The sequence below is a fragment of the Deferribacter abyssi genome, assembly GCF_049472655.1.
GTDB lineage: Bacteria > Chrysiogenota > Deferribacteres > Deferribacterales > Deferribacteraceae > Deferribacter > Deferribacter abyssi.
In genome coordinates, this window is the sequence record NZ_JAQNCS010000009.1 from 1 (window position 1) to 108,109 (window position 108,109).

Here is a 108,109-nt window from a genome sequence, read left to right on the forward strand (position 1 = left end):
TACAAGTTATAAAGATGCATTAAAATTTGATAGGATATTAAAGAGTACAATTTTAAAAAGTAAAAGAAGAACAGAAGATTCGTTTCTATTGAATACTGGGCTAAAAATAACGGAAAAATTTAATGACAATGGTGGTAGTGAAATTTTTTTACCAGAGCATTTAAACATAGATTCTCAAAAGCTAATAACTACTTTTCAAAGTGCTACAATAAATTTTCATTCTGTAAAGCAAGTAGTAATAAACAGTGACTTCAAATTCTAAAAAAATTTCAAAAATTTATGCGAAATATTTAAAAATTACATTGACTCCTTTTTTTATTATTATTGTCCTCTTTTTTTGAAGAGGGGGCGAAAAAGAAAATAAGGAGGGATTTATGGTACAAGACAGGCTTTTAAGATTATCGGAAGTACTTAAGATGATTCCTGTATCAAAGTCCACATGGTATGAGGGTATTAAAAGAGGGATTTTTCCACCGCCTGTGAAGTTCGGACGAAGCAGTTTTTGGAAGTTAAGCGATATTTTGAAACTTATCGAAAATGCAGAATATGCGGCAACAGCTTGATTTGGTTTTTTAAAATACGTATCCGCCTAAGCGGATACGTATTCTGTTTCAATGTTTAAGATAAAACTATTGGAACCTTTTATTCTTTTTAGAAAGGGTTTTTCGGCACTTTTAAGCTCATCCAAATAATCGGCCCAAAACTGCATCATCTCTTTCCTGATTTCAAGATATTCTGCTTTATTATAAGCACGTCTTACCTTATTTTTATCTTCGTGTGCCAATTGTTTTTCTATTACATGAGGTGGCCATCCCATTTCATTCAGCAATGTTGACGCAGTTTGTCTGAAGGAGTGGCTTACTACTTCTTCATTTGTATATTCCATTCGCCGTAAGGCTTGATTTAAGGTATTTTCGCTCATCATTTTACTAAAATTTATAGGAGAGGGAAACACATAGTTGCAGTCACTTGTAATTTTATAAACTTCCTGCAGTATTTCAATTGTCTGATCTGACAATGGGACAATATGCTCTCTTTTATTTTTCATCTTTTCAGCAGGCACAAACCAGAGTTTCTTGTCAATTTCAATATCACACCATTCCAACGACCTAACCATACCTGGTCTCACAAAGGTAGTGACTAAAAACTTTAAGGCAAGTTTTGTAAAATAATGACCTGGATAATTATCAAGATCAATCAAAAATTTTCTCAATTTTTTAGGGGCAATTATAGCAGGATAATTTTTTTCCTCCCTTTTTGGTAATGCAGAATTAATTGAAGTGGTAGGATCAGAGGTTACTATATTTTTAGAAATCGCTATTTCATATACATAATGAATAATTGTTTTAGCTTTTTCCATTGTCACCAGTGCACCTCTGGCTGCAATTTTCTTAAGACAATTTATTATCATTACAGAGGTTATATCTTTGATATCCATATTGCCAATGTATGGCTTAATATCTCTTTCATAAATAGATAATTTGGTTTTTAATGTGGATGGGTTATATTTTGATTTGTTAAGTTCTAACCATTCATTAAATAAGTCCTCAAAAGTGTGTTTTTCTTCTTCAATAGGAAGTCCTTTTTTTAATTTTTCATTTAATTCTTCTGCTTTTTTTCTTGCTTCAGATAAAGTAATATAAGGGTATTCCCCAAGAGATTTAAAAGTATCTTTTCCGTTATTGGTACGATAGCGGAAACGCCAATATTTTTTACCGGTTGGTCTCACTTCCAAAAAAAGTTTTTCACCTGCGTTAATACGGTAACTTCTTTTTCGTGGTTTTGCTGCTTTTAAGGTAGCATCGGTGATTCTTTTCATACTGTCCTCCTTTCATCACTTTTTTCTGCCGCATACAGATGAAAGGAGTGAGTCAATGTAAAATTGGGAATTTTGGATATTTTTTTTAATTGGGTAACGAAGGAACTTAATATTATCGTTACCCAATCTGTTACCCACTTTTTTACTGGTTTCAGATGGATTTTTCTGGACGAATACGGACAGGGGATGCTCTGGAAACCGCTTATTTTAAGGATTTTCTGGATTTTAACGTAAGTTAATGGAATATAAAGGAATGCCGGAGGGGGGACTCGAACCCCCACGGGATTGATTCCCACTGGATTTTGAGTCCAGCGCGTCTACCAGTTCCACCACTCCGGCGTAGGTTAGGTTTTATAATTAACTTTTCATTATTTGTCAAGTTATTAAACTTGAATCTGCAAATATGTTATGCTAACATATTATATCAGTATTTTTTGAAGGTGGCAAAAATGGCACTAAACCATGATATACTATTAGAAGTGGGGACAAACGAATTTGAAGTTGTGGAATTTTTAATCGAAGCTGATAAAAAATATTATTTTGGAATCAATGTTGCAAAAGTACGTGAAATTATAAGATACCCAGATGTGATAAAACTACCTAATGCTCACCCTTCTGTAATAGGTACAGCCAATATAAGAAATAAAGTAATCCCTATAATCAACTTAGCACACTGGTTAAACCTTAAACAAGACTTTAACCCAAAGACTGCTAAAGTTATAATTACTTATTTTAACCATCAATACAACGGATTTGTAGTCGATAATATGAATAGAATTCATCGAGTAACATGGGCCGATATTAAAGATTATTCTACCATAGCAGACTTTAGACTCGCCGATTCTGTTTTAGGCGTGATACAAATTGATAATAGACTTATTCAATTATTAGATTTTGAAAAAATAGCATCTGAAATCAATCCAAACACAAAAATGGAACATATAGAAATTGATCAATCAAAATACAACCTACGCAACAAAAAAACAATTTTTCTTGCAGAAGATTCTATAGTTATCAGACGATTATTAAAAAATTCTCTCCTAGAAGCTGGTTATAATGTTATCGACTTTGAAAATGGTAATAAGCTATTACACGAAATTACAAAAAAATTACCAGATTTAATAATTACTGATCTTGAAATGCCAGAAGCAGACGGTACTTTTATAATAAGAACCATTAGAGAAAAAATGAAACTCAAAGAATTACCAATTATTGTGTTTTCATCTTTAGCAAGTGAAGAAAATGAAAGAAAGGTCCTTAGTATTGGAGCAAACAATTTTATAGGAAAACCTGATCTAGGAATATTAATCACTACAATAGATAAATATTTAATAAAAGAGGGGGACTTATGAGAATTAAAAAGTCATTATTCTTATTTCCTGTAGTTATTTTAACATTCGCATGTGCTCAAAATAATGAAATAATAAAAAAATCAATTTCTAACATCAACGAAGATATAATAACTCTTCAAAAATCCATTGCTGAATTACAACTAAATGTTCAAGAGCTCGACAGGAAAATAAACGTAAATAATGAAAATATCAAAGTAAACTCTCAAGCAATAGAAAAGTTGAAAAATGAATTAAACAACTATAATTATGAACTAGAAAATCTTAAAAAGAAATTGACATTCAACAAACCCCACACACCACAAACACCACCATCATCTTCATCTATTGCTCCTAAACCTCAAGATACATCAGAAATTATAATTATTGAAGATGATACTACTGATAAAACTTCTCTTTATTCTTATGCTTATGAACTTTTTATGAAGGGTAAATATTTCGAAAGTCTTAATAAATTTAACGAGTTTTTAAAGAAATTTCCCAATGATGATTTATCAGATAATGCTCTTTATTGGATTGGCGAAATCTATTATAGCCAAAAAGATTATTTAAAAGCTATTGATACTTTAAAAGAACTCATAAAAAAATATCCTCAAGGTAATAAAGTACCTGATGCTTTTTTAAAACTTGGTTATTCATACCTAGAAATAGGAGATCAAAAAAATGCAATCAATGTGCTCAACACATTGATAAATAATTATCCAGGCACAAGAGCTGCAACTCTTGCAAAACAAAAATTGTCTGAATTAGGAGCATCTTATGATTAAAAAGTTACTAACTACGTTTCTAATTTTAATTCTTTCATTACCATTATTTGCTAAAGAATATATGATTCAAAAGGGTGATACTCTCTGGGATATATCCAAAAAATTTTATAATGACAATTTTAAGTGGCCATTAATTTGGAAATACAATGTCACCATTAATAATCCTGATTTAATATATCCAAAACAAAAAATATACATACCAATTTTAAGTGGTAAATTTGAAAAAATTCTTTTAAACAATAATATAAAACTTACAAAACCTAAACATAAAATATCAGATAAAAACTTATACGATAAATCATTTACAAAAATATTTTATTCTTTAAAAAATATTAAATTAAACGATTTTGAATTTATCTCAAAAAAAATACCTGACTGCCAGATTATTGCAGTGGAAGAAGGTAAATATTATGCCTCAACAGGGAATATTATTCGTGTAAAATCTGATTTAGATTTCAAATTAAATGATAACATTATAATTTACAGAAGCTCTGGTAAATATGAGAATTATGGTTATTTATTAAAAGTTGTTGGATATGGTACTATAAAAACAAAAGAATTTGACGGTACTGCTTTAGTAGTAATTAATAAGTCATTTGAGCCTATAAGTAAAAATTTCCTTTGTGAACATGGTACTGAATTTAAAGCAACAATCCCAAATACTTTTAAGATTATTCAAAGTAACAGTAACGGAAAAGTTATATATTTAACAGACAATATACAATTTGCTGGCCAAGGCAACAGCGCCATTATTTATGAAAAAAATAATACTGCAAAAGTTGGTGACATATATAATATTTTCAAGCAAGTTACTGAAGATAATTACAAAAGAATTATTAAAGCAGGTGAAGCTCAAATTATCTTTAAAAATGGAGATTTTCTTACTACAAAAATTATAAAAAGCAACTTAGAAATAGCCGTTGGAGATATTGCCTCTCTTGGAAAACTAGCAATAAATACTAACGCATTAGAATAAATTAATTAATATAATAGAATATGACTTTATTTAGAGATATACCCAAAAAAGATAAGCTTTTATCATTATTTAATGATGATTATGCAAAAACAATATTAAATTATGCAATTGATCAAGAATTAAACAATCTTAGAAAACTTATTGCTGAGAACAAAATTCATAAAATAGACGAACAATTACTTATTAAAAATATCGAAAAAAGATATAACGAGCTTATAAGTGGCTCACTTAAAAGAGTAGTAAATGCTACAGGAATAGTTCTTCACACAAATCTTGGTAGAGCTCCCCTATCTGAAGATTTTATTCACAATATTAAAGATATTGTTTCAAGATATTCCAATCTTGAATATGACCTTGAAAAAGGAGTGCGAGGTGAAAGATATCATCATGTTGTGGAATATTTAAAGATAATTACAAACTGCGAAGATGCTCTGGTTGTAAACAATAATGCTGCAGCCGTTTTCCTTATAAATAATACTTTCAATAGAGGGAAAAATGTTATCATTTCTCGCGGAGAATTAGTGGAAATTGGAGGCAGTTTCAGAATACCAGAAGTTATTGCAAATAGTGGCGCAATTTTAAAGGAAGTAGGCACAACCAACAAAACAAAAATTAGTGATTATGAAAATGCAATTGATGAAGATACAACAATGATTATAAAAATTCACAAAAGCAATTATGCAATAATAGGTTTTACTGACGAAGTGCCATACAGAGAAATCCCCAAGATTGCTCAAAAATTCGGTCTATTATCTTATTGTGATCTTGGAAGCGGAAGTATTATACCTGGTATTGGTTGTAATGAGCCAACTTTGTCTGAGATTTATAATTATGGCTATGACTTAGTTAGTTGTAGTGGAGATAAACTTTTTGGATCTGTGCAAGCAGGAATTATTATAGGAAAAAAGAAATTAATCGAAAAATTAAAGAAAAATCAGCTTTTGCGAATGCTTCGTGTAGATAAAATTACTTTATCTCTTCTTCAAGAAACTTTAAAGGCTTATTTAACAAATAACTATAATAAAGTAAAATCCGTAAATCTTCTAGGCACCCCTTTATCCGATTTATTAAAAAAAGCAAAAAAGTTAAAAAGAATTCTAAACCGTCATCTATCTGATCATTTTGATTTTGAAATAAGAGAAATTATTAGTTATACAGGCGGCGGTAGCTGTCCTATGCATGAGATTAAATCTTATGCTGTTATTTGCAAGTCCAAAAAAATTGACATGAATAAAATTGAAAATTTTTTACGAAAATACCACATCCCTATCATTGTAAGATTGTTAGATAATAAAGTTATTCTTGACGTTCGCACTATATTTGAAGATGAATTTGTTTTGATTAAGGACGCACTAGTATGGGCTACAAATCAGTTATCGTAGGCACAGCTGGTCACATTGATCACGGCAAGTCATCTATTGTCAAAGCCATAACAGGAACAGACCCAGATAGATTAAAGGAAGAAAAAACTAGAGGGATTACTATAGACCTTGGTTTTGCTCATCTCAAAACTGATGACTTGATAATATCTTTTATCGATGTCCCAGGTCACGAAGCTTTAGTCAAAAATATGATAGCTGGAGCTACTAATTTTAATATCTGTCTCTTAGTAATTGATGCCAAGGAGGGGATCAAGGCTCAAACTATTGAACATTGCAATATAATCGATTACCTAAATGTTGAAAATCTTATAATTGCACTTAATAAAATTGATCTTGTAGACAAATCTACTGTTAGGCATAGAATAGCTGAAATTGAGACATTCCTTACGAATTATAACTTTAAAAATGTTGAAATAGTCCCAACCTCAATCAAACAATTTGATTCAATAAATATTATTAAAAACAAAATTGTAAATTATGCTAAAAAATATGAAGATAACAGATTAGACTTTCCTTTTTTAATGCACATTGATAGAGTTTTTTCTTTAAAAGGTCATGGTACCATTGTTACTGGGACCACAAACTTTGGTAGTTTAAAACAAGGTGAAACAGTCACCATTTTTCCAATAAATTTTCTCTCAAAAGTTAAATCTATTCACAATCACAATGATGTAGTTCCAAACGTTTTACCTAACATGCGTACTGCCCTAAATTTGAGTGATGTAAAAAAATCTGATCTTTCAAGAGGCTACGTTATTCACAAAGGGGATTATTATTCTACTAACATATTTTATGCAAAAATAAAGATCTTTAAAAAGCTTAACTCTGAATTCACCATCAAATCAAACAAAAAATATCTTATTTTTTATGGTACTGACTTTTTTTATGCTAAAATCATTCTTCTTGATAAAAAGGAAATTAAAAACGACGAATCAACTTTTGCTATAATAAAACCTGATAAAGAAATAATCACTTACCCAACTGAAAAAATGTTAATAAGAAGCGGATCTCCGCAAATTACTGTTGCAGGTTTAACAGTATTGTTTTGTGACAAGCTAAATTTACAAAAAAATGACTTACTTACTTTTCTTAAATATATTGATGATAATAACCTCAAATCTGCTCTTGATTTTCTAATTACACAGCAATCTTACTATCCCTTTAAGAACTTACATCAACTTTTTCACATTCCTAAAAAAGAATTTATTCATCTATTAAGTATTTTAAAGTTAAATACATTTTCTAATATAATCTATCCTGAATCGTTATTATCAAATATTATTCAAGAAGCCTTAAACCTGCTTAAAAATAATAATAAGATAGATCTAAATTCAATAAATTCATTCAAAAATTTGCCACAATTATTAAAAGAAAAAATTATTTCAAAACTAAAAACAAACTTAAAAGATGGAAATTATTTTTTTGTAGGCAGTATAGTACAAAAAAAAGAACAATCAGAGTTTGAAAAGCTTGCAGATAATGTCTTATCTTTAATGAAAGAAGATCTTTCTATTACAAATACTGCTAATATTTCTGAAAAATTAAATATAAAAAGACAAAAAGCTGAAAAAATACTTCAGTTTTTGCAAAATCGTGAAAAAATCAAAAAAATTTCTGAAAATATATACATCCCAACATATACACTGGATAAAATTATAACTTCTGCAATCGATCTTGCAAAAAAAGATGGCTATATTGACATAAAAAACATAAAATCTATCCTAAACGCACCAAGAAAAACATTAATCGCAATACTGGATTATCTCGACTCCACCAATCTTTTCACAAAAAAAGAAAACAAACGATATCTGTCTAATTTGAATTAAAACAAATGGTTCCAAAATTAAAATAATCATCATCAAATGTATTTAATAATTTCTCACGATAATTGACACAATACTCATCTAAACTAACCTTAATTTTTGAGATTTCTTGATAATCTAAGTATTTAATGTAATTTGCAACAACTTTATCATTATTTATTATTTGCAACTCAATATACATTCTACCATCTTGAGAAAGATTTTTTAAAATCAAATAATTATCTGTATATTCAAACCTAGTTTTTGGTGTTCTATAAAAATTCTTAACACGGACTACATTGCTATAACTACAACTGAATAAAAATATACTCAAAAGAATTAAAATTATTTCATTCCTCATAAAAATTCATCTCTTTCTACACAAACTAATATATGCATCAATTACTTTATCAATTTTATCACATATTTTAAGATAAATCTTGGATTTTTTATTATAATTTTTATATTTAATTTCGTATGCTTTTTTATTTTTAATTATCTTTAAATCAAACTTCTTAGATTCCCATGGATATACACCCTGGACTGGTTCAAACATACAGTATGTGTTTTTACCTTTTGCAACAAAATAATCACAGTCTCTATAGTAAATAACTTTAAATTCATCAGCATGAATTAAATTAGGTAAAAACAAAAAAAGGGCTGCAATAAGCAGCCCTTTCATTATTTGATACATTATTAACAATTAGAAGTTTGTATAAAGTCTCATAGAAACATGTTTTGCTACATCGTCGCTAATGTTACCATCAAAATCAGGTTTAACTATACCAGCACTAAGTTGTATTGCAGTATTTGTTGCAAATCCATATGTAACACCACCACCTGCAAATGTTAAACTATTCAATGGAGTTACACTGTCTTCTTCTGGAGTTAAGTAACCAGCTTGAACGTAAGCAGTAATGTTTTTCATTGGTTTAAATACTGCATAAAGATCACCACCTAATGAACCAGCATTATCATCAACTGCAAATACGTTTGCACCAGCATAGTCATTAATAATACCAAGAACACCTTTCATACCAGCTATATCTGTTGGTAAGAATGAACCAAAATCTGTTAATTCATATATTTGATTTTCATCAGACTTATCTGTACCTTTTGCATAATATAAATGAGCACCCACTGTAGCCACATCAAGCTTAACTGAAGGATTTACATAAAGCTGTGTACCTACATAGTCTGTATTTGTATTATCATCTTTCCCGAAGAAATAGTCTAATTCGGCATCAATAGCAATTGTACCAACATTAAAATTAGCTTGAACACCAATTGCTTGAGGTTTATCACCATCATAAGCTTTATCATCAATAATTGCATAAAATGCTTTTACAGCATACACATCAGTTTTATAAGCTGCTTGAATACCGTATAAATCTTTATCTTTATCAGCATCATTAGTAGCATAATCATCTGTTTTAGCTCTCTCATCAATTTTTGTATATGCAAGTGTTACTGTTACAGGCAATTTGAGATTCAATAAGAAACCTGTACCTATATGGTCGACAACAATAGCATCACCAAATCCAAAATACTGCTGCCCAAATCTTAACATATACATATCTTTATTAACTTCAACATATGCTTTATCAAGCAATGCATAATTAGTCTGAGTAGCAGAAGTTCTTATTGTATTTTGACCTCTAGCACCCCAAGTATCTTCTGCAAGGTCCATTCTTATATTAACAGAAACATCGTCTGCCACTTTTAATTTAAAACCAACTCTTACTCTCTGATCAAAATATGAATATTTGTCAGAGTCATTATCATTATTATAATCGCTAAAATTCTCCTTGTAAAATCCTCTTACTCTCAACTGACCATACATTTTCAAACGCTCTTCAGCATAAACACTAAATGCAAACAAAAGCACTAACATTGCAACGATAAACTTCTTCATACTTCTTCCTCCTGTAGGTTTTTTATTTTCTAAATTTGTTGTTGCCTAATTTAAATTTCATAAAGATTATAACTTAACTTCTTTAACATCCCTCCCTTCCATATTATTCTTTTTCTATTTATTAACATACTCATACTTAGCTGTCAACTAAATTTATCAATTATCTTTTATTTCCAAAGAGATAATATAATACAAATTTCAAACCATCATTTTATTTCCATATATATAAATTGGCTCCTAGTTTTTGCAAACAACTCTCCACTTTCGTTTCTAAGTAAAATTACATAATCTTTCCCATATTTATGCTTTACATAATAATCTACAATAACTGGTTTAAAAACGTCAGACTCCCATAATTTTCTCAATCTATTATTTTCCCACTTATAAGAAGCAATACTTGAGTCTGTATATACTTTAAAGTTTGGTAAAAATCGTGCAACAGGATTATTTTTTAGAACATAAAGTTTACCATCCTTGTCAAAAAATAATCTACCTTTAAAATATTTTTTATATGATATAGCCTCATCAAAAGTCATTTTATTCTCCATAATATTTGACGCTTCATCTATTTCTTTTTTTAGAAGGAAATAGTAAGGTGTTTCGTTGAAATATTCAGTACTTTCATAAACCTTTTTACCATTTTTATATACTTCCAAATTATAATCATCATTAACATATAAAACTTCATTAAATTTGTCATTATCAATATCTGCATATCCAAAACCATAAATTCCAATTTTATCAGTACCATCAATTCTATCACCTTTAACATAATAATTATTATATACATAAAAATAAATATTTCCTAGAAATAAACCATCTCTACTTACCCTTTGACATACAAGCCTTTTTTCTCCGTTTATTGAAACAGTTCTGAAAATAAAAGGTATGCTTTTCTTTAGTAATTTAAATCTTTTACCACTATATTCATAAATCATGGATTTTAAAGAACCAGTTTTTGTCAAATTTGAAATAAATATTTCATCTTTACCATTTTGGTTTAAATCTATTGTTTCAATTGAAATTATCTCACTAAAGTCACCTTTAATTTTATCTACATATACAAACTGTTTCCCATCAAATTTATAGACATCAACGGAATCATCAGTAGCAACTACAATATAATCATATTTATCTCCGTATACATCACCCACACTCATTACCCTATATTCCTTTTTAATTAAATTACTCATAAGTAAATCAACTGTTTGAAGTCTAGACTTATCTGAAACAAGAAAGGTTTTATTTATATCAGCATAATATTTTTTAGTAATTAATGTATCATTAAGCATAAGCTCATAAGTTATACCACCTTTATCGTCTTGAAAAAACTTTAAATTGTACTCTCCATTATCTGAAACTACAAAATTAGAAGCTTTTGCTAAATCTTCTCTAAGTAATAACTCAAGTCTTCTATCAAAATTATTAAACATCACCTTTAACGTAACAGGCGTGTCTGCAATCACTAGATCACCGTTTTTAATTGAATTTTTACTATCTACTATTTTACCTACTGAATACTTTTCAAACACATCAGTCAATACAATAGAAGCAATATAAGCACGTTTAACACCTAATACTTCACCAGTGATTGGATGTATTATTTTGCTACCTTCACGATAAATTTTCAATTTCTTTCCTTTTACAACATGATATTTGTTACTAATATCAGTATAAACCGTATCACCTTCCACAGCTACCACATACCCTTTTACAGGTGCGAGCAAATCATCTATTTCTCCCACTAATTTTTCAAATCTTGCAAAACTCACTAGGGGAACCAATAAAAATAGAAATATAAAAAATCTTCTTAACATTTTACCACCTCATTTTTTTCAGAATTATTATTAATATTAGATGAATAAAAAAGCAAATAGTTTTGAAAACTTCTCGTGTAGGTGTGAGTGTGGGTGGAAATGTGGGTGATGGGTAAAAATAAAAAAATGGCTAAAATTTACTAAAGTTTTTAAAGTTATTGTCGATTACTTACATGCAGGGATGCGAAAATTTTGACATGGATGTGACCGTGAGGTTGTGTCCATGAAAATAGACTTTATCCCTGCAAATGGCATTTTAAACAGTATCAATTCCTTAACAAATGCAGTAAACAGCTCAGTTGAAAAACTTTCTACTGGCAAAAGAATAAACAATGCAAGTGATTCGCCAGGAGAAATTAGTTTCACAGCGAGATTAAAAGCTGCCATCGACTCTCAAAAAACGCTTTTAAACAATATTCAGGATGGAATCTCACTGTTTCAAACAGCCGATTACTCATTGAGCGGTTCATCAGGACTCCTTGATATTCTAAACACTATTCGTGAAAAAATAGTGCAAGCAGGCAATATCACACTCACATCAAACGACAGAACTATTATACAAAATGAAATCAACAACCTCATTGATGAAATAGACAATATCACCACATCAATAGAATTTAATACAAAAAAGGTGTTAAACGGCGATTATCTTGCCACAGTAACTTCAAGCTCCCCATACATAAATGCCTACCCCCTTGATAAAATGGATACAGTTACTATTGAACTTTCAACCATTACTGGCGCAAGCTACCATAAATACCAAAACAGTGTGCAACCAAACCCCACAGTATCAGCAACAACCGATTACACGGCCACACTAGGTACTTTGGGGACTGTAAGCACTTCCGGTACTGCTTCAGCATCAAATAGTTATGAAATTATATTTCAAGACAACTCATCATTTAATGTATACGATAACAGTACAGGTACTCTCGTCACTTCAAGCACAACTGACACTCCTTTTACTCTCGATGGAGTAACCATCACCATTAGCTCTGGTGGCACTTATTCAGCAAATTATAAAATCTATCTTGATACAACCAGCGGATCTGCCACAGTTTCTTATGCAGAAGGCAACAGAGGAACATCACCAGCTATTTCAAATGCTACATGGTCACCCGATGTTATGTTGAACTCCTATTTTTATATAAAAACAGATTTTGATGGTAGTACATTAAAATATAACGTTTTTGACAAAGACAACAACGCAATGGGTAATTGGACAACCATTGGTTCTCAGTTCACAGCTTTTTCCGATTCAAAACTTGCAGGAAGTACGTTTACCTTCAACGTAACAAATCCCGGTAAAGGCGACATTTGGAAAATAGACTTCGGTTCTTATAATTCTCTTTCAACATCAGGGGGTACTTTTGTAATTGAAGGATTAAATAATTCTATTACTGTAAGTTGGAATGGTAATGATAGATTAAGTGATATTGTAAATAGAATTAATAGTTATAATGATGTAGCATCTGCCACATTAACTACTTCAGGTTCAAATACTTATCTTGTAATAAAATCGCTAGAAAAGGGAAGCGCAGGAAAAATCAGAATATACGATTCATCAGGCAATTTCACATCTACTTTAGGCTTAACAGAGGTATCTAACACAGGAGTTGACGCTTCTTTTACTTATAATGGTAAAATTTATACATCCTCAACCGGTGAATTCAATGGTGTAATTAACAATCTTTTAATAAAAGTAAAAGATGAATCAAATGTAGACAGTGCATTAATTTCAGTAATCAACAAAAGTACCATAATACCATTAAACATCAATGGAACTACTCCATTAGAAGTATATATCAAAAATATGACACCAGAAGCTCTTGGATTAAAGGATGTAAATGGTGATTATGCCATCGACGTTTCCACATCCAGTAGTCGCGAAAAATCATTAAGTCTAATCGATTCTATTATTGAAAAGGTCTCAACTGAGGCTTCAAGAGTGGGAAGTATGGAAAACGTATTGAGCTACCACCTGGATCAGATTACGTCAAATAACACTGCACTTAATTCATCTTACTCAAATCATATGGATACAGATATAGCAGAGGAGCTTGCAAAACTCACTGTAAATCAAATGTTACTTAACAGCGCCACCACAATGCTAACAAAAAGGGAAGAAATTACAATCATGATAATGACACTACTAGGGGTTAATACAAAGACAAGCTAAATGTGGAGATGGGAAAGGAGGGAAATAGAACGTTCCAACGTTGGAACGTTCTAACATTTAAAACTTAGTACTTATCACCCACACTTACACCTACACTTATCACTCTTCACTAGCCACTATTTAGCTTTTGCCAACTCTACCAGTGGTTTTCTACCTCTTCTGTTCTTTTTAAAGATTGATAAAATATATTCTGCTTCTTCAAAAGGCACAGTAATAAATGAAAACTTTTCAAAAACCTTTACGTCCCTAATCTTCTTTAAATCTACCTTGCATTTATCAGCTATAAACTTCTTAATATCAGTTTCATTCATACCGTCCATCCTACCCTTTGCCACAAAAAGTCTGGTTTTTCCTTTTCTATTGACTGATACTTCCTCAATTTCTTTGTAACTTTGAATATCTAAATCATCACTAAACCTATATTTCAACATAGCAGCCACCACAGATTCTGGCGCAAAATTTTGCAATAGCTCTTTGGCAAAAAATTCAAATTCTTTATATTCCCCGTTTTCAATGATTGAAGTAATATCTTGCTTAATCATCTCCTTCTTATTTTGAATCAGTTCATCGATACCGGGCAGTTTTTCCTTTTTTATCTTCGTATTCGATATCCTCATAATATACAATAAATTCTTATACTCCGATGGCGTAACAAAGGTAATAGCCATCCCTTTTTTACCAGCCCTTCCTGTTCTACCAATCCTGTGAACATAGCTTTCGGGATTTTGAGGAAGAGAATAATTAATAACATGGGTAAGATTACCAATATCTATCCCTCTTGCCGCCACATCGGTGGCCACGAGCATATTTACTCTTTTTGTCTTAAACTTATGAAGAATTCTCTCCCTTTGATACTGGGACAAATCACCATGCAATCCTTCGGCATTGTAGCCTCTGTCAATTAACTTGTTTGCCACTTTATCCACATCTACCTTTGTTCTACAAAAAATCAATCCGTAAAATTCCGGATACAAATCCCTTATACGACATAAAGCTTCAAATTTATCTTCCTCATTCACTTCAAAATAAATCTGTTCAGTCAAAGCGGTGGTAAGTTGTTTACTCTCTACTTTGACAACTTCATACCCTTTCATGAAGTTTTTAGCTAAATTCAAAATCTCCTTCGGCATTGTAGCCGAAAAAAGCAATACTCTTCTATTTTCAGGCGTATACCGGAATATTGTTTTTATGTCATCTATAAACCCCATATTCAACATTTCATCAGCTTCATCAAGAATGAAATATTCAATACCAGAAATCTTCAAACTGCCACGTTTCAAATGATCAAGAATTCTGCCCGGTGTTCCAACTACAATATCCACGTTCCCGCTCAATCTTTTTAATTGCAACTCCATAGATTGACCACCATAAACCGGAACAACGGTTATTCTTCTTCTACCTTTTAAAGAATTTATCTCTTCAGCCACCTGATTTGCAAGTTCTCTGGTGGGAGTTAAAATCAAACAACTAATTCCTTCATTCTTTCTGTCAATTTTCTCAATCACAGGAATTCCAAAAGCAGCTGTTTTCCCTGTCCCAGTCTGCGCCTGAGCAACGATATCATTTTCACTATTTAATATTTTTGGTATTACAAGCTTTTGAATATCAGTGGGCTCTTCGAATCCCTTCTTTTTAAGTGCTTCAATAATACTTTTTGATACTCCAAGTTTTTCAAATTCTTTCATACTTTGCATAAATATAACCTTCCTTCTTTTTTTATTGGCAAACGAATTCGGCAATTTAAAACACACTTAGATACAAATTCATTGCGTTTATATCACCTAACTCTGTCTGCATATTATAAGAAGAAAATGAAAATCGATTAACTTTAGATAAGTTGCTCTAATTTTTTTTGAAAATAGATTTCTTTCTCTTCAAGCTCACTCAGTTTGATTTCGTATCGACTGTAAAGCTCATCGATATTTTTTTCTAGATTTTTCAATTCCTTGCTAAAAGAAGCAACCTCATCAAAATTGCCTTCCACTGAATATTTTAAAATCAAACTGTTCAACTCCTCTTTACGACTTTCACTTTCTTCTATAGCTTTTTCCAGCTCTTCTACCTCTCTTGCCAGAGGATTCAGTACCTTTGACTTCTCGGCAATCAGTTCTGCCTTAAGTCTCCTAATATCCTTTTTAGAGAGTTTATTTTTCTCCTCTTTCCTGTCCCTTTCAAAGTCCTCTTCATCCCATCCAATCTTTTCTAAAAACTCATCATAAGTTCCTTCAAACAAAAAAACTGCGTCCTTTTTAAATACAATTAGCCTATTTGCCACTTCTCTCAAAAAAGTTTCATTGTGGGTTACCATCAAAACGGCACCTTCAAATTTTAACAACGCCTCAAGCAACGCATCGGTGGAATAAATATCCAGATGATTTGTGGGCTCGTCTAACATAAGCAAATTTACAGATTTTGCAATAACTTTTCCAAGCATTACCCTACTTTTTTCTCCACCTGATAAAACACCGATCCTTTTTAAAGCATCATCTCCACCAAACATCATAATACCTGCAATATCCCTTGCTCTCTGCCTGTCCACTTCCGGCGCCGAATACATAATTTCTTCCTCAATGCTTCTATCATCTACCAGACTTGAAATGTTACTCTGTTCATAAACACCAAGCTCCACTCCGTTGTTAACCACTATCTCACCTTGCAACGGTTTCAATTTCCCGGAAAGCACCTTGATTAACGTCGTTTTCCCTTTTCCGTTTGGTCCTACAATACAAATCCTATCCTTACTCCCCACTGTAAATGATAAGTTTTGAAATAATATTTTATCTTTTGAATATCCAAAAGATATATCCTTTACATGCATCAAGTTTTTCCCTTCAAAAGGCTTATAACTGAACCGAAACTTAAGGTTTTTAATCTCCTCTAACTGTTCGATTCCTTCCAACTTTTCAAGTGTTTTAAGCCTAGATTGAACAAGATTGGCCTGTCTTGCCTTTGCTCTAAACTTTGAAATAAACTGCTCAATTTCCTTTTTCCTTTTCTCTACGTTTTGTCTTGTCTTTTCATACAGTTCATCATCCAAAGCTACTTGCTGGTAATATTTTTCCGTATTTCCCTTTATTTTCCTAACTTTTTTCCTATGAATACCAAGAATATGGGTACATACTTCATCCATAAAACCTCTGTCATGGGTAATCAAAATAAATTCTTTTCTCCACTCTTTTAAAAACCTTGCAAGCCACCTGATAGACAAGATATCAAGATAGTTTGTTGGTTCATCAAGCAAAAGCATATCAGAATCTGCCACCAAAACTTTTGCAAGATTTATCCTTACCTGATAACCACCAGAAAAATCATGAGGACTTTTTTGTAAGTCCTCTTTGGTAAAACCTAAACCAAACAATACCTTTTCTGCCTTCCATCTATTATCTTCCAGATTACTTTCTACCTCACTGTAGACTTCATCAAGCAAATTGCTTTTTGTAAACTCCAGATGCTGCTTTAAATAACCAATTTTATAATTTTTAGGAATATTTACTCTACCCGTATCAGGCTCTTCTTCTCCTGTAATTATCCTGAAAAGGGTGGTCTTTCCTTCCCCGTTTCTTCCCACAAGCCCAACTTTCTCACCACTACCAATGGTAAACGATATTGAATCAAAAAGAACTTTATCCCCAAATGTTTTACTCAAATTCTCTACACTTATCACAATACTCACCCTACACGAATTAGTTCTTAGTTCAACGTTCAATGTTTTTAAATATTAAACTTCAAACAATTTTTAACTCTAAAATCCATTTTTACAAATCACAACTATTCATCATAAGGTTGCGTAAAAATATTTTTACGCAACCTACTCTCCCATTATTCCAATCTCTAACCATCAAACGTTGAACATTGAACTATTCTTTAATTTATTTCCTCTTTTATAATTTTTAAAAACTCCTCTAAAAGTTCTTCCTCTTTAACCTTTTTTAAAACTCTGCCCTTTTTAAAGATTATACCTACCCCTCTGCCACCAGCAATCCCATAATCAGCTTCTCTTGCCTCACCAGGCCCATTTACCACACACCCCATAACTGCAACAGTCACCTTTTTATCAAGTTTAGCGAGTTCATTTTCCACTTTAGATACCAAATCCATCAAATCTATTTCACATCTACCACAGGTAGGACATGATATAATTTCAGCACCTCTATCACGTAGTCCGAGAGCTTTTAAAATCTCAAAACCTACCTTGACTTCTTCAACGGGATCAGCGGTAAGTGATACCCGAATTGTATCCCCTATCCCTTCTGCAAGAAGGGCCCCTATTCCTACAGCTGATTTTACAGTACCTGAAAAAAGCGTACCCGCTTCTGTTACTCCAAGATGAAGCGGATAATCTGATATTGTTGAAAATTCTCTGTATGCCTCAATGGTAGTCACAACATCACTACCTTTTAATGAAAACTTCATATTGTAAAAACGCTCCTTTTCAAAGAAGCGCATATATTTAAGAGCAGATTCCACCATTGCCTTGGCACAAACCCCATACTTTTCCCTAAATCCTTTTTCCAATGACCCGGAATTCACCCCTATCCTAATAGCAACACTATGTATTTTTGCCGCATCAATAACCTTTCTCACTTTATCTTCGCTACCAATATTTCCAGGATTTATTCTGATACCATCTGCACCATTTTCCATAGATAGAATAGCAAGCCTGTAATCAAAATGTATATCAGCTATCAAAGGTATTTTTATGGCATCTTTTATTCTTTTGATACATCTTGCAGCTTCTTCATCTACCACGGCCACTCTTATAATCTCGCACCCTACCTCTTCAAGTCTTTTAATTTGCGCCAGAGTGCTCTCTACATCTCTGGTATCCGTATTTGTCATTGATTGGACGGTAATGGGATTTTTCCCGCCTATCTTCAAATTTCCAAGTGTAATTTCCTTTGTAACTCTTCTCATTTATATTTCACCTTTACTCATAGGATGAGTTTTATCATATACTTTTAAAATCTCACTCAAATTGAGATGAGTATACTTTTGCGTTGTGGAAAGGCTGGAATGCCCAAGCAGTTTTTGTATTGTCCTCAAATCCGCACCGTTTTCCAGAAGATGAGTAGCAAATGTATGTCTGAATGAGTGAGGACTATAGTTTAGCGGCAATCCTGCTATCTTCAAATATTTATCCACAATCCTTCTTACAGAGCGATCCGTAAGCCCGGTACCAAGTCTGTTTATAAAAACCTTATCTGTTTTCACCATTCTTTTTACTGCTATTCTCTCCCTTTCACTCAAATATTTTGATAATAACTCAAGTATATAGTCCGATAATGGAATTATTCTCATCTTTTTACCTTTTCCATAAATACGCACCCTTTTACCACTAAAATCGATATCATCCACTTTTATTCCCACCAATTCTGAAACCCTTACTCCTGTTCCGTAAAGAAACTCCAAAATCAGCGCATCTCTCAATCCTATGGGCTTGCTTTTATCAGGCAATTCAAGCAAATTGAAAATAGAGTCTATATCAAATACCGTTAAAAGTTTTTTATCTTTTTTTGGGAACTTTAACATCCTTGCCGGATTATCTTCAATAAATCCACGCTTTATGAGAAACTTGAAAAATGAACGCAACGAGGCAATCTTTCTTTCAATACTTCCTCTAGCAAGCCCCTTCTCATGCAAAAAAGCCACAAACCCTCTGAGCATGAAATAATCTATTTTATTAAGCATTATATTTTCATCCTCAAGATACAAAACTAAATCATTCAAATCATTCAAATACGATTTAACGGTATGCTGACTGCACTGCCTCTCATTTATAAGATACTGCTCAAATTTCATTATTGCATCATTTAATCGTAACATAATAACCAATTCCTATGAAAAATCCTTTCGAACAAAATGCAGGGGCAAAACCCTTGCACCTTCGAATATCTCGCTTTATCTTTACTGTTTATTAACAGAATATACAATAAAACCTACAAATTAAGCAACATTAAAATGTCTATTGAGGTGCTCAACAGAGCGAATTTGTGCACTTACCAACAACAAAATACAAAATCTGGCGTCACCCAAGAATACAAACTTCAATATTTCTACTACATATAACAGAACAGAAAAGTTAAAGGTTTTTTTAACTATTTTTAACTAAATAATCCTCTAAATCCTTTAAAGCCCTTTTGCTCAATGCTATCTTCCTATCCTTTTTAGAGCGAATTTTTTTGCTAAGTGGTGGTAGCATCCCGAAATGAAAATTACTGGGAACATAATCCTTTTTAGGTGTGGAAACATACCTTGAGAGAGCACCCAATGCGGTGGTCTCAGGAAAAGGTAAAATTTTCTTGTCTGCAAAAAAATTTTTCAAGAAAAAAGAGATTATCAATGACGTGGCAGCAGACTCAATGTAACCTTCCACTCCAGTAATTTGACCTGCAAAAAATAAAAGTGAATTTTTATATCTGAAAAAACTATCCAGATAATCACAACTTCTAACATAGGTATTTCTGTGAATAGAACCATAGCGTAAAAACTCGGCATTCTCAAGACCAGAGATCAATCTGAAAACTTCCTTTTGAGCACCGATTCTCATTTTCGTCTGAAACCCTACAATATTGTAAGCTGTGCCTTCTCGATTCTCTTTCCTTAATTGAACCACTGCAAAATATTTTTCACCGGTAACAGGATGCTCAAGTCCCACAGGCCTCATTGGACCGTAAAGTAAAGTCTGTTTACCTCTGCTTGCCATTACTTCAATGGGCATGCACCCTTCAAAAATAGCTTTTTTTTCAAACTCTTTAAACTCCACTTTTTCAGCTTTCATCAGTGCATCATAAAACCTGTCAAATTGCTCTTCAGTCATTGGACAATTTAAATAATCGTCATCACCTTTTCCATACCTGCTTTTAAAAAAACACTTCGAATAATCAATGGACTCAGCATCCACTATGGGAGATATGGCATCATAAAAAAAGAGACCACCACCAAAAAGTCTCTTAATTTTTTCACTTAAAGACTTTGATGTTAAAGGGCCAGACGCAACTACACAAGGTCTATCGTTAGGAATATCTTGCACTTCTTCCCTAATAATTGATATATTATCAAAATCTTCCAAAGTCTCAGTTATTCTTTTCCCAAATTTCTCCCTATCAACTGCTAGAGCATTACCGGCAGGTACCCTTGTTTCTTTTGCCACTTTGATCATAAGACTATCCATCAGTTCCATTTCTTTCTTCAAAAGTCCAGCTGCAGTATCAAGAGATTCTGACTTAAGAGAATTTGAACAAAGAAGCTCCCCTAAATAGGACGTTTCGTGAGCTTCTGTCATTTTTACAGGTCTCATTTCATAAAGAATTATTTGAAAACCTGCTTTAGCAAGCTGGTAAGCAAGCTCAGATCCAGCTAATCCGCCACCAATGACTACTATTTTTTGCTTCATAATCTAATTCTTTACAGTTATGGTACCATCATCAAGGGTTATGGCACTTTTTGTATTTTTACATTCAGGATAATTTTCACAAGCAAAAAAACTTCCTCTTCTACCTCGCTTTAACACCATCTTACCACCACACTTTTCACATTCAACATCATCCACTTTTATCACTACAGGAACAATTTTACCATCATTCACTCTAAAGTTAGCAGTAAACTTACACTCAGGATAGTTACTACAACCTATAAATAAGCCGTTTCTACCTTTTTTTATATAAAGATCATTACCACACTCTGGACACTTTTCATCTATTTTTTCATTATTTTCAATGACTCTAATTCCGCTTTCCAATTTTATAAAATTTTTAATGTTTTTACATTCGGGATAACCACTACAGGCTAAAATTTCACCAAATCTGCTCTTTTTTATCACCATCTCTTTACCACATTTCTCACACTTTATCCCGGTATCCTCTCCTTTTTTACTCTCCACAAGCTCTATCTGACCATTCTCATTACGCTTAAAATCTGATGTGAATTTACACTCAGGATAGTTATTACACGCTACAAATGCTCCATTTTTACCATATTTTATAATCAAATCTCCATGACATTGAGGACACTTATTATCAATGGTCAAATCCATCACAAGTTTGTCTTCAGCTTTTTTAAGTTCTTTCTCAAAATTTATATAAAAGTCTTTTAAAACCTTTTTCCAATCAACTTTCCCTTTTTCAATTTCATCCAAATCCTTTTCCATATTAGCTGTAAACTTTATATCAAATATCTTAGGAAAATTAGAAATAAGTAGACTATTTACTATTCTACCAAGCTCTGTAGGATAAAACTTTTTATCTTTAATGGTAACATACCCTCTCTCAACAATTGTTGAAATAATAGTAGCATAGGTACTGGGCCTTCCTATACCTTTCTGTTCAAGAGTTTTTACTAAAGTAGCTTCAGTATATCTAGGAGGAGGAGTGGTAAACATCTGTTTTGAAGTTATCTCTTTCAATGCCGCCTTTTCATTTACTTTTACATCGACTATTAACCCGTTTTCCCCTTCCTCATCACCGTTATCTTTCCCTTCAGTATACAACTTCATAAAACCGTCAAAGGTTAAAATTTTTCCTCTTGCAACAAAAGTGTATATACCATCACTGATTTCTATAATACTCCTGTCATACTTTGCAGGTGCCATTTGGCTTGCAACAAATCTTTCCCAAATAAGCTTGTACAATTTATATTGATCGTTAGAAAGAAATTCTTTTACCAGTTCTGGTTCTCTTAAAACAGACGTAGGTCTTATGGCTTCATGAGCATCTTGCACATTTTTAGTACCTGATTTTTTTATCCTTAAATTTCCAACATACTTTTCACCAAATTTATCAATTATATAATTCCGTGCTTCACTCTTGGCATCTTCGGAAATCCTCGTAGAATCAGTCCTCATATAAGTAATTAAACCCACGGGACCTTCTTTACCAAGCCCAACCCCTTCATAAAGCTGCTGAGCTATAATCATAGTCTTTTTTGCACTAAATCCAAGTTTTCTTACAGCTTCCTGTTGCAAAGTAGATGTAATAAAAGGAAGTGGTGCAGATTGTTTTGCCTCTTTACGATCTACTTTTGAAACAACAAAAGCACTTTTCAAAACTTCTTCTTTTATTTTATTAACAGTCTCTTCATCAGGAATCTCAAACTTTTTGCCATCTTTCTTCTCTAATCTTGCCTTAATACTGTTATCACCAATCAAAAACAATCCATCCACAAGATGATATTCTTTAGGCACAAACTTTTCTATCTCTTCTTCACGCTCACAAATCAATCTTAAAGCTACACTTTGTACCCTACCAGCAGAAAGGCCGTATTTTAAAGGTTTCCATAATAAAGGGCTTACAAGATAACCTACAAGCCTATCTAATATTCTTCTTGATTGCTGTGCATTTACTCTCTTGAGATTTATTTCTTTGGGATTACTGATCCCCTCACTAATCCCTTTTTTAGTAATTTCATGGAATTCTACCCTTTTTATATTGAAATTCTTCTTCTTGATTTCCTCTGCAATATGCCATGCAATAGCTTCCCCTTCCCTATCTGGGTCTGGAGCAAGATATACCACATCGCTTTTTTCAGCTTCTTTTTTCAATGCATCAATTATCTTCTTTTTCCCTTTGATAATTTTGTATTTCGGTTTAAAGTCTTTGTCTACATCTACCCCTAATTCATTTTCAGGCAAATCTTTTACATGACCTATACTGGCCATCACTTTAAAATCCTTTCCAAGGTACTTTTCAATAGTCCTTGCTTTGGCAGGAGACTCCACAATCACAAGATTTTTTGACATAATAAATCCTTATAAAAACGTTTTATCTTACCCTGTTTTATTGTTTATCAATTTAGCAACTCATCTACATTTTTATCAATATCAATATAAAATTTACGATTCTCTATAAGAGTCACCAACAATGTTTGTTTAACCATCTCCACATCCACTTTGATGTCACTTTCCATACATCTATCAACCACTTCTTCTATAATCATTAAATCAACAGTCCCACTAAGCTGTAATTTCTGAATATATTGCATAGCATCTTCACTAAATTTATCCTTTTCTGATGGAGAAAAATATCTTATCCCGTTAATTTCACTAAAATTACCAAAATCAAGAAAGGCTAACGCTTGCCTGACTTCATACTCTTCAAATCCTGAATTGTATAGCATATCAGTAATACCAATCTCATCTATATTATCGTAAGCCTCTACAAAATCCATAATTAAATTCAATGCAATTAGTATTTTATCCATTAAACTCTCCCAATATTATATTTGCCATTTATATCAAGGTTTAATAAACCCCTTAATTCCATTTCACTCAGCTTATTCATAATCTCCACTAAATCTCGTCCCGTTTCAACACATATTTCATCTATACTTTTTGGTGATTCAGCAATAAGTTGATAGATAAGCTTTTCAAAATCATCATTAAAATTTATATTATTGTCATTAATATTTTTGTCAATCATTTTCAAAGATTCTACATGTTTAACCAGTTCTTCTACTACATCATAATAATTTTCAACAAGTTTTGCACCTTCCTTAATCAGCTTATTAGTGCCACAATTTTTTTCTTCAGGCCATGATGGAACTGCGAATACCTCTCTATTTTCTTCCATTGCAAGTCTTGCAGTAATTAACGAACCACTTTTTTCTGCTGCCTCTACCACTATCACTCCATAACTCATCCCAGCAATAATTCTATTTCTTCGAGGAAAATTGTATGCATCAGGTTTAGTATCCAAAAAAAACTCTGAAACAATACAACCTTTTTTAATAATTTCTTTAAAATATTTTTTATTTGACTCAGGATATACATACAAAAAACCATTCCCAAAAACAGCAGTTGTTTTCCCTTTCTTTATTGCACCAAGATGAGCAGCTATATCTATACCTACAGCGAAACCACTTACTATATTTAATCCCAACTCTGCTAAATCCTGAGCTAGTTTCATTGTAAAATTAACAGCTTTTTTACTAGCTTTTCTAGAACCCACAATGGCTACTGATGGCATTTTAAAAATTTCATAATTTCCAAGACAATAAAGATAAGCAGGCGGAGAATTTATCTCTCTTAAAAGAGATGGATAAAACTCATCCTCTAATGTTAATATTTTAATAGAGTATTTTTTTACTTTCTCCAACTCACTACTTACAAAATCTAGATCAGTATTTTCCATTTTAATCAAAGAGGCAATATGCTCTCCAACGACATCCACTAATTTTGTTTTATCAATCTCAAATATACCATCTAAACTCGCAAATTTCTTATATAAAGCAAATATGGAACTATCGGAAACCCCTTTTATAGTCTTTAATAAAAGATAATTTCTTACTGTTTCTTTATTAGTCATAAATTACCTAAATTACAAACAAACTTTAAATATCAAACTTACTATAAATTTTTTAAAAGTACTAACCAAAAGTTAACAGCATAATCAATAACCCTATCTGGAACTTTGAAATTTATATTATGCAAAGGTATTATTTCATCACTCTCCTTTATACCAAGCCTTACAAAAAGACCCGGAATTCTTTCCTGGTAGAGTGAAAAATCCTCACCCCCCATACTTTTTTGAATATCAGATACATATCTAATACCATTTTTATCACAAATCTTTTGAATATTATTTGTTAATATTTCATCATTTATCACAGGAGGTGTTCCCTCCTTTATATCCACGTCTATTTTTATATCGTAAAATCTCGATACTGACTCTGCACATTTTTTTAACTCGTCCATTAAAAAACTTTTAAGCTCTTTATCAAAATATCTGAAAGTACCCAAAATTTTCAATCTATCTGACAAAATATTACCTGCTGTTCCACCTTCTATCTTACCAAAAGTAATTAATTTCTCTTTCAACGGATCAATCTTCCTTGATACAATCTTTTGAGCCATATTTATAAAGTCTGCCGCAGCCACAATAAGATCATTTCCAAGATGAGGATATGCTCCATGAGTGCTTTTACCTTTAAAATCCACTTCAAAATGATTAGAGCCTGCCATCAACTCTCCAGGTTTTATTCCCATAACACCAAGCTCAATATCAGGATCCACATGAAGGCCATAAATCTCATCTACTCCATCAAGCCCACCCTCTCCTATAATCACTTTTGCACCTGATACTATTTCTTCAGCAGGTTGGAAAATATATCTAAGATTTACATTTAATTTTATTTTTTTATTAACAATCTCGTAAAGAGTAAACAAAAGAGCTGTAGTATGAAGATGATGACCGCAAAGATGCCTGCACTCTGTTTTTTCAGTATTTATGGGTAAAGCATCAATATCAGCTCTTATAGCAACAGTTTTTTTTGCATTAAAATTAATAGTTCCAAAACAGCCTGTCTTAAGTCTTTTATCAATACCAATATTTATATTCTTTAAGAATCTTATAATATAGTCTGTAGTCTTATACTCTTTAAACGAAGGTTCTGCAAGTGACTCTAAATCATGTAATACTTTATATTTATCCAATCATTCCTCCACTTATAATCCAAGAATATTGTATCCACTATCAACATATAAAATCTCACCTGTTACACCACTTGCCATATCGCTACAAAGAAACAATGTGGCCTTTGCTACATCCTCTTGAGTAATATTTCTCTTTAATGGTGCTTTCTCTTCGATAAGTGAGAGTATCGTTCTAAAACCTGATATACCACTTGCAGCCAAAGTTTTTATTGGACCTGCAGAAATGGCATTTACCCTAATCTTCTTCTCACCAAGTTCATAAGCTAAATATCTCATAGAAGACTCAAGTGCAGCTTTAGCTACCCCCATCACATTATAATTTTTTACAACTTTCACTGAGCCATAATATGTCATAGTAACAATAGAACCGCCTTCGTTCATCAAAGGCTCTGACAATTTTGATAATTTCACAAGAGAATACGCACTTATTTCCATCGCCTTAAGAAAACCTTCTTTACTTGTATCAACAAATCTCCCCTTCAGATCTTCTGCTGGAGCATATGCAACAGAATGAATGAGAATATCAAATTTTCCAAACTCCTTCCTCACTACATCAAAAGTGTTTAGTAATTCATCTTCTTTCGTCACATCACATTTTACGCAAAATTTCCCACCAAGCTCCTGAGATATGGGCTCAACCCTTCTTTTAAGTGCATCACCAGCATACGTAAAGCCAAGCTCAGCTCCTTCCTCTTTAAATTTTTTTGCAATTGCATAGGCAATAGATTTATTGTTTGCCACACCAAAAATCAATGCTTTTTTCCCTGAAAGTAATCCCATAATAACCTCCTAGTTATTTTGTGTAAGGAAATGTGCAGGTAAAAGTATAAGGAGGAAACCCCTACACATTCACACTTACAAATCATATATAATTTATCAGCTCATTTATATTGTTGATACTGATAACTTCAACACTAAACTCTGAAATATCATTCATCTTAGTAACAATTTTTTTAAATCCATAACGTTCAGCTTCTTTGAGGCGCAAATTCATAGAAAAAGGAGTTCTAATTTCTCCTGTCAATCCCACCTCTCCTAAGAAAATTATATCCTGTTCAAAAGGGATATCTTTAAAAGATGAAATTACAGCAGCACAAACAGCTAAATCTACTGATGGTTCAGTAATTCTCAATCCACCAACAACGTTTAAATAAACATCACAGCTTGAAAGATTAAAACCACACTTTTTTTCTAGTATAGCTAAAAGCATGTTCAACCTATTCATATCAAAACCAGTAACATTTCTTCTAGGATAATTAAAGTATGTATGAGAAACAAGTGCCTGAATTTCTACCAAAAAAGCTCTCGAGCCCTCCATTACAACAGTTATTGCTCTCCCACTTGCTTTTAAATTATCATTCACTAATGTCCTATTTGTATATTCTCTAAGTCCATATTCAGACATCTCAAAGATTCCAATTTCATTGGTAGAACCGAATCTATTTTTGACAGCTCTCAAAATTCTTAAGCCTCTATCGTAATCTCCCTCAAAATAAAGAACTGTATCTACCAAGTGTTCCAAAACCTTCGGCCCAGCAATTGCTCCATCTTTAGTAACTTGTCCAATTATAAAAATTGAAGTCCCATTTTTTTTTGCCACTTCTACAAGCTTATGAGTAACAAATTTTACCTGACTTACAGTCCCTGCAGCAGAGTTTAATTCATCTGAATAAATAGTCTGAATAGAATCAATGATAGCCACATCCGGTTGTTCTCTTCGAAGAATTTCATATATTGCTTCAAAACTGTTAGTAGCTGAAAAATAAACATCACCTTCTGTCAAATTAAGTCTCTCACCTCTCATCCTCAACTGGGGCAACGATTCTTCTCCACTAAAATAAAAAACTTTTTTACCATTACTTCCAATATAATAAGATATTTGTAACATAATTGTAGATTTACCTATTCCGGGCTCACCTCCTATCAATACAACGCCCCCTTTAACAACTCCACCACCCAACACCTGATCAAACTCTTTTATACCACTTGAATATCTCTCAACTTCAACACCTTTTACTTCCACAAGCTTTTTCAACTCTATTTTTTCAACTAATTTGTTATTATTTTTTTTAACATCAGTCTCTTCTAAAAAAGAATTCCAACTACCACACTCACTACATCTACCTATCCATTTAGGAGTTTTATAACCACAGTTTTGACAGATGAAATATGTTTTACTCTTTTTCATTTAAAAACTCTTCAATTGTCATTTGATACCCTTTAAACGGAATATTTAAGTGTTCATAAGCAAGTTGTGTTACCACTCTACCTCTAGGAGTTTTTTTAATAAAACCTTTATATATTAAATATGGCTCAATCACATCTTCTAATGTATCTTTTTCTTCGGAAAGTGTAGCAGATAACGTATCAATCCCCACTGGACCTCCGTTATACTTTTCAATAATAGCAAGTAAAAACCTTCTATCATTCACATCTAATCCTTTACTATCGATCTCTAGTCTGTTCAATCCAAAATCTGCAATCTCCTTAGTAATAACCCCATCATTCATAATTTCAGCAAAATCTCTGATTCTTCTTAAAATTCTGTGTGCAATTCTTGGAGTCCCTCTACATCTTGACGCAATAACCGAAGCAGCTTCTACATCAATGGTTACATCTAAAACCCTCGCTCCTCGCATAACTATTTTTTTTAAATCCTCTTCATCATAAAACTCAAGGCGAAAAATCATACCAAACCTATCTCTCAAAGGTGAAGTAAGTAAACCAGCCCTTGTAGTTGCTCCAATAAGTGTAAATTTTGGTAAATCTATTTTAATTGTTCTGGCTGCCGGTCCTTGTCCAACAATTATATCAAGTTTGTAATCTTCCATAGCTGGATAAAGGATTTCTTCCACAGAAGAATGCAATCTATGAATCTCATCAATAAACAGCACATCCCCTTCTGCCAAATTAGTCAAAACTGCTGCTAAGTCACCAGGTTTTTCTATCGTAGGACCACTAGTAGCTTTTATACTTACACCAAGCTCATTGGCAATAATATGAGCCAATGTTGTCTTACCAAGTCCAGGAGGACCATATATAAGACAGTGATCCAGACTATCCCCTCTTTTCTTTGCAGCTTCTACAAATATCTTAAGGTTTTCAATAATCTTTTTCTGACCTATATAGTCAGAAAAAGATTGAGGTCTAATTTTTATGTTTTCTTTGTCTTCTTCTCTTCTTTCTTTATCAAAGATATTTTCCATTAAACACCTAGTACTTTAGCATTTTTACTCAATGCTTCAATAAGAAATGAAATATGTTCATCTAAATCAACTCCAAGCTCTTTTACTCCTTTAAAAATATCATCTCTATTAACTCCCCGTGCAAAAGACTTATCTTTCAGCTTCTTTTTAACACTTTTTACTTTCACATTTGCTATCTTCTTGTCTGGTCTTACGTAAGCACAGGCTAACAGAAAACCACACAACTCATCCACTGCAAAAAGTGTTTTAGCCATCAATGTCTTTCTCTCAACTCCTGTATAATCAGCATGACCAAGTATTGCTTCTACAATATCATCTGGGTATCCCATCTCTTTAAGAATTTCCGCTCCTTTAAAAGGATGTTCCTTTGTTGAAGGATATTTTTCATAATCAAAATCATGCAGTAAGCCCACTATTCCCCACTTTTCTATATCTTCATTAAATTTTTCAGCATAAGCTTTCATAGCTGTCTCCACAGCTAGCGCATGTTTTATCAAACTTTCTGATTTTGTATACTTGGTCAATAAATCATATGCTTTTTCTCTACTCAACTCCATTTTTATACCCCCTAAAAACTAATATAGAACCAATAATTATCATTACAAAACTTGCCAAATGTGGTGCCCTAAAGTATCCAACCATTAGATCATCTGCTCTAAAAAAAGTAACAAAACCTCTAATAACTCCATAAAAAATAAGATATAAACCAGCAATAATACCTTTTCCAATATTTTTATTATCTTTCCAAAATAAAAGTAAAATAAAAGCTCCAATGAAATTTAAAATCATTTCATAAAAAAAAGTAGGGTGTACCGGCAGCGTGCCAAAATCCTGATATGCAGGTGGATTATATTTAGGTGGGAAACTAATTCCCCAGGGCACATATTCTTTCAATTGATAAACTTTATTGTGAAACTCAACTGTTAACTCACCTTTCTCTTTAATAAAAACCATTAGTTTCGAAACTTCCTCAGGAGTATTTCTTAACCCAAAGCTACTTAAAACCTGCTGCCAAAATTCTGGAAAGACATTTTTCATTCTAAAAATTATGGACGGTGGTGTAATAGTAGGAACTCCATGAGCCTCACCATTTGCAAAATTTCCAAATCTTCCAATACCTTGAGAAAGCAACAAAAACGGTAGAGCTAAATCACCAAACTGCAATAATTTAATCCCTTTACTTTTACAATAAAAATATGCTGTAAGTATTCCACCTATAATCCCTCCATGAATTGCAAGCCCTCCATGCCAAACAGCAATAATTTCCTTAGGATATCTACTATAAAAATCCCATTTTAAAAGAACATAATAAAATCTTGCTCCAACAATTGCACCAATAAAAGTTACAATAATAATGTTTTCAATCAACTCTGAGTCAAAACCAAGTTTTTGACCTTTCTTTTTGACGAAATATATCGTGATCAAAATCCCTATTAAATACATTAAACTGTAAACTCTAAGCTCAAATGTTCCTATTTTAAACAAATATGGAAACATTTACTTTTTCCCCTTTCTAGAAGCTATTATAATTGCTGCAAATATAAGAATTATCCCTATAAATTTGTATTTGTCAATAGACTCACCAAATATTAAATAAGCTAGAATTGATCCAATTACCGGTTCACCTAACGTTATAATTGCTACCATACTCGTCTTTAAATATTTAAGTGCCCAATTAAAAGATGTATGTCCCAGGTTTTGAGACACTAAAGCAAGTAATACCATAAAAATATACGATCTTAGCTCATAGCCTGTAAAAGGAATTTGCAAAACCAAAGATACTATTAAAAGAAAAACAGCTGCAACAGTATAAACAAGTACAATGTAGCTCATAATATCCATTCTCTCTCGTAAATGACTACCAATAAGAAAATACAAACTCACAAAGAATGCAGCCATAATGGCAAAACCATCTCCAATTAACGCATTCTCACCAAACCTAACTTCAAAATTGGCATCTCCAAAAGCTAGAACGGCAGAACCTGCTATTGCAAAAACAATAGCAATTATAATCTCTTTGTCTTGCTTTTCTTTCAATATAAGATAAGATACAATTGATACAAAAATGGGTCCTGTAGAAAGCAGTACAAGACTACTTGCCACAGAGGTATATTTTAATGACTGTAACCATGCAATGAAATGTAGACTTAAAAATACTCCACCAAAAAAACCAAAAATAAAATCTTTTTTTTGAAACTTAAACCTCTCTTTATTCTTTCTAAAGTAAAGAATGTTTAAAATAGTTGATGCAATAACCAATCTGTAGGTTGCAATCATTATTGCAGGTACATCATCACAAAATCTAACAAATATTGCCGCAAAAGATACAGAAATAATACCCAACATAAGTACAAAATATACTTTAATCATCACCTTCACCTTTTAAAATATATGAACCCACCTCAGAAATTATGATAGAAAAAATTATAAATACTGAACCAATGTATTGATGGAATGTTAAAATTTCTTTGCCAATCAAATAACCAAAAAATGCAGAAGAAACCGGCTCAAAAGTAAAAATTATGGCTGCTTTTGTAGGAGTGGTATATTTTTGCATAGCTGTTTGAATAAGAAATGCCACTACAGTTGCAAAAACTCCTGTCAAAACAACAGCAAAAATGACATTTTTACTAAATATAATTTCATTTGCACTATCCATAAAAGATATTGATATTACTAATGAAAGTAAAAATACAATGAACAGTTGAACAAAAGTAAGAGCCATAACATCATAAGTTTTAGAATACCTATCTATCATAATTATATGTAAACCAATAAAAAAAGCATTTAGTATAAGGTATATTACTCCAATGTTGATATTAAAATCACCACCATTGTAAGATATAAGTATCAATCCTAAAAATGCTAAAAACACACCCATCATAGAAGTTTTTTTAGGAAATTGCTTTAAAATTACCATACTTAAAAAAGGCACAAAAATTACATATAAACCTGTTAAAAAACCTGCAATAGATGCTAAAGTATATTTTAAGCCTAGAGTCTGAAAAGCAAAAGTTGCAAAAAGAAGCAATCCTAAAATCGTGCCGGGAATAAAAGAGTCTTTCACATCCTTAAATTTTCTAACAATCAAGAAAAACATTAAAACCGTCGCAAGTCCAAATCTTAATGTAAGAAAATTAAATACATCTATCTCTTCTAATGCCTCTTTCACAATAATAAAAGTGGAACCCCATATTAAACTTATAAAAATTAACGATAAATCTGCAAAATATTCTTTTATTTTACCTCTCATTTTACAAGATCCCCTTATATAATCTTATATAATGTTGTTTATCTTTAAATTTATATTAAATCTTTAACATAGAATTATATTTTATTCTACTCAATATGAAAATTAAATTGTATACACCTTTTTTGAAATCTATATAATAACTATAAAAAATATTAAAATGATCTATTTCATGATTTTATAAGCGAAGCATTCTTTTTTAATTCTTTGATAAAAAAATTTTTTAAAAACAGATATTCATTGCTGACATTTAGCTCTTACTTTTCTAATTAAGACTAAATTAGTTTGTAATACTCAATGATAATTTATGATTTCACGATTCCAAAATCTTTATTATTCATCTTAATACTCCAAAAAGAAAATGACTATTCATTTATTTTATAACACCATAACATTTATATAACAATATAACCTATTTAAAAATAACTTAAAATTCTGCATTAAAACTTGACATAACAATTATTATTCATAAAATAAAATATGATTTTATTTAAAATCAGGAGGTGATAATGTCTTTAATGAATGAATACTGGGAGAAAGCAAAAGAATTAAAAAGAACAATTGTGTTACCTGAAGGAAATGACGAAAGAACTATTGATGCTGCAAACACACTAGTAGAAAATAAGTTAGCTAATGTCATCGTACTTGGTAAAGAAGACGAATTAAAAAACAATTTAAGAAATGATATTCAAATTATCAACCCTGAAAGTAGCAAACTGTTAAAAGAATTTGCTGCCGAATATTTCGAAAAAAGGAAAAATAAAGGATTAACCGAAGAAGAAGCCTTTAGTATCATGAAAGATGAAAACTATTTTGGCTGTATGCTTGTTGAAAAAGGTTATGCTGATGGAGCAGTAACAGGTGCTTGCCATACTACTGCAGACGTTTTAAGAGCTGCAATAAGAGTGATAGGCACAAAACCTGGTATAAATAATATTTCTAGTTGTTTTATCATGGTTATACCAAAAAAGGAATTCGGTAAAGACGGAGCAGTTTTGTTTGCCGATTGCGCAGTAAACCCAAATCCCGATGCTAGAGCATTAGCTGAAATAGCCATAGCCACAGCTGATAGTTGCAAATCCTTTCTTGAAGATGAACCACGTGTTGCAATGTTAAGTTTTTCTACCAAAGGTAGTGCAAAACACCCTGATGTGGACAAAGTAATAGAGGCAACTAAAATAGTAAAAGAATTGGCCCCTGAATTGAAAGTGGATGGTGAATTACAAGCTGACGCAGCATTAATTAAATCTGTGGGAGAAAGAAAAGCTCCAGGAAGCAATGTAGCAGGTTCTGCCAATGTATTGATATTTCCTGATCTTGATGCAGGTAATATAGCATATAAACTTGTTGAAAGATTAGCTTCTGCAGAAGCAATCGGTCCTATTATTCAAGGGCTCAAGAAACCTGTAAATGATTTATCAAGAGGATGCAAATATATGGATATTGTAAATGTGGCAGTAATCACCTCATTGCAAACACAATAGAAGGGAGGTAACAATGAAAATCTTAGCATTAAACTGTGGCAGTTCATCTGTAAAATATCAGTTATTTGATTGGGACAACGATAAACTGATGGCAAAAGGGATTGTAGAAAGAGTGGGAATAGGAGATTCTTTTATTGTCCATGAAGTTCCAGGACAAGAAACATGGAGAGAAGAATACGAGTGTCATGATCATAATACAGCAATAAATCTAATAGTAAATACTCTGACGAATAAAGAGCGTGGAGTTATAAAAGAAATGAATGAGATATCAGCAGTTGGACATAGAGTTGTTCATGGTGGAGAAAAGTTTAAAAGAAGTACCTTGATAAATAACGAAGTCATTAAAGCTATCGAAGAAGTTCAACATCTAGCCCCTCTTCACAATCCTCCAAATCTTGCAGGAATAAGAGCCGCTAAAAAAGTTTTACCTAATGTACCACATGTGGCAATTTTTGATACAGCCTTTCATCAAACAATGCCAAGACATGCTTATCTTTATGCTGTCCCTTACGAGTGGTATGAACTATACGGTGTTAGAAGATATGGTTTTCACGGGACAAGTCACCTCTATGTATCTAAAAGAGCCGCTGTTTTACTTGGTAAAAACCCTAAAGACTGTAATATAATCACAATGCATATAGGAAACGGTGTATCTCATACTGCAATAAGAAATGGCGTATCTGTTGATACATCTATGGGGCTAACACCACTTGAAGGAGCTGTAATGGGAACAAGATGTGGCGATTTAGACCCAGCTATCCCTCTATTCATGCAGCAAATTTTAGACGTTAATCCCAAAGAAATGGACACATTACTTAACAAAAAGTCAGGAATACTTGGACTAACTGGAAAATACACAGATAGAAGAGATGTTTTAGATGGAGCAGAAAAAGGAGATGAACGCTGTAAAATTGCTCTTGAAGTTGAAGCTTATAGATTAAAAAAATACATCGGCGCTTACATGGCAGTTCTCGGAAGAGTAGACGCTATAGTATTCACTGCAGGTGTGGGAGAAAATGCTGGAATCATTAGACAAATGGCATTAGAAGGGTTAGAAGAATTGGGAATTAAAATAGATAAAGAAAAAAATCTGAAGACAAGAAGTAAAGATGGTGAAACTGAAATATCAACCCCTGATTCAAAGATAAAAGTTTTCATCATCCCTACAAACGAAGAAAGGGTTTTTATTGAAGATGTAGTAGCAATTTTAAATGGCACATATAAAGAACATACAGAATATCCTTATACATTTCTTAAATAGTTGCCACTGAAAAAGTGGCAACTATTTAAGAAATAATATTTTTTTTATGATTTTACTAGTTTTTATCCAACAATTAATAAAATTTCATATTTTATATAATTTTTTGTAAACCCTGTATTTTCTGGGGTTCTAAAGGGGGTATCCCCCTTTAAGTTATACCCTTACAAATGCTCCCAAAAAAATATTTGTTTAATTATTAATAAGATATTTTTTTCAGCAAAAACTATTTATTAAAAAAATTTTTTATGATTTTATTAATTTTAAATAAGTTTTCATTTTATGAAAACTTATTTCCTAAAAAATTATATCTATAATTTTTACCATATCTTGGGGGATTTAAAGGGGGGTTACCCCCTTTATGTCCTGTGAAAACTATCCAAAAATGGTGGAATTTTTATAAGAATATAAAAAGATCAATTATTAAAACAGTTGCCACTTTTTCAGTGGTAACTGTTTAATATGGAAAACAATCCAAGCAAACTATTTTACCATCCACAATTCTTGCATAGTTTTCAGCTATAGCATCACCACAAGTTTCACAAACTTGAATATTGAAACACGATTTCCCCTTAGAAACCTTAAATTCAAAAGGTCCCTCTACATCAACAATATCTTCGAGTTTTAATGCAAAAGGTCTTTTAAATGCAGGCTCAGCTACTTCAGCCGGCACATCTGTAGGCTTCACGCCCTTTATCCTATATTCGGTTATAAAAGGAGCAGAAAAAGCTTTTTTAAGTAATTCAGGTTTTATTTTTACTTTAACAGCCTTTTCATTTACCTTATCAACAAGCATAAATGTCCATTTCCCTTTTGCCTCTTTTTTCATAACCCCTTTACCAAAGGTACAACCTGTAGCAAACTGTACTCCATCTGCAAAACAGCCAGCAGCATGTTTATCCCCCACATTTATAATGACAAACTTATCCATATTTTTTTCTCTCTCACAACTCAGAGCCTTCAAAGCCGCAAGCCCTGCCACATATCCCATAGGCATACCGCCGCAAATATGCCCATGCAAATTAAGAGCCGAATATAGAAATTCTTTTTCCATATCATCAAGCCCTTCAATAGAATTAACAATCTCTCTGTGCCTATCAAACATAACTACCTCCAAAATTTAAATTTTTAAATTCATTCAAACAGCTTAAGCAACATCTTTATCGCCATAAACAACAATATCACTCCTAACAACTTCTTAACAGTGGCAGGTTTCAACCTAAAATGCATGAAGTGAGTACCTAGATAACCACCTGCATACGCGGCAAACCCAACAGCTATAAGCAGAATAAAATCAACATGCCCCATAACAAGATATGCAAAAAATCCAGAAATAGATGAAAAAGGTACAACAAAGGCGGTCACAACTGCCACCTTTTTGGGATTAAAACCAAGCATAATCATAAGTGGTGATATAAGACCGCCACCACCCACACCAAGGAGTCCTGATAAAAATCCAGCCATACCGCCTATAAAACTCAAAACTATAATAGGCCTATCATCTCTAAATTGATTCTCATACTTAGATGATCTAAAAAAAAGCATCATCAAGCCTGAAAATAATAAAAATGTAACAAAAACAACAATAACAACTCTTTTAGGTATTATTGTGGAAAAATAAGCGCCTGTAGGTGCAAATAATAAAGATGAAACTATAATAGGTACTCCCAATTTCACATCAAGGCGCTTATTTTTAAAATTGGAATATGTAGCACCTAACAAACTAATTGTATTGATAAATAAGCCTGTGGGTTTTGCTTCATTTAAAGGAAAGCCCAGCCAATACATCAAAGGAACCAAGACTATCGCAGAACCAACCCCTCCCAAAGCAAAGAGAAAACTAAAAACAAACGCTAACAGGACAATCACAACTATCATTATTCCCTTTTACTATGTTTTTATGATTATAAAAATATAAACACAACTTAACCGATGTCAAGAAATAATTCCATATCACCATTATTTAATGATAATATACCCAAAACAGGTGGTATCATAAAAAGGATGTTAGTAAATATAGTGTTTACATTGTACGTTCATAAAAGACGTTTAAAAAGCAAAATCTATTTGATAAAATTTAGTTTTTTATAAAAAAACAACTCTGTAAAATTATATAGTTCTAATTTTTTTTGCTCAACACTTTCAAATTGTACTGTTTTATAATTTCAGTTCCTAAATCAGAAGGTGACACATTAAGCTTTTTAGATATTTTTTTTAAATCTTCCCATTCTATTGTTTTTTTCTCAATTCCATTCCACGATGTTTTTTTTATTTTTACCTTTTCACCGGCATACTCAATTTCATCAAAGCTTCTCTGCATAACTACCCTGTTTTTCTTTATAAATCTTACTCCAATGGTAGAGCTAATCCTAAAAACAGTAGATATCATATCATCAATTTGTGATTCATCACACAGTACGGTTATTTTATACGCCGGACGGTTTTTCTTCATAAAAATAGGGGTAAAAAATATATCCACTGCACCTCTATTAAAAAGCTCTTCCATTAGAAAACCTAAAACCTGTCCATTGGTATCATCCACATTGAACTCTAACTCCATAACACTTTGCAATTGAGAGTCTTCTTCAAGTAAAAAACCTCTCAACATATTTGGAAAATTTTCAAACTGTTTTGTCCCTGTAGAATATGATATTTCCACTAATTTACCAGAAAAACTGTTTTTAACACCTTCTATAAATTTCTTATAAAGTGCAGCTCCCGTGGGAGTTGTAATTTCATCGTTAATATCTATTCTTTCTATATTCAAACCTTTTAAAATTTCTACAGTAGCTGGTGCAGGAACAGGTAAGATACCATGTTCCATTTTAACCGTACCAAACCCCACTTTTGCAGGGGAAGCCTCAACTTTATTTATACCAAGGCTATCCAGCATATATGATACACCCACAACATCAATTATAGTATCCACCGCTCCCACTTCATGAAAATGTATTTTATCAAGGGATGTATTATGAACCTTTGCCTCTGCTTCTGCTATAATTTTTAATGTATTCACAGCATTAATTTTTACCTTTTCAGGTAACTCAGCACATTCAATTATATCCACAATTTTTTCAAAATGCCTAAAAGGTTTCTTGATATTTTCCTCAATATTCAACCGATTACAAACAATACCATTAACTAAAACATTCTCTAATGAAATATTTATTTCTCCGTCAAGCATTCTTGAAAAAAGTAGACTTAATTCTTCTGAACAATCTTTAAACCCCAAAAGTAACGCAAAAAACATATCCCCAGAAATTCCTGAAATTATATCCAAATACAATCTCATTGTTTTTACCCTTCATTTTCATTTAAATAATAATCACAACATTTTGATAATAAACAACTTTCACACTTCGGTTTTCTTGAACTACAAATATCTCTACCAAATTCAATCATCTGATGAGACCATTTTGTCCATCTTTCTTCAGGAATTAATTCCATCAAATCTCTTTCAATTTTATCAGGATTATCATTATTCGTTAGTCCCAACCTTTGACTTATCCTTTTTAGATGGGTATCCACCACAATACCAGGCTTGCCAAAACAGTTTCCCAACACAACATTTGCAGTCTTTCGACCAATTCCTGGCAATTTAACAAGCTCATCAATATTCTCAGGCACTCTTCCATCATACTTTTCAACCAAAATCTCGCTCAATTTTTTTATATTCTTTGCTTTATTTCTGTAAAAGCCTGTTGGTTTGATATCTTCCATAATCTCTTCCATATCAGCCCTAGCAAAATCTTCAAAATCTTTATACTTTTTAAAAAGTGCACATGTAACCTTATTCACTCTTTCATCTGTACATTGAGCACTTAATAACGTAGCAATTAACAACTGAAAAGGATTAGTATAATTTAGGCTACATTTTGCATTGGAATACCTTTCATCAAGAAATCTAATTAACTCTTCAACTATTTTCTTTTTATTTATCATCTAATTTAATTCCGTACTCATCCCATTTTTCATCAACAAGTTTTTTAATATCTTCACTCATCACAATATCATCAGGCCACTCTCTATTGTGCCCCTCCTCAGGCCATTTTTTGGTAGCATCAATACCTATTTTTGCACCCCAGTATGCATAAGGGGATGAATGGTCAAGAGCATCAAGAGGACCTTCCATAATCACAATATCTCTTTTCCAATCCACATTGTTCCCCATCCTCCAAAGTACTTCAGAAGTATTTTGTACATCCACATCCTTGTCAACCACCACAATCATTTTTGTAAACATCATCTGCCCAGTACCCCAAACAAAATTCATAATCTTCTTTGCATGCATTGGATATTTCTTATCAATAGAAATAAACATAATATTGTGAAAAACTCCTTCTAATGGCAATGCCATGTCTATAATTTCAGGCATTTGTTTTTTCAAAAGCGGTAAAAATATCCTACCAGTTGCAACCCCCATATAACAATCTTCCATAGGCGGTTTACCAACAATAGTAGTAGGATAAATGGCACCCTTTCTATGAGTTATACAAGTAACATGAAAAACAGGGTACATATCAGCCAATGAATAATAGCCAGTATGATCCCCAAAGGGGCCTTCCAACCTAAGCTCATTTACATCCACATAACCTTCTATAACAATTTCACTGTTTGCTGGTACTTCCAAATCAACTGTCTCACATTTTACAAGCTCCACTGGTTTTTTCCTAATAAATCCTGCAAGCAACATTTCATCAATACCATCAGGTGCCGGAGCGGTAGCTGCATAAGTCACAGCAGGATCAGCACCTAAAGCCACAGCTACTTCTAATTTATCAAGTCCCATCCTTTTAGCTTTTCTAAAGTGATCTGCACCATGATGATGAATATGCCAATGCATACCTGTAGTGTTTTTATCATAAACCTGCATTCTGTACATTCCACAGTTTCTAGCCCCAGTTTCCGGATCTTTAGTAAAAACGCAAGGTAATGTGATAAAACGTCCACCATCCTTTGGCCAACATTGCAAAACTGGAAATCTCAAAAGATCAATATCATCATCCTTCAAAATAACTTCCTTACAAACTCCCTTTTTCACAATCCGTGGAATAATTTGATTGAGCTCCATTAACATTGGCAACGATTTTATTTTATCAAATAAGTTTTGAGGAACATTTCTATCAATTAGATTAATAATTCTTTCTCCTAGCTCATCCAAATTATCAACCTCTAATGCGAGATTCATTCTCTCAAATGAACCAAAAGCATTAATCAAAACAGAATGATCACTCCCTTTTACATTTTCAAAAAGTAAAGCAGGACCATGTTTTTTAGATACCCTATCTGTAATTTCAGTAATTTCTAAAACCGGATCAACTTCCGTTTTTATCCGAACAAGTTCTCCCTTTTGCTCCAACACTTTTATAAATTCTCTTAAATCTTTATAAGCCATCAATACCTCCTAAATATCATTTTACTTATAGCAAATTGTTGCATCGCAAATCCCAAAAGTAAGAGAATTAAACTCAACTCTTTTAAAACCAGCATTCAATATCATCTCTTTGTATTTATCTTTTTTGGGAAACTTATATACAGAATCCGGCAAGTACTCATAAGCTTTTCTATTCCCTGAAATTAAACCACCAATAAATGGTAATATTTTAGTAAAATAAAATCTATAAATATAAGAAAAAAATTTTTTTTCAGGCTGAGAAAACTCCAAAATGCATACTTTTCCCCCTTCTTTTAAAACTCTAAACATTTCTTTCAACCCAACATCTTTATCAGTAACATTTCTAAATCCAAAAGCTATTGTAACATAATCAAAAGACTCATCCTTAAAAGGTAATCTATGGGCATCAGCCACAGACAAAAACACGTTATCAACTTTTTTCTGAGCAATTTGCAGCATATTAAAACTGAAATCTCCACCCATCAGTATGCTTTTCTTAGTCCTTCTTTGCAATTCTATGAGCATATCCCCTGTGCCACATGCAAGATCAAGTATTTTTGCCCCATCATGAATATTTAAAAATTCAATAGCTTTTTTTCGCCAATAGACATCTCTTCTAAAAGAAAGAAGCCTGTTTAATAAATCATAACGATGCGCAATACTATCAAACATATTTTTTATTTTTTCAGATTGCTCGTTCACATAGCCTCCTCAAGAATCATTTGAAATATGTGTACATACAGGTAAAATCATCCCTTTGAGTATTCTTGTTTTGTACAAGCTCATTATATAAATCAAAAACAAATCTCTTTTCATATTTTCTATTGTTTTTCAATTTAGACTTTATTTTATCATACTGAATATACTCTACTATCCCATCTGAATAAATAAATAATATATCCCCTGGATCTATACTTATTTTATTCACAATATACTCTTCCTCGAAAATTCCAAAAGGTAAATACTCAGAATTTAACTCAACAACTACATTCCCTTTTAATAAGTAAACTGGCTCATGTCCAAACGACTGATAGTAAAGGCAGGAATTCAACCTATCAAAATAAGCGATAAATGCTGTTATAAATTTACCATCCAAATTTTTTTCACACAAAAATTTATTCAATTTTATCAGTTTTTTTACAAACTCATCCTTTTCAAAAGCTAAATCAGAAAAAGTGCTCAATACTACAGTAAGAATAGAAGCAGAATACCCCTTCCCACAAACATCTGCCAGGGCAAAATAATAATCATCATCAATTTTTCTAAACTCCAAATAATCACCACCTGCCATTTTAGCAGGAATGTTTATACCACTAACAATTATATTTTCATCTTCATAATTAATTTGTTGTTTACTAAATTTATTTAAAATTTCTATAGTATGATTAATTTCCTGCTCTTCCAATTTGTACTTTAAAATTTCTTTCATTCTTCTAGCATTTTCCAAAGCAATCTTTAAAATTAAGGAAATAAGTTCTGCAAATTCCTTATCAGGGATAAAATCATATTTTATATTAAATAAACAAATTTTAACATTTTCTGATTCAATAGGAATTAAAAAAATATTATCAATGTGATATTTATTTGAAAATACTCCTCCTTCAATAAATACAGTATCAAAAGTTTGATCAATATAATTTCTCAATGTTTTATCTTCAATTAAAATCTCATCTAAAACACTCTTCTCTAATCCTATAAACTCATATTCATCACCCTTCATTAAAAACGATGCCTCTGCAGAAAAAGTATCCATAAAATATATCAGCGATTTTGATAAAATCTCATTTTCTTCTAATAACCCTAATACATTTTTTGCTTTTTTGATAAACTCTATTTTTTGTTGATATCCAATAAATGCTTTTAACCTTTCGTCAGAGGCAACCAACTCATAAACTTTCCTACCAATCGAAGGTATCACAATCTCCAAATAATTAACCACTTCACTATCTAGTTTTTCTTGTATAAAAACTGTATAAAAAAGATTGTTTTTATATTTTAAATTTATTACAATACTTGCCTCTAAAACCTCATCAAAAACACTCAACCTTACATCTTGCAAAACAACAAAATCTCCAGCAATATCGCTCAAATCTATAAACGAATGAAATTTAACTCCATAATTCACTATAGGCTTTGCAATAACCCCTTCTACTTTAAAAATGATAAACTTATTGATATTATGTTTTTTTAAAAAACCCAAAAAACCTTGAATAAAAACATTCAACGACTCCGCTTCGTACAATGTTACCAAACTTTTTAAATCAAAAAAACTCATCATAATTCTCTTGTAAAACCATTTCCACCCTTGGACTTAAATCAAAAAGGCTAATTCCAAGCTTTTCACATAACTCATTCATGTTTCTCTCAAAATCATCCATTTTGCTTAACATGTTTGCATAATATACAGCTATAGAATAAACATCATCATCAACCATATTATGATGATTTTTCACTGCATTAACGATAGAATCGTCTACGTTCCACTTTTTTAAAATCAAACCAGATGTTTCAGCATGATTTATACCAAACATTTCATCTTCATCTTTAGCAAAAACAATCGGCTTAGTTAAAAAGTCTACTAAAATAATTTTTCCTAAATCATGCATCAAACCAGCTAAATATAAAGAATCTGAATCCAAATCATTATGCAACTTCCCTATCTCCTCAGCAATTCTCGCAACAACAAATGAATGTAACCATAAACTCTTAGCATCTGTGTTATAATTAACTAAATTTTTATTAAAAAGATCCATACTAAAAGCTGCAAGTGCAATATTTTTTATTGTACTCATTCCAAGAAGTATGGCTGCTCTATCTATACTCGTAATTTCCTTTCTAATACCGTAAAAAGGGGAATTCACAATTCTTAAAACTTTACCAACAAGCCCTTGATCTTTTTTCACCTCATTGATAACTTCTTTAAAAGTGGATTTATCATTGGTTGTCAATTTCAGTAATTTCTGAACTATATCTGGTAATGATGGTAAACTTTCAGCTTTAGCAATCACTCTTGACTTTATGATTTCAAGACTATCCGATAACTTTTGCTGATCAATATTTAATTTGTTTAAAATTTTATTCTTATCTAACGGAGGGTATATAATACCATCAACTCTATATAGGCTTAATTTCTCAAAAATTTTTTGGTCTTTTACTTTGATATAAAAAAAAGTCTTCTTTTGAAAAGACTTGGGAAGTCTCAACAAAGTTTCAACACTATCAACAACATATATTTGAAATTCGAATTCTTCATTATCTACAATAAAAAACTCTGGAAGAGTTCTCTTGAACTGAGCAACATCTTCCAGAGAGCCAAAAACTCTATATTTCATTAATAACTAACTTTTAAAATATTAACACTAGACGTAAGCTCTTCACCTTTTTTTTCATTAATTATCGTAGGCATAGCTATTTTTAAGTTTTTGTGTTCATCAATCTCCACTAATGCAGTTGCTTCATACACACCATAAACAGCACCAACAATCGCACCAGCAGCAGCGCCATAAGATATATACTCAAGATGATCTTGTGGTTTATCCTGAAAAACTAAAAGAGCAGTCCCTATTATTGCTCCAGTCAATGCACCATAAGCAGTATCTTGTAGGATTATTCCACCTCTTGTTTCTGCATAAGAATTACTAAAAACACCTACCATAAAAACAAAAATAATTGCTACTATTAGTCTTTTCATACCAACCCCCTGATTTTATTTATTAATTCTCTTGGACTAAAAGGTTTTGTTAGATAATGGGCAACTTTAAGCTCATTCCCTTTTTGCATCGATTCCATATCTGTCCTTGCAGTAAGAAAAATTATTGGTATATCTTTTAGGCTATCTTTCTTTTTAATCTCATTTGCAGCCTGAATCCCATCCATCATAGGCATATTAATATCTAAAACTATCACATCTGGTACTAATTTCTCTGCTAATACAACTGCATCTTTTCCATTATTTGCTTCGTAAACTTCATAGCCATTTTTTTTCAAATGCATAACCACTATTTTTCTCAGCCTTAATTCATCATCAGCAATTAACACTTTCATAACACCCTTACCTCAACATATTCATCTTTATATATCGATATGTTGTATTTTTCCAGCAAATTATTAATTTTAAAAAGAAAAGGGGATAATTTATCATGCTTTATTATAAATTTTACACTCTTATTTCTAATCTCTAGCTTTATTTTATCAGAATATTCTTTAATACATTCTGCCAACAAAACACCTATGATATTTTTAAAAACATAATAATTAACCTTAACTTCAAAGTCCTCTTTATTATCTAGAATAAACTTTACTCTGTTTGACTCAAAACTGTTAAACATACTAACTAGTTTTTCAACAGGATCAACAAGCTTGAAAGAACTTGCTTCTATACAGATCTTATCCGTTAAGATATCAAATAAATTACTCATTAAAGCATCATAAATATCTAATAAAAAGGCTGAAAAACTTATTGAGTCTCGTAAATTTTCAAACTCCTCATCAAAATCCAATAATTCAATACCACTTACTATAACAGCCAGCTGAGTTCTTATATTATGCAAAAAATAATTGTTTATTTCTTTTGCAATTTCCCATTTATCCATATTTATTTCTTGAAGAATCTTCCAAACATACCTTTTTTATCTTTCACTAATTTATCCTTTAATTTATCTTTGGGATAACCTAGTTCTATGGCTTTATTATAATATTCATATGCAGCCTTGTATAATTTTTTCTTACAATAAATATCACCTAACAAAACATAATTCTCAGGATTCCACGGTTCTTCTCTGATCAACTCAAAACAAAGCTGCTTAGCATCATAAAGACGTCGTTCTTTATGCATATAACTTTTTACTAACCACTGCTTATACCTAGTATTATTATCCTTTCTAAGTGCTTCTTCAAACATATATATTGCATTATTAATATCACCTTCTTTAAAATATTTTATACCTGCTGCAAAAAACTTTTTTGCAACTTGTTTGTAATTTATTTCTTTTTTCGATTCATATATATCATCATTTAAATCAGCTGCTTCATCACCTTTCAGAACATCCATCAAATAATTATAAGCCTTTGTAACTGCGATAAATTCTTCTTGAGTGTTTTTATTCACATCAGGATGGAACAGTTTTGCAAGCTCAAAATACCTTTTTTTAACATCTGCAATAGATGCTTTTTCATCTAACCCAAGCAAACTTAGACATGTTTTAAATTTGTCCATTTGTTAAACCTTATTTGGCAAGTAATTTTAGTTGAATTATATCATAAATAGAATCAAAATTATAATCAAAGTTTAAATTTTTCTTCCAAACCAAAGCAGTTTTAAAACCCACCTCTTTTGCTCCATCAAGATTAACCTCCATATCTTCAAAAAACAAGGATTTTTCAGGTTTTACCCTACTATTCTTTAAAAAGTAATAGAAACTCTCCACAAAAGGTTTTGGCTTATAATCTAAATCTTCAATAGAATAGATAGCATCAAACTCTTTTAAAATTCCCAAGTACTCCAATACATTAAAAGCGTGTTTCTTTGAACCATTTGTGTAAACAATTTTCTTCTGTTTAAATTCTCTTAATATTTTCAAAAGCAACTCATCTTTTTTAATCAACCTAGAATAATCTATATTATGCACATACTCTAAATAATCGTTAGGATTGATGGAAAAATTCTTTATTAAACCATTCAAAGTTGTCCCATATTTATCACGATACTCTTTTCTCAATTTATTTACAATATTTGGAGAAATACCTACCTTATCAATCATAAAATCATTAATTAGACTATCCACAGCTTTAAGAACATTACTCTTAGGATTATAAAGAGTATTGTCTAAATCAAAAACTAAATATTCAAATTCATTCATAGCTATATTTTAAACAAAAAATAAAATAACTCAATATTTATATGACTTAAAACCGCTATATTATCAAGACATTTCACACAAAAAAAGATGGTTTCATTAGCGCTTCGCTCAATTAAATCTCAATTTGCATCATTTACTACAGACGAGTCATACTTGTTATATTTTATTAATTTATCGCATATTTTCTTTATCAAACTTCTGTCCCCTTCCACACTCACACTTCTCAACTTAGCTCTACCTATTGTGAATTCAACCCAAATTCTGTCCATCATCATATCTTTATTAACAAAAATCCACCAATACCCTTTAGGCACTAACAAACCAGAGGTTTTAATATCAGGTTTTAATCTAATTATTCTGTAACCTTCTCCTTTAGTCTCATTAATTGGAATTTTATAAGTCTTTTTATCGTAAAAAAGTTGAAAATAATTTTTATACAACCCACATTGTAAATTTAAAGTATAAAAGTATGGGTCAAAAATATACTTCTTATTTACAACACCTTTTTTAATATACCCTTTCCCTTTTTTAAATTTAATAATCTTATAATTCAGATTCTTACGGCTGTATGTATAAATATGGTCCCTTTTATAATCACCTTCCCTTTGAAAAAATTTAAAATGATACACACCTCTTTTTAAACCAATTAATGAATATCCTTTATCATCAATCCGCTTAATTAATGAAATAAGCGTATTCGTCTTGATATAACTTGATATTTTAATTTTGTCTGAATCAAAACTGTATTCAATACAAGCCTCTCCAAGAGGTATAAAGTAGTAAGCTTTATAACATACCGTTAGTTTTTCTTCTGCCAATACTTGTGAAGCAAAAGTTATACAAAAAATAATAAAAACTATTGAAAAAATATTTTTCATTCTTTTATCAAAGTGCTTACAGCCAAAACAGCTACACCTTCACTTCTTCCAGTAAACCCCAATTTTTCCGTTGTGGTTCCATTAATTGTAACGTCATCATATTCAATTTTTAAAATTGCTGAAAGAGCTTCACGCATTCTGTCAATAAATGGTGAAATCTTGGGTGCTTCAGCAATAACTGTACAATCAACATTAGATATATAAAAACCTTTTTCAGTTACCATATTGACAGCATGTTCTAACAAAATTTTTGAATCGATGTCTTTATATCTTTTATCATTATCAGGAAATACTTTCCCTATATCAAGTCCACATGCTGGAGATAATATGGAATCAATAATGGCATGAATAAGCACATCAGCATCCGAATACCCTAAAAGCCCATATTTATATGGAATTTCCACACCGCCAAGAATCAGTTTTCTTCCTTCACAAAATCTGTGAACATCAAAACCTATCCCAGTCTTAATCTTCATCTTTTTTCTCTTTTATTTCTCCTTCACTTTCTTCACGAATTGTCAAATCTTTTGTAAAGTCAGGACAATGTGCAGGATCTTTTATATAATACTTTTTCTGACAGTGCTCTCGCCAAGCACAAATAGAACATGTAATTTTATTAGTCTCCATTAAACCACCCCTTTTAAATTAAATCTACTCTCATTAAAAAGTTTTCAAAAATTTTTTCAATATCATCTATACATCTCAATAATCTGTGTTCATCATCAATTAGATGAAGAGGTATACTGTATTTTTTACAATAATTAAAGATCTTATCTACAGAGATAATACTATCTTTATAACCATGAACTACTTCAATTAAACTCTTCTCTACAAAAAGCTCCTTTTCACAATAAATTTCATTTTCTATCATCACAGCTGGAGCTAGTAAAAATATCCCATCAGGATTAATCTTTTTACCTGCTACAAGAGAAATATAACCTCCCATACTTGAACCAACTAAAACAATTTTTTCATAATTCTCAGGAATAAAATTTAAAAGCTTTTTTACCCTTTTTTCAGGGTCATAAATACCTCGATAATCTATACTAATGGCATTCCAACCTTTTTCAATTGCTACATTGGATAATCTCTTAATTTTTATTCCATCTGGTGTGCCTTCTTTACCATGAGAAAAAACTACTAACTTCATATTTACTTCAAATACCTGTCAATGGTCTTAATAAGCTCTTCAATAATCTCTTCTGAATCATCAGACTTGATAGCATTTACAACACAGGTATTAACATGCTTCTTTAAAATCTTTAAAGCCACTTTATCCAAAGCTCCCCGTACTGCTGAGACTTGATTTATTATATCTATGCAGTATTTATCGGTTTCAATCATCTTTACAATCCCTCTTACCTGCCCTTCTATTTTGGCAAGTCTTGTCAGTAAGTCTTTTTTCAAATCTTCATCAAACATATCAACCTCCTTCCTTTAATTTGGCTTTTAAATTAAAAGATGTCAACACTATTAAACCATGGAGTCACCCCATTTTTATAAAACTTTGTTTGAAATTTTTTATAAAAAAGAATGTTTTTGGTTGTTTAAAAATTTTGTTTATGATATTAATCAATTATGAATGAATTCTTTATTTCAATGATTATTTTTGCATTTGCTTTTTTTAGCTCTCTTTTATACCTTGCCAAAGGCAAAAAGAATAATCTTTTATCATATTTATTAAATCTTAATCTTGAATACATTTTAGTTGGAATAATTATTTATTATTTATCAAAAAACCTTTTCACTAATAAGTACGATTTTTTACCGTATTTAGCATTTTTAAATGTCTTTGTTGGAATATTACTTGGCTCTCAATACAAAATATCTCTTTTAAAAACAATCAATCACCGTTTTTATATTTTTCTTTCTGTTATATACCTTTCGCACCTCTTGTTACTTTGTATAATCTTCTCATACTTTAGTAATAAATATATACCTTTATCAATTGCATTTAATGCTACTTTTCCGTTTAGCTCAATATTGCTTAGTAAACTACTAAAAAATAATAATAAAAATACATATAACAACATGGTATTAATTTCTTTGTACCCTTTATTTTCCCTTTTTGCATATACAATTTTCTTTTCCTCAAAAATACAATATTATAACATTATCTTTACTGTTATTTTAGTTTTATCAATAATCCTTGTAATAGCCAAAACAATGCACTTTAATGATAAAAGAGTAGTATATACATTGAATTTTTTAATTGTTATGATTTTTACAGGTATTTCTATGTCAATTAAATTATCTCCACTTATGACTGGATTCTTAGCTGGATTATTAATGGCTAACATCCAGCTTGGTGATGTTTTTTTAAACACTATAAGTTTTATAGACAAATTCATTTACATCATAATTTTTATAATTATGGGATTTTTCTTAGCATCAAGTACTAATACATTTAACTTTAATTATATACTTTTATCCCTATTAATTTGCATATCATTTTTAATTATTCGAAAAATAGTTGCAAAGATTTTTTTTGAAAGGCTAATTTACAAAAGTACCAACACAAAAATAAATCTATCAAATATTGGTATTATTCCGGCTATAATTATTTTTGATCTTAAAATTATGAATATTACCAATTTAACAAACTATTTGGCTCCCCTTGTCATCACTTTTATAATACTTGAAATTTACAACTTTGTGGAAATGAAAAATGAAGTTAGTTAATAAACTTTTTCTTATAATTATATTAACTATAATAGCTATAATCATCAACAATACAATAAAGCTACATTATACTTTAAGTATTGGTATCTCATTTCTTATTGCCCTCATAACTGCTGAAACATTCTATCCAATAGGACTACCAAGATTATCATCCTTTCTTATAATCGGTTTAATTTTAGGCCCCTATGTATTGAATATTTTTAACAATGAGCTTTTAATAAAAACAAAATTCTTAGATTCTATCGCGCTTGGAATGATTGCTTTAGTAGCAGGATGCGAAATAGATTTTAAAAGTAACTTTAGAGATTTTCTAAATTTTGGAAAATTTACAATTATTCAAATAATAATTTTATCCATTATTGCAGCACCACTTCTTTTTCTAATTTTCGAAATTTTCATACCTGACTTTGCCTTTATAGCGCCTGTTATTTTTCTGACAATAATTTTTAATGCCACATCTCCTTCTACCACTGTTTCAATCATAAAAGAGACAAAAGCTCAAAACACTCTTTCTTCCTTAGTTCTTACTTCAGCAATAATAAAAGACATAATCATAATATTAATGTTTACTTCTATTCTTTCCATTTTTTCCACAAGTGGAGAAAACTCCGTATTTTCTGTTTTCTTAAAAGAAGTATATTCAAGTATACTAGGAATAGGAATAGGAATAATAATTATTTTATATATGAAGTTCATAAATATTAACAATGGTTCTTTTTTCTTACTCATATTGGTAGGAACAAGTCTCATCTCATCTGCTATTCATTTAAACAATTTGCTTATCTTTCTTTTCGCTGGTATCATTGTAAATAATTATTCTAAATATGGACACCAAATAAATGAAATTTTTGAAACAAATTTTGAGCTCATCCTTCTTGTTTTTTTCTTCTCAGCAGGAGCTTCGATCAATCTTACTGCTTTGAAGAATATGATCTTTATAGCTATCATAGTGTTTATATTAAGAACATTGCTTCTATATATATCTGCAAATATATCGGGTAAAATATGTAAAATTGATAAGACAGCTTCCGCGTATTCTACATTCGGTTTTATAAGTCAAGCTGGAGTGAGTATCGGTTTCACTAAGATCATCGCAGATTCATTCCAATGGGGAGTTCACTTCAGCACACTACTTTTTGCTGTTATCAGCATTAACCAAATTATTGGCCCAATTCTTTTTAAAATATATCTCAACAAATATGAATAAAGTTATATAATATTTGTTTGCTAAATAGTGCTTTATAATATAAATTAACTATATAGCCTATAAAATAGAAAATAAAAAATATCTATTATAAACAAAAAGTTGGGAGATCACTTTGAATATTAATGAACTTGTTAGGATTCATGATAAAAATCAGTTTGAAATAAAACTAGGGTATCTTATCAATAACAAAAAGAAAAATACTGAATATAGTATAAACATATATTTTTTTATCCCTAAAAACCTCGGTATAAATAAATATACATATTCAAATCATCATTTCTTTGAAGATTTTTACAGCTACGTAAGATTAATTACACCAAAAGATTCACTGAAAAGTTTAATTTCAAGACTTAATAAACTTCATGAATTTTTAAAAAAATATAATTTTGAAATAGATAAACACTTAAACCACATAAATTATGAGCTTAAAATGACAATATGCTCTTATAGAGCCTATTTAAGAGACTTTTCTAAGAAAATTTTAAATAAAGCTAAATGTGAAAAAAAATCTATAACAGAACTTATTGAAGATATAACTACTTTTAGAGAAATTATTAGAAAAATCTCACTCTTTTACCACAATACAAAAAACGAAAAATTAATAGATTTATTTAAATTTACAGACGAATACAGCAGTCTTTTAACCGATGTTTATCTTTTTCGTATTCTTAAACCCTTACTTTCTGAAAATAAAGTTGAATTAACAACAAAAATCAAAGATTTTCTTAAAAGAGAAATTAAATATAGAGCTGAAAATGGAATGTCTGTGGTAACCTCATGTGATGCAAACAATGAAGAACTTATATATAAATACTCAGTATATAAAAAATATTTTTACAATATACTTTTTCTATCTCAAAAGAAAAAAGAAGATGCTACAGAACTCAGGCATTTCGCTTACGCTATTGCAGCAGGTATTGCAATGATATTTGCTACTTCAATAGCTTTTATTACTCAGAAAAAATATGGCAATTTAACTATGTCATTTTTTGTAGCCCTTGTTATCAGCTATATGTTTAAAGATAGAATAAAAGATTTCTTTAGACAGATGTTTGATAATAAATTTATTTTTAAGAAAGTCTACGATTTTAGGAACAAAATATATGATCTTGAAAGGTTTCGACTCTTTGGTTTTTATAAAGAAAGAGTTCGTTTTATTTCTGAAAAAGATGTTCCTAAAAAAATACTTGCCACTAGATTAAAAAAAACTGACAGTAATATAACAACATGGTATTTAGGAGAAAATATTTTAAAGTATGAAAAAAAAATCAAGTTATATAACGACAAAATAATTAACTCTTTTAAAGACAAGATTGAAGGATTAAATGATATAGTACGATTCAACATTAATAAGTTTACTAAAAAAATGGATGATCCTACATTAATTTTATACACTTTCTCTAATAATTCTTTAAAAAAAGTTAAAGCCTCAAAAGTATATCACATTAATTTAGTAATTGAATTTCAATCTGAAGATAAACAATATTTTTATAAAGTAAGACTTATATTAACAAAAGATGGAATAAAAAGAATAGAAATCCCAGAATATGACTTAACAATAGAAAATGAGCATATCATTTGATAATTTTTACTTCAGGCTCTAAAAGTATACCAAATTTTTCATAAACAGTTGATTGTACATGATCTATTATAGCAAGAATATCCCTTGACTTAGCATTTCCACAATTTACAATAAAATTTGCATGTTTTTCAGATACTTTGGCTCCACCTATAGAAAAACCTTTTAGTCCTGCATCTTCAATCAATCTCCCAGCATAATCTCCAGATGGTCTTTTAAAAACTGAACCACATGAAGCATACTCAAGAGGTTGTTTATTTTCTCTCTTTATAAGAATATCACTTTTAATCTTTTTCAACTCTCTAATATCACCTTTTCTTAATACAAAACTAGCACTCAAAATTACCTTATTTTTTAACCCCTTTGCATTTCTATATGAAAAAAGGCAATTCTCCCTTTTAATAGTTACAAAACATTCTTTATCTATATCATAAACTAAACAATCAATTAAAATATCTTTAATTTCCATTCCAAAAGCACCTGCATTCATCTTAACAGCTCCACCTACAGAACCAGGAATACCGGCAAATTTTTCAAATCCAGCAATTCCGCTGTTAATAGAAAAATCTACAAGTTCTATTAAACCTACACCACAACCAGCAACTAAAACTTCTTTCTTATCAAGAATCCATCTGTTTAACAGTGCTGTTGAAATAACTACTCCATCAAACCCTTCATCCATAAAAAGAACATTCGAACCAAAGCCAATTATTTCATAAGATATTTTCTCCCTTTTTGCCCATAAAATAGCTTCAACTAATTCTCTACTTGTTATAGGCATAATAAAATATTTTGCAGGCCCACCAACTTTATAAGTTGTATACTTAGATAAAGGTTCATTTTTGATTATCCTTATCATTTGCTAATCTTTGTATCTTTTAATGCTTTTTTACACTCACATTCCTTTTTAATTAGCTTAAGATTTTTAGTAATATTATTAACAATCAATTTTATTTTTTCATTATTTTGTCTCATCACCTCAAGAACTTCATTAACAGTAAGTTTTTGAGTTGTTGTCCCTGCAGCATAATTAGTAACCACACTAACATTTGCATAACAGATTTCAAGTTCCCTAGCCAATACACATTCAGGAAATAGTGTCATTCCCACAATATCAGCTCCTAAATTCCTAAAAACCTTAATCTCTGCAGCAGTCTCAAGCCTTGGACCATTTGTACAAATGTACGTTCCTTTATCAAAAAAACTCTCTATTACAGCTACAACGCTTTTTATTAGCACATTTCTAAGCTCAGGACAAAATGGGTTTGTAAAATCAATATGGTGTATATCTTCTTCATCATAATAAGTAGATTCTCTACCACTTGTAAAATCTATTGCATTATCTGGGACTAATATATCACCAGGTTTTAAAAGTTCATTAATTCCACCTACAGCAGTAAATGATATTATATGTTCTACACCAATCTCTTTAAAACCATATATATTTGCTCTGTAATTCACCTTGTGTGGAGGAATCTTATGACCCTGCCCATGTCGATTTAAAAAATAAAATTCATACATATCAAAATAAAATTTCTTATATTTGTCAGTTGGTTTTCCATAGTGGCTAACAATTTCTATATCCTCTACAAATTCAAATCCATCAATTTCATATAAACCACTACCACCAATTATCCCTATTTTCATAAAACACCCCGCTAAGAATACAAAAAAGTTATTTCGGTTTTGGCAAATTCCAATTTTTTAATATTGCAAGTAGTCTTATAATAAAAACTACCATAACAGACACCAAGATACTCACCCCATCAGATACCCCTATTTTCTTAGCTGAAATAAATAAAATACCACCCACAAGACAGGCAGAAGCATAAATTTCTTTCTGCAAAACTAAAGGGATTTCATGCTGTAACACATCTCTAATCATTCCGCCAAAAGTTCCTGTCATCACACCTAAAAATACAGAGCCAATCATCCCTATATTATACTCAAGCCCAATGGATGTCCCAATCACTGTAAAAATACCAAGGCCGAGGGCATCCATTATCAGTAAAAACTTGAATCTTCGTTCTATAACATAATGGAAGTAAAATGTTAATACAGATACAAGTATGGAAATGATAAGATAATTATAATCCTTAAATATAAATGGAGGTATTCTACCCACAATTATATCTCTCAAAGTCCCACCACCTACAGCAGTAACAACACCTAAAAAAGTAATCCCATAAATGTCCATTTTCTTACGTACACCAGCAATGGCACCACTTGCTGCAAAAGCAGCAGTACCAACTAAATCAAAAAAATAAATAATTTTTGGGAATGTCAAAGTTTCTCCATCCTCAAAGTTCTTTTAGCAACTGAAGCAATCTTTTCATCATGTGTTACAAGTATAATAGAAAGCCCTTCAGCATTTAATCTTTTAAACTCATCAATAATAATCCTACTATTATCTTTATCAAGATTCCCCGTAGGTTCATCTGCAAAAAGCACAGATGGATCATTAATCAATGCTCTAGCAATGGCAACCCTCTGCTGTTCTCCTCCGGATAATTCTTTCGGAAAATGATTTATTCTACCTTCAAGCCCCATTTTAACCAAAATTTCTTTAGCTCTACTAAAAGCATTATTTTCACTATCATTAATCATTCCTGGAATAGCAACATTTTCTAAAGCTGTAAAATCATTTAATAAATAATGAAATTGAAATACAAAACCGAAATGTTTATTTCTAATATTGTCAAGATTTTTTCGATCATTATAAATATTTTCTCCATTAAAAAACACAAACCCCTCATCAGGTTTCTCTAATCCTCCCAAAATATGCAATAAAGTTGATTTTCCTGCTCCAGATGGTCCAACAACCGCCACAAAATCTCCCTTCTCCATCTCAAAATTAAAACCTTCTAACACTTTTATTGTAGAATTACCTTTTTTATAACTTTTATATAAACTTTTAGCTTCCAAAATCATTATTCATTCCTCAACAACTCAATGGGATCAAGCTTTGCTGCTTGTCTTGATGGAAAAATAGACGAAATGTAAGTAATAATAATAGCACTGACTGTCACTATCATAAACACACTTGGCATGATCTTCACTGGTATTCTATCCATATAATAAATATCTTCAGGTAAACTGATGATTTTGTACTTCTCCAAAATAACACATATGAGATATCCAAGAATATTGCCTATTACTGTTCCCACTATTCCTATAAATAACCCCTGTTTAACAAAGACTTTTCTTATCAAAGATTCACTCGCTCCAAAAGATCTCAAAATAGCTATATCTTTTCTCTTATCCTTCACCGTCATTGTAATCAAGCTAATAATATTAAAAGAAGCCACCACTACAATAAGAGTCAAAATTACAAACATTGCTGTCTTTTCCAACTTTAAGGCAGAAAAAAGATTTCTGTTCATGCTAAGCCAATCTCTGGCCCAAAAAGGAAATCCTAATACTTTTTGAATTTCTTCAGCAATTATACCACTTTTATTAAAATCGACAGTTTTTACTGATAATCCGGTAACTCCTCTTTTGGTTATTTTAAAAAAATTCTTAAGATCATCTAAATACACAAAAATTAATGAATTGTTATATTCATACATACCTGTATCAAAAATAGCTATCACTTCAAAACGCTTCATTATCGGAGTAAATCCAAAAGGACCTTTTTTACCAAAAGGCGAAATTAAAACCACATCATCACCTATAGTAACCCCCATTGTTTGCGCAAGATCCTTACCTAAAACAACTTTTGGCTTACCATCTTTTTTTGCAAGATTATATATATTTCCTTCTTTTATAAATTTACCAAGGTTTGTAGCTTTTACTTCAAGCTCAGGAATTATACCTTTTACAGCCACCCCATTTACTACATCTCTGGTACTCACAAGCACCTGACTCATTATAAAAGGAGAAACTGCCTCAACCCCTTTAACAGCTTTTACTTTTTTTATAATATCCATCCAATTTTCAATGGGTGTTCCATCCAACTTATTTATTACAATATGCGAATTTGCACCTACAATTTTCTCTTTTAAATTTTCAGAAAATCCTGTTAAAACGCTTGTAACTACAATGAGAGTAGCTACACCCAACACTATCCCAACTATAGATATAAAAGAAATAAAAGACAAAACCTTTGAAGACTTTTTAGAACGCAAGTATCTATAAGCTATGAAGTTATCAATTTTGGCCACACATCACTCCCACTCAATCGTAGCAGGTGGTTTTGAGCTTATATCATAAACTACTCTGTTTATCCCTTTTACTTCATTAATAATCCTATTCGAAATTCTAGCTAGCACATCATAAGGAATCCTTCCCCAGTCTGCAGTCATCCCATCAAGACTTGTAACTGCTCTAAAAGCCAAAACATGTTCATATGTTCTTTCATCTCCCATTACTCCCACACTTTTAACAGGCAAAAGTACAGTAAACGCCTGCCAAATCTCCCTGTAAAGTCCTGCCTTTTTTATCTCCTCAATAGCTATAAAATCAGCATTTCTTAAAATATCAAGACGCTCCTTTGTAACACTTCCAATTACTCTTATTGCAAGTCCTGGACCAGGGAATGGATGCCTATAAACAATATCTTCAGGCAATCCTAACTCTAAACCTACCTGTCTCACTTCATCTTTAAACAATTCTCTTAGCGGCTCAATCAATTGAAAATTCATCTTCTCTGGTAACCCACCTACATTATGATGAGTCTTTATAGTTGCAGATGGCCCTTTAAAAGATACTGATTCTATCACATCAGGATATAGTGTCCCTTGGGCCAAAAAATGGAATTTACCAAGTTTTAAAGCTTCTCTTTCAAAAATCTTTATAAATAAATTTCCAATAATTTTACGTTTTTTTTCAGGGTCTGTAATTCCTCTTAATGATTTTAAAAACTCTTCTTCAGCATCCACATATACAAGGTTTATTTTAAAGTTTTCCTTAAATGTCTTAATAACCTGTTCAGGCTCATCTTTTCTAAGCAAACCGTTATTAACAAATATACAAGTCAGCTGATCACCAATAGCTTCATGTAAAAGCACAGATACTACTGAAGAATCAACACCTCCACTTAATGCACAAAGAACCCTTTTATCACCAACAATGCTACGAATTTTTTCAATTTCATTGTGAATAAAATTTCCTGGAGTCCAAACTGGTAAACAGCTACAAATTTTTATAGCAAAATTTGCTAGAATCTTATTTCCATAATCTGTGTGAGCCACCTCTGGATGAAACTGGATCGCATAATAAGGTTTTTCTTTATGTTTCATTGCTGCAATAGGAGAATTAGCTGTAAATCCAATCACTTCAAAATCTGATGGGATTTCCTCAAGCCTGTCCCCGTGACTCATCCAAACTTTTAATTGCCCATTATTCAAAGGAATGTCATCAAAAAGAAGATCACTTTTTTTAACTACAAGTTCTGCATGTCCATATTCTCTTTTCTGAGACTTTGCAACAATTCCTTCAAAATGTGTACACATCAACTGCATACCATAACAGATACCTAAAATAGGAACATTAAATTCATATATACTTTTGTCAATTATCGGTGCATTAGCATCATAAACACTTTTTGGACCACCAGAAAGTATAATCCCTTTTGGATCAAAATCCTTAATCTTATCTATACCACAATTATATGGAAAGATTTCACAATAAACTCTGCTTTCTCTTATTCTCCTCGCAATTAGTTGTGTATATTGTGACCCAAAATCAAGAATTAAAATCTTATTTTTCAAATAATCCATTTTACACCTCAAACTGATATACTTTTAACTCAAAAACGATATTGTAATTAACCTTTTAGTAATAACTGTGTTAGGAAAAAATCTCCTTTATGAATTTTAATCTCTTGTCTAAATATAGTAAATAAACAACCTCATTTTATCAACCAATACTAATTTAAATATTTCTCCAGTAATTTGGTGCTTCTTTAGTAATAATTACATCATGCACATGGCTTTCTCCTAATCCAGCATATGTGATTTTAACGAATTTTCCTTTCTTTTTTAACTCACTAATAGTAGCACAACCACAATAACCCATTCCAGATTTTAAACCACCTACTAACTGATAAATGGTATGGCTCAAATCCCCTTTATAATGAACTCTCCCCTCAATCCCTTCAGGAACAAACTTGTTTTCCATCTCCATTTCATCTTGAAAATACCTGTCCTTGCTACCCTTTTTCATAGCACCTAAAGATCCCATACCCCTATAAACTTTATAGCTTCTTCCTTGATACAGTTCAATCTCTCCAGGCGACTCCGTAGTACCAGCCAGAAGAGATCCTATCATAACCACAGACGCACCAGCTGCTAATGCTTTTACAATATCACCCGAATACTTAATACCACCATCAGCAATTATGGGAATTTGGTATTTATCAGCAACTTCAGCACAGTCCATTATGGCTGTAATTTGAGGAACTCCAACACCAGCAATTACTCTGGTGGTACAAATAGAACCAGGCCCGATTCCCACCTTTACACAGTCTGCTCCAGCCTTTATTAAATCTTCACAAGCCTCAGCCGTAGCAACATTTCCAGCTACAAGATTCAACTCAGGATATTTCTTTTTTATAGCCTTTACCGTATCTATAACCTTCTCCGAGTGACCATGTGCAGTATCAACCACTATCACATCAACATTTTTTTCAACCAAAGCATCTACTCTATCCATTGTATCAGGAGCAATACCAACAGCAGCACCTACTCTCAATCTGCCCAATTCATCTTTCGTTGCATTAGGATATTTTAGTTTTTTATTTATATCTTTGATTGTTATTAACCCTTTTAATTCAAAGTTATTATCCACAACTAGCAATTTTTCTATTCTGTGCTTTTGCAAAAGTTCTTTAGCTTCATCAAGAGATGTTCCAACAGGCACCGTAATAAGATTATCCTTCGTCATAAACTCTTCTACTTTTCTATGATACTCCTCTAAAAATCTCAAATCTCTGTTTGTAATAATTCCTACTAATTTATGATCTTTAACCACAGGGATACCGCTAATTTTGTATTTTGCCATCAAATCAAGGGCATCTCTAACCGTCTTATCCGGTTCTATAGTTATAGGATCCACAATCATTCCACTTTCCGATCTTTTAACCTTGTCCACCTCTTCAGCCTGTTCTTCAATACTCATATTTTTATGAATAAACCCCAACCCTCCTTCTTGAGCAATAGCTATAGCCATTTTAGCCTCTGTCACAGTATCCATGGCAGCACTTACAATTGGGATATTCAGTTCGATTTTATCAGTAAGTTTAGTCTTTGTAGACACATCCTTTGGCAAAATACTGCTTCGCTGTGGAACAAGTAACACATCATCAAAAGTTAATGCTTCCTTTATAATCTTCTTACTATACATGCAACACCTCAATATCTATTATAGTTTAAAAGTAAAGCGATCGGACAATAATGTAAAATACTTAGTATCCCCAATCTCTACTATATCTAAAATCTTTATCAATAGTTCTATTGCTAATCTTTGCAATAACAGGAAGTTGTCTTTTAAACTGATTACGTCTAATCCTGTCATAAACATCTTTCACAAAGCCCTCATCAAACCCCATCCTTATTAACTCCTGCTTACTTCTTCTTTCATCAATCATTGCATACAACAATTTATCCACTTCTCTGTATGAAAAACCTAGTTCATCCTCATCTTTTTGACCAATCCATAAATCTGCCGTTGGACTCTTTTTAATAACCTTTTCAGGAATACCTAAATACTCTGCCAAATCCCACACCTGTGATTTATATAAATCGCCTATCGGATTAATTGCAGAAGCCATATCTCCATACCAGGTTCCGTACCCTAGTAGCAATTCTGTTTTATTACTAGTTCCTAATACCAGAGCATTGTTTTCAGCTGATTTATCAAAAAGAATAATCATTCTCATCCTCGCCATAACATTACCTTTTCTAAGTTTTGAAATATCAGAAAATCTCTCAAAATAAGGATCAACAAAAGGCGTAATCTCTATAATATCAAAATTAACTCCTAAAAAATCAACTATTAGCTTAGCATCATTAAGACTTTCTTCATTACTAGTTTTATAAGGTAGAGCATAAGTATATACTCTTTCTTTTCCTAAAGCTAGTGTAGCTAAAGTAGCACTTAAAGCAGAATCAATCCCACCACTAAGTCCTACAACTACATTTTCTAACCCTACTTTTTCTACTTCATCTTTAATAAAAGTAGTAAGAACTTTTGTAACATATTCATTATTGAGTTTCATACCACACCTTTATCTAGTTATTTTCCTCTTTTTCAGTGAGAGTTAATTAATTTTGCAATAATCGAAGATTTATCATCTTTTAAAAACGGAGAAATGATTCTAACTCTTCTAACCTCATCTTTATCAAGTCTTGAAGTAGCTATTTCTTTATCGAAAAGAGAACATTCTTTTACAACTTCCCCCATTGGAGAATAGATTATTGAACCACCCCAAAATGTAACCCCCTCTTCCACTCCGATTCTGTTCACAAAAACTGTATAAGCATTACAACTGAGTGCCATGTATTTTAGTGCTGTATACCAGAAATCTTTCGAATAAAATTTTTTTTCTTCTAACCCTCTAGCAGGGCTATTAGATATGACAAATATAACTTCAGCCTTTTGAAGTTTCATTGCATAGATGGAGCTAACCTGTAGCGCATCTTCACAAATCAATATACCAACCCTTAAATACCTTGTATTAAAAACAGTAAATGAATTACCAGGAGTAAAATATCTTCCTTCCTCAAACATTGTATAATCAGGTAAATAAACCTTTTTGTGGATATGTTTTAATTCTCTATCTTCTAAATAAAAAGCAGAATTATATAAAAGAAAATTCTCATCTTCAAAAACACCGCCAACTACAATAGAAATATATTTTGAGAACTCTTTTAACTCTTTTAATATATGAGAATGTATGCTTAAGCTTGTCTCTTCAACCAAATCTCTTAAAAAATAACCAGTAAGAGATAGTTCAGGAAAAATAATAATATCTGATTTTGATTCAATAGCTTTTTCAATTAAATCGTAATGTTTTTCTGCATTTTTAGTTAAATCACCTAAAACTGGACTCATCTGCGCTATTGTTACTTTAACCATACTTCACCACTCATAATTTATTAATTAATATTTTCTTCATTTTCATTTAAAAACTTTATTATCCAACTGATTTCTCACAAAAGTCCCACTCTTACCACCTGTTTTTTTCAAAAGCATAATATCCGAAATCACCATTTCCTTATCTACTGCTTTACACATATCGTATATAGTCAAAGCAGCAATTGACACCCCTGTAAGTGCCTCCATCTCAACACCTGTCTTTCCACTAAGTTTTACTTTACAATCAATCCTTATTCTGTTTTTTTCTTCCTCAGGATTAAACACTATCTCCACACCCGTTATATTTAAAGGATGACACATGGGTATCAAATCTGATGTCTTTTTCACTCCCATAATACCTGCCACTCTTGCAACTTCAAACACATTACCTTTTTCTATCTTTTTATTTACAATCATCATCAAAGTCTCAGGCTTCATATAAATATAACCACATGCATGAGCCTCTCTTTTAGTAACGCTTTTCTCCGTTACATCTACCATTCTACTTCTACCTTCTTCATCAAAATGTGTAAATTTCATCATTTCCTCTCTATCTTTTTATCTCTGCAAATAACGAGTTTAAAGAAACATTACACTCAATGTAATCCCAAATCTTACCATCAAAATTTTTGATTTCAAAAAATCTATTATCCCTATCAGTATACCTCAACTTTGCATATAATTCAGCTTTTTTATCATTTCTATTCTTATCATATACATATATTTCATAATACCTATAACGTTCCATAAACATCTTAAAAAAAACAACTTCTAAAAACTGCTTTATCAAATCCTGAAAAGGATTTTCATTCTTACTTACAACTACACCTTTTTTAATGTTCCAAAAATAGTAAAGCTCAACTCGCAATGTATCATCAAATTTCTTAACACTTTTCAATTTAAAATTTGGAACATAACCCATATCTAAAAAAAACTTTGATTCTGTCATATTGAAATTGAATCTTTGAATAAAACTTTTAAGGTCTATTTGTAATTTTTTAAGTTGATAAGGGCCTTTTTTTACTTCTTTTTTTAAAGTATATCTCAATTCAATAGTATTTTTAAGAACAAAACCTGTCCTTACATTGTTGTATTTTACTTTATACCATTTATCATTATAGTCTTGAATAACTATTATTTTCGAACCTTTATATAATCTTCTTAATTTTTTAGACTTTAAATTAGGTTGTTTATAAACATATGTTGACACTTTCACCTTTGCTAAAGTTTCAAGAAATCTGACCATATTCTTAGATTTAGTAGACACATTATCAGCCGCAAAGGTATATATTGAGAAACAAAAAAAGAAAAATAAAAAATTTAAAAGTTTTTTAAACATTGAATCTAAAATAGATAATATCACCATCTCTCACAAGATATTCCTTACCTTCCAGTCTCAATTTACCAAGTTCTTTTATTTTTTGTAGCGATTTATATTCCTTAAAGGTTTCAAAGTCAACTACTTCAGCTCTGATAAATCCTCTTTCAATATCTGAATGAATTTTCCCAGCGGCTTTAACCGCAGAAGTCCCATCTTTAATTGTCCAAGCTTTTACTTCTTTTTCTCCTGCAGTAAAGAATGTAATTAAATTTAACAATTTGTATCCTTCCAATATCATTGACTCTAACCCAGACCTCTCCAGTCCTATTTCTTCCAAAAACAGCTTTGCTTCTTCTTCTTCAAGTTCAGCCAACTCAGCCTCTATCTTACCACAAATCTTTACCACTCTTGCCTTCTCACTCTCAGCAATCTCTTTTACAGCTATAATATAATCATTATCCTCATAAAGACCTTCTTCATCTACATTTAACACATACATCATAGGTTTTAAGGTCAATAAATTGTACTCTTTCAGTAACTCTTTTTCTTCTTCATTCACAATATCTTTCAACATTACACCTTGAGACGCTCGAACATAAATGTCTTTCAATACATTTAATCTTTCTTTAAGCTCTTTGTTACCACTTTTTGCATTTTTTTCTACTTTTACAATAGCTCTTTCAAGCACCTCTAAATCCGCTAATAGAAGTTCAGTGTTTATGATTTCAATATCGTTTCTAGGATCAACATTCCCATTAACATGCACAATATTTTCATCATTAAAACATCTAACCACATGTGCTACAGCATCAACTTGTCTTATGTTTGAAAGGAATTGATTCCCTAGTCCTTCGCCTTTACTAGCACCTTTCACAAGCCCCGCAATATCAACAAACTCAATTGTCGTAGGAGATATCTTTTTCGGCTTTATACATTCAGCAATAAAATATAATCTATCATCAGGAACATTTACAATACCTACATTGGGATCTATAGTACAAAAAGGATAGTTAGCACTATCTGCCTTTGCTCTAGTAAGTGCATTAAAAATTGTCGACTTTCCTACATTTGGTAAACCGATTATCCCACAATTAAAACCCATTACAACCTCACTTTTGATTTTAGATCATTAAACATTTATTAAAATCATATACAAAAAAAAGCCGCTTAAAAGCGGCTTTTTTATTATAACAATGGGGCAATGATCAAAGAAACAATACTCATCAGCTTTATCAAAATGTTCATTGCAGGACCGCTAGTATCTTTGAATGGGTCACCAACTGTATCCCCTACAACAGCAGCTTTATGTGCTTCAGAACCCTTTTTCTCTCCAGGTATCTCCCCTTTTTCAATAGCTTTCTTAGCATTATCCCAAGCCCCACCAGCATTAGCCATTAATAATGCAAGTAAAACACCTGTAACTGTTGCACCAGCTAACATCCCACCAAGTGCTTCTTTACCAATTCCAAAACCTACAATTATTGGAGCAATAACTGCAATCACACCCGGTAATACCATTTCTCTTAATGCAGCCTTAGTTGAAATATCTACGCAAGTTTTTGAATCAGGTATTACCCCTGGTTTTCCTTCAAGTAAACCAGGTATCTCTCTAAATTGTCTTCTTATTTCTTCTACCATTTCTCCAGCAGCCTTACCCACAGATGTCATAGTAAGTGCAGCAATTAAAAATGGTAAAAATCCACCAATAAGCATTCCTATAACAACATTTGGATGTGTAATATCTATAATATCAATATTCGCACTACTGCTATAAGCTGCAAAAAGCGCCAACGCAGTCAAAGCAGCTGAACCAATAGCAAAACCTTTACCTACTGCAGCAGTTGTATTACCCAATGCGTCTAAACTATCAGTAATCTTCCTTACCTCTGGACCTAATTCCGCCATTTCTGAAATACCACCAGCATTATCAGCAATTGGTCCATACGCATCAACAGTCATAGTAACACCAACAGTAGCAAGCATACCTACTGCTGCAATACCAATACCATAAAGCCCTGCTGTACTATTAGCGACAAAAATAGCAACACATATCATAATAACTGGAAGTACTGTACTTTCAAGTCCAACAGCAAAACCGTGAATAATGTTTGTCGCTGGTCCCGTCTTAGACGCTTCCGCAATTCTATAAACAGGTTTAGAGGATGTATAGTACTCTGTAATTAAACCGATAAAAATACCTGCAATTGTTCCAAGTAATAATGCCCAAAACACTCCTATTTTTATTCCAAAAGAAGTTATCGAAATATAAGCACCTACAATAAAAAGAATAGCACCGATAAATGTTGAATACCTCAATGCTTTCTGTGGATCTGAATTTTTTAGCATTGTCATCGAAAATATTCCAATCAATGATGAAATCAAACCTATCACAGCAAGAAATACTGGTAAATACATAATATTCAAACGTAAACTTTCTCCACCTAATTTGGTAAGTAAATCTGAATTAGCTGTAGCAGCAATAGCAATTGTAGCAATAATTGAACCCACATAAGACTCAAAAATATCTGCACCCATACCTGCAATATCACCCACATTATCACCAACGTTGTCAGCAATAACCCCTGGGTTTCTTGGGTCATCTTCTGGAATTCCTGCTTCCACTTTACCTACAAGATCAGCACCAACATCCGCTGCTTTTGTGTAAATTCCACCACCAACTCTAGCAAAAAGTGCAATTGAAGAAGCACCCATAGCAAACCCGTTAATGTATTTTGCATTTTCTGGATTTCCAAATACCGCAAAATAAATACCAACCCCAAGCAAACCAAGGCTTGCTACAGCAAGACCCATAACAGCACCACCATTGTATGATACAAACAGTGCAGCATCCATACCTTTACTTCTAGCAGCTTCACTTGTTCTTACATTGGCACGAGTTGCAGATTTCATACCAAAAAACCCTGCAAGAACTGAGCAAATTGCACCGCTTAAAAAAGCAATAGCTGTTTTATATCCAAGATCTTTAGATAGTAACATAAGAACAAAAACAATTACAACAAACACAGCAAGAACTTTATATTCTCTACTCAAAAAAGTCATAGCACCATCATGAATCATATCAGAAATTTCTTTCATTTTTTCGGTGCCCACAGATTGCCTTTTGATATAACTATAAATTAAAAATGCAACAATAAGTCCTACAACTCCCATTACAGGAGCAAGATACGTCATCATTTGCGACATTGTTTTTCCTCCTTATCCACTTTTTTATTGTTATAATTATTCATTGCCACTTTGTAACCATCATTCATAAAACATAAAACAGCATTTCTACACAACTCTATCAATTGTGGCAACACTTTTTTTTCATTGGAGTTAAATTCTCCAAGAACATACTGAGATGTATATTCAGGTCGAATAGGCTTAGAAATACCTATTTTTAGGCGAAAAAAATCTCTACTTTTTAGACAATTAATAATAGATTTTATCCCGTTATGACCACCATCAGACCCACCTTTTTTGAACTTTATTTTACCAAATTCCATGTCCAAATCGTCATGAATTACTAAAATGGACCCTACATCAACTTTATAATAGTCTACTATCTCTCTAACAGCCTCACCACTCCTATTCATAAAGGTAAAAGGCTTAAACAAAATCACATCACCAACCTTAGTATATCCACCTTTGAACCCTCTCACAAAATTAGCATCAAGATACTCTGCACTGGCATTAACAACCATAAAACCGATATTATGCCTTGTCCTCTCGTACTCTTTCCCGGGGTTACCCAGACCAATAATCAAATTTTTTATCATCAGTTTACAAAAAGAGAGCTTATGCTTTCCTTCTTATGTATTCTTTTTATCGCTTCAGCAAAAATCTCTGCCACTGACAACACTTTAATCTTAGAAATAGTAGTTTTTTCTTTTGATAATTCTATAGTGTTTGTAACAATTATCTCTTCAAGACAACTATTAACTATTCTTTCAATAGCAGGACCACTAAGTACAGCATGAGTAGCAGCAGCTCTTACAGATAACGCACCCATTTCTAAAACTGCATTTGCTGCTTCAGTTAATGTACCTGCCGTATCAATCATATCATCTATAATTATCACATGCTTATCTTTTACATTACCCACAACATACATCGCTTTCGCTTCATTGGGAGCAATACGCCTTTTATCGATAATTGCAAGACTGGTTTGTAATACTTTGGCATACGCTCTTGCTCTTGGTACACCACCAGCATCAGGGGAAACCACCACATAGTCATCACCCATCATTTTATTTTCAATAAAATATTTTGTAATTATGGGTGATGCATAAAGATTATCTACAGGAATATCAAAAAAGCCCTGTATCTGCCCCGCATGAAGATCCATTGTAACCATTCTATCAATACCAGAGGTTGTCAAAATATTTGCCACCAACTTTGCTGTAATTGGAACTCTTGGCTCTACAGTTCTATCCTGCCTTGCATATCCAAAATAAGGCATAACCGCCGTCACTGAATTTGCGGAGGCACGTCTCAACGCATCAACCATAATCATCAGTTCCATTAAATGCCTATCAGCAGGATAATTACTAGACTGAATGACAAACACATCTCTGCCTCTAACACTTTCATTTATCCTTACAAAAATTTCACCATCACTAAATTGAGTCACCGTAGCATCACTTAGCCTCATTCCCAACTTTTGTACAATCTCTACAGCTAAGCTTTTATTTGAGTTTCCTGAAAACACTAAAAAGTCCATATCTTTACCCATTTTATACTCCTATAGTGTAGTTGTTTTATAAACAAAATAGTTTTTATTCAAATTCCTGAAATAATTATACGCTCTTTCAAGCTTGTGCAAGGAAGGGAATACACCAAAAATCGTTGAACCACTCCCACTCATCAAAGACTTAACAGCTCCAAAGTTCAACATTTGCCTTTTTATCAACTTCAACTCACTAAACTTATATAAAACAGCATTTTCAAGATCATTGTGCATATATGAAATCAGGGTTTCAAAATCCAAAAGCGAGTGAATATTAGTAATTAGTGGCTCACTTGTCAATGTTAAATTTCTACTATTATACACATTTTTTGTGCTTATTCCAAAAGGTGGCTTTACCAATAATAGGTAAATAGGAAATAGGTCCAAACTCTTTACAAATTCATCACCAATCCCCCGTGCTATTAGCGGTTTTTCTTGCAAAAAGAAAGGTGCATCAGCACTTATATCTTTCAAAATACTCTTCATTTCATCCAATCTTAAACCAAAATTATAAATTTTATTTATCAGTTTTAAAAAACCTGCAGCATTACTACTGCCACCACCTAACCCAGCTTCTACAGGGATATTTTTATAAAGATAAACTCTTACACGACCATCAAAACCTCTAATTTTAGACAGTTTTTCATTCACTTTATAAATCAAATTTTTTTTATCTACCGGAATTGAGCTATTATTACAAACAATCTCAAATTCCTCAGCAGGTTCAACACATAAAGTATCAAAAAGATTTATGCGACTAAAAAGCGTAAAAAGGTTATGATAACCATCATCTCTTTTACCTGTAACATATAAAAAAAGATTAACCTTTGCATAACATTTAATTGAATTAGCAATCACAAAAACAACTCCTTAAAACATAATCCGAACTTTTATATATAAAAAATTTAAGAAACAACAAGAATTGGTTTTCCTTTACAAAATAGATAGTTATGAAGAATCCCTCTCAACCTAACCTTTAACAATTTTAATAATAACAAAAAGTAATGAACTTACTTGCCGAAACATAAATATTTATCATTTCGCAACCTGCGATTCCTTTAAACTAATATATTACAGAAAGGTTATAAACAATTTCAGAGAAAAATCAACATAATCTATTTTTTTTAGTAGTTCATTTTTAAATTGATATAAAATATCAAATTCATCTGTTTTTATCTCTACTATTTTAAAATTACGATCAATTTTATAGAAAATCTTATTGCTATCATATACATATAAATAATCACCTTGTACTTCCTTTTTTAAAATATCTTTTGGTAGAAAAATTGGAACATTAAATAAAGTAATAATTCTTTCTATCTTATCCTTATTTAGTATACCTGCATATTCTTTAGAAATATCTTTATTTTTTTCTAACACAACAACCTTAGTTCCATCATAATGAACAGTTGCTAAAACTTGATTTAATAAACCAAAAACAAACATTTTTACGTTATTGTTACAATCCTTCATTAAAGCACATTTAAATTTTAATTTAAAAAATCTATCCTCATAATAAATGAAAAACTTGCCTTTGATATTACAAACCTGCTCATTTTGTTCATATACTTTCTTTAATATGAAGTCATTAGAATAGCCGAATTTCACATTATCTATTTTAGTACATGAAAAAACAACGAATAAAGATAGGAATAAAAACAAGAAATGTTTTTTCATTCTTTTTCTTTTAAAATATCTTCAGGAGTTTTATCTATATGAATCTTTTTCAAAACTCTCATCAAATGCTCTTTGATTTCCTGTTCATTGGGTGCTAATAAAAAAGCTTTCTTAAGATATTTATAAGCATCATTATATTTTTTCATTTGATAAAGTACCCATCCCATACTATCTATATAAGCAGGATTATCAGGATCAATTTCAAGAGCCCTATTGATTAGCTCGTAAGCCTCCTCAAGGTTAACACCATTTTCAGCAAACATATAACCTAAAAAATTTAAAGCTGTAGCATTCTTAGGATTATATTCCAATATCCTCCTCAAGTATTTTTCTGCATTTTTATAATCCTTCAGTTTTTCGTAATTAATAACAAGATCAAACAACAAATCTTCATCATCATACCCTGCAGCTAACCCTTTTTGCAATATATCAATAGCATTTTTATAGTCTTCAACCTCATAATAAATAACAGCCTTTAATCTATAATAGTCCACATCCCTATCTTCGACTTTGATACTATCCAACACATCTAAAGCTTTTTTATAATCTTTTCTTTTTGTATATATTATTGATAATCTTTTTTTAGGCTGAACATAATCACTGTCTATTTCCAAAGCTTTCTTATAAAAAACAATAGCATCATTATCTTTATTTAGTGCCTCGGAAAGAAAACCTGCAAAATAATATGCCTGTAAATCATCTTTTTTTATCTCTAAAACTTTTTTAAAATATTTTAGAGATTTTTCATATTCTTTCTTATCAAAATAGATTGCTGCAATTTGCTTTAATACAGTAGCTTTAATCAACTCATTTTTACTATTTTCCAGTGACTTAAAAACAGATAAAGCCTCATCATATTTCTCCACATCCATTAAAAGTCTTCCAAGCTTAAAACTAAGTGTCCTCTGATTAGGATGAGCTTTAATCACTTTTTTGAGCATTTCAATTGCTTTTGCCTTATCTCCTTTCTTTATGTAATAATCAGCAAGTCTATATAAAGCCAAGGGGTATTCATCGATTTCATACGATTTTTTAATATCCTCAATCCCTTTTTTTTCCAAACCAAGTTTTAAATATAAAACTCCTCTTCTATAGTAGTATTCTGAAGAAGGATCTATTTTTATCAATTTATTGTATACACCAACAGAAGAAGAATAATCACCTTTCAGCTCATACAAATTGGCCAGCTCAAAAAGATATTTTTTCTTTTCACTAATTTTGATAGCTTTTTTCAAATATTTAATAGCACTATCAACATCTTTATAATGAGTACGATACAAGTTTGATAATCTATAATAAACTTTTTCGTCTTTGTGTTTTTGAACGTATTTTAAATACAATTCTTTTGCTTCATCAAACCTTCCTTCTTTAGACAAAATATTTCCTTTTTTAATAACAAGATATGGGTCCTTATCAACCATCAACAACTCATCAAGCAACTTTAAAGCATCATTATATCTACCATCTTGCTCAAAACTTAAAATTTTTATGAAAGTATTGTATAACTTTGCAGAATCAGCAATCTTAGCTTGATTAATTGTACTACAACTTATAACAAAAAATACAATTAATGATACAATTTTCATTTAAAATATTTCTCCAAAAAATCTGTACTAACGTCACCTTCCATAAATTTGTGATGTTCCATAATTCGCTTATGTAGAGGAATTGTTGTTTTCACACCATCAATAATAAATTCATTTAAAGCTACTTTCATCTTAGATATAGCCTCAAATCTATCTTTACCGTGTACAATAAGTTTTGCAATCATTGAATCGTAATATGGCAAAACTGTATATTCCTGATAAGCTGCAGAATCTACTCTTACACCAAAACCTCCAGGAGTATAATAAGCGTTTATAGTACCTGGAGAAGGCATAAACGTTTCAGGATCCTCAGCATTTATCCTACATTCTATTGCATGTCCTCTAATTTCAATGTCTTTCTGCTTAAAAGGAATTTCTTTTTTCGATGCAACAAGCAACTGTAGTTTCACCAAATCAACTCCTGTAATCATTTCAGTAACTGGGTGCTCCACCTGAATCCTTGTATTCATCTCCATAAAATAAAAATTACCTGCTTTATCCACAATATATTCTATTGTACCAGCATTTTCATAACCAAGCTTTCTAATTGCCTCAACAGAAATTTCACCCATTTTATGACGCATACGCTCAGTAAGAAATGGACTGGGAGCCTCCTCAATTAATTTCTGATGCCTTCTTTGGATAGAACACTCTCTTTCATAAAAATGAACTACATTACCATAGGAATCACCAAACACCTGTATTTCAATATGTCGCGGCGACTCAATAAACTTTTCTATATAAACATCTCCACTGCCAAACGACTTTTCACTTTCTATCTTAGCCATTTCAAATTGAGCCAAAAAACTCATTTCATTATGAGCTACTCTCATCCCTTTTCCACCACCACCTGCGGAAGCCTTGATTATCACTGGGAATCCTATATCTTTAGCAATCTTCAATGCATCATCCATATTATCCACAACACCATCACTTCCTGGGACAACAGGTACACCAAGATTTTTCATAGTTTCTTTAGCCTTAGCTTTATTACCCATTAACTCAATATGCTCAGATTTTGGACCTATAAATTTAAAACCACAATCTTCACATATTCTTGCAAAATCAGCATTTTCAGCAAGAAAACCATATCCTGGATGGATCCCATCCACATCAGCAATTTCAGCAGCAGATATTATGTTTTTAATATTTAAATAGCTCTCACCAGCCTGATGAGGACCTATACATATAGCCTCACCAGCAAATGCCACATGTAGAGATTCCTTGTCAGCATTAGAATAAACAGCCACAGTTTCTATACCTAGTTCCTTACATGACCTTATTATTCTAAGTGCAATCTCTCCTCTATTAGCAATCAACACCCTTTTTAACATAATTTACCCCTATAGTGGTTCCACTATAAATATAGTCTCACCATATTCTACCGGCTTAGCATTCTGTCCAACTTTCTTAATAATCTTGCAATCAAACTCTGCTTCTATCTCATTCATAATCTTCATTGCTTCAATAATACATAAGGTTTGCCCCTTTTTAACTGTATCTCCTTCTTTAACAAAAGGTTCTGCACCAGGAGCTGGAGCTTCATAAAACGTTCCAACAATAGGTGATTTTATCTCCACATAATTAGAGTCTATAGTTTCTTCCTTTTTTACCTCAGTAGATTTGTTCTCAATAGCCACATTTTGGTTTTGCATTATAGGCTGAACAGTTTGAGATTCACTAACTTGTTGTTGAGCTGTAACTGCAAAAACTTCTGCATTTTTAGATAGATAAACCCTCTCATCTCCATTCTCATACTCAAATTCAGTAATATTCGACTTATCGATTAACTTAATTAATTCTTTAATAACTTTTAAATCCATAACATACTCCCGAATTTATTTAGCACTTTTTACTCTTTCTATATATTTTCCATCTCTTGTATCAATTTTAATAACGTCACCTTCTGAAATAAATAGTGGAACTTGCACTACTCCCCCCGTTGCAACTTTTGCTGGTTTAGAACCACCACTTACAGTATCCCCTTTAACGCCAGGATCAGTTTCAACTACCTCTAGCTCTACAAAATTTGGTAATTCTATCCCAACCGGCTTCCCATTAAAGATTAAAACGTTTACATTTAAGTTCTCAGGCATAAAGAGAGCCACTTCACCCACTTCGTCTGCACTCACCACAACCTGCTCATAAGTATCATTATCCATAAAATAATAATCAGTACCATCATTATAAAGATACTGCATCTCTTTCTCTTCAAAATCAGGTTGTTTTAACTTTTCATCAGATTTGAATGTTTTCTCTATAACGTTACCTGTTAATAAACTTTTCAATTTTGTCCTAACATTCGCACCACCTCTTCCCATCTTAAAATGTAAATATTCTACTACAACAAAAGGTTCTCCATCAATTTCAACCTTTGTTCCTCTTTTAAACTGATTAGGAGTAATCATATCACACCTCTTTTTTATTTTATATTTTATATATATAATCTTTTAATAAACTATTTAATGTCTCACACCCATCTTTTTTCACTATTACTGTATCTTCTAACCGTATCCCAAATTCTCCATCAAAATAAATACCAGGTTCAATGGTCAAAACCATACCTTCTTCCAAAATTGTTTCATCACGCTTATTCAAAGCAGGTAACTCATGAACATCTATTCCTACTCCATGTCCTAAGCCATGCTTGAAAAATTTCCCATAACCTTTTGAATCAATATAATCCCTAGCAATCTTATCAATTTCATTACATTTAATTCCTGCTCTAATATTCTCCTTTGCAAACATCAAAGCACTCTTCACAATTTCAACAATTTTTAACACATAATTATCTTTCCCATTATAAATGACCCTTGTTATATCGCTACAATAATTTACTTTACAACCATAATCTACGATTACTGGTTCATTTTTATTTATTACTTTATTCGAAGCTACACCATGAGGTAAAGCACCTCTAAACCCTGATGCAATAATTGTATCAAAACTTGTTCTCTTTGCACCAGCAACTTTCATATTATATTCAAGTTGTGCAGCCCATATATTTTCTTTTTCACTATAAGAAAAACTTTCCAAACTATTTAGAAAAGCAATCTCAGCTACTTTATAAACATCTTGAATTAACCTTATTTCATCTTCATCTTTTATCATTCTCAACAACCTAACTTTATCTTCATCACAAACATCAACATCTAAATTTAAATTTTGCAAACTTATAAGTAACCTAATCCCACCTGAAGGTTCAAGCCATACTTTTCTGTAACCACTCAAAAAACCTTTAAAAGCTTCCTTATAATCTTCAATAACCTTTACCTCAAAATCATCAACCACTTCTTCTTTCGATTGAACTTCATACCTTCCGTCAGTTAAAAAATAATTTTGATTTTCAGTAAAAATAATAAAAGCCGTACTTCCAGTAAAACCCGACAAATAGTAAATATTCGATATATCAGATATTATATAAGGATAATAACCACACCTATCCAAATACTTTCTTAATCTATGAACCCTATTCACACAAAACCTCTAAAAATTATTTTTTTAAAAGATTGTTCAAAAAATCTATCGCATATAAGTAAGAATATTTGCCCAAACCAGCTATTATACCTACAGAAATATCTGAAATGAATGACTTGTGTCTAAAATCTTCCCTCTTAAAAATATTACTTATATGTACTTCCACAACAGGTTTACCAAAAGCTAGTAAAGCATCTCTTATAGCAACACTAGTATGAGTATATGCCCCTGCATTTATTACAATACCATCAGCCCATTTTCTAAGACGATGGATTTCATTGATTATCTCCCCTTCTATGTTTGATTGAAAAAAAGAAATTTCTATATAATTTTTTTTAGCAAAATCTAAAATATTTTTAATTAATTCATCATACGTAAAACAACCGTAAAACCCTTTTTCTCTTTCCCCAAGTAAATTCAAGTTAGGACCATTTAAAACTGCAATTTTAATCAATATCCAGCTCTCTCTTTAAGTCTTGTTCAAAGTATTTTATGTAAAACCTAAGTTTTCCTATAATCGCATTTCTATCCAAGAGAGCTACAATATAATAAAACTTGTTAAGTTTGTGAAGATAAAATATTTCTTTTCCACAGTCAATTACCATTTTTTCCATTTTCCCCGTCACTAAATAAGTTGTCACCTTATCAATATATCTTAAAACGGAAGAAAACTCTGCAGCCAATTCCTCTGCCGTTCTTTCAGAATCTTCTTCTTTATCCACGATAATACCATCTTTATCAAATATAGCAAAAAGCTTTAAACCTTCTACAGAATTAAAAATAGATCGAATTATCTTCTTAAACACTTCTAGACGCCTTTATTTTTCTTATATTTTCTAACCAGTTCTCAAGCTGTTTAATCAATTCTTCGTTCTCAAGTTTTTCTACTGAAAATTCCTCAGATTTGTTTTTCTCATCCAATTTATCGGCAGATCGTTCTTCTTCCTGGCCTAATATAGGTTCAGGTTCTCTAACATGCTCTCGATCTAAATCCTCACCAAAATCATCCTTGTTTATTTTTTCTACCTTAACTCCATCCTCAACAACACCCCCCATCTCTTCACCAATATCTTCTTGCATTGAAGTATCTTCAAGGACCACCTCACCAATATCCTCTTGAACTTCCTTAATAACCTCTTCAATTTTCTCTGTATCTGTATCAGATATTTCTTCAATATCTCTTGGAACAGCTTCTATGTTTTCAGCCAACTCCTCCAGTAACTCTTTTAGGTCTCTATCTTCAGGGGTTACATATAACGCATTACGATAATAAAAAAGAGCTTTTTCCAAATTATTTTCTGACCTATAAATATCACCCAGCAATTTGTTAGCTCTATAATTATCCTTATTCAAGGTAGTTACTTCAATTAAAAGAGCTTTTGCCTCTGCAATCATCCCCTTCTCAAGATAGGCTTGAGCAAGTACTGTCTTGGCAGCTAAATAATTCGGATTTTTATCAAGTCCTTTAATACAAATATCTATAGCTTCATCATATTTACCAAGCTTTAAATATGCAATAGCAAGGGGCATAAAAACTTTAGAATCAGGCTGTTCTTCTAACTTTTTTGAAAAATACTCGATATCTTTGAGGTATCTATTTCTTATTTTGTCATCCATCAAAAACTCCTGATTTTTTAAGAATCGTTAATATATCTTCCATACTTATCCCATTAATAATTTTACCAGCCCCTATACCATTAGTCAAGGATAGCACTAACCCTTTATCTTCAATCTTTTTATCGTCCATCATAGCCCTAATAAACAAATCTTTATTTCTAACCTTATATTTATAATCAAATCCAAACAATCTAAGTATTTTTATTACAAAATCTATTGTATCTTTTTCTACCTCTCCAAGTTCAGCACCTATCAGTGTTTCTAAATACATACCTATGGCAACAGCAAACCCATGTTTTATACTATAATTAGAATCTACTTCAATGGCATGACCTATAGTATGACCGAAGTTTAAAAATTTTCTTATACCAGACTCAAACTCATCCAATCTAACAACATCAGCTTTAAGTTTACAGCATCTATATATCATATCCATTACAGTATCTTTTTCTTTTGCAGTTATTTTATTATAATTTAATAGTAAAAACTCATAAAACTTTTCATCAAACATCAGAGAATATTTAATAACTTCAGCTAATCCATTTTTATACTCTTTATCAGCAAGAGTAGAAAGAAAAATGGTATCAATAAAAACTTTTTCAGGTTGTTTAAAACTACCTATAAAATTCTTTCTCCTCTCAAAATTTACACCTGTTTTTCCTCCAACACTACTATCAACCATAGACAAAAGAGTGGTAGGAACTTGAATAAAACCAACCCCTCTCATATAAATGGAAGCCGCAAATCCTCCTACATCTCCTGTTATTCCACCTCCAAGCACAATAAGCTTTGATCTTCTGTTAGCTTGATTGTTCTTTAGCCATTTTAGAATTTCTAGAACACTTTCAATATTTTTGTTTTCTTCAGAAGCCTCGTAAATAAATTTTTTATCAATATTGACAAAAAATTTACCATAAAAAGAGTATATTGTAGAATCTATAATAAAAAATGAATCATAATACATCTCTAATATATCTTCTATACAACCTCTATCTATTATTATAGGGTAGGAATAATCAATTTCTTTTTTCAAATTCACAATTAAATTATAACTCATCTAAAAACTCCATAATTTCATCAACCACTTTTTCCGGTGGAACATCTGAAGTATCAACAATATAGTCTGCTTTAATATAAAGAGGAGCTCTTTCAAACATTAACCTTTTTATCTCATCAATAACATTATCTACCATAAGAAGAGGTCTACTTTTATCATCTTTCAGTCTCTCATAGATTGATTCAGCACTAGCAGCAAGTGTAATTACAACACCACTTTCTTTCATTACCTCATAGTTCCCCACTGTAGTCAACAAACCTCCACCTGTAGCAATAACATAGTCTCTCCCTGCTGCCACATCTTTTAAAACCTCAGTTTCAATTTTTCTAAACTGCTCCTCACCATCATCAATAAAGATATCCCTAATTGTTTTTCCCACTTTTTTCTCTATAAGCTCATCTAAATCATAAAACTTTTTCCCCAATTTCTTAGCTAGTATTTTTCCAACTGTTGTCTTTCCGGTCCCCATAAATCCAATCAGGTAAATATTCATAATACACCTCAAAAATCTTTAATTATTATGCCTCTTTACTATTGAATTTCGTATACATTCTTTTGGTATATTTTCTTTTTTTAACATTTCATAATAATAATTTCCACAATTATCTGAATATAACAAATCCTTATCTCTTACTATTTTTTTTAGAACAATACCTTTAGGAACTTTAAAACTAACTCTTTTTACATTTTTTAATAACCTCTTTTCTATCCTTGCAACTATAGGAGCTGCAATTTTACCACCCGTTGCATCATCTTCAATAGTTTTAAAATCATCATATCCTACCCATAACACCGCTACATAAGGTGGAAAAATCCCTACAAACCAGCAGTCTTTACTATTATTACTTGTTCCTGTTTTACCTGCTGTCCCAAAAATCAACCCTTTGTTTTTAGCCGTGCCAAACTGTACTACTTTCTTCATAAGAAACAACACTTGATAAGCAGAACCCTCATCAACTACTCTTTTACATCGTTTGTTCGGCTTCATTACATTACCATCATCATCAATTACTCGCTTTATAAAAGTAACTTCACATTTTTTACCGTAACTTGCAATTGTAGAATAAGCCTTTGCCACCACTAAAGGTGTTTGAGGGATTGAGCCAAGAGGCATAGCATAAAAAGGCTTTATCTTCTCAAACCCCAATTGCGTTGCTATTTTAGTGACTTTTTTTAGTCCAACGACCTCAGCAAGTTTCACAGTAAGGTTATTAAGAGAATAAATAAGACCGTTTCTTATATTTGTCTTACCCATATAATAATTTTTAAAGTTTTTTGGGGTATATAGGTGTTTTCCCTCCTTAAACTTATAGGGTTTATCCTCTAAAACATATGAAGGTCTAAATCCATAATAAAAGGCAGTAAGATAAGTAATAGGTTTAAAAATTGATCCAACTTCCCTTTTAACACTAATTGCCCTGTTTTTAGAAAAAACATCTCTTATAGAACCATTAACTGATACAACTTCATTTCTATGGTAATCCACCAAAACAAAACCAGCCTCAATATCTTTATATTTTTTCAATGAATTTTTAATAATTTCCTTGTTTATTTTATAAATATTCTCATCAAAACTTGTATAAACTGCATAACTTTTCTTAAAAAAATCAAGATGAAAATTTTCTAATTCTTTAAAAACACCATCAAGATAATCTGAATATATCTCAAAAACCCTGGGTTTATGAAATTCAACTTTTGTATCATCTTTGCTCAAAATTGTTGACATCTTTGATAAATAAGAATAATTTTTTTCTGCATCTTTTAAATCATAAATTACACATAAAACTAGAAAAATTTTTTCCTTATATGACAAATTGTTAAACTCTTTATTAAACAAACTCACAGAATACCCGTTAACACCTCTAACCCCATTTGCAAATTGATAGTTATTTAATTCTATCTCATAGATTTGCTCTAATGAAAATTTTTCTAACAATCGTTTTAAAAATCTTTTTTTTAAAAACTCTTCATATCTACTAAAAAATAGATAATCTTTATTCTTTAAATAAAACTGGTTCCAATATTTTTCTAACAACATGTCTTTCCCTATAAAATTAACGTAATCTCTATAAAAACTATTAAACTGTTTGAAATCCTTACCAATTTTAATAACCCCTCCATAGTTCATATATCTTGAGAAAATAACATTGCCTGTTGAAGAAAATATTTTCAAAGTAGTAGTTTTAGTACTATTTTGTTGAACCAACTTTGGAATTTCTATCTTAGATAACAAAAAATCTTTATATATTCTCACAGAAAGTGAATAAAAAGTAATAGCAATTGATATTAGTAAAAATAAAAATACACTAAGAATAGTTTTGAAGTTCATTATTCAAATAACATTTGAGATATTCTAAAGCTTTTCTTCTATGACTGATCTCATTCTTTTCTTTAGTATTAAGTTCAGCCATTGTTCTACCATCTGGCAGTAAAAATAGAGGGTCGTAACCAAAACCATTATTCCCTTTCATTTCAAGTGCAATTCTACCTTCACACTCCCCTCTAAATGTAGCTATTGTTTTACCATTATTACAAAGAGCAATTACACAAACAAACCTTGCTCCCCTTTTCTCCAAAGGGATACCTTCCAGCTTATCAAGTAATAACTTGTTATTCTCCTCATCTGTTGCATTATCCCCAGCAAATCTTGCAGAAAAAACGCCAGGAGCACCATTAAGAGCATACACTTCCAAACCTGAGTCATCAGCAATTACATAACCTTTCACTAATTTTGACAAAATTTCACCTTTTAATTTAGCATTTTCCTCAAAGGTTGAACCACTTTCATCCACTTCAATATTATCGTCAATTATATCAAATACTGAAAAAACCTCTATTGGCTCTAATATTTCTGCAATTTCCTTTAGTTTTCCCTTATTCTTTGTAGCGACAAAGAATTTATTCATTTTTTCAACGCTTCTTTTTGAGCAGAAATAATGTTTTCTATACCGATGAAAGCAATATCAAGCATCTTATCCAACAGCTTCCTATTAAAAGGTCTTTCTTCCCCTGTACCCTGAATTTCAATAATCTCACCACCACCTGTAGCTACCACATTCATATCAACTGCTGCTACAGAATCTTCTTCATAATTCAAATCCAAAATTATCTCGTCATTTACAATTCCAACACTTACAGCAGCAACAAAATCATTAATCGGATTCTGTTCAATCTCCCCATTTTCTACCAATCTTTCAAAAGCAAGATAAAGCGCCACAAAACCTCCCGAAACTGAAGCTGTTCTAGTACCACCATCAGCTTGGATCACATCACAATCAATAACAACGGTTTTTTCCCCAAGTTTCGTCATATCAACCACAGATCTCAATGACCTCCCAATTAGTCTTGATATTTCTTGAGTTCTCCCAGAGAGCTTACCTTTTTGGGCTTCACGTACATTCCTTGTATGCGTAGATCTTGGAAGCATTGAATATTCTGCAGTTACCCAGCCTGTACCAGATCCTTTTAAAAAAGGTGGTACTCCATCTGTTACAGATGCATTACAAATAACCTTTGTTTCACCAAACTCTATTAACACAGAACCTTCAGGATATTTTATATAATCAGTAGTTATTTTAATAAGCCTCATTTCATCATTTCTTCTACCATCACTTCTCATCACAACTCCCTTCTACTATTTTTATATCATTATTTTCTAATGTCATAGCACAATCATAATTTATTTGTGTAAAAGCATCATTATTTAAAACATCGATTTTAAAAACTTTTATATTATTATCAAAAGATTTTAAAGTTTTAAACAAAGATTTTATAAAAAGATATTCATTGTTACTAGAGTTTTGAAATCCTCTCAAAAAGCTTAAACGTATCTTACAAAATCCATCTCTAATATCTACATCTTGAAATTGAACATATTTACCTACAGCTGAAATAGTATGGTCACCTTTTGCTATTTTTAATTTATTCAACAGCATAAACGCATAAACATTTTTTTGATAAAAAGGGTTTATCACTACTACCTTTCTTGGTATTAATGTATTATTTTCAATATCTATAAAATACGCATTATAGCTTTTTATAGAAAACAAAAAAAATAATATAACTAGAAAACCGGTTGTTAAATATAAATATCTTCTCATGTAATAAGAATTATCACATCACCCCTAAAATTTCAATGTAATTATACTACTGGAGTCACCCCATTTTCACAAAACTTTGTTTGATTGTACCTATAAAAAACATTTTGTTCATTCTCTCTGAAATGCTCAGTAATGATTTAGAGGTAAGTTCTCAAAAAAAGATAATCACCTCAGCAAGCACGATTCTTGACAATAAGTATTAATTGAATTAAAATTTAATAATATTAAAAAGGTATTATAAATGAAAAAATTTCTTTTAAAAATTTTGTTTCTTTTATTTAAGAGATCCCTAACATTTCTCTCAAAATATGATAAGAATATCAACAAAGAATTAAATTTTTTCCCAGAAAATTTTTCAATAATTATAAAAATACATAAATTAGACTCTCCAATAATTTCTATAAAAAAAATTAAAGGTAAGTTCGTTGAAGATACTGATACATTTTCCGCAAATTTAATCATTGAATTTAAAAATACTAACAGTGCATTTTTAGTATTTACCGCTCAAAAAGGACTTGAAAAAGCATTTGCTGAAAAAAGGATAGTTTTAAAAGGGTTAATAACATATGGGATTATTTTCACGAGAATATCCATAATCGTTCAAAGGTATCTTTTTCCGGTTTTTATATGTAAAAATATCATGAAGCATATTATACCAATCAACAATATGCTAAAAATAAAACTATACTTTTATGGAATAATTAGAGGGTAATACCATGAAAAATAATTATTTTGAATTCCATGCACCCACTAAAATTCTTGCCGGCTTTGATTCTTTGGACAATCTTCCTTTTGAGATTGAAATACTAAACTGCAAAAATCCGCTTATCATTACCGACTATGGAGTCAAACAAGCTGGACTACTAAGATTTGTTGAAAAAATCCTATCGGAGCAAAATATTAACTACCACTTTTTTGACAATGTACCACCAGACTCATCCCTTGAAACAGTTAAAGAGGTGGCCAATGTCTACAAAATTCACCAGTGCGATTGTATTATAGCAGTTGGAGGAGGATCAGTTATTGATACTGCTAAGGGGGTAAACATAGCTATCACCTATAACGAAATGGATCTTATTAAATTAGCTGGTGCCGATAGATTAGATAAAAAAACAAAACCTTTAATTGTCATTCCTACCACAAGCGGTACAGGTTCCGAAGTAACACTTGTAGCTGTTATTTATGATAAAAAAAGAGGGATAAAGCTTCCGTTTGCTTCTAATTTTCTATTACCCGATGTTGCCATACTAGATGTAAGAATGACAGAAACTTTGCCACCACAATTGACTGCAGCTACTGCAATGGATGCACTCACGCATGCAATTGAAGCATATTTATGCCTACAAAAAAATCCTGTTTCTGATTCCTTTGCCATAACCGCCATAAAATTGATCAGTCAAAATCTTTTAAAAGTAATTGAAAAACCTAAAGATAAATATTCAAGATTAAACCTTGCCATCGCATCTACATGTGCAGGAATAGCTTTTTCAAATTCAATGGTAGGAATAATCCACGCAATAGGACATTCTATTGGCGCAATTTCTAAAATTCCTCATGGTACTGCTATGTCAATATTATTACCTTATGGAATTAAATTTTATCTTCAAAATAAAAAAGATGATATTGGCAAACTACTACTTTTCCTTTCTGATGAAGAAACTTTCATAAATTCACAAAACAAATCAGAAGACACAGTCATAATTATTCAGAGATTACTAAAAATATTAAACGAAAAAACTGGACTGCCCGTTACTCTACAAGAAGCAGGTGTCAAAAAAAATGATTTTAATAACATAGCAGAACTATCTTTAAATGATGGAGCAATTACATTTTCTCCTGTATACGTTAGTAAAAATGATATATTAAAAATACTCAATGAGGCTTACGAATGAAAGTAATTGAAGGTTTCTCTAACAAGCTACTTACTATAAATCTTACCAACAAAACCTTTGAAATTTCTCAAATACCGCTAGAGGATAGAATTAATTACCTAGGCGCAAAAGGGTTAGGTTTAAAATTATTTTACGACAATTTTCCAGGCAAAATATCCCCGTTTTCTCCTGAAAACATTATAATAATTATGCCTGGGATTTTAATGGGCACAAATGCACCCTGCTCTGGAAGATTTCATGCAATTACCATATCTCCTTTAACCGGGATCATCGGTACATCATCTTGTGGTGGTCCATTTGGCATGTCTCTCAAAAAAAATGGTTTTGATGCACTAATAATTAAAGGCAAATCAAGTAAACCTATCTTCTTGATAATTGATGAAAAAGAAGTTATGTTTGAATCAGCCTCTGAAGTATGGGGCAAAGATACATATTATACACAAGATTATCTCAGTAAATATGGAGATGGTACTTTAGCTATTGGTCCTGCAGGAGAAAACCTTGTCAGATATGCAAACGTAATTTCAGGACACAGGTTTCTAGGCAGATGTGGATTTGGAGCAATTTTTGGCTCAAAAAACTTAAAAGGGATTGTTGTTAAACAGGGTGAATACAAAATATTACCTAAAAACCATGCTCTTTTTAGTAAACTTCGCAAGAAGGGGATATATTATATCAATAGAAATCAGTTTACAGCATATAACTATAGAAACTTTGGTACATCTTCAAATGTAAATTTTACAAACCCAAAAGGTGCAATGCCTGTATATAATTTTAAAGATGGATTTGACCCTAAATCCTTCGACCTCTCAGGCGAAAATATGGCAGCCCTTTTTAATTCAAAACATCATACTTGTAAACCATGTTCTATCCTTTGCGGACACAAAGGCATTATTAATCAAAAAGATATGGCAATACCTGAATATGAAACCGTTACATTGTTAGGTAGCAACCTTGGAATTTTTGACCCTGCAAAAGTTGCAGAATGGAACTTTTTATGTTCTAAAATGGGGTTAGACACTATTTCTCTCGGTGGTACACTCGCATGGGCTATGGAGGCAAATGAAAAAGGGATATTTAAAAGTAACTTAAACTTTGGTAAACATGATAACATAGCAGACATAATTTTTAAAATTGCCCATCGAATAGAAATTGGAAATGAACTTGCAGAAGGGGTAAAAAGGGTTGCTGATAAATATGGTGGGAAAGAATTCGCAATACACATTAAAGGATTAGAAATTTCCGGTTATGACCCTAGAGCAGCTTTTGGTCAAGCGCTATCATTTTCTACTGCCAATAGGGGAGGATGTCACTTATCAGCGTATCCAATTGGTCTTGAGATAATTTTTGATCTTTTAAACCCCTATAGTGAAAAAGGAAAAGTTGATTATACTATATTTTTTGAAAATCTTTTTAATTGTATCAACTCACTACAAACATGTCTATTTACTGCATTTGCTTATCTTTTTGAAGCACCATTAACAAAGTATACTCCACATTTTCTTTTAAAATTTTTTATGACAAATTTCCCTAAAGTCGCCATATCTATGGTAGACTTCTCCCTTTATCACAAAATGTGGGTTGCAGTAACAGGAATAAATATAACAGCTAAAGAATTTATTACTGCAGGAGAGAGAATACACCTTTTAGAAAGATATTTGAATTGCCTCCTTGGAATATCAAAAAAAGATGATATCCTCCCTGCAAGATTAATATTAGAACAAAGACTGTCAGATAAAAAACAAAAACTCCCACCTATAGATAAGATGTTAAAAACCTACTATAAAAAAAGAGGTTACGATAAAAACGGTATACCAACTGAAAAGTTACTAAAAAAACTAAAAATTATTTGAGCAACTCTTTATTTTTTAACCAAAAATCAAATGGTCTACCAGGAACAAAAATATCAATCCCCACAGAAGGCTCATCAAGAGGATTAGTTACTATGTGTTCTTCATCCCTTTCAATATACACTGTATCATATTTATCTAGGATCACTTCTCCATCCTTCTCAGTCCAAACGGCAAGCTTACCCTCTAACACAATCAATATTTGAGCATTTGGATGCTTATGTTTTGGTGAAGAGTGCTTCGGCGGTTTTACAAAATGCTCAATAGATATATCTTTCTGATTACAAAGACTTACACGCCTCCAATTTTTTTCAGGTTCATAACTTTTAGCTTTATAGTATTTAACAATTTTCATAACTACTCCTAACAAAATAGGCGCGGGCGGGATTGAACCGCTTTTGGTTTCTCCTCATATCTCATAAGTTCTAATAATTATTAGACTTTTATAATCAAAAAGACAAGAAAAATAATGAAAAATGATGAAAAAGTGTTACAATTTCGTGACAATTATTCTCAGTTTAAAAGGCAGGATAAATTCCTGCCTTTTACCTTCTGCCTTCCTCTTTCTCATCGTCATAAACTTCAGTATCAGGGCTAACTTTGATATTTGAGACATCCGGAGTCGGTATTCCTTCTTCATCATGTTCACCGGTACGAATATCTTTCTCAACCTTCACATCGGACATATCCGGATTTGGTAATCCTTCCTCATCATACTTAGTATCAGCTACAAGCTCATCCCTTTCACTGATCGGCTTTTCTTCAAAGATATCTTTTCTGTCTGACATAATCCCCACCTCCTTTTTATTTATTTGCGCTTATGCGCTGCAGCTTCATAAAATAGTAAAGTTTGGCCAACATCGTGGCAAAAGTCCAACCGCACATCCTTTTTTCTGCAAGGTATTTCTTCAAGGTTTCCTCTTTTAAGCCGTCATAATATTCAAAAGGTGCGGCTGAACACGTTGGACAAAAGCTGATAAACGGGCATTCTTCACACTCCCCGGGCCATAAATTCGGCTGTTTCTTTATCAATTCCGGTAATATGGTTTCATACCTTTTTATCCTTGCCTGCTGAAGTTCTCCAATTTCCATCCCTTCCTTTTTCATCGTGCAAAATCTGTTGCACCCGTAAACCTTGCCGTCAAATCCAAGACAGGTCATGTGTATTACAGAACCGCAATAATTCCTTTTCTCCTTTTGTTTATTTCTAAATGCAATTAACGGATTAAACGGCTCATCGTTTGACTTCCCAGTTATCTGGTAAACAAACACCTTACCTAAAAGATTGTTTTTCTCCAGATAATCAACAATATTCATCATCTTTAATGCAAGCTTCTGCGCCATCAGGTATGGCACAAAGTCCTCATACACAATATTTGCAGCAATAAATTTAAAGCCCAAATTGATTAAATTTATTACCGCTTTGTCGTAATACTCTATTGTCTCCAACGTGAAAGTTGCCTTGACTCCCACAAATTTCAAATTCTTAAAAACCCAATCCAAACTTCTTACTATATCATCATAAGAGCCTTTTCCTGTATTGGCATAAACCCTGTATTTATCGTGTATTTCCTTTAGACCGTCAATTGAGATACCGATATCAATAAAATCCCTGTACTTTAACAATAACTTTCTAACTTTCTCATCTTCAAAACGTGTGCCATTCGTTGATATTGCAAACATAATTGGTCTGTTATATTGTTTTGCCAAATCAAGTGCATATGCAAACGTCTCATCAAGCAGTTCTGGATGCAATAAAGGCTCACCACCTATAACCTCAATTACTGCCGTTGCTTTTACTTCTTTATCCTCTTCAAATTTGGCTTTTAGAAAATCTTTGATAAACTCTATCTTATTAACCTTCCCGTCTTTTTGATGCTCGTAACAGTATGCACAGTCCAAATTGCAGGTCAGATTGGTTAAAATCTGATATGTTTTTGGTACTTCATTATAATCAGTCATCACACTATCTCCTGATTTCATTGATTAGCTTTAACAGAATATCGTAATTATCACGTCCCATTAAAGATGATATGAGTGCACAGCCTTTGTGATCCGCTTCCACATCAAACCTTTCATCATATCTCTCCAGAGTTCCATCAATATACAAAACGTAATTATCCGAGCATTCGCAGTTTTCATATGGAAAATTTATAAAAGAAACATGCTCAAATAATCTCTTGTCAAACTGCTTAATCTTATCTATCTGCTCAATAAAATTAAACATCTCAATTGCCCCAATATCCTCTGCATTCAAAGAAAAATAATCAAAACCGATTTCCAGCCTACATCCAAAAGTTTTTAGCAATGCAATGGATGAATTTGCAAAATAATGCCTGATATCAACAATCTGCCTGATAGAAAGATTTTTAATATTCCTTAATAACTTCAAACCATCAGGATTGGTTTTCAAAAGATTTTTTAAATTCTTTTCTCCGGATTCGATACCGTTTAGCGAAACCCTCACATGGATATCATTATCATTGCAGGTTCTGACAAATTCTTCGTCCACAAAGTGGCCATTTGTCAAAACCTGAATTGGCGCAACCCCCTTCAATTCATTTATAAAATAATAAAGTTTATCTTTGACCAGTAACGGCTCACCGCCAGAAAGCTGTATATTTGCAATAGGCTTAACTTTATGCAGCGCCTTGATAACAGGCAATGTATCAATTTCTTTTCTCTTTGGGTCATTTCTTCTGTTGCAAAAGCTGCAGTTCAAATTGCAATCATCAGTCAAATGAACAAGTAATTTCATACCCTCTCCCTCTCCTTTGTGTAATCTAAAAACTAACCAAATTAATCAGTCTTATACCACGCCAGCAAATCGTTGATTTTCTGCTCCCTCTGATTGATTCTCATCAGAGAATCATTATCTATCAGTCTTTCCAAAAAGGCTGACAAAACAGATTCTTCTTCTAAAGATAGCAGGTTATTTGCTTTTAATTTCTGCAGAATAAAAGACAAAACTCGACTGTAATCGGCAAACTTAGACTGCACGTTACCGTTATACTTATAAACCTCATTGTACATGTAGGCTCTTTTAAAATTGCGCCACGCATTGGTATCTGAAAGCTTTTCATATACATTATTTTCCAGTGAAAAAGTGTATCTCCAGCTGTTTTTAATAACATCCCCTAATGTCGTCTCATCCGTAATTAAAACCTCATAATATGAAGTATCATCAGGATTTGTAGGAGATATTTTAAAAAGAAATGGTAGCCAGGGCAGCAATTCAAAATTCCCGGATAACTGACACCATACTTTACTGTCGGTACCAACAGGTTGATTTAAGAATTTTTCATCAATGCCCAGATTAACAAAATATTTGTCCACAAAAATGCCATTTACAAAAATTCCGGAAGTGTCCCCAAACTCCACAATGTTGCTGTCATTTTTAATATTCTCCTCGATACTTTTTGCTAAAATAAATTGAGGAGCTATTATACATTTTACAACTGCATCCGGATTTTGATAAAAATAATCGAAATTATCCCCTATTGCCATTATAGGAAAATTAGTTTCTAAAATATTAAAATACTGCTTTAACATATCCCCCTCCTTTTATGCTCCACTACAACCATCACAACCACCACTACAACTACCGGTACAAGAAGTACACCCGGTACATGTACCACTGCATGTTCCGGAGCATCCTGTACAACTTCCCGTACAAGTCCCGGAACAGCTGGTACAGCTGGTACAACCGCCCGTGCAAGTACCTGTGCAACTGGTACAACCGCCTGTGCATGTTCCAGTACATCCAGTACAGGTTCCTGTGCAGGTTCCGGAGCAGCTGGTACAGCTACCTGTGCAACCGCCGACACAACTGCCTGTGCAAGAACTTGAACATGTCCAGGAACAATCAGAACAGCGGTAATAACTGCCAGCTTGTCCACCAAGCTGATCGGCATTAGTGGCTTTATCAACTTTTACCGGGTCGGTAGTCTGTACACCATTCTTATAAACTTTTAAGACGTAATCTGTTCCATCTTTATAGGTTTGAATACACTCATCAACATCCTGGTTATTCACATATATTCTATCCACACCTGGTCTAACAGAAGACAATTTCTTTACAAATAATTGTTCAACCTCAGTTTCCGTGAAATATCTGTCATCATGAGTATGCGTTTTATCGCTTTTATCCGATAATAAGTTATTAATCTCCGTTTCCGTGTAATACCTATCATCATGAATATGCCCTACATCACTTTTACCGGCTAAAAAGCTGTCAACCTCACTCTCAGTATAATATCTCGCATCATGATTATGTATTTCACTATCAGAGATCCATAATGTGCCATCAAAAGTGTACCATGCCCCATTAATAAAAGCTCTCTGCCCTTTAACCGGATTAGCAGGAAAACTCGTTCCTTCAAATCCACTACGCAGCGTTTCAAAATTATTATTAATTAAAGCCCGGCTATCTTTAACTTTATCACCACCAGCAATAAGAACATATTGTTGCATATCCCCCTCCTAATAACCGTGTGCTTGCCAGTTTATCTGGCCGGCAGCGGTAGTGCCGTCAGCCTTTTTTAATTGCACATCAAAATATTCCTTTGTAGTCGCAATAATCTCAGGAACAATAAAATCAGAGCTGACAAACGATGTAATCACAACTACAGGTTCAGCATGAAACTTTTTATTAAAAAATACCCTTGTAACTCCACTAATATTTGCACTGCCTCTATCAATAATATCCTTCACATCCACAGTAACCACATGCTTTGGAATTTGAATATGGGTAACTGTATCCGGATCATAGTTCTCCAGAACAAAACGGATAATAGCCTCTCTAAAGCTGTATTCACCTTCCTGAAACCGTATCCAATCAGAAAAACCAAAAGCTGATGATTTATTCACCATCAGTTCGAAATTTTCATCTTCAAGTGTTCTGTTTTTTATTGCCAGATCAGCAACAACACCATCAGCAAAAGGCAAAATAAGCAGATCAACAAAACCTACACTCTCCGCACAATTCTTTGCCAACCGTTTTATAACAGACTCAGCAATAGATATCGTTTCATAATAATGGCGTTTAAAGTCGGTAGGATCATCTTCCGCTTCCTGCATATTTAAATTTTCAAAACTAAAAAGCACAATATTTTTGGTTATGGACTCATTAAAGCCAATCAGCTCCGAACAATTCTTTGCCAAATCCTTCGCAGCAGATTCCATAAATTTAACAGTCTCGGAAATATCCCTGAAAATGATAAATTCCCTGTCAAACCCTTCATTAACCGCAAGCTGTTCACTAACAGCCTTTACGGCACTTTTTACCGGCAAATCTTCATTTATAGCGGCAGATTCATCCACCGTCTGCAGATACTCAGTATAAACAGCACCGTCCCAGGTGACATCAGTATTATCCCAATCGGAAGCCGTGCCATCCCAGGTTAAATCTCTAATATTAGCAGTTAATCCCATGGCTCACCTATGAAAGGGTAAAAGTGAAAGTAACAGTTAGCATGTCATTAGTTTCCTTGTTGATAACCGGAAACGTTACCCTATCCAGAAAAATCCCGCCTGTAGCAGCATTAACAACTCCAGCTTCTACCAGAGCTCCGGTTGCCTCTCCCGCATCAAAAGTTGCAGTCAAAGTAAAAGACTTAGTCCCGGCTGTATGGCCATATGTAGCGGCTTTTCTCGCTATCTCATTAACAAGTCCGGTCTGAGCAGGATCCACAGCTGTCGAATCTGTCCCCACAGCGATATAACCCATAGGAGCAGGCTGCGTTGATTTTGCAATTGCATCACAGATAAAATCAAAACCAACAGATAATATCAAATTATCACTCATAATCACTTCTTTCCTGCCATCCTGCTTCACCAAGACAGCACTCATAAAGCCTTTTACTTTCAACGACTCTTTAATCATCCCTCTCCTCCTTTCAATTTACCGAAATTGTGATAGGCTTTATAAAATTTAATATGCCTCTGTTTACCGCATATTCTTTTGTGCTGACATTGCCCGTAAAAAACAGAAACTCACTTGAATTAACCATATTGGAAAAACCTATTAACAGTTTATCATTTTCCGAAATCTGCAATCTATTCTCAATAAAATCCACCCCGTCAAACAGCCACAATCTGCCATCCTGCAGCAATACCACGCTCAATTTATTCCCGCTTCCAATAAACTCACATATAACCCCATTGTGAGTCAAAAAGAGCACTTTAAACCTGAATAAAATCCCGTATATATCCGGAACCTGCACACTGTAGTCCAGAACCGATTTGAAATCTTTTTTCACCCCGTGATGAAAAGTGCAAAACTCATAAGTAACATTTGCCTCATTACTGACAGCTACCGTCCCATTATCCAAAAGCGGAGCTGTAGAATTTGAAAGCCTCACTATATTCACATAATCATCTGACAGCCCCGTGAACAAAGAAATTTCATGTCTGTAATCAATATTGCCCACATCAACCAGGCTTTCATAAACTTCTAACGCCTCATCCCATATCACATCCATCTCATCCCATGTTTTCTCATTCCCTATTTCACCTTTTACGGCATAATCTATAAGAATCTTGGCAGTAGCCTGCTCTAACAAATCAATATAACCGGTTATATACTGTCCTTTTCCAGCTCCCTGCTGCAGCTCCAGATCCCCTTCCACATTGACAAAGAAATTTTCCTTATCGCCGTCCCATCCGTCAGCTCTGTCATCTTTTGTATAAATCAGGTTTCCGGATTCAAAAGAATTAACATATAAAGAATACCTTGCTGGATTCTCAGAATAAACTCCGTTGATATTCACCGCCTTAATGTAAAAATCTATCCAGCCGTTTGTTGTCGCAAACACGGAAGCCTTTGACAGCTTTGTGGTTATCAGGCGTTTGCCAAGGGCCCAGTCTCCCTGCCTGATTTCATAATATTTAACCGGAGTATTGGTAACATCATCCCATTCAAAAATAATCTGATCACCATTTTGAACCGCAACAAAATTGCTGATATCATCAGGCACGGCCACCTGACCTGTGGGAACAATATCAAACTTCAATTTATACTGGCTTTTTTCAATATCATTGGTAACACCATAAATTGTGTAAGGTTTCACAAGAATGTAATGCCTGATACCTATTTCCACGTTTCTAAGCTCAAAAAAACCACCCCTGCAAAACCCCACTACCTCCCAGTTTGCACCATCCGTGCTGTGAAGTATCTCGTATCTGTCAATTCTCGATAAGCTGTTTTCAGGCATTTTTACGGTAGCAAAATCAACAATAATACTTGAAACTACCTGTTCGTTAATCAATTCCACCTTCTCTGTCAAAGTCACATCTAAAACATACGGCGGAATATCATAATAACTGACACTTACTCTCGGATTATCGGCAAGTTTAATAGGCTGTGGCTCATCAGCTGTCCCGTCCAATTCATAAGTTTCTGTCAGTCCCAACTGGCTGTATTTTGTTTCTTCGATTTCAATGCTGTCATCTTCGTTAAATATGCTTTCATTGTATTCCTCTGCATGAATTTCAACTGTTTTGTCTGTTTTTTTAGCAATTGATAATATCCTGTATGGCTTAGCTTCTTTATTAACTTCACCAAAAGCATACACATCGCCAGCCTGTGCGGTTGACTGCATATTAATCTTAATCTCATCTGTTTCAATTGTAGCCTCTGCTAAAACAGTGAATACTTCAAAAGTGTTATCAGATTTTCTTACCCTCAAAGTATATTGTTTACCCTGTTCAAGAGGGACTGTTCTATCGAGTATAACTCTATCGCTTAATACTTCTTTTATACGTCCACCATAGCCGTATTGCGTGGTATCATGTTGAAATAAAATAACATCACCAGCTTCACAGATAACCGCATCAAGTCCTGCTTCAAATTTGATAAATTTTCTTATTGCTTTTGCTTTTTTTAGAGCAAAAATTGCCTCTCTTTTTGCCACACTCTTTTTCGTAATCCCGTAAAGCTGAATGGTTTTAGAATTAACAGGTTCATCCAGCCTGCTTTTATCAAATACGGTAATAATGGTTTGTTCATATTCATTATCCTCATCTAAAAACTGCACATCTACCTGGTTAGGAATGTCTTTAAGATTCACATAATTTTCTTCAAAACTGTCCGAAACAATATTGCCCATTGAAAACAGCTGCACAGGAGAAGAAGGGCGCTCAATTACAACCTTAAACTTATTCCCCTGCCAGTAAGGCAAGGCCCTGCAGCTTGCACAAATTTTACCGATTAAATCTATAGCGTTAAACTCTTTATCAACTACAAGGTTAATTTCATAACGTTTCTCAGTCTTGGTTATATAACTACCGGTAGAAGGATCATAAAAGCTGTAGCTAACCGATTCATCACACCAGTCTGCAAACTCTTTAAAACTTTCAATGTCAATCTGCCCCTCATCAAGCCCAAGGCCATAGCGCTTGTTTGTCAATAAATCATATAAGATATTAGCCGGATTGTTATTCCAGGAATAAAGACCTGTTCTGACATCTTTTATTTTCACGCCCTTCACGGTGGCCGTAATAGCCGGCATAAATCCGGAAAGCTTATCCGTGGCTTCTATTCTCAAGCCAAGAAGGGCTGTATTGATATAACCTATCTCTGTGTTCTGATACTCCGTAACCGATTTAAAATAACTTACAGCATTTTTTCTCGTATCATTATCAAAATCCTCTGTTTTCCTGGTAATCCTGATATAATACTCATCTCTGCCAGGCAGAGTAAAATAAATATCATACTCCACCATAGATTTGGTAGCATTTGTAACAGTGTATTCCCCCAAGCTAACATAAGAAGCATCATCAATCCTTTTATACTCTACCGAAAAAACACAGCTCAAATTTTTGATATTCCCATCATCATCAAGCTGAAACAAAGAGGAAAAAGCAATAGTTAATTTTACACTATCCACCCTGTTATTTGTTTTATAAACGTACGGGGAGTTGTATTTTAACTGCACTCCGGAAATATTATACTGTTTTGCAATCTTTGAAAAATTGGCAATAGGCTCCTGGATGGCCGTTCCTTTTCTAAAATCCCACGTAATCCCTTCAAAATTGGTAATAGGGTTTTTGTTGATAAAAATTTTATCATCCGACAAATCACCTTCTATCTCACCTTCCGATAAAGCCAGCAATACATTCAAATATTTTTTTTCCTGGATACCGTTAACCGTATCTCCGCTGGTAAAGGCCTCAATTACCACCCCGCCGACACGGTGCTTTCCGTACACAACAGGGACAACATTCCCCTCGCCGACAATGTTTTGAATACCGTCCCAGGAATACGTTTTTGAATTACTGAATCCGCTATAATCAGGCCTATCCGGCAAATTGGGAGCAAACAGCTTTTCCGCAACATATCCCACAACAGATCCAGCCAGCATCGAAATACCGGCTGTCATCAGATAAGGAGCCACTCCCTGCAGTCCAGGAACAAAACTCAAGCCTATCAAAGCACCGCCCGTAATTACGCCGAGAAGCCCTCCACCGCCTCCGCCTTTAATATCATTGATAAAAATAACCTCATCATCTCTGGACGGGATATAATCCCAATTAACCCTGCCGCCGTTGACGGCAGGGATAAAATCATCCGGATTATAATCAGTTACAGACAAAAAATAATCTTTTACTGTCTGATACTTGTAATCAACGTCAATTACCTTTACACTCTTTTTATCAAAAACATTCTCGACTAATTTAATCAGCATGTATCCCTCTGTATCTCAAAAACATCGAGGCTTTAGACTTCCACAAATGCAGCTTCGACACAACGACTCCCACACCGTCAAGGGCATGAAGTATCCTGTTTTCCCCGATATAAACGGCTATATGATTCACAACCTCTGAATTGTTTTTTATAAGCAGCAGATCGCCGAATTTTAAGAATTTAACCGGCGCAAACTCACCGTTACTTGCAACCTGCCTTGATATGAAATTGCCCAGCTCGTTATAACTTTTTGTGCCATGCTTATAATCGGAGAGCTTCACCCGAAACTCTCTTTTATAAAACAATAAAACAAGACCCCAGCAGTCAATTCCTGTTTCATCCCTTCCGTTGTATTTATACGGTATCTTCAAATAAAAACTCACATTCATATATAAAACCTCTCGTTAACAATGGCAGGAAAACCGCCGAATCTTTTCTGATTCCCTTTTTTCAGGCAGTCCTGAAAAGTTTTACTGCAAGAGGTATCTGTTCCGCTGTAGGCGCAGTTTTGATCTTTAAATTGCCATCTGCAGTAACCAGCAAACATTTTTCTGGCAGGAACTTTCGACTTGAGATAATCCATCCCTATGGACAGAGTAAAATCCACTTGCTGTTTTCTGGCCACAGCACTTTCTATAACAAAAGTTACCTCGATACTTCCCTGGATAATACCGGCAGAATCTGCAAAAACCTGGATAATTTTTACCTGCTTGCCAAGCAACTCATAATTTTCAATATAATACTGAATAACCCTGTCCGCATTTCCGATCGACAAAACAACATTGTTTATCTTTCCATCGGTTGACCAGGTAATATCGGCATGCTTTATTACCTGAGCCTCATAAATCCGGCCATTGTAAGAAACATCTTCCCCCCAGTTCGTCCAATACAAAACTCCATCACCGTAATCAATTTCATACAGATAAAAGGTGATCAGCTCATCCGCCGTCAACACATTATTAACATTGCTCTGCAGAGTCAGCATTCCACTACCTCTACCTCAACATTTGAAAAATATGCATTAACCCTCTCAACCGTTAGGGAATCGCTTTTAAACCTCACCGTGTATGTCTGTCCGTCAATATGATTCACAAAATAAAACTTCTGAAAGCCGCCTTTTTTCTCGGTAAAAAAATCTGTAAGGGTTTTTAAACTTTTTTCATCCAGATATTGGTGAATAAGCCTGAAAGTCTTTTTAGGTTTATTCCAGTCTGCACTTCTTTGCTCATATCCGCTTTCAAATGTCACCACAGTGGTTTTAAACTGGATACCCACTGTCTGAATCCTGTTTGGCTGCAATGGATATGTATCCGCCATTTTTTCCCCTTATGTGTAGGTTAAGATTGTTTTTCGGATCTGGCCGTTTGCAGCTATATCACCGGAAACAACTTCAATAATTGTCTGTTTCAGCCTCGGCAAAGCTTTTAAAACACTTTCCTCATCACCGCCGTTTATCGTGACATTCATCACCACAGAAGGCCTGCCAGCCTGTTTTAAATACTCCTTCAAATCCCTGTTCGTCTTGCTGTCGATTACCCTTTCCCCTTTTTGCAAAAACCATGTTCCGTCTTCCGGAATATAATCAAGCCCGCTGTGGGCCATTGCAGTAAGTCCGGATCCTGCCACAAAGCTTCCCATCACAGCTGCACCTTTTAAAGCCACCATCGCTTTTGATGAATGCTCAGCAGCCCTTGAAGTATCTATAAAAGACATCACTCCCTGATATGCAGCTTCCATGAGAAGCATAGCTGTTTTCTGTGCAGCATATATCTGCAGCTCTTTTACCAGACCGCTTACAAGCTCCTTGAAGGAAAACTTCCCTTCCGTAGCAAATTTGGCCATTGTTTCTGAAAGAACAAAGCCTATATTCTCAAATGCGCCTTTCAAAAGATCCGCCTGCATTTTGGCCACAGGCGAAAGTTCCATCAGACTTTTCTTAATATCATCTACCCGCTCTTTAGCCTTTATGAGACCTTCTAACTTCTTATCATCCCCAAACTTCTCCAATGCAGCCAGCCCTTCCATATAAGCCTTGTCAAACTCTTCATCACTTAACAAAGGTTCATCCATCTTTCGCAGAATCGATTTTGCCCTTTTAGCCGCATTTATTCTGCCAAGCAGATGAGCATCGGCCTTTCTTGCCAAATACTCCTCATACCATTTGTCTATCTTTTTTAATTCTTTTTCGTCCGGAATATATACATCTTGCTGATTAGCAGGAGATTTCATTGAAATCTGCTTTTTACGCTCCATATCGGCATAAATCGCCTGCACTCTGTTTTTTGCATCAGCCAAATGAGTAATTAGGTCGGTAGTATCAGTCTTTATCTGGTAAACAATATCTCTGTATTCTTCCTCGAGTTTCCCTAATTTTTCACGCATCATCTCAAGAGTAGCTGGAGTATATGCCATGCTGTAACCATCTTTTAAATCATCTTCAGCCTGTTTGATAAGTTGTTGCATTTCAGCTATTTTTTCTTCTAAATATTTTCTTTTAAACTCCAAATTTTCCGTTCCAAATTTATAATTTACCCAATCAATTACAGCTATTGCTCCCTCTGCTAAAATCTCTTTGGCTGTCTGTTTAAAATCTTTCCAGTAAGTGCTGATTCTTTCTATTTTATCTGCTGCAGATGCAGAAGCATCACTGAAAGTATCCATCTTCTCTTTCATCTGCTTTATAGCTTCCGCCACAATAACCGCTTTTTTCTCTGCTTCGCTCAGCTCTCTTCCCCATTCCGCAGTTTTTTGCTTTATGATTTCCGTCTGATCAATAATAATTCCGGCATCATCCAGCATCAGGGTCGAGCCACGAGTCAAACCTGTCATAATTGTATTTGCAAGCTGGTCAAAACTTTTACCGGTTTGAGACGCATAACGCCTTAAATATTCAAGCGTTGTAATAAAATCATCAAAACGCATATTGTTAATAAGTGCCTGGTTGGCCAACATCATCGCTTTTATTTCGGTCATAGTTCCATTCGTGGCTTTTCTGATTTTGGCCATCATATATTCAGTGCTTAAACCGATATTTTGAGCCTGCTTTTTAAACGCCCTTTCAATATCAAGACCTGCAGCTCCCTCACTGACAAGATCAACAGCTCTTCCCAATGCGTCAAAACCGGTTTTCATCAACTGGATGTAATTGTTAACTTTAATAACAGTCAAAGACACCGTATCAAGCTGGGAACACAGCCTTTTTAAAGCCTGAACAGCCTTATATTCCTCAGCAGAAACCTGTATTTTTATTTCGCCAATATTACCAGCCATATTTCACCTTGAATTGATAATTTATGTGACCTATAATATTAGTATGGAAGGTTTGATAATTCTTATCATGGTGGTAGCGCTGATACCTTTTGCAATTAAAACCGCCAAAGGTTTTAACAATATTTTCGAAGCATTTTTTTACTACTTCTGCGGCTTTCTCATGATATCCACTGTCATCGGATACTTCTTTCTGCTCTATGACGCTTTCCATGACAATATTTTTAATTTGAAAACAGCATCTTAAGCCTTGCCAAGCCATCTTTATCAAGCTCCTCTCCCCTCTCTTCAAACCCTAAAAATTTTATCTGCTCTTTAATATATTCAGGCTCTTCACCAAACAGCGCCCCTATAGCAGAAACAAATGTATTAAAATTCCTCACGGTTTCTTCCGCTTTCAATTTTGCAACCTGTTTTGCAATCTCCGAAAAAGTCCACAGTGGCATCTCCAGTATCTCTTTCAGGCTAAGTCCGGTGTAATGCATCACCTCAACAATCAGCCTGCCAAAATCTAACTCCTCATCATTTCCATTTTTTTTTCCAGCTCTTCCGGATCAAATCCGCGCATCACCAGATAAATGGCCACCAACTGAGATTCATCAAGACTGTCAATCACATTTTCAGGAATATTACTGTGAGAAAGCACCAAATTCCTCATCTTTTTCATCCTCTCATTATCTGGCATCTGCACTCCTGAAACATCCAAATCTTTAGCAAACTGTCCAACACTAATTCCTCTCACCTCATACTCTTTGCCACCTATTAACACCTTCGCACTGTTTCTAAATTTTTCTACATTCAAAACTTTCATATCATCTCCCCCATATTCATACCACTTACGCCGTCGTAGTGGTATCACCAAACGTTACAAAACCGTTTGTGCCTTTCAACGCCTTAAAAGTCACCTCATACACCCTTACATTGTCCTTTTCATAGGCAAACTCGATTTTCGGTATAGGCACAGCATGATGAACCGTAATCTGGTCATTGGCATCACCGCCCCGAGGAATGATTTTCAGCTCTTTGGCCAAATCAAGCAGATTAACCCCGCTTGCTCCTGCTATTTCAAGTTTCATCTTTGTAGAATCCGTTGCATCTACCACTAAAGTTGCACCAGGGATAAGCTTTGCAAGAAGCTGCAAATTATACTGCTCAATAGGTACGGTTACTTCAAAATTCTGCTTGGTAACTACTTCACCAATAGGAGCATCTTCCTGGTCTGCTGTAATTTCAACCGTCTCAACGGAATAGCTCACCCTCGTTCCACCTTTTGTATAGCCAATATCCTGGCCATCAAAAGACACATCGCAATATCCCATTTTTACTTCTGCTGCATTCTTAGCCATTTCCCCCTCCTAAATTGCAAACTCTGCTGTTTTATAAAAAACCGTAATATCTATACCTGCCACGCCTATGAGGCGCTCATGCTGCTCAATATCAAACTCATCACCATCCAGCCTGATATAATCAGCCAGACCGCCCAGAGTCTGATCCTCTCCCAGAGCCTGATAAATTGCCGCCACATTATCTCTTAATTTTCGATGCACATCCGTGCCTACGTCATACAGAGTCAATCTCAAGCTCAAACTGTTGAAAGATAATCCATTTGAGCTTTCATTATCATAACTACAGGACACATCCCTGATATCCAGATACGGACAGTCTTCTTCTGTAATCTTTCTTGTGGTCCAGATTCCTGTCTTTATATTCAAACTCTCTATTTTCGCTCTCAAAGCGTCAATAATATTTTCTCTGACAGTCATCAAAATTCCCTCGTCAGATATAGATTTACAGGCCCCATAAACTCCTGAGTCACCATTAAGACCTGGTAATCCACTCCATTTATCGTGATAATATCTCCAGCAGCGATTCCCTCAACATCCGCAGGATAACAGTCCGCTTTGGCCGAACAGCCGATAAAGTCTCCTGACAGAGTCTCAATACCGGAAAGATTATCTTCAAACAGCACCTTGATCTCAGTACCGTTATAAACGGCATCGGTGCTGAAATCACCGTAAATCATGAATTTCAAATCTTTATCGAAGATTTCGTTCATATTATCACCTTACCATTTGAGAAAGTTTTTCATCTTTAAGTCTGCTGCCTTTTGAACTCCCGAAAAAATAGGCGTAAACATCTCCGACTATTTTTGACAAAGCACCCAACATCACAAGCAAAACATCTCTTGCTATGCCACCAGGAATCTCTTTTAGAAAAAGCATGTATATGACACCGAAAAATCCAAACACAGCAACAAAAGCCAGAACATCCTGCGTCCAATCATTTTTTCCTGCCTTTGCAAGCTCAACTTCTCTCTGTCTTGCACTTTTCCTGTCCTCTATGGCAAGCTTTTGCATTTCAATTTCAAAACTGTTTTCAAGTTCTTTAAGTTTTGAAATATCCTCAGGTTTCAATTCTTCCACATCTTTAACAGTGCTCAGATCTATTCCAGTCTTCTCTTTTACAAATTCTATTACTTTATCTTTACCATCATCCAGCAAAGACTTGCTAATTTTCACTATTCCATTTGCTATCAAACCAGCTATCACAGGCAACATATCACACCCCTAACTCATCATAGTCTTGCCCTGTCTCCATCATAATGGAAAGCCTGACAGCCCTTCTTTTCACCTGCATCGCCCATCTGCTATCCAGCATCTCATCAGAAGCCTTTTTGAAATCACCTTCCTTCAAAGCAGCAATCATCCTCTTAAAAGTCAGAAACTTTGGCAAACCAAGATTAAAATCCATGTCGATCAAAACTTTTTTACGAACACCATCAAGCTTATTAAACCATTCAAACTGTTTCAGTTCATTTTCAACTTTGGCAATATCATTTCTCAGCAGATACAAAGCTTCATCTTCGCTTATCCCAACATCATCCAGATTTCTACCGACACCAATAGTCAGCTTACCTTTTACCGAATCCCTGTATGGTTTCAACCTTAGTCTCTCATGTAAAATTAATTGCTCTTCAATCGTTTTCATTGTCTCAACACCCATGAAATAAATCCTAAAGCTGCTGCAAAAATTGTTATCCAAACAGCCCAGAGCCTGTTTTTCAAATCCTTCATATCGCTTTCCAGTTTTTTAGTCCTTTCCAGATGCGCCCCGCACACTCTTACTCCTGTCTCATCCATCTCCCTAAGTCTATTAAAAGCTATATCCACATCCTTTTTCAGCTCCAAAATCTGCTCTTCAAACCTTGCAAGTCTTTCACTCACATCAGCAAGAGTCTCCAATGTCTTTGCCATCATTTTTATCTCTTGTTGCATAGCAACATGAGACCTCACAAGCTCATCCATCTTCTTTTCAATCCGGCTAAATCTCTCTTCTGTCATCACCCACCCTCTGAAAAAATTAAAGGGGAAGCCCCCCTCCCCCTCATTTTTAAGCGTTGATTTTTGCAATACCGGTTGTAGCCGTATCTGCGGCAGCTTCTACTGCAAAGCCAAATTTTGCATTCGTTCCAGTTCCATCACTCACAGTAACCACTTTATTGGTATTATCCCAGTAAAGCTGTTGACCCACTACCCACGCTTCGCCTGTTGCCTTTGGCACTTCCCACACACCCACAACAGCCACAGCTCCCACTTTTCCGGCAGCAATATCGGTCATAGCAATTCCAAACCTGTCATTCATCTTGATTACATCACCTGATTTCACATCCGCACTCGGCGTAAAATTGATAATATCTCCACTTTGAACCTTGTTCTTAGCCACGGTTTACCTCCTTATTAAGCTTTCTTCACCAAAGCTCTGTAATCTACAGCCTTGGCACCACATTCGATTCTTACCTTGTATTCGATACCGTCCACGCTCCATCCCTGTTTACTCTCCAGATACGGAGTCTGAATCCCGTTTAAGAAAAATACGGTTACAGTCTTTCCTTTAGGCCCGGCCAGGTAAAATGCAGTTTCCGAATCATCATCGAGCCTTGCATCATAAATCCTTTCAAAATAATTTCCGGCATAAGGATTAACCTTGTTTGGATTAGCTTGAGTGCCTTCAAACTGAGAATTAAAGAACTGCTCTGCTGTTCCTTCCAGAGATACAGGTGCAATGAAATATCTCGGTCTGATATTCAGCCTGCGCTTTCCGGAAACATCTTTTTGCTTTTTCATCAAAGCAATGGCGCTTGCAATGGTAGAAACATCCACACTTCCAGTTGTAAGAATGTTTTTATGAGCAGCATCAAAAATAGGTTTACCATCCCCCATAACAGAGTTTGCAATAAGCACAGCATAAACCACATCCCCAATCTTCCTGGCAGCAGCCTCTCCCATTGCCCTTGGAATATCAGTCAGAGCCTGCAGATCATCGTTGATTATAGCTTCTCTGGTAATGGCAAAAAGCTTTCCATATTTTGCAATTTGATACTGCTCAAATGTTTCTTCTCGTTTTCCATGCTTGTATTCACCGGATTCTGGAATTTCATCCAGGTCATCAATTTCACCAGGTCTTACAAGCGTATGAATCTTAAAATCGCTCACAGAGCCGACACCGCACCACTTCTGCCATGTTTCTTCAGCCTCTTCATAACCTTTAAGCAAAGACTTATTTGCACTGTCGCTCAAAATTATAGGAAAATCAGAAGTTGTCAAAGCTCTGCCCACCATCTCCATCACATTACCGGGTATCCTTTCCCCTCTGATTCTAAGAGCTTCTCTTGCCAGCTCTCTCAAGCTATATCCCATCAGCTCATCAGCACCTGCAGCAGGCTTTTCAGGTGCAAGACCTGCTCTCATCAAAAGGGAATCTGTCGCAGCACTGCGAAATTTATCCCTTTCATCAGTCAATACAGATGCCCTAAAAGAAGGATATGTCTCTTCTCTTTTCATGATCTGCTCCATAATCATTTTTCTTGCCTCATCCACATTCACTCCATCATCTATAAGCTTTCTTTCAAACTGCTCATCCATACCGAGCTTTTCACACATAGCCCTGATTTCATTTACTCTTTCCCTCTCAGCTCTTCTTGCTTCCTCTTCAATTCTCTTTCTCTGCTCTTCATTCAGATCCACAACTTTCCTCTCACCATTAGTAGCCTTTTTCTCCTCTTTCTTTTCGTCACCTTCTTTGACTCCCAGCTTATCCATAAACGCCCTTGCTTCATCATCGCTCGCATTTTCAGGCAGCCCCTTTGCTACCAGAAATTTCCTCAATTCATCAGAAATTTTCATCTTTTCCCCCTCCTTTATTTCTTCTCTTACTTTTGCAAATTCATCTGCACCAATAGGTACGACAGAAACTTCTCTGAGCACCCAATCGGTCACAACTTTCACAGGTCCTTCAAATGTCCTGCCGTTTATTACCTGACTCTCACCTTCAGGTATCCAGACTGCCTTATTCACTCTATATCCGGCCGATACATCGGTGAGATGCCCTTCCTTAACCTTTGTAAACACATCATCAGCCAAAGACGAAAACACGCTTCTGCCTAAAACCTTATCCCCTTCTATCCGTAAATTACGGACAGAGCCTATCACCGTAGAAGTGTCATACTTGCTGTGAGTATCAAGCAGCGGCACCTGTCCGTTATCAGGTAGTTTCAATCCATCCATCAACAAAATTTCATCCACCACTTCAAACCTTTCCCAATCAAATACAGGCACCGGCGCCTCGGTAGCCACCACCACATCGACACTTCTTTCCTCTTCGTTCAGGCTTGCTGGCTTGCCGTTTGCCACCTCAAAGACAGCAGTCCTGTAATTCATTTTTTCCTTCATCAATCACCCTCCATACGCATAGATTAGAGCTGGATCGCCCTTCTCCTCATCGGTCAAAATAGCAGGATTATTCGCCAAAGCTGTGCTCACGTCTTCCATAGTAAGCCCCCGCTCCTCAAGCATCCGCATAAATTCGGCAAATTCATCTAAAACCACTTCAGGGTCTCTACCCCTGCTCTTTATGATTTCTATTGGAGATTTCAACTTGGCTTTTACCTGGTCGATATCCGCCTTTCCTTCGCGCAAAGGATCAATTGACTCAATGCCTGGCGGCAGCCAGCTTGCTTTCAAATACTTCAATCTATTTTGAAAATAATCCGGAATATTCAACTTACCGCTCATCACTGCAAAATCCATAAATTTTGCATAAATCTTCCTGCAAAACTGCCTTTCCATCCTGCGCTGCATAGGTTTGAACCCTTTGATGATGTCGTTTCTAATACCTCTCAAATTGGAGTAATTTATCCCCTCATAATCCCCGGTTAAAAGCTCATAACTGACACCCACAGTGATGGCCACAGTGCGCAGGATAAACTTTACAAAAGGATTAAAAGCATTCGCCGTTCTGTTTGACGCTGCAAATTTTATTTCTTCTCCAGGACGCAAATATTCGATTATGGCATTTTCAAGTTCATCTATTCTTTCGTAAGAATCACCGTAAATAGTGGTAGCCTGCCTGATTCCTGGATTTGGTGACACCACAAAAGCAAGCCATTTTGAAGCTAATTTTGCAGCATCAATCTCTGCCGAGATATAATCATCCAAATCATGAGCCAGCAAAATAGCAGGAGTAAAAATACTCATCCCCCTGATCTGGTCAGAATCAATCACCTCAAAACCGTGAATCATATTCTCAGCAGGTATCCTGACAGTCTTTCCCCACCCGTCAGGATCCGTAAAATGATACGCCACAGCCCTGCCTGTTGCAGGGTCATACTCTATCCCCATATCTATTCTGTTTTTTCCTTGAGGCTTTGCTCCAAGACTTGTGAGCCATTTGGAATCCATCAACTGAATAGCAAAAGGTAAAAATCTGTTTTTATCGTTTACTTTTCTGAAAATCACAAAGAATTCGCCGTTTTCCACGTCCTGCCTTTTGGCAAGCTGCTGCATCTCATAAAAATCCTGCAGGCCTCTAATATCGGCCTCATCACTCCAGAAGTTAAAAGCATCTTCGATTTTTTGATTCAACACCCTGTCCAGCTTGTTATCAGGCCCTTTTACCCTTGCTTGTAATTTCAAACCAACCCCAACTGTAAAATCCACAATATTTCTCACAGCCCTTGCAAAATAAGGGAAATCCCTCACAAGCTGCTTTATTCTCGAAGTCACCATCTGGTGAGAGCTTCTGATAAGGTCGTTTATATTCGGATTTACAGGAATCCAGTCGCCTGTGGAGTTTGTCACCTTTGCAGCTGCATAGCTTCTCTTATACTGCCTGCCTATTTTACACCCAAAACTCACCATCTCCCCCTGCCATTCTTTGCAATTACACGAGGTGAAGCCTTACCTTCTTCCATATCAGCCATGTAGGAAACATAATCGAGAGCAGCCTGAAACTCGGCAAAGGACTTATACCGCATCCTGCGGCCGCCTATGGTATATTCTTCCACCGTCCATTTACCGTCTGCCAGGTCATCAAGCATTTTTTTGCGGAGTTCCGCCCAATTTGTAAAACTCATACCTATAATATATCCATAGATTTTATCTATAATGCTGTATGAGGACGTATAAGGACGTATGAGGAGCTATGAGGAGAAAAAAGGTATTGACAGACTGCTAAAACATCGTTTGAAACTTATAATTATAAATTTTATTTATAAAATAGAAATCAAATCAATATCTCTGAATCTGCTTTATTAAACTATGACATTTTTCAGCGTGAGATATTGCCTTGTCTAAGTCTTCTTTGTTCAACTTTTCATCTTCATAATCAGCATTTACTCTCAATCTTCTTAAAGTTTCAAATATGTGTGGTAAACTCCGTACCTTTCTTTGTTCCCTACCTAACATCTTTAAAATTTTAACTATTTCATCATGAGAACCTTTAAACTCACTCATAAAATCATAAAAATCAAATCTTTTAATTTTATCACGTGCAGGCCTGAAAACGGAATAATAAGCCCTACTAATCCCGGTTCGAATAAAATGCTGCTCTTCAACCCATTGTGAGTTATTTTTTATTGTTTTTGAAACTTCAAGAAACTTATAAAAATCAAAACTCATATACCATTAAACTGTCGTTATAAATATTTTTTCAACCAACGGAAAAGGCTGTTCGTAAATATAATCATAAACATCATCAAGTTTATCATAAACATCAACATCAGCATCTTTTAAAATAAAATAAAATTTCCCACCCTCAACTTTAAACTCCACCTCACCATCAAAAACACTCTTAATTTTATCTTCAATAATTTTCAAAGTCTTCTTTATTCTTTTATTCAAATAGATATCGCTTGCTTTATTACTATCAATGTATTGAGGTGTTGTTTGACTAATACGCTTCAACACAACAGGCGGTTTTCTAATATAACTCTCAACATACTCTACATGAGCCATATTCTACTCCTTGTCTTTAAAGATCTTTCCTTCCACTACATCCAATATAAACTGTGCAATCTCTTTAGCTTTATCAGGAGTCATAAGCAATTCTATTTCAACCCGTCTTTCACCATCAAACTCTTGTTTGTTTATTTTACTTTCCTCTACTAAACCAGTTTTTTCATCCACTTCAAGCTCTACACTCTCCGGCAATGTTAAATCCTCATAATAAAACTTTAATGTAACTAATCCATTCAAATTTAAACCGCCATAAGCACCATTTACAAATTTCTGAGTAAAATCTTTAGTTTTTATATATTTTACTTTTACTTTCTTTGTTTCCATATCAATTCCTAATTCTTTCTTTTATTATTTATATCGACCAATTTTCTTAAAAGTCAATAGAATTTTCACTCCTCCAGAGCATCTCTCACCACCTCTGCCACCTCGCTTAATACCATCACCACGCCCTCGTAAGCCATCTTCAGCTGTCTGTCACTCGTTTGCACTGCCACCCCTTCCATCAGCTCTACAACCATACAAAGTTTCCTCAATGCCACATTCAACCTGTCCACCATTTCCAAATCTTTTACAGCACTCACAGCCCACCCCTTACTTTGTTACCTTTGCAATGTCGATTTTTTCCGTCTCTTTTAGCATTTTAAAAAGCCCCAGGATATATTCCTGTCCCTTTGGTGTAATAAGCGGCTGTAGGTAGATTTTTTCACCTTTATCGCCCATTTTTATCACTTTCTCAATTACCGTAAACCTGCCCAGATCCACATGCTTTTGATAAGGCAGATTATTTGGCATCAACAATCCATATTCTTTCAGTTTTTGAAAAAGTTTTCTTGGTCCATAGCCAATCACCTTTGCAAACTGAGCAATAGTCAAGTTTGTATCCTGAGCCATCAAAATATCATAATTTTCTGCCTTTGGCCTAAGTCTCTGCACCTCAGCCTTTAATTCCTTGATCCGCCTATCTGCCACCAGCACCGCCTTTGCCAGCAGCACATCTTCCGGTTGATTCTCAACCTGCCCGATTTCGTATTTCCCTGTCTTTCTGATACTCGGTAAAACTTCCGAAGTTACCCATTTACGAAACTTTTTAGCATTCGGTTTGTTACTCCGCAAAATCAAAGCATATAAACCAGACTCATTAATCAACCAAACCTTTCTATGTTGACCTGATACGTAAATTTTACGGGTCAGCTTTTCATCATCTTCGAGTTTTCTTAAAGCAACTTCAGTATCTCTATAACCTAATATCTCA

118 protein-coding genes and 1 tRNA gene are annotated in these 108,109 nt (G+C 33.2%); 16 read left to right on the plus strand and 103 right to left on the minus strand.

Going from position 1 to position 108,109, the window contains the following annotated elements:
• Together OWK30_RS06190 and OWK30_RS06195 are read left to right on the plus strand one after the other, a co-directional pair.
• Nucleotides 1-262: hypothetical protein (locus OWK30_RS06190; protein ID WP_423324628.1), on the plus strand; the 262-nt coding region annotated here is incomplete at its 5' end.
• Nucleotides 263-374: 112 nt separating this feature from the next.
• Nucleotides 375-563 carry a helix-turn-helix transcriptional regulator gene (locus OWK30_RS06195; RefSeq protein WP_423324630.1) on the plus strand — a complete coding sequence of 63 codons (189 nt, stop codon included), beginning with the start codon at nucleotides 375-377 and terminating at the stop codon, nucleotides 561-563.
• 26 nt (nucleotides 564-589) lie between these two features.
• Here the strand turns inward: OWK30_RS06195 and OWK30_RS06200 are convergent, their stop codons facing one another.
• Nucleotides 590-1,819 (minus strand): tyrosine-type recombinase/integrase, encoded by a 1,230-nt coding sequence (locus OWK30_RS06200; protein ID WP_423324632.1) that lies wholly within the window; start codon nucleotides 1,817-1,819, stop codon nucleotides 590-592.
• A gap of 254 nt (nucleotides 1,820-2,073) precedes the next feature.
• A tRNA-Leu gene (locus tag OWK30_RS06205) sits at nucleotides 2,074-2,158 on the minus strand.
• Between the two features lie 110 nt (nucleotides 2,159-2,268).
• On the opposite strand from OWK30_RS06205, the gene OWK30_RS06210 reads away from it, so the two are divergent.
• Genes OWK30_RS06210 through selB form a run of 5 tightly spaced genes read left to right on the plus strand, consistent with a single transcriptional unit; the run spans nucleotide 2,269 to nucleotide 8,119 of the window.
• Complete coding sequence (locus OWK30_RS06210; RefSeq protein ID WP_423324634.1) at nucleotides 2,269-3,171, plus strand: chemotaxis protein CheV; 903 nt, start codon at nucleotides 2,269-2,271, stop codon at nucleotides 3,169-3,171.
• Nucleotides 3,168-3,935: a tol-pal system protein YbgF gene (gene ybgF, locus OWK30_RS06215; RefSeq protein WP_423324636.1), complete on the plus strand. Its 768-nt coding sequence runs from the start codon at nucleotides 3,168-3,170 to the stop codon at nucleotides 3,933-3,935. The genes OWK30_RS06210 and ybgF overlap by 4 nt, the downstream gene beginning before the upstream one ends.
• Nucleotides 3,928-4,911 (plus strand): LysM peptidoglycan-binding domain-containing protein, encoded by a 984-nt coding sequence (locus OWK30_RS06220; RefSeq protein WP_423324638.1) that lies wholly within the window; start codon nucleotides 3,928-3,930, stop codon nucleotides 4,909-4,911. The genes ybgF and OWK30_RS06220 overlap by 8 nt, the downstream gene beginning before the upstream one ends.
• Nucleotides 4,912-4,931: 20 nt before the next feature.
• Complete coding sequence (selA, locus tag OWK30_RS06225; RefSeq protein WP_423324640.1) at nucleotides 4,932-6,293, plus strand: L-seryl-tRNA(Sec) selenium transferase; 1,362 nt, start codon at nucleotides 4,932-4,934, stop codon at nucleotides 6,291-6,293.
• The gene (gene selB, locus OWK30_RS06230) at nucleotides 6,269-8,119 is read left to right on the plus strand and encodes a selenocysteine-specific translation elongation factor (protein ID WP_423324642.1); all 1,851 of its coding nucleotides are present in this window, start codon (nucleotides 6,269-6,271) and stop codon (nucleotides 8,117-8,119) included. Before selA ends, selB begins: the two co-directional genes overlap by 25 nt.
• On the opposite strand, the gene OWK30_RS06235 is transcribed toward selB, so the two are convergent.
• From OWK30_RS06235 to OWK30_RS06250, 4 genes are all read right to left on the minus strand, one after another.
• On the minus strand, nucleotides 8,106-8,456 hold the full coding sequence (locus tag OWK30_RS06235) for a hypothetical protein (RefSeq protein ID WP_423324644.1): 351 nt from the start codon (nucleotides 8,454-8,456) through the stop codon (nucleotides 8,106-8,108). The two genes, selB and OWK30_RS06235, sit on opposite strands and share 14 nt — an antisense overlap.
• Nucleotides 8,457-8,462: 6 nt before the next feature.
• Nucleotides 8,463-8,777, minus strand: a complete 315-nt coding sequence (locus OWK30_RS06240; RefSeq protein WP_423324646.1) for a hypothetical protein — start codon at nucleotides 8,775-8,777, stop codon at nucleotides 8,463-8,465.
• Nucleotides 8,778-8,798: 21 nt separating this feature from the next.
• Nucleotides 8,799-10,010, minus strand: coding sequence for a porin (locus OWK30_RS06245; RefSeq protein WP_423324648.1), 1,212 nt, complete (start codon nucleotides 10,008-10,010; stop codon nucleotides 8,799-8,801).
• Between the two features lie 206 nt (nucleotides 10,011-10,216).
• A complete protein-coding gene (locus OWK30_RS06250) occupies nucleotides 10,217-11,827 on the minus strand; it encodes a hypothetical protein (protein WP_423324650.1) in 1,611 nt (536 codons plus the stop codon).
• 223 nt (nucleotides 11,828-12,050) lie between these two features.
• Between OWK30_RS06250 and OWK30_RS06255 the strand changes: the two genes are divergently transcribed.
• Nucleotides 12,051-14,006, plus strand: coding sequence for a flagellin N-terminal helical domain-containing protein (locus tag OWK30_RS06255; RefSeq protein WP_423324652.1), 1,956 nt, complete (start codon nucleotides 12,051-12,053; stop codon nucleotides 14,004-14,006).
• A gap of 116 nt (nucleotides 14,007-14,122) precedes the next feature.
• On the opposite strand, the gene OWK30_RS06260 is transcribed toward OWK30_RS06255, so the two are convergent.
• From OWK30_RS06260 to OWK30_RS06335, 16 genes are all read right to left on the minus strand, one after another.
• Nucleotides 14,123-15,700 (minus strand): DEAD/DEAH box helicase, encoded by a 1,578-nt coding sequence (locus OWK30_RS06260; RefSeq protein WP_423324654.1) that lies wholly within the window; start codon nucleotides 15,698-15,700, stop codon nucleotides 14,123-14,125.
• 134 nt (nucleotides 15,701-15,834) lie between these two features.
• Nucleotides 15,835-17,670, minus strand: coding sequence for an ABC-F family ATP-binding cassette domain-containing protein (locus OWK30_RS06265; RefSeq protein WP_423324656.1), 1,836 nt, complete (start codon nucleotides 17,668-17,670; stop codon nucleotides 15,835-15,837).
• Between the two features lie 200 nt (nucleotides 17,671-17,870).
• On the minus strand, nucleotides 17,871-18,920 hold the full coding sequence (ispG, locus tag OWK30_RS06270) for a flavodoxin-dependent (E)-4-hydroxy-3-methylbut-2-enyl-diphosphate synthase (protein WP_423324658.1): 1,050 nt from the start codon (nucleotides 18,918-18,920) through the stop codon (nucleotides 17,871-17,873).
• Nucleotides 18,921-19,829, minus strand: coding sequence for a tyrosine recombinase XerC (locus tag OWK30_RS06275; protein ID WP_188020334.1), 909 nt, complete (start codon nucleotides 19,827-19,829; stop codon nucleotides 18,921-18,923).
• A gap of 268 nt (nucleotides 19,830-20,097) precedes the next feature.
• Nucleotides 20,098-21,399, minus strand: coding sequence for a methylenetetrahydrofolate--tRNA-(uracil(54)-C(5))-methyltransferase (FADH(2)-oxidizing) TrmFO (gene trmFO, locus OWK30_RS06280; protein ID WP_423324660.1), 1,302 nt, complete (start codon nucleotides 21,397-21,399; stop codon nucleotides 20,098-20,100).
• A 3-nt stretch (nucleotides 21,400-21,402) separates the two neighbouring features.
• On the minus strand, nucleotides 21,403-23,739 hold the full coding sequence (topA, locus tag OWK30_RS06285) for a type I DNA topoisomerase (RefSeq protein ID WP_423324662.1): 2,337 nt from the start codon (nucleotides 23,737-23,739) through the stop codon (nucleotides 21,403-21,405).
• A gap of 47 nt (nucleotides 23,740-23,786) precedes the next feature.
• Nucleotides 23,787-24,200 carry a DUF494 family protein gene (locus OWK30_RS06290; protein ID WP_423324664.1) on the minus strand — a complete coding sequence of 138 codons (414 nt, stop codon included), beginning with the start codon at nucleotides 24,198-24,200 and terminating at the stop codon, nucleotides 23,787-23,789.
• Nucleotides 24,200-25,303 (minus strand): DNA-processing protein DprA, encoded by a 1,104-nt coding sequence (gene dprA, locus OWK30_RS06295; RefSeq protein WP_423324666.1) that lies wholly within the window; start codon nucleotides 25,301-25,303, stop codon nucleotides 24,200-24,202. Before dprA ends, OWK30_RS06290 begins: the two co-directional genes overlap by 1 nt.
• 41 nt (nucleotides 25,304-25,344) lie before the next feature.
• Nucleotides 25,345-26,430, minus strand: coding sequence for a M20 metallopeptidase family protein (locus tag OWK30_RS06300; RefSeq protein WP_423324668.1), 1,086 nt, complete (start codon nucleotides 26,428-26,430; stop codon nucleotides 25,345-25,347).
• Between the two features lie 12 nt (nucleotides 26,431-26,442).
• Nucleotides 26,443-27,210, minus strand: coding sequence for an enoyl-ACP reductase FabI (gene fabI / locus OWK30_RS06305; RefSeq protein WP_423324670.1), 768 nt, complete (start codon nucleotides 27,208-27,210; stop codon nucleotides 26,443-26,445).
• An 82-nt stretch (nucleotides 27,211-27,292) separates the two neighbouring features.
• Entirely contained in the window at nucleotides 27,293-28,618 is a 1,326-nt protein-coding gene (gene radA / locus OWK30_RS06310; RefSeq protein ID WP_423324672.1) for a DNA repair protein RadA, read from the minus strand.
• Nucleotides 28,605-29,636 (minus strand): Holliday junction branch migration DNA helicase RuvB, encoded by a 1,032-nt coding sequence (gene ruvB / locus OWK30_RS06315; protein ID WP_423324673.1) that lies wholly within the window; start codon nucleotides 29,634-29,636, stop codon nucleotides 28,605-28,607. Before ruvB ends, radA begins: the two co-directional genes overlap by 14 nt.
• Entirely contained in the window at nucleotides 29,636-30,193 is a 558-nt protein-coding gene (locus OWK30_RS06320) for an HD domain-containing protein (RefSeq protein WP_423324675.1), read from the minus strand. The genes ruvB and OWK30_RS06320 overlap by 1 nt, the downstream gene beginning before the upstream one ends.
• Nucleotides 30,180-31,133 (minus strand): prolipoprotein diacylglyceryl transferase, encoded by a 954-nt coding sequence (gene lgt, locus OWK30_RS06325; RefSeq protein ID WP_423324677.1) that lies wholly within the window; start codon nucleotides 31,131-31,133, stop codon nucleotides 30,180-30,182. The genes OWK30_RS06320 and lgt overlap by 14 nt, the downstream gene beginning before the upstream one ends.
• Complete coding sequence (locus tag OWK30_RS06330) at nucleotides 31,134-32,006, minus strand: DMT family transporter (RefSeq protein WP_423324679.1); 873 nt, start codon at nucleotides 32,004-32,006, stop codon at nucleotides 31,134-31,136.
• The gene (locus OWK30_RS06335) at nucleotides 31,999-32,889 is read right to left on the minus strand and encodes a DMT family transporter (protein WP_423324681.1); all 891 of its coding nucleotides are present in this window, start codon (nucleotides 32,887-32,889) and stop codon (nucleotides 31,999-32,001) included. The genes OWK30_RS06330 and OWK30_RS06335 overlap by 8 nt, the downstream gene beginning before the upstream one ends.
• A gap of 506 nt (nucleotides 32,890-33,395) precedes the next feature.
• On the opposite strand from OWK30_RS06335, the gene pta reads away from it, so the two are divergent.
• Together pta and OWK30_RS06345 are read left to right on the plus strand one after the other, a co-directional pair.
• Nucleotides 33,396-34,370, plus strand: a complete 975-nt coding sequence (gene pta, locus OWK30_RS06340) for a phosphate acetyltransferase (RefSeq protein WP_423324683.1) — start codon at nucleotides 33,396-33,398, stop codon at nucleotides 34,368-34,370.
• 13 nt (nucleotides 34,371-34,383) lie between these two features.
• Entirely contained in the window at nucleotides 34,384-35,631 is a 1,248-nt protein-coding gene (locus tag OWK30_RS06345) for an acetate kinase (protein WP_423324685.1), read from the plus strand.
• A gap of 454 nt (nucleotides 35,632-36,085) precedes the next feature.
• On the opposite strand, the gene OWK30_RS06350 is transcribed toward OWK30_RS06345, so the two are convergent.
• From OWK30_RS06350 to OWK30_RS06440, 19 genes are all read right to left on the minus strand, one after another.
• Nucleotides 36,086-36,733: an FmdE family protein gene (locus OWK30_RS06350; RefSeq protein WP_423324687.1), complete on the minus strand. Its 648-nt coding sequence runs from the start codon at nucleotides 36,731-36,733 to the stop codon at nucleotides 36,086-36,088.
• A gap of 29 nt (nucleotides 36,734-36,762) precedes the next feature.
• Nucleotides 36,763-37,506 (minus strand): sulfite exporter TauE/SafE family protein, encoded by a 744-nt coding sequence (locus tag OWK30_RS06355; RefSeq protein WP_423324689.1) that lies wholly within the window; start codon nucleotides 37,504-37,506, stop codon nucleotides 36,763-36,765.
• 241 nt (nucleotides 37,507-37,747) lie between these two features.
• Entirely contained in the window at nucleotides 37,748-38,920 is a 1,173-nt protein-coding gene (gene larC, locus OWK30_RS06360) for a nickel pincer cofactor biosynthesis protein LarC (RefSeq protein WP_423324691.1), read from the minus strand.
• A gap of 5 nt (nucleotides 38,921-38,925) precedes the next feature.
• On the minus strand, nucleotides 38,926-39,570 hold the full coding sequence (nth, locus tag OWK30_RS06365; protein ID WP_423324693.1) for an endonuclease III: 645 nt from the start codon (nucleotides 39,568-39,570) through the stop codon (nucleotides 38,926-38,928).
• A complete protein-coding gene (locus OWK30_RS06370; protein WP_423324695.1) occupies nucleotides 39,560-41,023 on the minus strand; it encodes a menaquinone biosynthesis decarboxylase in 1,464 nt (487 codons plus the stop codon). Before OWK30_RS06370 ends, nth begins: the two co-directional genes overlap by 11 nt.
• A gap of 21 nt (nucleotides 41,024-41,044) precedes the next feature.
• Entirely contained in the window at nucleotides 41,045-41,725 is a 681-nt protein-coding gene (gene ubiE / locus OWK30_RS06375; RefSeq protein WP_423324697.1) for a bifunctional demethylmenaquinone methyltransferase/2-methoxy-6-polyprenyl-1,4-benzoquinol methylase UbiE, read from the minus strand.
• A 16-nt stretch (nucleotides 41,726-41,741) separates the two neighbouring features.
• Nucleotides 41,742-43,298, minus strand: coding sequence for a PP2C family protein-serine/threonine phosphatase (locus tag OWK30_RS06380; protein WP_423324699.1), 1,557 nt, complete (start codon nucleotides 43,296-43,298; stop codon nucleotides 41,742-41,744).
• Nucleotides 43,285-44,355, minus strand: coding sequence for an HDOD domain-containing protein (locus tag OWK30_RS06385; RefSeq protein WP_423324701.1), 1,071 nt, complete (start codon nucleotides 44,353-44,355; stop codon nucleotides 43,285-43,287). The genes OWK30_RS06380 and OWK30_RS06385 overlap by 14 nt, the downstream gene beginning before the upstream one ends.
• Complete coding sequence (locus tag OWK30_RS06390) at nucleotides 44,355-44,714, minus strand: hypothetical protein (RefSeq protein WP_423324703.1); 360 nt, start codon at nucleotides 44,712-44,714, stop codon at nucleotides 44,355-44,357. The genes OWK30_RS06385 and OWK30_RS06390 overlap by 1 nt, the downstream gene beginning before the upstream one ends.
• Nucleotides 44,711-45,067 carry a response regulator gene (locus OWK30_RS06395; protein WP_423324705.1) on the minus strand — a complete coding sequence of 119 codons (357 nt, stop codon included), beginning with the start codon at nucleotides 45,065-45,067 and terminating at the stop codon, nucleotides 44,711-44,713. The genes OWK30_RS06390 and OWK30_RS06395 overlap by 4 nt, the downstream gene beginning before the upstream one ends.
• Nucleotides 45,064-45,615, minus strand: coding sequence for an ATP-binding protein (locus tag OWK30_RS06400; RefSeq protein ID WP_423324707.1), 552 nt, complete (start codon nucleotides 45,613-45,615; stop codon nucleotides 45,064-45,066). Before OWK30_RS06400 ends, OWK30_RS06395 begins: the two co-directional genes overlap by 4 nt.
• Before the next feature lie 2 nt (nucleotides 45,616-45,617).
• Nucleotides 45,618-46,238, minus strand: coding sequence for a J domain-containing protein (locus OWK30_RS06405; protein WP_423324709.1), 621 nt, complete (start codon nucleotides 46,236-46,238; stop codon nucleotides 45,618-45,620).
• A gap of 10 nt (nucleotides 46,239-46,248) precedes the next feature.
• Nucleotides 46,249-46,881, minus strand: a complete 633-nt coding sequence (locus OWK30_RS06410) for a pyrimidine 5'-nucleotidase (protein ID WP_423324711.1) — start codon at nucleotides 46,879-46,881, stop codon at nucleotides 46,249-46,251.
• A gap of 119 nt (nucleotides 46,882-47,000) precedes the next feature.
• Nucleotides 47,001-47,759 carry a DUF3108 domain-containing protein gene (locus OWK30_RS06415; protein ID WP_423324713.1) on the minus strand — a complete coding sequence of 253 codons (759 nt, stop codon included), beginning with the start codon at nucleotides 47,757-47,759 and terminating at the stop codon, nucleotides 47,001-47,003.
• Nucleotides 47,756-48,229, minus strand: a complete 474-nt coding sequence (ispF, locus tag OWK30_RS06420) for a 2-C-methyl-D-erythritol 2,4-cyclodiphosphate synthase (RefSeq protein ID WP_423324857.1) — start codon at nucleotides 48,227-48,229, stop codon at nucleotides 47,756-47,758. Before ispF ends, OWK30_RS06415 begins: the two co-directional genes overlap by 4 nt.
• Nucleotides 48,225-48,386, minus strand: coding sequence for a hypothetical protein (locus OWK30_RS06425; RefSeq protein ID WP_423324715.1), 162 nt, complete (start codon nucleotides 48,384-48,386; stop codon nucleotides 48,225-48,227). The genes ispF and OWK30_RS06425 overlap by 5 nt, the downstream gene beginning before the upstream one ends.
• Nucleotides 48,387-48,399: 13 nt before the next feature.
• On the minus strand, nucleotides 48,400-48,909 hold the full coding sequence (locus tag OWK30_RS06430) for a YqiA/YcfP family alpha/beta fold hydrolase (protein ID WP_423324717.1): 510 nt from the start codon (nucleotides 48,907-48,909) through the stop codon (nucleotides 48,400-48,402).
• A 2-nt stretch (nucleotides 48,910-48,911) separates the two neighbouring features.
• On the minus strand, nucleotides 48,912-49,181 hold the full coding sequence (locus tag OWK30_RS06435) for a metal-sensitive transcriptional regulator (protein WP_423324719.1): 270 nt from the start codon (nucleotides 49,179-49,181) through the stop codon (nucleotides 48,912-48,914).
• 146 nt (nucleotides 49,182-49,327) lie between these two features.
• Entirely contained in the window at nucleotides 49,328-49,462 is a 135-nt protein-coding gene (locus OWK30_RS06440; protein ID WP_423324721.1) for a hypothetical protein, read from the minus strand.
• 463 nt (nucleotides 49,463-49,925) lie between these two features.
• Here OWK30_RS06440 and OWK30_RS06445 point away from each other — a divergent pair, with 463 nt between their 5' ends.
• From OWK30_RS06445 to OWK30_RS06455, 3 genes are all read left to right on the plus strand, one after another.
• Nucleotides 49,926-50,441: a hypothetical protein gene (locus OWK30_RS06445; protein WP_423324723.1), complete on the plus strand. Its 516-nt coding sequence runs from the start codon at nucleotides 49,926-49,928 to the stop codon at nucleotides 50,439-50,441.
• Nucleotides 50,428-51,648: a cation:proton antiporter gene (locus OWK30_RS06450; RefSeq protein WP_423324725.1), complete on the plus strand. Its 1,221-nt coding sequence runs from the start codon at nucleotides 50,428-50,430 to the stop codon at nucleotides 51,646-51,648. The genes OWK30_RS06445 and OWK30_RS06450 overlap by 14 nt, the downstream gene beginning before the upstream one ends.
• Before the next feature lie 112 nt (nucleotides 51,649-51,760).
• Entirely contained in the window at nucleotides 51,761-53,230 is a 1,470-nt protein-coding gene (locus OWK30_RS06455; protein WP_423324727.1) for a hypothetical protein, read from the plus strand.
• Here the strand turns inward: OWK30_RS06455 and murB are convergent.
• The 31 genes from murB to OWK30_RS06610 all read right to left on the minus strand — a co-directional run bounded on the left by murB (nucleotide 53,223) and on the right by OWK30_RS06610 (nucleotide 81,869).
• Nucleotides 53,223-54,086 (minus strand): UDP-N-acetylmuramate dehydrogenase, encoded by an 864-nt coding sequence (murB, locus tag OWK30_RS06460; RefSeq protein ID WP_423324729.1) that lies wholly within the window; start codon nucleotides 54,084-54,086, stop codon nucleotides 53,223-53,225. The two genes, OWK30_RS06455 and murB, sit on opposite strands and share 8 nt — an antisense overlap.
• On the minus strand, nucleotides 54,083-54,874 hold the full coding sequence (gene mtnP / locus OWK30_RS06465; RefSeq protein WP_423324731.1) for an S-methyl-5'-thioadenosine phosphorylase: 792 nt from the start codon (nucleotides 54,872-54,874) through the stop codon (nucleotides 54,083-54,085). The genes murB and mtnP overlap by 4 nt, the downstream gene beginning before the upstream one ends.
• Nucleotides 54,875-54,902: 28 nt before the next feature.
• Nucleotides 54,903-55,514 (minus strand): trimeric intracellular cation channel family protein, encoded by a 612-nt coding sequence (locus OWK30_RS06470; RefSeq protein ID WP_423324733.1) that lies wholly within the window; start codon nucleotides 55,512-55,514, stop codon nucleotides 54,903-54,905.
• On the minus strand, nucleotides 55,511-56,158 hold the full coding sequence (locus OWK30_RS06475; RefSeq protein ID WP_423324735.1) for an ABC transporter ATP-binding protein: 648 nt from the start codon (nucleotides 56,156-56,158) through the stop codon (nucleotides 55,511-55,513). Before OWK30_RS06475 ends, OWK30_RS06470 begins: the two co-directional genes overlap by 4 nt.
• A complete protein-coding gene (locus OWK30_RS06480) occupies nucleotides 56,158-57,390 on the minus strand; it encodes a lipoprotein-releasing ABC transporter permease subunit (RefSeq protein ID WP_423324737.1) in 1,233 nt (410 codons plus the stop codon). Before OWK30_RS06480 ends, OWK30_RS06475 begins: the two co-directional genes overlap by 1 nt.
• A 3-nt stretch (nucleotides 57,391-57,393) precedes the next feature.
• Entirely contained in the window at nucleotides 57,394-58,947 is a 1,554-nt protein-coding gene (gene guaA / locus OWK30_RS06485; RefSeq protein WP_423324739.1) for a glutamine-hydrolyzing GMP synthase, read from the minus strand.
• Between the two features lie 154 nt (nucleotides 58,948-59,101).
• Nucleotides 59,102-60,571 (minus strand): IMP dehydrogenase, encoded by a 1,470-nt coding sequence (gene guaB / locus OWK30_RS06490; protein WP_423324741.1) that lies wholly within the window; start codon nucleotides 60,569-60,571, stop codon nucleotides 59,102-59,104.
• A gap of 61 nt (nucleotides 60,572-60,632) precedes the next feature.
• Nucleotides 60,633-61,445: an NAD+ synthase gene (locus tag OWK30_RS06495; RefSeq protein WP_423324743.1), complete on the minus strand. Its 813-nt coding sequence runs from the start codon at nucleotides 61,443-61,445 to the stop codon at nucleotides 60,633-60,635.
• A 32-nt stretch (nucleotides 61,446-61,477) separates the two neighbouring features.
• Nucleotides 61,478-62,305 (minus strand): nitrilase-related carbon-nitrogen hydrolase, encoded by an 828-nt coding sequence (locus OWK30_RS06500; protein ID WP_423324745.1) that lies wholly within the window; start codon nucleotides 62,303-62,305, stop codon nucleotides 61,478-61,480.
• Between the two features lie 42 nt (nucleotides 62,306-62,347).
• On the minus strand, nucleotides 62,348-62,845 hold the full coding sequence (moaC, locus tag OWK30_RS06505; protein ID WP_423324747.1) for a cyclic pyranopterin monophosphate synthase MoaC: 498 nt from the start codon (nucleotides 62,843-62,845) through the stop codon (nucleotides 62,348-62,350).
• 10 nt (nucleotides 62,846-62,855) lie between these two features.
• Nucleotides 62,856-63,572 carry an SH3 domain-containing protein gene (locus tag OWK30_RS06510; protein ID WP_423324749.1) on the minus strand — a complete coding sequence of 239 codons (717 nt, stop codon included), beginning with the start codon at nucleotides 63,570-63,572 and terminating at the stop codon, nucleotides 62,856-62,858.
• A 64-nt stretch (nucleotides 63,573-63,636) separates the two neighbouring features.
• The gene (gene ychF / locus OWK30_RS06515; RefSeq protein ID WP_423324751.1) at nucleotides 63,637-64,728 is read right to left on the minus strand and encodes a redox-regulated ATPase YchF; all 1,092 of its coding nucleotides are present in this window, start codon (nucleotides 64,726-64,728) and stop codon (nucleotides 63,637-63,639) included.
• 83 nt (nucleotides 64,729-64,811) lie between these two features.
• Nucleotides 64,812-66,830 (minus strand): sodium-translocating pyrophosphatase, encoded by a 2,019-nt coding sequence (locus tag OWK30_RS06520; protein WP_423324753.1) that lies wholly within the window; start codon nucleotides 66,828-66,830, stop codon nucleotides 64,812-64,814.
• Nucleotides 66,818-67,405 (minus strand): aminoacyl-tRNA hydrolase, encoded by a 588-nt coding sequence (pth, locus tag OWK30_RS06525; protein ID WP_423324755.1) that lies wholly within the window; start codon nucleotides 67,403-67,405, stop codon nucleotides 66,818-66,820. The genes OWK30_RS06520 and pth overlap by 13 nt, the downstream gene beginning before the upstream one ends.
• Nucleotides 67,405-68,361 carry a ribose-phosphate diphosphokinase gene (locus OWK30_RS06530; RefSeq protein ID WP_423324757.1) on the minus strand — a complete coding sequence of 319 codons (957 nt, stop codon included), beginning with the start codon at nucleotides 68,359-68,361 and terminating at the stop codon, nucleotides 67,405-67,407. The genes pth and OWK30_RS06530 overlap by 1 nt, the downstream gene beginning before the upstream one ends.
• 9 nt (nucleotides 68,362-68,370) lie before the next feature.
• On the minus strand, nucleotides 68,371-69,213 hold the full coding sequence (gene ispE, locus OWK30_RS06535) for a 4-(cytidine 5'-diphospho)-2-C-methyl-D-erythritol kinase (protein WP_423324759.1): 843 nt from the start codon (nucleotides 69,211-69,213) through the stop codon (nucleotides 68,371-68,373).
• A gap of 213 nt (nucleotides 69,214-69,426) precedes the next feature.
• Nucleotides 69,427-70,032, minus strand: a complete 606-nt coding sequence (locus OWK30_RS06540) for a hypothetical protein (RefSeq protein ID WP_423324761.1) — start codon at nucleotides 70,030-70,032, stop codon at nucleotides 69,427-69,429.
• Nucleotides 70,029-71,618, minus strand: a complete 1,590-nt coding sequence (locus OWK30_RS06545) for a tetratricopeptide repeat protein (protein ID WP_423324763.1) — start codon at nucleotides 71,616-71,618, stop codon at nucleotides 70,029-70,031. Before OWK30_RS06545 ends, OWK30_RS06540 begins: the two co-directional genes overlap by 4 nt.
• Nucleotides 71,615-72,952: an acetyl-CoA carboxylase biotin carboxylase subunit gene (accC, locus tag OWK30_RS06550; protein WP_423324765.1), complete on the minus strand. Its 1,338-nt coding sequence runs from the start codon at nucleotides 72,950-72,952 to the stop codon at nucleotides 71,615-71,617. The genes OWK30_RS06545 and accC overlap by 4 nt, the downstream gene beginning before the upstream one ends.
• Before the next feature lie 9 nt (nucleotides 72,953-72,961).
• Nucleotides 72,962-73,441: an acetyl-CoA carboxylase biotin carboxyl carrier protein gene (accB, locus tag OWK30_RS06555; RefSeq protein WP_423324767.1), complete on the minus strand. Its 480-nt coding sequence runs from the start codon at nucleotides 73,439-73,441 to the stop codon at nucleotides 72,962-72,964.
• 15 nt (nucleotides 73,442-73,456) lie between these two features.
• Nucleotides 73,457-74,026: an elongation factor P gene (gene efp, locus OWK30_RS06560; RefSeq protein WP_423324770.1), complete on the minus strand. Its 570-nt coding sequence runs from the start codon at nucleotides 74,024-74,026 to the stop codon at nucleotides 73,457-73,459.
• Between the two features lie 19 nt (nucleotides 74,027-74,045).
• The gene (locus OWK30_RS06565) at nucleotides 74,046-75,095 is read right to left on the minus strand and encodes a M24 family metallopeptidase (protein ID WP_423324772.1); all 1,050 of its coding nucleotides are present in this window, start codon (nucleotides 75,093-75,095) and stop codon (nucleotides 74,046-74,048) included.
• A gap of 16 nt (nucleotides 75,096-75,111) precedes the next feature.
• Nucleotides 75,112-75,546, minus strand: coding sequence for a type II 3-dehydroquinate dehydratase (gene aroQ / locus OWK30_RS06570; protein ID WP_423324859.1), 435 nt, complete (start codon nucleotides 75,544-75,546; stop codon nucleotides 75,112-75,114).
• On the minus strand, nucleotides 75,542-75,901 hold the full coding sequence (locus OWK30_RS06575) for a roadblock/LC7 domain-containing protein (RefSeq protein WP_423324774.1): 360 nt from the start codon (nucleotides 75,899-75,901) through the stop codon (nucleotides 75,542-75,544). The genes aroQ and OWK30_RS06575 overlap by 5 nt, the downstream gene beginning before the upstream one ends.
• The gene (locus OWK30_RS06580; protein WP_423324776.1) at nucleotides 75,894-76,712 is read right to left on the minus strand and encodes a tetratricopeptide repeat protein; all 819 of its coding nucleotides are present in this window, start codon (nucleotides 76,710-76,712) and stop codon (nucleotides 75,894-75,896) included. Before OWK30_RS06580 ends, OWK30_RS06575 begins: the two co-directional genes overlap by 8 nt.
• The gene (gene aroB, locus OWK30_RS06585; RefSeq protein WP_423324778.1) at nucleotides 76,705-77,769 is read right to left on the minus strand and encodes a 3-dehydroquinate synthase; all 1,065 of its coding nucleotides are present in this window, start codon (nucleotides 77,767-77,769) and stop codon (nucleotides 76,705-76,707) included. Before aroB ends, OWK30_RS06580 begins: the two co-directional genes overlap by 8 nt.
• Nucleotides 77,759-78,262, minus strand: coding sequence for a shikimate kinase (locus OWK30_RS06590; RefSeq protein WP_423324780.1), 504 nt, complete (start codon nucleotides 78,260-78,262; stop codon nucleotides 77,759-77,761). The genes aroB and OWK30_RS06590 overlap by 11 nt, the downstream gene beginning before the upstream one ends.
• 18 nt (nucleotides 78,263-78,280) lie before the next feature.
• A complete protein-coding gene (locus tag OWK30_RS06595) occupies nucleotides 78,281-80,023 on the minus strand; it encodes a transglycosylase domain-containing protein (protein WP_423324782.1) in 1,743 nt (580 codons plus the stop codon).
• 52 nt (nucleotides 80,024-80,075) lie between these two features.
• Nucleotides 80,076-80,675: an XTP/dITP diphosphatase gene (locus tag OWK30_RS06600; RefSeq protein ID WP_423324784.1), complete on the minus strand. Its 600-nt coding sequence runs from the start codon at nucleotides 80,673-80,675 to the stop codon at nucleotides 80,076-80,078.
• Nucleotides 80,672-81,388 carry a ribonuclease PH gene (gene rph / locus OWK30_RS06605; RefSeq protein WP_423324786.1) on the minus strand — a complete coding sequence of 239 codons (717 nt, stop codon included), beginning with the start codon at nucleotides 81,386-81,388 and terminating at the stop codon, nucleotides 80,672-80,674. Before rph ends, OWK30_RS06600 begins: the two co-directional genes overlap by 4 nt.
• The gene (locus OWK30_RS06610; RefSeq protein ID WP_423324788.1) at nucleotides 81,378-81,869 is read right to left on the minus strand and encodes a hypothetical protein; all 492 of its coding nucleotides are present in this window, start codon (nucleotides 81,867-81,869) and stop codon (nucleotides 81,378-81,380) included. Before OWK30_RS06610 ends, rph begins: the two co-directional genes overlap by 11 nt.
• A gap of 241 nt (nucleotides 81,870-82,110) precedes the next feature.
• Here OWK30_RS06610 and OWK30_RS06615 point away from each other — a divergent pair, with 241 nt between their 5' ends.
• From OWK30_RS06615 to OWK30_RS06625, 3 genes are read left to right on the plus strand one after another with little or no spacing between them, the layout of a single operon-like run.
• Nucleotides 82,111-82,581 carry a hypothetical protein gene (locus tag OWK30_RS06615; RefSeq protein ID WP_423324790.1) on the plus strand — a complete coding sequence of 157 codons (471 nt, stop codon included), beginning with the start codon at nucleotides 82,111-82,113 and terminating at the stop codon, nucleotides 82,579-82,581.
• A 4-nt stretch (nucleotides 82,582-82,585) separates the two neighbouring features.
• Nucleotides 82,586-83,761, plus strand: coding sequence for an iron-containing alcohol dehydrogenase (locus OWK30_RS06620; protein ID WP_423324792.1), 1,176 nt, complete (start codon nucleotides 82,586-82,588; stop codon nucleotides 83,759-83,761).
• On the plus strand, nucleotides 83,758-85,614 hold the full coding sequence (locus OWK30_RS06625) for an aldehyde ferredoxin oxidoreductase family protein (protein WP_423324794.1): 1,857 nt from the start codon (nucleotides 83,758-83,760) through the stop codon (nucleotides 85,612-85,614). Before OWK30_RS06620 ends, OWK30_RS06625 begins: the two co-directional genes overlap by 4 nt.
• Here the strand turns inward: OWK30_RS06625 and OWK30_RS06630 are convergent.
• The 31 genes from OWK30_RS06630 to OWK30_RS06780 form a co-directional block, all read right to left on the minus strand.
• Complete coding sequence (locus OWK30_RS06630) at nucleotides 85,607-85,966, minus strand: cupin domain-containing protein (RefSeq protein ID WP_423324796.1); 360 nt, start codon at nucleotides 85,964-85,966, stop codon at nucleotides 85,607-85,609. The two genes, OWK30_RS06625 and OWK30_RS06630, sit on opposite strands and share 8 nt — an antisense overlap.
• 190 nt (nucleotides 85,967-86,156) lie before the next feature.
• Complete coding sequence (locus OWK30_RS06635) at nucleotides 86,157-86,399, minus strand: hypothetical protein (RefSeq protein ID WP_423324798.1); 243 nt, start codon at nucleotides 86,397-86,399, stop codon at nucleotides 86,157-86,159.
• A gap of 16 nt (nucleotides 86,400-86,415) precedes the next feature.
• Nucleotides 86,416-87,573, minus strand: coding sequence for a radical SAM protein (locus tag OWK30_RS06640; RefSeq protein ID WP_423324800.1), 1,158 nt, complete (start codon nucleotides 87,571-87,573; stop codon nucleotides 86,416-86,418).
• A 4-nt stretch (nucleotides 87,574-87,577) separates the two neighbouring features.
• Nucleotides 87,578-88,369, minus strand: coding sequence for a radical SAM protein (locus OWK30_RS06645; protein WP_423324803.1), 792 nt, complete (start codon nucleotides 88,367-88,369; stop codon nucleotides 87,578-87,580).
• Between the two features lie 41 nt (nucleotides 88,370-88,410).
• Nucleotides 88,411-89,163 carry a hypothetical protein gene (locus OWK30_RS06650; protein ID WP_423324804.1) on the minus strand — a complete coding sequence of 251 codons (753 nt, stop codon included), beginning with the start codon at nucleotides 89,161-89,163 and terminating at the stop codon, nucleotides 88,411-88,413.
• Nucleotides 89,164-89,175: 12 nt separating this feature from the next.
• The gene (locus OWK30_RS06655; RefSeq protein ID WP_423324806.1) at nucleotides 89,176-90,084 is read right to left on the minus strand and encodes a hypothetical protein; all 909 of its coding nucleotides are present in this window, start codon (nucleotides 90,082-90,084) and stop codon (nucleotides 89,176-89,178) included.
• A 9-nt stretch (nucleotides 90,085-90,093) separates the two neighbouring features.
• A complete protein-coding gene (locus tag OWK30_RS06660; RefSeq protein ID WP_423324808.1) occupies nucleotides 90,094-91,044 on the minus strand; it encodes a hypothetical protein in 951 nt (316 codons plus the stop codon).
• Nucleotides 91,045-91,051: 7 nt separating this feature from the next.
• Nucleotides 91,052-91,495 (minus strand): hypothetical protein, encoded by a 444-nt coding sequence (locus OWK30_RS06665; RefSeq protein WP_423324810.1) that lies wholly within the window; start codon nucleotides 91,493-91,495, stop codon nucleotides 91,052-91,054.
• Nucleotides 91,496-91,508: 13 nt separating this feature from the next.
• Nucleotides 91,509-95,297: a host specificity factor TipJ family phage tail protein gene (locus OWK30_RS06670; RefSeq protein ID WP_423324812.1), complete on the minus strand. Its 3,789-nt coding sequence runs from the start codon at nucleotides 95,295-95,297 to the stop codon at nucleotides 91,509-91,511.
• The gene (locus OWK30_RS06675; RefSeq protein WP_423324814.1) at nucleotides 95,287-95,685 is read right to left on the minus strand and encodes a C40 family peptidase; all 399 of its coding nucleotides are present in this window, start codon (nucleotides 95,683-95,685) and stop codon (nucleotides 95,287-95,289) included. The genes OWK30_RS06670 and OWK30_RS06675 overlap by 11 nt, the downstream gene beginning before the upstream one ends.
• On the minus strand, nucleotides 95,682-96,281 hold the full coding sequence (locus OWK30_RS06680; RefSeq protein ID WP_423324816.1) for a baseplate hub domain-containing protein: 600 nt from the start codon (nucleotides 96,279-96,281) through the stop codon (nucleotides 95,682-95,684). Before OWK30_RS06680 ends, OWK30_RS06675 begins: the two co-directional genes overlap by 4 nt.
• A complete protein-coding gene (locus tag OWK30_RS06685) occupies nucleotides 96,275-96,613 on the minus strand; it encodes a DUF2460 domain-containing protein (RefSeq protein WP_423324817.1) in 339 nt (112 codons plus the stop codon). The genes OWK30_RS06680 and OWK30_RS06685 overlap by 7 nt, the downstream gene beginning before the upstream one ends.
• Nucleotides 96,614-96,622: 9 nt before the next feature.
• Nucleotides 96,623-98,566 carry a hypothetical protein gene (locus tag OWK30_RS06690; RefSeq protein ID WP_423324819.1) on the minus strand — a complete coding sequence of 648 codons (1,944 nt, stop codon included), beginning with the start codon at nucleotides 98,564-98,566 and terminating at the stop codon, nucleotides 96,623-96,625.
• Nucleotides 98,556-98,825, minus strand: a complete 270-nt coding sequence (locus tag OWK30_RS06695; protein ID WP_423324821.1) for a hypothetical protein — start codon at nucleotides 98,823-98,825, stop codon at nucleotides 98,556-98,558. Before OWK30_RS06695 ends, OWK30_RS06690 begins: the two co-directional genes overlap by 11 nt.
• On the minus strand, nucleotides 98,788-99,009 hold the full coding sequence (locus OWK30_RS06700) for a hypothetical protein (protein ID WP_423324823.1): 222 nt from the start codon (nucleotides 99,007-99,009) through the stop codon (nucleotides 98,788-98,790). Before OWK30_RS06700 ends, OWK30_RS06695 begins: the two co-directional genes overlap by 38 nt.
• 65 nt (nucleotides 99,010-99,074) lie before the next feature.
• Complete coding sequence (locus tag OWK30_RS06705; RefSeq protein ID WP_423324825.1) at nucleotides 99,075-99,374, minus strand: hypothetical protein; 300 nt, start codon at nucleotides 99,372-99,374, stop codon at nucleotides 99,075-99,077.
• Nucleotides 99,375-99,399: 25 nt separating this feature from the next.
• Nucleotides 99,400-99,909 carry a hypothetical protein gene (locus OWK30_RS06710; RefSeq protein WP_423324827.1) on the minus strand — a complete coding sequence of 170 codons (510 nt, stop codon included), beginning with the start codon at nucleotides 99,907-99,909 and terminating at the stop codon, nucleotides 99,400-99,402.
• A 9-nt stretch (nucleotides 99,910-99,918) separates the two neighbouring features.
• Nucleotides 99,919-100,326 (minus strand): hypothetical protein, encoded by a 408-nt coding sequence (locus tag OWK30_RS06715; RefSeq protein ID WP_423324829.1) that lies wholly within the window; start codon nucleotides 100,324-100,326, stop codon nucleotides 99,919-99,921.
• The gene (locus OWK30_RS06720) at nucleotides 100,326-100,619 is read right to left on the minus strand and encodes a head-tail joining protein (protein ID WP_423324831.1); all 294 of its coding nucleotides are present in this window, start codon (nucleotides 100,617-100,619) and stop codon (nucleotides 100,326-100,328) included. The genes OWK30_RS06715 and OWK30_RS06720 overlap by 1 nt, the downstream gene beginning before the upstream one ends.
• A 4-nt stretch (nucleotides 100,620-100,623) precedes the next feature.
• Nucleotides 100,624-101,121 carry a hypothetical protein gene (locus OWK30_RS06725; RefSeq protein ID WP_423324833.1) on the minus strand — a complete coding sequence of 166 codons (498 nt, stop codon included), beginning with the start codon at nucleotides 101,119-101,121 and terminating at the stop codon, nucleotides 100,624-100,626.
• Nucleotide 101,122: 1 nt separating this feature from the next.
• A complete protein-coding gene (locus OWK30_RS06730; protein ID WP_423324835.1) occupies nucleotides 101,123-101,551 on the minus strand; it encodes a glycoside hydrolase family protein in 429 nt (142 codons plus the stop codon).
• Nucleotides 101,548-101,904, minus strand: coding sequence for a hypothetical protein (locus OWK30_RS06735; protein WP_423324837.1), 357 nt, complete (start codon nucleotides 101,902-101,904; stop codon nucleotides 101,548-101,550). Before OWK30_RS06735 ends, OWK30_RS06730 begins: the two co-directional genes overlap by 4 nt.
• A gap of 49 nt (nucleotides 101,905-101,953) precedes the next feature.
• Nucleotides 101,954-102,286 (minus strand): DUF2190 family protein, encoded by a 333-nt coding sequence (locus tag OWK30_RS06740; protein ID WP_423324839.1) that lies wholly within the window; start codon nucleotides 102,284-102,286, stop codon nucleotides 101,954-101,956.
• Nucleotides 102,287-102,300: 14 nt separating this feature from the next.
• A complete protein-coding gene (locus OWK30_RS06745; protein ID WP_423324841.1) occupies nucleotides 102,301-104,292 on the minus strand; it encodes a prohead protease/major capsid protein fusion protein in 1,992 nt (663 codons plus the stop codon).
• 3 nt (nucleotides 104,293-104,295) lie between these two features.
• Complete coding sequence (locus tag OWK30_RS06750; protein WP_423324843.1) at nucleotides 104,296-105,759, minus strand: phage portal protein; 1,464 nt, start codon at nucleotides 105,757-105,759, stop codon at nucleotides 104,296-104,298.
• Nucleotides 105,753-105,875 (minus strand): hypothetical protein, encoded by a 123-nt coding sequence (locus tag OWK30_RS06755; protein WP_423324845.1) that lies wholly within the window; start codon nucleotides 105,873-105,875, stop codon nucleotides 105,753-105,755. The genes OWK30_RS06750 and OWK30_RS06755 overlap by 7 nt, the downstream gene beginning before the upstream one ends.
• 253 nt (nucleotides 105,876-106,128) lie before the next feature.
• Nucleotides 106,129-106,518: a HEPN domain-containing protein gene (locus OWK30_RS06760; protein WP_423324847.1), complete on the minus strand. Its 390-nt coding sequence runs from the start codon at nucleotides 106,516-106,518 to the stop codon at nucleotides 106,129-106,131.
• 6 nt (nucleotides 106,519-106,524) lie between these two features.
• Nucleotides 106,525-106,854: a hypothetical protein gene (locus OWK30_RS06765; protein ID WP_423324849.1), complete on the minus strand. Its 330-nt coding sequence runs from the start codon at nucleotides 106,852-106,854 to the stop codon at nucleotides 106,525-106,527.
• 3 nt (nucleotides 106,855-106,857) lie between these two features.
• A complete protein-coding gene (locus OWK30_RS06770) occupies nucleotides 106,858-107,181 on the minus strand; it encodes a hypothetical protein (RefSeq protein WP_423324851.1) in 324 nt (107 codons plus the stop codon).
• Nucleotides 107,182-107,246: 65 nt separating this feature from the next.
• Nucleotides 107,247-107,438 carry a hypothetical protein gene (locus OWK30_RS06775; protein ID WP_423324853.1) on the minus strand — a complete coding sequence of 64 codons (192 nt, stop codon included), beginning with the start codon at nucleotides 107,436-107,438 and terminating at the stop codon, nucleotides 107,247-107,249.
• A gap of 10 nt (nucleotides 107,439-107,448) precedes the next feature.
• Nucleotides 107,449-108,109 (minus strand): phage antirepressor KilAC domain-containing protein (locus OWK30_RS06780; RefSeq protein ID WP_423324855.1); only part of this gene is annotated, 661 nt, incomplete at its 5' end.

Coding starts and splice junctions, on each gene's coding strand:
- OWK30_RS06195 (WP_423324630.1), top strand. CDS start 375: ATGGTACAAGACAGGCTTTTAAGATTATCGGAAGTACTTAAGATGATT.
- OWK30_RS06200 (WP_423324632.1), bottom strand. CDS start 1,819: ATGAAAAGAATCACCGATGCTACCTTAAAAGCAGCAAAACCACGAAAA.
- OWK30_RS06210 (WP_423324634.1), top strand. CDS start 2,269: ATGGCACTAAACCATGATATACTATTAGAAGTGGGGACAAACGAATTT.
- ybgF (WP_423324636.1), top strand. CDS start 3,168: ATGAGAATTAAAAAGTCATTATTCTTATTTCCTGTAGTTATTTTAACA.
- OWK30_RS06220 (WP_423324638.1), top strand. CDS start 3,928: ATGATTAAAAAGTTACTAACTACGTTTCTAATTTTAATTCTTTCATTA.
- selA (WP_423324640.1), top strand. CDS start 4,932: ATGACTTTATTTAGAGATATACCCAAAAAAGATAAGCTTTTATCATTA.
- selB (WP_423324642.1), top strand. CDS start 6,269: ATGGGCTACAAATCAGTTATCGTAGGCACAGCTGGTCACATTGATCAC.
- OWK30_RS06235 (WP_423324644.1), bottom strand. CDS start 8,456: ATGAGGAATGAAATAATTTTAATTCTTTTGAGTATATTTTTATTCAGT.
- OWK30_RS06240 (WP_423324646.1), bottom strand. CDS start 8,777: ATGAAAGGGCTGCTTATTGCAGCCCTTTTTTTGTTTTTACCTAATTTA.
- OWK30_RS06245 (WP_423324648.1), bottom strand. CDS start 10,010: ATGAAGAAGTTTATCGTTGCAATGTTAGTGCTTTTGTTTGCATTTAGT.
- OWK30_RS06250 (WP_423324650.1), bottom strand. CDS start 11,827: ATGTTAAGAAGATTTTTTATATTTCTATTTTTATTGGTTCCCCTAGTG.
- OWK30_RS06255 (WP_423324652.1), top strand. CDS start 12,051: ATGAAAATAGACTTTATCCCTGCAAATGGCATTTTAAACAGTATCAAT.
- OWK30_RS06260 (WP_423324654.1), bottom strand. CDS start 15,700: ATGCAAAGTATGAAAGAATTTGAAAAACTTGGAGTATCAAAAAGTATT.
- ispG (WP_423324658.1), bottom strand. CDS start 18,920: ATGAGAAGAGTTACAAAGGAAATTACACTTGGAAATTTGAAGATAGGC.
- OWK30_RS06275 (WP_188020334.1), bottom strand. CDS start 19,829: ATGTTACGATTAAATGATGCAATAATGAAATTTGAGCAGTATCTTATA.
- trmFO (WP_423324660.1), bottom strand. CDS start 21,399: ATGAAGCAAAAAATAGTAGTCATTGGTGGCGGATTAGCTGGATCTGAG.
- topA (WP_423324662.1), bottom strand. CDS start 23,739: ATGTCAAAAAATCTTGTGATTGTGGAGTCTCCTGCCAAAGCAAGGACT.
- OWK30_RS06290 (WP_423324664.1), bottom strand. CDS start 24,200: ATGGATAAAATACTAATTGCATTGAATTTAATTATGGATTTTGTAGAG.
- dprA (WP_423324666.1), bottom strand. CDS start 25,303: ATGACTAATAAAGAAACAGTAAGAAATTATCTTTTATTAAAGACTATA.
- fabI (WP_423324670.1), bottom strand. CDS start 27,210: ATGGGATTACTTTCAGGGAAAAAAGCATTGATTTTTGGTGTGGCAAAC.
- radA (WP_423324672.1), bottom strand. CDS start 28,618: ATGAAAAAGAGTAAAACATATTTCATCTGTCAAAACTGTGGTTATAAA.
- ruvB (WP_423324673.1), bottom strand. CDS start 29,636: ATGGAAAATATCTTTGATAAAGAAAGAAGAGAAGAAGACAAAGAAAAC.
- OWK30_RS06320 (WP_423324675.1), bottom strand. CDS start 30,193: ATGGAGTTGAGTAGAGAAAAAGCATATGATTTATTGACCAAGTATACA.
- lgt (WP_423324677.1), bottom strand. CDS start 31,133: ATGTTTCCATATTTGTTTAAAATAGGAACATTTGAGCTTAGAGTTTAC.
- OWK30_RS06330 (WP_423324679.1), bottom strand. CDS start 32,006: ATGATTAAAGTATATTTTGTACTTATGTTGGGTATTATTTCTGTATCT.
- OWK30_RS06335 (WP_423324681.1), bottom strand. CDS start 32,889: ATGAGAGGTAAAATAAAAGAATATTTTGCAGATTTATCGTTAATTTTT.
- pta (WP_423324683.1), top strand. CDS start 33,396: ATGTCTTTAATGAATGAATACTGGGAGAAAGCAAAAGAATTAAAAAGA.
- OWK30_RS06345 (WP_423324685.1), top strand. CDS start 34,384: ATGAAAATCTTAGCATTAAACTGTGGCAGTTCATCTGTAAAATATCAG.
- OWK30_RS06350 (WP_423324687.1), bottom strand. CDS start 36,733: ATGTTTGATAGGCACAGAGAGATTGTTAATTCTATTGAAGGGCTTGAT.
- OWK30_RS06355 (WP_423324689.1), bottom strand. CDS start 37,506: ATGATAGTTGTGATTGTCCTGTTAGCGTTTGTTTTTAGTTTTCTCTTT.
- larC (WP_423324691.1), bottom strand. CDS start 38,920: ATGAGATTGTATTTGGATATAATTTCAGGAATTTCTGGGGATATGTTT.
- nth (WP_423324693.1), bottom strand. CDS start 39,570: ATGATAAATAAAAAGAAAATAGTTGAAGAGTTAATTAGATTTCTTGAT.
- OWK30_RS06370 (WP_423324695.1), bottom strand. CDS start 41,023: ATGGCTTATAAAGATTTAAGAGAATTTATAAAAGTGTTGGAGCAAAAG.
- OWK30_RS06380 (WP_423324699.1), bottom strand. CDS start 43,298: ATGAGTTTTTTTGATTTAAAAAGTTTGGTAACATTGTACGAAGCGGAG.
- OWK30_RS06385 (WP_423324701.1), bottom strand. CDS start 44,355: ATGAAATATAGAGTTTTTGGCTCTCTGGAAGATGTTGCTCAGTTCAAG.
- OWK30_RS06390 (WP_423324703.1), bottom strand. CDS start 44,714: ATGAAAAGACTAATAGTAGCAATTATTTTTGTTTTTATGGTAGGTGTT.
- OWK30_RS06395 (WP_423324705.1), bottom strand. CDS start 45,067: ATGAAAGTGTTAATTGCTGATGATGAATTAAGGCTGAGAAAAATAGTG.
- OWK30_RS06400 (WP_423324707.1), bottom strand. CDS start 45,615: ATGGATAAATGGGAAATTGCAAAAGAAATAAACAATTATTTTTTGCAT.
- OWK30_RS06405 (WP_423324709.1), bottom strand. CDS start 46,238: ATGGACAAATTTAAAACATGTCTAAGTTTGCTTGGGTTAGATGAAAAA.
- OWK30_RS06410 (WP_423324711.1), bottom strand. CDS start 46,881: ATGAATGAATTTGAATATTTAGTTTTTGATTTAGACAATACTCTTTAT.
- OWK30_RS06415 (WP_423324713.1), bottom strand. CDS start 47,759: ATGAAAAATATTTTTTCAATAGTTTTTATTATTTTTTGTATAACTTTT.
- OWK30_RS06425 (WP_423324715.1), bottom strand. CDS start 48,386: ATGGAGACTAATAAAATTACATGTTCTATTTGTGCTTGGCGAGAGCAC.
- OWK30_RS06430 (WP_423324717.1), bottom strand. CDS start 48,909: ATGAAGTTAGTAGTTTTTTCTCATGGTAAAGAAGGCACACCAGATGGA.
- OWK30_RS06435 (WP_423324719.1), bottom strand. CDS start 49,181: ATGTTTGATGAAGATTTGAAAAAAGACTTACTGACAAGACTTGCCAAA.
- OWK30_RS06440 (WP_423324721.1), bottom strand. CDS start 49,462: ATGTATTCAAGATTAAGATTTAATAAATATGATAAAAGATTATTCTTT.
- OWK30_RS06445 (WP_423324723.1), top strand. CDS start 49,926: ATGCACTTTAATGATAAAAGAGTAGTATATACATTGAATTTTTTAATT.
- OWK30_RS06450 (WP_423324725.1), top strand. CDS start 50,428: ATGAAGTTAGTTAATAAACTTTTTCTTATAATTATATTAACTATAATA.
- murB (WP_423324729.1), bottom strand. CDS start 54,086: ATGATAAGGATAATCAAAAATGAACCTTTATCTAAGTATACAACTTAT.
- mtnP (WP_423324731.1), bottom strand. CDS start 54,874: ATGAAAATAGGGATAATTGGTGGTAGTGGTTTATATGAAATTGATGGA.
- OWK30_RS06475 (WP_423324735.1), bottom strand. CDS start 56,158: ATGATTTTGGAAGCTAAAAGTTTATATAAAAGTTATAAAAAAGGTAAT.
- guaA (WP_423324739.1), bottom strand. CDS start 58,947: ATGGATTATTTGAAAAATAAGATTTTAATTCTTGATTTTGGGTCACAA.
- guaB (WP_423324741.1), bottom strand. CDS start 60,571: ATGTATAGTAAGAAGATTATAAAGGAAGCATTAACTTTTGATGATGTG.
- OWK30_RS06495 (WP_423324743.1), bottom strand. CDS start 61,445: ATGAAACTCAATAATGAATATGTTACAAAAGTTCTTACTACTTTTATT.
- OWK30_RS06500 (WP_423324745.1), bottom strand. CDS start 62,305: ATGGTTAAAGTAACAATAGCGCAGATGAGTCCAGTTTTAGGTGATTTA.
- moaC (WP_423324747.1), bottom strand. CDS start 62,845: ATGAAATTTACACATTTTGATGAAGAAGGTAGAAGTAGAATGGTAGAT.
- ychF (WP_423324751.1), bottom strand. CDS start 64,728: ATGGGTTTTAATTGTGGGATAATCGGTTTACCAAATGTAGGAAAGTCG.
- OWK30_RS06520 (WP_423324753.1), bottom strand. CDS start 66,830: ATGTCGCAAATGATGACGTATCTTGCTCCTGTAATGGGAGTTGTAGGA.
- pth (WP_423324755.1), bottom strand. CDS start 67,405: ATGATAAAAAATTTGATTATTGGTCTGGGTAACCCCGGGAAAGAGTAC.
- OWK30_RS06530 (WP_423324757.1), bottom strand. CDS start 68,361: ATGGGTAAAGATATGGACTTTTTAGTGTTTTCAGGAAACTCAAATAAA.
- OWK30_RS06540 (WP_423324761.1), bottom strand. CDS start 70,032: ATGAAAAAACATTTCTTGTTTTTATTCCTATCTTTATTCGTTGTTTTT.
- OWK30_RS06545 (WP_423324763.1), bottom strand. CDS start 71,618: ATGAAAATTGTATCATTAATTGTATTTTTTGTTATAAGTTGTAGTACA.
- accC (WP_423324765.1), bottom strand. CDS start 72,952: ATGTTAAAAAGGGTGTTGATTGCTAATAGAGGAGAGATTGCACTTAGA.
- accB (WP_423324767.1), bottom strand. CDS start 73,441: ATGGATTTAAAAGTTATTAAAGAATTAATTAAGTTAATCGATAAGTCG.
- efp (WP_423324770.1), bottom strand. CDS start 74,026: ATGATTACTCCTAATCAGTTTAAAAGAGGAACAAAGGTTGAAATTGAT.
- OWK30_RS06580 (WP_423324776.1), bottom strand. CDS start 76,712: ATGGATGACAAAATAAGAAATAGATACCTCAAAGATATCGAGTATTTT.
- aroB (WP_423324778.1), bottom strand. CDS start 77,769: ATGAGTTATAATTTAATTGTGAATTTGAAAAAAGAAATTGATTATTCC.
- OWK30_RS06590 (WP_423324780.1), bottom strand. CDS start 78,262: ATGAATATTTACCTGATTGGATTTATGGGGACCGGAAAGACAACAGTT.
- OWK30_RS06600 (WP_423324784.1), bottom strand. CDS start 80,675: ATGAATAAATTCTTTGTCGCTACAAAGAATAAGGGAAAACTAAAGGAA.
- rph (WP_423324786.1), bottom strand. CDS start 81,388: ATGAGAAGTGATGGTAGAAGAAATGATGAAATGAGGCTTATTAAAATA.
- OWK30_RS06610 (WP_423324788.1), bottom strand. CDS start 81,869: ATGAGAAGATATTTATATTTAACAACCGGTTTTCTAGTTATATTATTT.
- OWK30_RS06615 (WP_423324790.1), top strand. CDS start 82,111: ATGAAAAAATTTCTTTTAAAAATTTTGTTTCTTTTATTTAAGAGATCC.
- OWK30_RS06620 (WP_423324792.1), top strand. CDS start 82,586: ATGAAAAATAATTATTTTGAATTCCATGCACCCACTAAAATTCTTGCC.
- OWK30_RS06625 (WP_423324794.1), top strand. CDS start 83,758: ATGAAAGTAATTGAAGGTTTCTCTAACAAGCTACTTACTATAAATCTT.
- OWK30_RS06630 (WP_423324796.1), bottom strand. CDS start 85,966: ATGAAAATTGTTAAATACTATAAAGCTAAAAGTTATGAACCTGAAAAA.
- OWK30_RS06635 (WP_423324798.1), bottom strand. CDS start 86,399: ATGTCAGACAGAAAAGATATCTTTGAAGAAAAGCCGATCAGTGAAAGG.
- OWK30_RS06640 (WP_423324800.1), bottom strand. CDS start 87,573: ATGACTGATTATAATGAAGTACCAAAAACATATCAGATTTTAACCAAT.
- OWK30_RS06645 (WP_423324803.1), bottom strand. CDS start 88,369: ATGAAATTACTTGTTCATTTGACTGATGATTGCAATTTGAACTGCAGC.
- OWK30_RS06650 (WP_423324804.1), bottom strand. CDS start 89,163: ATGTTAAAGCAGTATTTTAATATTTTAGAAACTAATTTTCCTATAATG.
- OWK30_RS06655 (WP_423324806.1), bottom strand. CDS start 90,084: ATGCAACAATATGTTCTTATTGCTGGTGGTGATAAAGTTAAAGATAGC.
- OWK30_RS06660 (WP_423324808.1), bottom strand. CDS start 91,044: ATGGGATTAACTGCTAATATTAGAGATTTAACCTGGGATGGCACGGCT.
- OWK30_RS06665 (WP_423324810.1), bottom strand. CDS start 91,495: ATGATTAAAGAGTCGTTGAAAGTAAAAGGCTTTATGAGTGCTGTCTTG.
- OWK30_RS06670 (WP_423324812.1), bottom strand. CDS start 95,297: ATGCTGATTAAATTAGTCGAGAATGTTTTTGATAAAAAGAGTGTAAAG.
- OWK30_RS06675 (WP_423324814.1), bottom strand. CDS start 95,685: ATGAATGTGAGTTTTTATTTGAAGATACCGTATAAATACAACGGAAGG.
- OWK30_RS06680 (WP_423324816.1), bottom strand. CDS start 96,281: ATGCTGACTCTGCAGAGCAATGTTAATAATGTGTTGACGGCGGATGAG.
- OWK30_RS06685 (WP_423324817.1), bottom strand. CDS start 96,613: ATGGCGGATACATATCCATTGCAGCCAAACAGGATTCAGACAGTGGGT.
- OWK30_RS06690 (WP_423324819.1), bottom strand. CDS start 98,566: ATGGCTGGTAATATTGGCGAAATAAAAATACAGGTTTCTGCTGAGGAA.
- OWK30_RS06695 (WP_423324821.1), bottom strand. CDS start 98,825: ATGGCTTGGCAAGGCTTAAGATGCTGTTTTCAAATTAAAAATATTGTC.
- OWK30_RS06700 (WP_423324823.1), bottom strand. CDS start 99,009: ATGCCACTGTGGACTTTTTCGGAGATTGCAAAACAGGTTGCAAAATTG.
- OWK30_RS06705 (WP_423324825.1), bottom strand. CDS start 99,374: ATGAAAGTTTTGAATGTAGAAAAATTTAGAAACAGTGCGAAGGTGTTA.
- OWK30_RS06710 (WP_423324827.1), bottom strand. CDS start 99,909: ATGGCTAAGAATGCAGCAGAAGTAAAAATGGGATATTGCGATGTGTCT.
- OWK30_RS06715 (WP_423324829.1), bottom strand. CDS start 100,326: ATGACTGTCAGAGAAAATATTATTGACGCTTTGAGAGCGAAAATAGAG.
- OWK30_RS06720 (WP_423324831.1), bottom strand. CDS start 100,619: ATGAACGAAATCTTCGATAAAGATTTGAAATTCATGATTTACGGTGAT.
- OWK30_RS06725 (WP_423324833.1), bottom strand. CDS start 101,121: ATGTTGCCTGTGATAGCTGGTTTGATAGCAAATGGAATAGTGAAAATT.
- OWK30_RS06730 (WP_423324835.1), bottom strand. CDS start 101,551: ATGAAAACGATTGAAGAGCAATTAATTTTACATGAGAGACTAAGGTTG.
- OWK30_RS06735 (WP_423324837.1), bottom strand. CDS start 101,904: ATGACAGAAGAGAGATTTAGCCGGATTGAAAAGAAGATGGATGAGCTT.
- OWK30_RS06745 (WP_423324841.1), bottom strand. CDS start 104,292: ATGAAGGAAAAAATGAATTACAGGACTGCTGTCTTTGAGGTGGCAAAC.
- OWK30_RS06750 (WP_423324843.1), bottom strand. CDS start 105,759: ATGGTGAGTTTTGGGTGTAAAATAGGCAGGCAGTATAAGAGAAGCTAT.
- OWK30_RS06755 (WP_423324845.1), bottom strand. CDS start 105,875: ATGCGGTATAAGTCCTTTGCCGAGTTTCAGGCTGCTCTCGATTATGTT.
- OWK30_RS06760 (WP_423324847.1), bottom strand. CDS start 106,518: ATGAGTTTTGATTTTTATAAGTTTCTTGAAGTTTCAAAAACAATAAAA.
- OWK30_RS06765 (WP_423324849.1), bottom strand. CDS start 106,854: ATGGCTCATGTAGAGTATGTTGAGAGTTATATTAGAAAACCGCCTGTT.
- OWK30_RS06770 (WP_423324851.1), bottom strand. CDS start 107,181: ATGGAAACAAAGAAAGTAAAAGTAAAATATATAAAAACTAAAGATTTT.